Source organism: Actinomadura macra NBRC 14102 (genome assembly GCF_001552215.1).
Classification (GTDB): domain Bacteria; phylum Actinomycetota; class Actinomycetes; order Streptosporangiales; family Streptosporangiaceae; genus Spirillospora; species Spirillospora macra.
This window is the reverse complement of sequence record NZ_BCQT01000020.1, coordinates 1-112,304: the sequence shown is the minus strand read 5'-3', so window position 1 is coordinate 112,304 and position 112,304 is coordinate 1. Positions and strand designations below refer to the sequence as shown.

The 112,304-nt window shown below is 69.3% G+C and carries 112 protein-coding genes, 1 tRNA gene and 4 pseudogenes; 54 read left to right on the top strand and 63 right to left on the bottom strand.

Annotated features, from left to right (window positions below):
• Positions 1–352 precede the first annotated feature (352 nt).
• From AMA02S_RS40830 to AMA02S_RS43065, 5 genes are all read left to right on the top strand, one after another.
• Positions 353–3,397: an AAA domain-containing protein gene (locus AMA02S_RS40830; RefSeq protein WP_157430948.1), complete on the top strand. Its 3,045-nt coding sequence runs from the start codon at positions 353–355 to the stop codon at positions 3,395–3,397.
• Positions 3,398–3,978: 581 nt separating this feature from the next.
• Positions 3,979–4,353 carry a type II toxin-antitoxin system RelE/ParE family toxin gene (locus tag AMA02S_RS32150; RefSeq protein WP_067466005.1) on the top strand — a complete coding sequence of 125 codons (375 nt, stop codon included), beginning with the start codon at positions 3,979–3,981 and terminating at the stop codon, positions 4,351–4,353.
• Entirely contained in the window at positions 4,350–4,679 is a 330-nt protein-coding gene (locus AMA02S_RS32145; RefSeq protein WP_067466002.1) for a helix-turn-helix domain-containing protein, read from the top strand. Before AMA02S_RS32150 ends, AMA02S_RS32145 begins: the two co-directional genes overlap by 4 nt.
• Before the next feature lie 92 nt (positions 4,680–4,771).
• Positions 4,772–4,839 (top strand) — tRNA-Ser (locus tag AMA02S_RS42305).
• 86 nt (positions 4,840–4,925) lie between these two features.
• Positions 4,926–5,096: a hypothetical protein gene (locus tag AMA02S_RS43065; protein ID WP_169806921.1), complete on the top strand. Its 171-nt coding sequence runs from the start codon at positions 4,926–4,928 to the stop codon at positions 5,094–5,096.
• A 55-nt stretch (positions 5,097–5,151) separates the two neighbouring features.
• Here AMA02S_RS43065 and AMA02S_RS45150 read toward each other — a convergent pair.
• The 6 genes and pseudogenes from AMA02S_RS45150 to dnaK all read right to left on the bottom strand — a co-directional run.
• Positions 5,152–5,358 (bottom strand): annotated as a pseudogene (locus AMA02S_RS45150) (NlpC/P60 family protein); the annotation flags it as partial.
• Positions 5,355–7,970 carry an ATP-dependent chaperone ClpB gene (clpB, locus tag AMA02S_RS32140; protein WP_067465999.1) on the bottom strand — a complete coding sequence of 872 codons (2,616 nt, stop codon included), beginning with the start codon at positions 7,968–7,970 and terminating at the stop codon, positions 5,355–5,357. The gene clpB and the pseudogene AMA02S_RS45150, both read right to left, overlap by 4 nt.
• Positions 7,952–8,296, bottom strand: a complete 345-nt coding sequence (locus tag AMA02S_RS32135; protein WP_067465996.1) for a chaperone modulator CbpM — start codon at positions 8,294–8,296, stop codon at positions 7,952–7,954. Before AMA02S_RS32135 ends, clpB begins: the two co-directional genes overlap by 19 nt.
• The gene (locus tag AMA02S_RS32130; protein ID WP_067465994.1) at positions 8,296–9,258 is read right to left on the bottom strand and encodes a DnaJ C-terminal domain-containing protein; all 963 of its coding nucleotides are present in this window, start codon (positions 9,256–9,258) and stop codon (positions 8,296–8,298) included. The genes AMA02S_RS32135 and AMA02S_RS32130 overlap by 1 nt, the downstream gene beginning before the upstream one ends.
• A 3-nt stretch (positions 9,259–9,261) precedes the next feature.
• Positions 9,262–9,849, bottom strand: a complete 588-nt coding sequence (locus AMA02S_RS32125; RefSeq protein ID WP_067465992.1) for a nucleotide exchange factor GrpE — start codon at positions 9,847–9,849, stop codon at positions 9,262–9,264.
• Positions 9,818–11,692: a molecular chaperone DnaK gene (gene dnaK, locus AMA02S_RS32120; RefSeq protein WP_067465989.1), complete on the bottom strand. Its 1,875-nt coding sequence runs from the start codon at positions 11,690–11,692 to the stop codon at positions 9,818–9,820. The genes AMA02S_RS32125 and dnaK overlap by 32 nt, the downstream gene beginning before the upstream one ends.
• A 354-nt stretch (positions 11,693–12,046) precedes the next feature.
• Between dnaK and AMA02S_RS32115 the strand changes: the two genes are divergently transcribed.
• The 6 genes from AMA02S_RS32115 (at position 12,047) to AMA02S_RS32090 (ending at position 19,798) form a co-directional block, all read left to right on the top strand.
• A complete protein-coding gene (locus AMA02S_RS32115) occupies positions 12,047–12,496 on the top strand; it encodes a DUF1931 family protein (protein ID WP_067465986.1) in 450 nt (149 codons plus the stop codon).
• 134 nt (positions 12,497–12,630) lie between these two features.
• Entirely contained in the window at positions 12,631–15,435 is a 2,805-nt protein-coding gene (locus AMA02S_RS32110) for an AAA family ATPase (RefSeq protein ID WP_169806928.1), read from the top strand.
• A gap of 193 nt (positions 15,436–15,628) precedes the next feature.
• Positions 15,629–17,203 (top strand): Na+/H+ antiporter, encoded by a 1,575-nt coding sequence (locus AMA02S_RS32105; RefSeq protein WP_067465981.1) that lies wholly within the window; start codon positions 15,629–15,631, stop codon positions 17,201–17,203.
• 103 nt (positions 17,204–17,306) lie between these two features.
• Positions 17,307–17,756, top strand: coding sequence for an Hsp20/alpha crystallin family protein (locus tag AMA02S_RS32100; protein WP_067465978.1), 450 nt, complete (start codon positions 17,307–17,309; stop codon positions 17,754–17,756).
• Positions 17,757–17,796: 40 nt separating this feature from the next.
• On the top strand, positions 17,797–18,222 hold the full coding sequence (gene trxA / locus AMA02S_RS32095; protein ID WP_067465975.1) for a thioredoxin: 426 nt from the start codon (positions 17,797–17,799) through the stop codon (positions 18,220–18,222).
• Positions 18,206–19,798 carry an FAD-dependent oxidoreductase gene (locus AMA02S_RS32090; RefSeq protein ID WP_067465973.1) on the top strand — a complete coding sequence of 531 codons (1,593 nt, stop codon included), beginning with the start codon at positions 18,206–18,208 and terminating at the stop codon, positions 19,796–19,798. Before trxA ends, AMA02S_RS32090 begins: the two co-directional genes overlap by 17 nt.
• 180 nt (positions 19,799–19,978) lie before the next feature.
• On the opposite strand, the gene AMA02S_RS45145 is transcribed toward AMA02S_RS32090, so the two are convergent.
• Together AMA02S_RS45145 and AMA02S_RS32085 are read right to left on the bottom strand one after the other, a co-directional pair.
• On the bottom strand, positions 19,979–20,179 hold the full coding sequence (locus AMA02S_RS45145) for a helix-turn-helix domain-containing protein (RefSeq protein ID WP_084265822.1): 201 nt from the start codon (positions 20,177–20,179) through the stop codon (positions 19,979–19,981).
• A 415-nt stretch (positions 20,180–20,594) separates the two neighbouring features.
• Positions 20,595–21,143: a MarR family winged helix-turn-helix transcriptional regulator gene (locus AMA02S_RS32085; RefSeq protein WP_084265821.1), complete on the bottom strand. Its 549-nt coding sequence runs from the start codon at positions 21,141–21,143 to the stop codon at positions 20,595–20,597.
• Positions 21,144–21,395: 252 nt separating this feature from the next.
• Between AMA02S_RS32085 and AMA02S_RS32080 the strand changes: the two genes are divergently transcribed.
• Genes AMA02S_RS32080 through AMA02S_RS32065 form a run of 4 tightly spaced genes read left to right on the top strand, consistent with a single transcriptional unit; the run spans position 21,396 to position 24,863 of the window.
• Positions 21,396–22,364 (top strand): ABC transporter substrate-binding protein, encoded by a 969-nt coding sequence (locus AMA02S_RS32080; protein ID WP_067465967.1) that lies wholly within the window; start codon positions 21,396–21,398, stop codon positions 22,362–22,364.
• Positions 22,365–22,367: 3 nt separating this feature from the next.
• Positions 22,368–23,159, top strand: a complete 792-nt coding sequence (locus tag AMA02S_RS32075; protein WP_067465964.1) for an ABC transporter permease — start codon at positions 22,368–22,370, stop codon at positions 23,157–23,159.
• A complete protein-coding gene (locus tag AMA02S_RS32070) occupies positions 23,156–24,070 on the top strand; it encodes an ABC transporter permease (protein ID WP_218005188.1) in 915 nt (304 codons plus the stop codon). Before AMA02S_RS32075 ends, AMA02S_RS32070 begins: the two co-directional genes overlap by 4 nt.
• The gene (locus AMA02S_RS32065) at positions 24,063–24,863 is read left to right on the top strand and encodes an ABC transporter ATP-binding protein (RefSeq protein WP_067465958.1); all 801 of its coding nucleotides are present in this window, start codon (positions 24,063–24,065) and stop codon (positions 24,861–24,863) included. Before AMA02S_RS32070 ends, AMA02S_RS32065 begins: the two co-directional genes overlap by 8 nt.
• 152 nt (positions 24,864–25,015) lie before the next feature.
• Here the strand turns inward: AMA02S_RS32065 and AMA02S_RS43055 are convergent, their stop codons facing one another.
• Positions 25,016–25,162 (bottom strand): hypothetical protein, encoded by a 147-nt coding sequence (locus tag AMA02S_RS43055; protein WP_169806927.1) that lies wholly within the window; start codon positions 25,160–25,162, stop codon positions 25,016–25,018.
• Between the two features lie 125 nt (positions 25,163–25,287).
• Between AMA02S_RS43055 and AMA02S_RS43655 the strand changes: the two genes are divergently transcribed.
• Positions 25,288–25,557, top strand: coding sequence for a hypothetical protein (locus AMA02S_RS43655; RefSeq protein ID WP_067465955.1), 270 nt, complete (start codon positions 25,288–25,290; stop codon positions 25,555–25,557).
• Here AMA02S_RS43655 and AMA02S_RS32055 read toward each other — a convergent pair.
• The 13 genes from AMA02S_RS32055 to AMA02S_RS31995 all read right to left on the bottom strand — a co-directional run bounded on the left by AMA02S_RS32055 (position 25,532) and on the right by AMA02S_RS31995 (position 35,672).
• Positions 25,532–25,933 carry a RidA family protein gene (locus AMA02S_RS32055; protein WP_067465952.1) on the bottom strand — a complete coding sequence of 134 codons (402 nt, stop codon included), beginning with the start codon at positions 25,931–25,933 and terminating at the stop codon, positions 25,532–25,534. The two genes, AMA02S_RS43655 and AMA02S_RS32055, sit on opposite strands and share 26 nt — an antisense overlap.
• Complete coding sequence (locus AMA02S_RS32050; protein WP_067465948.1) at positions 25,930–26,286, bottom strand: hypothetical protein; 357 nt, start codon at positions 26,284–26,286, stop codon at positions 25,930–25,932. Before AMA02S_RS32050 ends, AMA02S_RS32055 begins: the two co-directional genes overlap by 4 nt.
• A 26-nt stretch (positions 26,287–26,312) precedes the next feature.
• Positions 26,313–27,371 carry a Rieske 2Fe-2S domain-containing protein gene (locus AMA02S_RS32045; protein WP_067465945.1) on the bottom strand — a complete coding sequence of 353 codons (1,059 nt, stop codon included), beginning with the start codon at positions 27,369–27,371 and terminating at the stop codon, positions 26,313–26,315.
• A 1-nt stretch (position 27,372) separates the two neighbouring features.
• Positions 27,373–27,609, bottom strand: coding sequence for a recombinase-like helix-turn-helix domain-containing protein (locus AMA02S_RS32040; RefSeq protein ID WP_067465942.1), 237 nt, complete (start codon positions 27,607–27,609; stop codon positions 27,373–27,375).
• The gene (locus AMA02S_RS42295) at positions 27,606–28,199 is read right to left on the bottom strand and encodes an alpha/beta fold hydrolase (protein WP_157430945.1); all 594 of its coding nucleotides are present in this window, start codon (positions 28,197–28,199) and stop codon (positions 27,606–27,608) included. The genes AMA02S_RS32040 and AMA02S_RS42295 overlap by 4 nt, the downstream gene beginning before the upstream one ends.
• A gap of 2 nt (positions 28,200–28,201) precedes the next feature.
• Entirely contained in the window at positions 28,202–29,869 is a 1,668-nt protein-coding gene (locus AMA02S_RS32030) for a thiamine pyrophosphate-binding protein (RefSeq protein WP_067465939.1), read from the bottom strand.
• A gap of 34 nt (positions 29,870–29,903) precedes the next feature.
• Entirely contained in the window at positions 29,904–30,695 is a 792-nt protein-coding gene (locus AMA02S_RS32025; protein WP_067465935.1) for an SDR family oxidoreductase, read from the bottom strand.
• A gap of 46 nt (positions 30,696–30,741) precedes the next feature.
• Positions 30,742–31,482 carry an SDR family oxidoreductase gene (locus AMA02S_RS32020; protein WP_067465932.1) on the bottom strand — a complete coding sequence of 247 codons (741 nt, stop codon included), beginning with the start codon at positions 31,480–31,482 and terminating at the stop codon, positions 30,742–30,744.
• Complete coding sequence (locus AMA02S_RS32015) at positions 31,479–32,312, bottom strand: alpha/beta fold hydrolase (protein WP_067465929.1); 834 nt, start codon at positions 32,310–32,312, stop codon at positions 31,479–31,481. The genes AMA02S_RS32020 and AMA02S_RS32015 overlap by 4 nt, the downstream gene beginning before the upstream one ends.
• Positions 32,309–33,136 carry an aspartate dehydrogenase domain-containing protein gene (locus AMA02S_RS32010; protein WP_067465926.1) on the bottom strand — a complete coding sequence of 276 codons (828 nt, stop codon included), beginning with the start codon at positions 33,134–33,136 and terminating at the stop codon, positions 32,309–32,311. The genes AMA02S_RS32015 and AMA02S_RS32010 overlap by 4 nt, the downstream gene beginning before the upstream one ends.
• Complete coding sequence (locus AMA02S_RS32005; RefSeq protein ID WP_067465924.1) at positions 33,133–34,071, bottom strand: VOC family protein; 939 nt, start codon at positions 34,069–34,071, stop codon at positions 33,133–33,135. Before AMA02S_RS32005 ends, AMA02S_RS32010 begins: the two co-directional genes overlap by 4 nt.
• 85 nt (positions 34,072–34,156) lie before the next feature.
• On the bottom strand, positions 34,157–35,110 hold the full coding sequence (locus AMA02S_RS32000; protein WP_067465921.1) for a PDR/VanB family oxidoreductase: 954 nt from the start codon (positions 35,108–35,110) through the stop codon (positions 34,157–34,159).
• Positions 35,111–35,156: 46 nt separating this feature from the next.
• Positions 35,157–35,672, bottom strand: a complete 516-nt coding sequence (locus AMA02S_RS31995) for a cupin domain-containing protein (RefSeq protein ID WP_067465918.1) — start codon at positions 35,670–35,672, stop codon at positions 35,157–35,159.
• Between the two features lie 200 nt (positions 35,673–35,872).
• Between AMA02S_RS31995 and AMA02S_RS31990 the strand changes: the two genes are divergently transcribed.
• The 4 genes from AMA02S_RS31990 to AMA02S_RS42285 all read left to right on the top strand — a co-directional run bounded on the left by AMA02S_RS31990 (position 35,873) and on the right by AMA02S_RS42285 (position 40,803).
• Positions 35,873–37,360, top strand: coding sequence for an aldehyde dehydrogenase (locus AMA02S_RS31990; RefSeq protein ID WP_067465915.1), 1,488 nt, complete (start codon positions 35,873–35,875; stop codon positions 37,358–37,360).
• Positions 37,361–38,327: 967 nt separating this feature from the next.
• Positions 38,328–39,545, top strand: coding sequence for an alpha/beta hydrolase family protein (locus AMA02S_RS31985; RefSeq protein ID WP_157430944.1), 1,218 nt, complete (start codon positions 38,328–38,330; stop codon positions 39,543–39,545).
• 323 nt (positions 39,546–39,868) lie between these two features.
• On the top strand, positions 39,869–40,126 hold the full coding sequence (locus tag AMA02S_RS45310; RefSeq protein ID WP_157430943.1) for a hypothetical protein: 258 nt from the start codon (positions 39,869–39,871) through the stop codon (positions 40,124–40,126).
• Between the two features lie 224 nt (positions 40,127–40,350).
• Positions 40,351–40,803 carry a hypothetical protein gene (locus AMA02S_RS42285; RefSeq protein ID WP_157430942.1) on the top strand — a complete coding sequence of 151 codons (453 nt, stop codon included), beginning with the start codon at positions 40,351–40,353 and terminating at the stop codon, positions 40,801–40,803.
• A gap of 443 nt (positions 40,804–41,246) precedes the next feature.
• Here AMA02S_RS42285 and AMA02S_RS31980 read toward each other — a convergent pair whose 3' ends face one another.
• The 3 genes and pseudogenes from AMA02S_RS31980 to AMA02S_RS31970 all read right to left on the bottom strand — a co-directional run bounded on the left by AMA02S_RS31980 (position 41,247) and on the right by AMA02S_RS31970 (position 42,929).
• Positions 41,247–41,939, bottom strand: a complete 693-nt coding sequence (locus AMA02S_RS31980; RefSeq protein WP_084265820.1) for an exonuclease domain-containing protein — start codon at positions 41,937–41,939, stop codon at positions 41,247–41,249.
• Between the two features lie 183 nt (positions 41,940–42,122).
• A pseudogene (locus AMA02S_RS44400) lies at positions 42,123–42,538 on the bottom strand (hypothetical protein); the annotation flags it as partial.
• Between the two features lie 7 nt (positions 42,539–42,545).
• Positions 42,546–42,929, bottom strand: a complete 384-nt coding sequence (locus AMA02S_RS31970; protein WP_084265819.1) for a DUF5997 family protein — start codon at positions 42,927–42,929, stop codon at positions 42,546–42,548.
• A 54-nt stretch (positions 42,930–42,983) separates the two neighbouring features.
• Between AMA02S_RS31970 and AMA02S_RS31965 the strand changes: the two genes are divergently transcribed.
• Both AMA02S_RS31965 and AMA02S_RS40810 read left to right on the top strand, forming a co-directional pair.
• Positions 42,984–43,667, top strand: coding sequence for a LysR family substrate-binding domain-containing protein (locus tag AMA02S_RS31965; RefSeq protein WP_067465901.1), 684 nt, complete (start codon positions 42,984–42,986; stop codon positions 43,665–43,667).
• Between the two features lie 432 nt (positions 43,668–44,099).
• Positions 44,100–44,645, top strand: coding sequence for a DUF4360 domain-containing protein (locus AMA02S_RS40810; protein ID WP_169806926.1), 546 nt, complete (start codon positions 44,100–44,102; stop codon positions 44,643–44,645).
• 86 nt (positions 44,646–44,731) lie between these two features.
• On the opposite strand, the gene AMA02S_RS31960 is transcribed toward AMA02S_RS40810, so the two are convergent.
• Positions 44,732–46,717, bottom strand: coding sequence for an NACHT domain-containing protein (locus AMA02S_RS31960; RefSeq protein WP_067465899.1), 1,986 nt, complete (start codon positions 46,715–46,717; stop codon positions 44,732–44,734).
• A 124-nt stretch (positions 46,718–46,841) separates the two neighbouring features.
• Between AMA02S_RS31960 and AMA02S_RS42280 the strand changes: the two are divergent.
• A pseudogene (locus AMA02S_RS42280) lies at positions 46,842–47,111 on the top strand (DDE-type integrase/transposase/recombinase); the annotation flags it as partial.
• 47 nt (positions 47,112–47,158) lie between these two features.
• Here AMA02S_RS42280 and AMA02S_RS31955 read toward each other — a convergent pair.
• Positions 47,159–48,502, bottom strand: a complete 1,344-nt coding sequence (locus AMA02S_RS31955; RefSeq protein ID WP_084265816.1) for an FAD-binding oxidoreductase — start codon at positions 48,500–48,502, stop codon at positions 47,159–47,161.
• Positions 48,503–48,667: 165 nt separating this feature from the next.
• Here AMA02S_RS31955 and AMA02S_RS31950 point away from each other — a divergent pair, with 165 nt between their 5' ends.
• Both AMA02S_RS31950 and AMA02S_RS31945 read left to right on the top strand, forming a co-directional pair.
• Positions 48,668–49,438 (top strand): sensor histidine kinase, encoded by a 771-nt coding sequence (locus AMA02S_RS31950; protein WP_067465896.1) that lies wholly within the window; start codon positions 48,668–48,670, stop codon positions 49,436–49,438.
• Positions 49,435–50,121 carry a response regulator gene (locus tag AMA02S_RS31945; RefSeq protein WP_067465893.1) on the top strand — a complete coding sequence of 229 codons (687 nt, stop codon included), beginning with the start codon at positions 49,435–49,437 and terminating at the stop codon, positions 50,119–50,121. The genes AMA02S_RS31950 and AMA02S_RS31945 overlap by 4 nt, the downstream gene beginning before the upstream one ends.
• 200 nt (positions 50,122–50,321) lie before the next feature.
• On the opposite strand, the gene AMA02S_RS31940 is transcribed toward AMA02S_RS31945, so the two are convergent.
• The 4 genes from AMA02S_RS31940 to AMA02S_RS31930 all read right to left on the bottom strand — a co-directional run bounded on the left by AMA02S_RS31940 (position 50,322) and on the right by AMA02S_RS31930 (position 52,730).
• Positions 50,322–50,915: an ASCH domain-containing protein gene (locus AMA02S_RS31940; protein WP_067466328.1), complete on the bottom strand. Its 594-nt coding sequence runs from the start codon at positions 50,913–50,915 to the stop codon at positions 50,322–50,324.
• 310 nt (positions 50,916–51,225) lie between these two features.
• Positions 51,226–51,663 (bottom strand): hypothetical protein, encoded by a 438-nt coding sequence (locus AMA02S_RS31935; protein WP_157430941.1) that lies wholly within the window; start codon positions 51,661–51,663, stop codon positions 51,226–51,228.
• Between the two features lie 29 nt (positions 51,664–51,692).
• Positions 51,693–51,839, bottom strand: coding sequence for a hypothetical protein (locus AMA02S_RS42275; protein WP_157430940.1), 147 nt, complete (start codon positions 51,837–51,839; stop codon positions 51,693–51,695).
• Positions 51,840–52,076: 237 nt separating this feature from the next.
• Positions 52,077–52,730 carry a TetR/AcrR family transcriptional regulator gene (locus tag AMA02S_RS31930; protein WP_067465887.1) on the bottom strand — a complete coding sequence of 218 codons (654 nt, stop codon included), beginning with the start codon at positions 52,728–52,730 and terminating at the stop codon, positions 52,077–52,079.
• Positions 52,731–52,787: 57 nt separating this feature from the next.
• Between AMA02S_RS31930 and AMA02S_RS31925 the strand changes: the two genes are divergently transcribed.
• The 4 genes from AMA02S_RS31925 (at position 52,788) to fxsT (ending at position 57,749) form a co-directional block, all read left to right on the top strand.
• Positions 52,788–53,081 carry a hypothetical protein gene (locus AMA02S_RS31925; protein ID WP_067465883.1) on the top strand — a complete coding sequence of 98 codons (294 nt, stop codon included), beginning with the start codon at positions 52,788–52,790 and terminating at the stop codon, positions 53,079–53,081.
• A complete protein-coding gene (locus tag AMA02S_RS31920) occupies positions 53,081–53,956 on the top strand; it encodes a class I SAM-dependent methyltransferase (protein ID WP_067465880.1) in 876 nt (291 codons plus the stop codon). The genes AMA02S_RS31925 and AMA02S_RS31920 overlap by 1 nt, the downstream gene beginning before the upstream one ends.
• A 966-nt stretch (positions 53,957–54,922) precedes the next feature.
• Positions 54,923–55,339: a hypothetical protein gene (locus AMA02S_RS31915; RefSeq protein ID WP_067465877.1), complete on the top strand. Its 417-nt coding sequence runs from the start codon at positions 54,923–54,925 to the stop codon at positions 55,337–55,339.
• Positions 55,340–55,349: 10 nt separating this feature from the next.
• Positions 55,350–57,749 (top strand): FxSxx-COOH system tetratricopeptide repeat protein, encoded by a 2,400-nt coding sequence (gene fxsT, locus AMA02S_RS31910; RefSeq protein WP_169806925.1) that lies wholly within the window; start codon positions 55,350–55,352, stop codon positions 57,747–57,749.
• Between the two features lie 353 nt (positions 57,750–58,102).
• On the opposite strand, the pseudogene AMA02S_RS45350 reads toward fxsT, so the two are convergent.
• A pseudogene (locus tag AMA02S_RS45350) lies at positions 58,103–58,680 on the bottom strand (hypothetical protein).
• Positions 58,681–59,062: 382 nt separating this feature from the next.
• On the opposite strand from AMA02S_RS45350, the gene AMA02S_RS31900 reads away from it, so the two are divergent.
• The 6 genes from AMA02S_RS31900 (at position 59,063) to AMA02S_RS31880 (ending at position 63,794) form a co-directional block, all read left to right on the top strand.
• Positions 59,063–59,242 carry a hypothetical protein gene (locus AMA02S_RS31900; RefSeq protein ID WP_157430938.1) on the top strand — a complete coding sequence of 60 codons (180 nt, stop codon included), beginning with the start codon at positions 59,063–59,065 and terminating at the stop codon, positions 59,240–59,242.
• A gap of 274 nt (positions 59,243–59,516) precedes the next feature.
• Complete coding sequence (locus tag AMA02S_RS31895; protein ID WP_067465865.1) at positions 59,517–59,828, top strand: RedY/HapK family protein; 312 nt, start codon at positions 59,517–59,519, stop codon at positions 59,826–59,828.
• A gap of 15 nt (positions 59,829–59,843) precedes the next feature.
• Positions 59,844–60,821: an LLM class flavin-dependent oxidoreductase gene (locus AMA02S_RS31890; protein ID WP_067465862.1), complete on the top strand. Its 978-nt coding sequence runs from the start codon at positions 59,844–59,846 to the stop codon at positions 60,819–60,821.
• 311 nt (positions 60,822–61,132) lie between these two features.
• Entirely contained in the window at positions 61,133–62,167 is a 1,035-nt protein-coding gene (locus tag AMA02S_RS31885; RefSeq protein WP_084265814.1) for an aminotransferase class III-fold pyridoxal phosphate-dependent enzyme, read from the top strand.
• On the top strand, positions 62,167–62,517 hold the full coding sequence (locus AMA02S_RS40800) for a PLP-dependent aminotransferase family protein (RefSeq protein ID WP_169806924.1): 351 nt from the start codon (positions 62,167–62,169) through the stop codon (positions 62,515–62,517). The genes AMA02S_RS31885 and AMA02S_RS40800 overlap by 1 nt, the downstream gene beginning before the upstream one ends.
• A gap of 2 nt (positions 62,518–62,519) precedes the next feature.
• Complete coding sequence (locus AMA02S_RS31880; RefSeq protein WP_067465860.1) at positions 62,520–63,794, top strand: hydroxymethylglutaryl-CoA lyase-like TIM-barrel protein; 1,275 nt, start codon at positions 62,520–62,522, stop codon at positions 63,792–63,794.
• A 154-nt stretch (positions 63,795–63,948) separates the two neighbouring features.
• On the opposite strand, the gene AMA02S_RS31875 is transcribed toward AMA02S_RS31880, so the two are convergent.
• The gene (locus tag AMA02S_RS31875) at positions 63,949–65,127 is read right to left on the bottom strand and encodes an acyl-CoA dehydrogenase family protein (RefSeq protein WP_067466325.1); all 1,179 of its coding nucleotides are present in this window, start codon (positions 65,125–65,127) and stop codon (positions 63,949–63,951) included.
• A 190-nt stretch (positions 65,128–65,317) separates the two neighbouring features.
• Here AMA02S_RS31875 and AMA02S_RS31870 point away from each other — a divergent pair, with 190 nt between their 5' ends.
• Entirely contained in the window at positions 65,318–66,508 is a 1,191-nt protein-coding gene (locus AMA02S_RS31870) for a CaiB/BaiF CoA transferase family protein (RefSeq protein WP_245667923.1), read from the top strand.
• Positions 66,505–67,182, top strand: coding sequence for a GntR family transcriptional regulator (locus AMA02S_RS31865; RefSeq protein ID WP_067465857.1), 678 nt, complete (start codon positions 66,505–66,507; stop codon positions 67,180–67,182). The genes AMA02S_RS31870 and AMA02S_RS31865 overlap by 4 nt, the downstream gene beginning before the upstream one ends.
• Positions 67,183–67,388: 206 nt before the next feature.
• Here AMA02S_RS31865 and AMA02S_RS31860 read toward each other — a convergent pair whose 3' ends face one another.
• A complete protein-coding gene (locus tag AMA02S_RS31860) occupies positions 67,389–68,168 on the bottom strand; it encodes a class I SAM-dependent DNA methyltransferase (RefSeq protein ID WP_067465854.1) in 780 nt (259 codons plus the stop codon).
• Between the two features lie 208 nt (positions 68,169–68,376).
• Complete coding sequence (locus AMA02S_RS42270) at positions 68,377–68,904, bottom strand: hypothetical protein (protein ID WP_157430935.1); 528 nt, start codon at positions 68,902–68,904, stop codon at positions 68,377–68,379.
• A gap of 301 nt (positions 68,905–69,205) precedes the next feature.
• Here AMA02S_RS42270 and AMA02S_RS31855 point away from each other — a divergent pair, with 301 nt between their 5' ends.
• From AMA02S_RS31855 to AMA02S_RS31845, 3 genes are all read left to right on the top strand, one after another.
• Positions 69,206–69,553: a GntR family transcriptional regulator gene (locus AMA02S_RS31855; RefSeq protein WP_084265811.1), complete on the top strand. Its 348-nt coding sequence runs from the start codon at positions 69,206–69,208 to the stop codon at positions 69,551–69,553.
• Complete coding sequence (locus tag AMA02S_RS31850; protein ID WP_067465852.1) at positions 69,550–70,056, top strand: hypothetical protein; 507 nt, start codon at positions 69,550–69,552, stop codon at positions 70,054–70,056. Before AMA02S_RS31855 ends, AMA02S_RS31850 begins: the two co-directional genes overlap by 4 nt.
• Before the next feature lie 188 nt (positions 70,057–70,244).
• On the top strand, positions 70,245–71,648 hold the full coding sequence (locus AMA02S_RS31845; protein ID WP_218005187.1) for a cytochrome P450 family protein: 1,404 nt from the start codon (positions 70,245–70,247) through the stop codon (positions 71,646–71,648).
• A 254-nt stretch (positions 71,649–71,902) separates the two neighbouring features.
• Here AMA02S_RS31845 and AMA02S_RS31840 read toward each other — a convergent pair whose 3' ends face one another.
• The 4 genes from AMA02S_RS31840 to AMA02S_RS31830 form a co-directional block, all read right to left on the bottom strand.
• Complete coding sequence (locus AMA02S_RS31840; RefSeq protein WP_067465849.1) at positions 71,903–72,109, bottom strand: hypothetical protein; 207 nt, start codon at positions 72,107–72,109, stop codon at positions 71,903–71,905.
• A gap of 208 nt (positions 72,110–72,317) precedes the next feature.
• Positions 72,318–72,716, bottom strand: coding sequence for a hypothetical protein (locus AMA02S_RS42265; RefSeq protein ID WP_157430934.1), 399 nt, complete (start codon positions 72,714–72,716; stop codon positions 72,318–72,320).
• Positions 72,713–73,135 (bottom strand): hypothetical protein, encoded by a 423-nt coding sequence (locus AMA02S_RS31835; protein WP_067465846.1) that lies wholly within the window; start codon positions 73,133–73,135, stop codon positions 72,713–72,715. The genes AMA02S_RS42265 and AMA02S_RS31835 overlap by 4 nt, the downstream gene beginning before the upstream one ends.
• Positions 73,132–73,377, bottom strand: coding sequence for a hypothetical protein (locus tag AMA02S_RS31830; protein WP_067465843.1), 246 nt, complete (start codon positions 73,375–73,377; stop codon positions 73,132–73,134). Before AMA02S_RS31830 ends, AMA02S_RS31835 begins: the two co-directional genes overlap by 4 nt.
• A gap of 267 nt (positions 73,378–73,644) precedes the next feature.
• Here AMA02S_RS31830 and AMA02S_RS42260 point away from each other — a divergent pair, with 267 nt between their 5' ends.
• The gene (locus AMA02S_RS42260) at positions 73,645–74,970 is read left to right on the top strand and encodes an NsdA family TPR-like regulatory protein (RefSeq protein ID WP_157430933.1); all 1,326 of its coding nucleotides are present in this window, start codon (positions 73,645–73,647) and stop codon (positions 74,968–74,970) included.
• 556 nt (positions 74,971–75,526) lie between these two features.
• Here AMA02S_RS42260 and AMA02S_RS31815 read toward each other — a convergent pair.
• The 10 genes from AMA02S_RS31815 to AMA02S_RS31770 form a co-directional block, all read right to left on the bottom strand.
• Positions 75,527–76,777, bottom strand: a complete 1,251-nt coding sequence (locus AMA02S_RS31815; protein WP_067465833.1) for a serine hydrolase domain-containing protein — start codon at positions 76,775–76,777, stop codon at positions 75,527–75,529.
• Positions 76,778–76,976: 199 nt separating this feature from the next.
• Positions 76,977–77,936 (bottom strand): electron transfer flavoprotein subunit alpha/FixB family protein, encoded by a 960-nt coding sequence (locus AMA02S_RS31810; protein ID WP_067465830.1) that lies wholly within the window; start codon positions 77,934–77,936, stop codon positions 76,977–76,979.
• A gap of 10 nt (positions 77,937–77,946) precedes the next feature.
• A complete protein-coding gene (locus AMA02S_RS31805) occupies positions 77,947–78,726 on the bottom strand; it encodes an electron transfer flavoprotein subunit beta/FixA family protein (protein ID WP_067465828.1) in 780 nt (259 codons plus the stop codon).
• Positions 78,723–79,556 (bottom strand): alpha/beta fold hydrolase, encoded by an 834-nt coding sequence (locus AMA02S_RS31800; protein WP_084265809.1) that lies wholly within the window; start codon positions 79,554–79,556, stop codon positions 78,723–78,725. The genes AMA02S_RS31805 and AMA02S_RS31800 overlap by 4 nt, the downstream gene beginning before the upstream one ends.
• On the bottom strand, positions 79,553–80,179 hold the full coding sequence (locus AMA02S_RS31795; protein WP_084265808.1) for a carboxymuconolactone decarboxylase family protein: 627 nt from the start codon (positions 80,177–80,179) through the stop codon (positions 79,553–79,555). Before AMA02S_RS31795 ends, AMA02S_RS31800 begins: the two co-directional genes overlap by 4 nt.
• 1 nt (position 80,180) lies before the next feature.
• Positions 80,181–81,041, bottom strand: a complete 861-nt coding sequence (locus AMA02S_RS31790; protein ID WP_067465826.1) for an amidohydrolase family protein — start codon at positions 81,039–81,041, stop codon at positions 80,181–80,183.
• Between the two features lie 59 nt (positions 81,042–81,100).
• Complete coding sequence (locus tag AMA02S_RS31785) at positions 81,101–81,811, bottom strand: ABC transporter ATP-binding protein (RefSeq protein WP_067465823.1); 711 nt, start codon at positions 81,809–81,811, stop codon at positions 81,101–81,103.
• Positions 81,812–81,814: 3 nt separating this feature from the next.
• The gene (locus AMA02S_RS31780; protein WP_067465820.1) at positions 81,815–83,641 is read right to left on the bottom strand and encodes a branched-chain amino acid ABC transporter ATP-binding protein/permease; all 1,827 of its coding nucleotides are present in this window, start codon (positions 83,639–83,641) and stop codon (positions 81,815–81,817) included.
• Positions 83,642–83,733: 92 nt separating this feature from the next.
• Positions 83,734–84,597 carry a branched-chain amino acid ABC transporter permease gene (locus AMA02S_RS31775; RefSeq protein ID WP_067465818.1) on the bottom strand — a complete coding sequence of 288 codons (864 nt, stop codon included), beginning with the start codon at positions 84,595–84,597 and terminating at the stop codon, positions 83,734–83,736.
• A 151-nt stretch (positions 84,598–84,748) separates the two neighbouring features.
• Positions 84,749–85,945, bottom strand: a complete 1,197-nt coding sequence (locus tag AMA02S_RS31770) for an ABC transporter substrate-binding protein (RefSeq protein ID WP_169806923.1) — start codon at positions 85,943–85,945, stop codon at positions 84,749–84,751.
• 289 nt (positions 85,946–86,234) lie between these two features.
• On the opposite strand from AMA02S_RS31770, the gene AMA02S_RS31765 reads away from it, so the two are divergent.
• The 6 genes from AMA02S_RS31765 to AMA02S_RS31740 all read left to right on the top strand — a co-directional run bounded on the left by AMA02S_RS31765 (position 86,235) and on the right by AMA02S_RS31740 (position 92,242).
• Positions 86,235–87,446, top strand: a complete 1,212-nt coding sequence (locus tag AMA02S_RS31765; RefSeq protein ID WP_067465813.1) for a CaiB/BaiF CoA transferase family protein — start codon at positions 86,235–86,237, stop codon at positions 87,444–87,446.
• Between the two features lie 51 nt (positions 87,447–87,497).
• Positions 87,498–88,901 (top strand): amidase, encoded by a 1,404-nt coding sequence (locus AMA02S_RS31760; RefSeq protein WP_169806922.1) that lies wholly within the window; start codon positions 87,498–87,500, stop codon positions 88,899–88,901.
• Between the two features lie 6 nt (positions 88,902–88,907).
• A complete protein-coding gene (locus AMA02S_RS31755) occupies positions 88,908–89,660 on the top strand; it encodes an enoyl-CoA hydratase/isomerase family protein (protein WP_084265804.1) in 753 nt (250 codons plus the stop codon).
• Between the two features lie 68 nt (positions 89,661–89,728).
• Entirely contained in the window at positions 89,729–90,529 is an 801-nt protein-coding gene (locus AMA02S_RS31750) for an SDR family NAD(P)-dependent oxidoreductase (RefSeq protein ID WP_218005186.1), read from the top strand.
• A 20-nt stretch (positions 90,530–90,549) separates the two neighbouring features.
• A complete protein-coding gene (locus AMA02S_RS31745) occupies positions 90,550–91,437 on the top strand; it encodes an alpha/beta fold hydrolase (RefSeq protein ID WP_067465807.1) in 888 nt (295 codons plus the stop codon).
• A gap of 163 nt (positions 91,438–91,600) precedes the next feature.
• Positions 91,601–92,242: a GntR family transcriptional regulator gene (locus AMA02S_RS31740; RefSeq protein ID WP_218005185.1), complete on the top strand. Its 642-nt coding sequence runs from the start codon at positions 91,601–91,603 to the stop codon at positions 92,240–92,242.
• A gap of 5 nt (positions 92,243–92,247) precedes the next feature.
• Here AMA02S_RS31740 and AMA02S_RS31735 read toward each other — a convergent pair whose 3' ends face one another.
• Positions 92,248–93,093, bottom strand: coding sequence for a carboxymuconolactone decarboxylase family protein (locus tag AMA02S_RS31735; RefSeq protein WP_067465804.1), 846 nt, complete (start codon positions 93,091–93,093; stop codon positions 92,248–92,250).
• A 154-nt stretch (positions 93,094–93,247) separates the two neighbouring features.
• Here AMA02S_RS31735 and AMA02S_RS31730 point away from each other — a divergent pair, with 154 nt between their 5' ends.
• The 5 genes from AMA02S_RS31730 to AMA02S_RS31710 are packed head-to-tail and all read left to right on the top strand — an operon-like array spanning position 93,248 to position 98,762.
• A complete protein-coding gene (locus tag AMA02S_RS31730) occupies positions 93,248–95,701 on the top strand; it encodes a xanthine dehydrogenase family protein molybdopterin-binding subunit (RefSeq protein WP_067465801.1) in 2,454 nt (817 codons plus the stop codon).
• 5 nt (positions 95,702–95,706) lie between these two features.
• A complete protein-coding gene (locus AMA02S_RS31725; protein WP_084265803.1) occupies positions 95,707–96,699 on the top strand; it encodes an amidohydrolase family protein in 993 nt (330 codons plus the stop codon).
• Complete coding sequence (locus AMA02S_RS31720) at positions 96,696–97,583, top strand: FAD binding domain-containing protein (protein WP_067465795.1); 888 nt, start codon at positions 96,696–96,698, stop codon at positions 97,581–97,583. The genes AMA02S_RS31725 and AMA02S_RS31720 overlap by 4 nt, the downstream gene beginning before the upstream one ends.
• A complete protein-coding gene (locus AMA02S_RS31715; protein WP_245667922.1) occupies positions 97,580–98,068 on the top strand; it encodes a (2Fe-2S)-binding protein in 489 nt (162 codons plus the stop codon). The genes AMA02S_RS31720 and AMA02S_RS31715 overlap by 4 nt, the downstream gene beginning before the upstream one ends.
• A gap of 22 nt (positions 98,069–98,090) precedes the next feature.
• On the top strand, positions 98,091–98,762 hold the full coding sequence (locus AMA02S_RS31710; RefSeq protein ID WP_067465793.1) for an SRPBCC family protein: 672 nt from the start codon (positions 98,091–98,093) through the stop codon (positions 98,760–98,762).
• A gap of 108 nt (positions 98,763–98,870) precedes the next feature.
• Here the strand turns inward: AMA02S_RS31710 and AMA02S_RS31705 are convergent, their stop codons facing one another.
• The 10 genes from AMA02S_RS31705 to AMA02S_RS44780 form a co-directional block, all read right to left on the bottom strand.
• Positions 98,871–99,566, bottom strand: coding sequence for a 2-oxo acid dehydrogenase subunit E2 (locus AMA02S_RS31705; protein WP_067465790.1), 696 nt, complete (start codon positions 99,564–99,566; stop codon positions 98,871–98,873).
• Entirely contained in the window at positions 99,563–99,808 is a 246-nt protein-coding gene (locus AMA02S_RS31700) for a lipoyl domain-containing protein (protein WP_067465788.1), read from the bottom strand. The genes AMA02S_RS31705 and AMA02S_RS31700 overlap by 4 nt, the downstream gene beginning before the upstream one ends.
• 33 nt (positions 99,809–99,841) lie before the next feature.
• Complete coding sequence (locus tag AMA02S_RS31695; protein ID WP_067465785.1) at positions 99,842–100,822, bottom strand: alpha-ketoacid dehydrogenase subunit beta; 981 nt, start codon at positions 100,820–100,822, stop codon at positions 99,842–99,844.
• Positions 100,823–100,826: 4 nt separating this feature from the next.
• Positions 100,827–101,882 carry a thiamine pyrophosphate-dependent dehydrogenase E1 component subunit alpha gene (locus AMA02S_RS31690; protein WP_067465782.1) on the bottom strand — a complete coding sequence of 352 codons (1,056 nt, stop codon included), beginning with the start codon at positions 101,880–101,882 and terminating at the stop codon, positions 100,827–100,829.
• Positions 101,882–102,262 (bottom strand): FAS1-like dehydratase domain-containing protein, encoded by a 381-nt coding sequence (locus tag AMA02S_RS31685; protein WP_218005184.1) that lies wholly within the window; start codon positions 102,260–102,262, stop codon positions 101,882–101,884. The genes AMA02S_RS31690 and AMA02S_RS31685 overlap by 1 nt, the downstream gene beginning before the upstream one ends.
• An 80-nt stretch (positions 102,263–102,342) precedes the next feature.
• Positions 102,343–102,843 carry an FAS1-like dehydratase domain-containing protein gene (locus AMA02S_RS31680; protein WP_067465777.1) on the bottom strand — a complete coding sequence of 167 codons (501 nt, stop codon included), beginning with the start codon at positions 102,841–102,843 and terminating at the stop codon, positions 102,343–102,345.
• A 2-nt stretch (positions 102,844–102,845) separates the two neighbouring features.
• The gene (locus tag AMA02S_RS31675; protein WP_157430932.1) at positions 102,846–104,432 is read right to left on the bottom strand and encodes an AMP-binding protein; all 1,587 of its coding nucleotides are present in this window, start codon (positions 104,430–104,432) and stop codon (positions 102,846–102,848) included.
• Between the two features lie 27 nt (positions 104,433–104,459).
• Entirely contained in the window at positions 104,460–105,608 is a 1,149-nt protein-coding gene (locus AMA02S_RS31670; protein ID WP_067465774.1) for an acyl-CoA dehydrogenase family protein, read from the bottom strand.
• A 342-nt stretch (positions 105,609–105,950) separates the two neighbouring features.
• Positions 105,951–106,649, bottom strand: coding sequence for a DUF4286 family protein (locus AMA02S_RS31665; RefSeq protein WP_067465772.1), 699 nt, complete (start codon positions 106,647–106,649; stop codon positions 105,951–105,953).
• Positions 106,646–106,774, bottom strand: a complete 129-nt coding sequence (locus AMA02S_RS44780; protein WP_281181940.1) for a hypothetical protein — start codon at positions 106,772–106,774, stop codon at positions 106,646–106,648. Before AMA02S_RS44780 ends, AMA02S_RS31665 begins: the two co-directional genes overlap by 4 nt.
• Positions 106,775–107,102: 328 nt before the next feature.
• On the opposite strand from AMA02S_RS44780, the gene AMA02S_RS31660 reads away from it, so the two are divergent.
• Positions 107,103–107,645, top strand: a complete 543-nt coding sequence (locus AMA02S_RS31660) for a GlcG/HbpS family heme-binding protein (RefSeq protein ID WP_067465769.1) — start codon at positions 107,103–107,105, stop codon at positions 107,643–107,645.
• A gap of 125 nt (positions 107,646–107,770) precedes the next feature.
• Here the strand turns inward: AMA02S_RS31660 and AMA02S_RS31655 are convergent, their stop codons facing one another.
• The 3 genes from AMA02S_RS31655 to AMA02S_RS31645 form a co-directional block, all read right to left on the bottom strand.
• The gene (locus AMA02S_RS31655) at positions 107,771–108,868 is read right to left on the bottom strand and encodes a DUF3466 family protein (RefSeq protein WP_084265801.1); all 1,098 of its coding nucleotides are present in this window, start codon (positions 108,866–108,868) and stop codon (positions 107,771–107,773) included.
• A gap of 293 nt (positions 108,869–109,161) precedes the next feature.
• Positions 109,162–109,773, bottom strand: a complete 612-nt coding sequence (locus AMA02S_RS31650; RefSeq protein WP_067465763.1) for a hypothetical protein — start codon at positions 109,771–109,773, stop codon at positions 109,162–109,164.
• Positions 109,774–109,775: 2 nt separating this feature from the next.
• Positions 109,776–110,348, bottom strand: coding sequence for an RNA polymerase sigma factor (locus AMA02S_RS31645; protein ID WP_067465760.1), 573 nt, complete (start codon positions 110,346–110,348; stop codon positions 109,776–109,778).
• 391 nt (positions 110,349–110,739) lie between these two features.
• Between AMA02S_RS31645 and AMA02S_RS31640 the strand changes: the two genes are divergently transcribed.
• Positions 110,740–112,304: M4 family metallopeptidase (locus AMA02S_RS31640; RefSeq protein WP_218005183.1), on the top strand; the 1,565-nt coding region annotated here is incomplete at its 3' end.

Sequence of the window (112,304 nt, the reverse complement as noted above, 5' to 3'; positions counted from 1 at the left end):
GAGGTTCGTCCGCGGTCATTCGGTGATCGCCCTGTCGGTTTGGAGCGAACGCACGGTCAAGGGGTGTCGGCATGCAGCCCCACTTCTGGCACACTTCAAACCGTTCGACACCGAGCAAAGGCTCATGTACGGCTACAGTTGGCCTCTTTCTCGGATATCGGTCTGACCATTACCGATCGCCCGGAGACGCACATGCGCAAGCACGGCAGCGCTGGCTCGCGCAGGCCGATGACGTTCCGCGGGCCGCGGCGACAGCGGGGCACGGTCGGGCAGGCGGCCCCTCTCCGAGGCCCATAAACGAAGCGCGGTTCGGTCGCGCTCGTCACGTTCTACGGCGTTCGGGAAGGAATCGATGGCGGAGAAGCAAGCCGGGCCGTACCCCATAGCTCATTTGCACCGTGCGGTGCAGTTGGAGATCGCGGCGATCCTGCACGACGACATGACGAATGCCGAAAAGGTGTCGCTGCGTGACGGTCGACTCGTCCAGCAGTCCGGCGCCGAGCGGGAGTACCTGTTCTCCTGCAAGGGGTGGAAGGAAGCCTTCGGCGGCAAGGACCTGCTGATCCGGACGTCTCGGTCCCGTGGCCCGTGGGAACGCGCCGAAGCAGCACGGTCACCGGACGGGAGGATCCGGGTGACCACCGAGGCTGACCTGGGTACCGCGCCGACGAACGCGCAACTGGTCGAGGACGACACCGCGGGCCTCGTGGCGCTGACCGAACGGCTGGAGCAGTTGGGTGCCGGCGCATCGACGATGAATCTCACCGCCTCGGGGTGGCTGGTCGGTCAGGGCAAGCCGAAGATCAGCCGGTGCGCCGACACGGAACGATTCGTCCCGGGGTATCGGAACCGCCAGCTGAACACTCGGCAGCGACGCGCCGTGGAACAGGCGCTCGGCAGCGAGCTGACCTTCGTTTGGGGACCGCCGGGCACCGGGAAGACCGAAGTGGTCGCGAGCATCGTCGAGGGCTGCTACCGGCAGGGCCTGCGCGTGCTCTTTCTGGCGCCCACGCACGTCGCGGTCGACCAGGCGCTGCTGCGGGTGTGCGACCTTCTGGCCCGGGAACCCGAGTTCGACTCGGGATTGGTTCAGCGCGCCGGGGACATCGCCGTAGCGTCGCTCGCCGAGAAGTACGGGGAGCAGATCGACCGGAGCCGCATCGCCGACAGGCTGGCCGCCGAGCTGGACGCCGAGATCACGCGGGTCACGATGGAACTCACCGCGGTACGCGGGGGCATCGCCCGCCACGAGGAGGCGGCGCGCACCACCACCGAGCGCCATGAGCTCGGGCGGCGGCTGGCGGCCACCGGCCAATCCGTCCTCGATGCCGAGGCGGGAGTGAACGCTGCCGCCGGGCAGATCGCGCGGGTCCAGGAGCTGATGGCCCAGATCGGAAGCCCTTCGGGGCTGTTCGCCCAACGCAAGCAGGCGAAGCTGGATGCCCTCGACAACGAGCTGTATCACCATCGCCATACGTGGGAGGCCTGCTCGCAGCGACTCGGAGCCGCTCGGGCGGACCATCAGCGTTGCGAAACCGAACTGGCCGCCATCGACTCGGCCTTGCCCAGCATCCTGGCCCGAGTACAGGGGCTGGCTCCGGTGGAGCGGCTGCGGGAGGACGCCGGCCTGCTTCAGCAGCGACTCGACGACCTGCAAAAGGAACGCCAGAAGATCGCGGACACGGTGCGGAGCCGCTGTCGGGTGCTGGGCACGACGGTGTCCAAGGCAGTTCAGACCCGCCGGCTGCTGGACGAAGTCGATGTCTTGGTTATCGACGAGGCGGGGATGGTGAACCTGCCGTCCGCCTGGTACACGGCAAGCCTCACCCGCAAGCGGGTCGTGCTGGCCGGTGACTTCCGGCAGTTGCCCGCCGTCACACGCGGTTCGAACAACCGCAAGGCACCGGCCCAGGACACCGAGCACTCGCGACTTTGGATGGACCGGGATGCGTTCCACGCCGCCGGGCTCGTCGATCCGCAGGGCGGCGCCCGCGTCGGCGACTCCAGGATGGTCGCGCTCAACGAGCAGTACCGCATGCGCCGGGCGATCTGCACGGTGGTGAACGAAGTCGCCTACCCGGACGCGCCGCTGCTGACCGGCCGGCAGGAGGGGACGCGGCTGCCGCCCTCACCCCTGATCGAGGGCCCGCTGGTGCTCATCGACACCTCCAGCCGGGTCCCTGACCGGGGAAGGAGGAACGCCCACACCACCAACGCCGTCCATGAAGCCGTGATCCACGAGCTGATCCGGGGCTTGCAGTACGACACGGTCCTGTCCGCCCGCAAGCACACCGTGCACGCTGAAGGGGAAGGACCGGCCGACCGGCTCGCCGTCATCTGCCCTTACAAGAACCAGAAGAAGGCGCTGAACACGAGCTTGACCCACCGCTTCGGCGAGACCTACGACGGTGTGGTGGACACCGTCCACCGCTTCCAGGGAAGCCAGCGCCCGCTCGTGGTGATCGATACCGTCGCGGGAGCCGGCGACCGGCTCGGCTACTTCTACGAAGGTGTCGGGCTGTCCTCGGCCACCTGCCGGTTGCTGAACGTCGCGCTGAGCCGCGCACAGGACCATCTCGTCCTGGTCGCCAACACCGAGTTCATGCACCGCAGGCTCAGCCCCGCAAGCGAGGCCGCCCGAATGCTCGGGTACTTCGAGAAGCACGCCCAGCGGCTCCCGGTCGAGGAACTCGTCCCGGTGCGCAACGCAGCCGACCTGAGCGGCCTGGACCCCGAAGAACTGGCGCGGCCCGCGTTCTTCCCCGCTGACGAGGTCTCCCGCGGCGTCGAATGGGACATCGCGCGCGCCCGTCGCAGCATCGACATCTACTGCGCCTTCCTCTCCGCGAACCCGGTGAGGTACTGGCTCCGGCGTCTCGAACCGCGCATCGCCGCCGGCGCGCGTGTGACCGTGCACACGCGGCAGCACGAACCCGGCACGAAGGAGGCCGACCTCGTCGCGACACTGCGATCGGCCGGCTGCCTGATCGAGGCCCGCGAGCGCATGCACGAGAAAGTCCTGATCGTCGACGACACCGTCCTCTGGCACGGCTCCCTGAACCTGCTGGCCCATGGCGGCTCGACCGATCTGATGATGCGGATTACCGACCCGACGTCCTGCGAACGCGTGCGGCGCATCGTCGACCGCGCCCGCATGGACCGGCCCGCCCGCTCCTGGCCCTCGACGCCCCATCAATCCGCGAAGACAGCACCGGCAGATGGGATCTCCCCCGGCGACGTGGTCGACGGCCGCCTCTACCTGCGCGTTCCATACGAGGAGAAAGACGAGGCCAAGCGTCTGGTGCAGGCGAGATGGGACCCCAAGCACCATCTCTGGCACGTCGCTGCGAGCGTACCGAGGACCAGCCTGAGCCGTTGGCTTCCCGAAGGCCCGTGACACGCGCTGGCGAACCCCTTTCAACGAGGCTTGCCGATCGGCCACAGGGCAGTAGCCGGTGCGCCTCCGCCCGAGGGGAGGGGCGTGGGTACAGATCTTCGTTCTGCTTGTGCCTGTCGTGACCGGTTTCATCTCGGAAGCTCCGAACTGGTCAGGTTCGTACCGAGGGGCTGCCCGCTGAAGGGCGATCCTGTGACTGCAGAACCCTCGTCCTCCAAGTTCTCAAGTCACACATGAAGACGTGCCGGCAATCCGCGCGACCGGGGCAGCAAGCCTTCTGCGAGGCTTGACCGCCGTACGCATTGGGTAGCAACCATGTGACGCAGCGCGCTAGCCTGAGGTTGAACACAATCCGCTTATCGACTTCTCGCTCGTGAACGACCTGGGTTTTCGCAGGTCAGTACAGCGCTCAGGCGTTGTGACCTGAAAAGCGGAAGGTCGCGGTTCGACCCCGCCCCTGCCCACCTCTCTCGCCAGCGAAAACGCCCGAAGCCAGCTGGCTCGGGGCGTTGTCTTTGACGGCAACGGACGTCCTTCAGAGGCGGACGGTCGACCATCAATATGAGCTACAGGTTATATTGATGGCGTGCCCTGGGACGTCATCCTCCCCGGTCGAGAGCTGGTTCCTCAAGCTCTGCGAGTCCGATGTGGACACCGCAGCCTTGATCGAACAGGCCATCGACAGGCTGGCCGCCGTAGGGCCAACGCTGGGACGGCCGCTCGTCGACACCCTGGAACACAGCGAGCTGCGCAACCTCAAGGAGTTGCGGCCCGGCAGCAGCGGGAGGTCCGAGATCCGCATGCTGTTCGTCTTCGATCCTGACCGCGCCGCGATCTTCCTTGTGGCCGGAGACAAAGCCGGGCAGTGGTCCCGGTGGTACGACCAGGCCATCCCACTGGCCGAAGCCCGCTACGCCGATTACCGGGCCGCAAAAGACAAGGAGGCCGGACGATGAGCACCGGACGCCGGTGGCAGGACATCAAGGCCGAAGCTCACCGCCGCAACCCCGAACTGGCCGACCCCCAGCGGCAGGCCCAAGCCCGTGCTGAACTGGACGCCTATGTCGCCGGCCACCACCTCAAGGAACTTCGCATGGCCATCGGCAAGACACAAGCCGAGGTCGCCCAGATCCTCGGCGTCTCCCAGTCCCGCGTCTCCCAGATCGAGAACGGCGACCTTGAAGCCATGGAACTGGAGACACTCCGCGCCTACGCCACCGCACTCGGCGGACACGTCGACATCACCGTCAGCGTCGGCCCCCACTCCATCAAGGTCGCCTGACAGCACCGACCGGTGACGGCAACCCTGACGGCAACGTCACCGCACGGCGCCCACCACGGGTACACGCCGGGCACCGTCTGACCTCGGGTGACGGGGTGGGCGCAGGGTGGTTGCTACTTCTGAAAGCGGAAGGTCGGCGGTTCGACCCCGCCCCTGCCCACACAGGTCCTCTGACCAGTGAAAACACCGATAACGGGCTGATCACCACCGGTGTACACCGCTTGAACAGAGGAAAGCTATCTCCCGATGGGTACCGCCCGCACGCGGCGACCGAAGGACCTGCGAGCAGGCACCTTCCAGCCCGCGATCGACTCGTTCACCCTCCACCTCAACGCCGAGGGGAAGTCCCCCAAGACCGTCCGCACCTACGCCGAAGCGGCACAGTGGTTCGCGGCCAAGCCCTCCAATCGGGTCTGAGTGGCGGGGCGGGTGGCGCCGGTGTATTCGCGTCGCGGTTAGGGTTGCCGGTGAACGGGGAGATGCGCACGACGTCGCCGGTTTGGGGAGCGTGGACCATACGGCCTTGGCCAAGGTAGATGCCGACGTGGTGGAAGGTGGCCGGGCGGCTGGGTCCCGACTGCACAGCAAGGAGCTGACAGTACGACAAGACGTGGCGTCCGCATGGACAAGGAACCGCGCGAAGTCCGCCGCGAGTAGGCCAGTGCGCCCGGGCTGTCATTCCGGGTTTTCGTAGCGGACGTTCAGTTCCTCGTGCACGACGGTGATGTGGATGGTCGCGCCGTCCCGGACGTCCCCCGCGATGAGCGCGCGGCCGATGCGGGTCTCAATCTCGCGGGCGATGAAGCGGCGGAGCGGACGGGCGCCGTACACCGGGTCGAAGCCCTGCTCGGCGATCAGGCGCCGGGCGTCTTCGTCGATCATCAGGTGCATCTGCCGGTCGGCGAGCCGGGCGCGGAGGTCGTTGAACATCAGGTCGACGACCTGCTCGATCTGCGGCAGCGTGAGTGGCTTGAACAGGACGATGTCGTCGACCCGGTTGAGGAACTCGGGACGGAAGTGGCGGCGCAACTCGCCCATCACCCGCTCGCGGGCGTCCGGCTCGATGTCGCCCTCCGAGGTGACCCCCTGCAGTAGATGCTCCGATCCGATGTTGGACGTCATGATGATGACGGTGTTGCGGAAGTCGACGGTGCGGCCCTGCGCGTCGGTCAGGCGGCCGTCGTCGAGCACCTGGAGCAGCGTGTTGAAGACGTCGCCGTGCGCCTTCTCGATTTCGTCGAACAGGACGACCGAGTAGGGCTTGCGTCGGACGGTCTCGGTGAGCTGGCCGCCCTCCTCATATCCCACGTAGCCGGGGGGCGCGCCGACCAGCCGGCTGACGGTGTGACGCTCCTGGTATTCGCTCATGTCGATGCGGACCATGTTCTCCTCGGTGTCGAACAGGGCGGCGGCGAGGGTGCGGGCCAGCTCGGTCTTGCCGACGCCGGTGGGGCCGAGAAAGACGAACGAGCCGATGGGGCGGCGCGGGTCCTTGATGCCCGAGCGGGCGCGGATGATGGCATCGGACACCAGCTGGACGGCCTCGTCCTGCCCGACCACGCGCTCGTGCAGAACCTTGTCGAGCCTGAGCAGCTTGTCCCGCTCGCCCTCCTGCAGACGGCTCACCGGGATGCCCGTCCAGCGGGACACGATCGCCGCGATCTCCTCCTCGGTCACGACCTCGCGCAGCAGCCTGCCGCCGTTCTGCTTGTCGGTCAGCCGCTCCTCTTCGGCGCGCAGCCGCCGCTCCAGCTCCGGCAGCCGGCCGTGCCGCAGTTCCGCGGCACGGTTGAGGTCATAATCGCGCTCGGCCCGATCGGCCTCCTGCCCGACCTGTTCGATCTCCTGACGCAGCGCCTGCACCTTGCGAAGCGCCTGGCGCTCGGCCTCCCACTGGGCGCGCATGGAGTCGGCCTCGGCGTGCAGCTCGGCCAGTTCCCCCCGGAGTGTCTCCAGGCGGGCCTTACTCCCCGCATCTTCCTCCTTGGCCAGCGCGGCCTCCTCGATCTCCAGGCGCATGACGCGGCGGGTGAGTTCGTCCAGTGGCGCGGGCAGGGAGTCGATCTCGGTGCGCAGCATGGCGCACGCCTCGTCGACCAGGTCGATGGCCTTGTCCGGCAGGAACCGGTCGGAGATGTAGCGGTGGCTGAGCGTCACGGCGGCGACCAGGGCGGCGTCCTGGATCCTCACGCCGTGGAAGACCTCGAGGCGTTCGCGCAGACCGCGCAGGATGGAGACGGTGTCCTCCACCGTGGGCTCGTTGACCAGGACGGGCTGGAAGCGCCGCTCCAGGGCCGCGTCCTTCTCGACGTGCTTGCGGTACTCCTCCACCGTCGTGGCGCCGATCATGTGAAGTTCGCCGCGGGCGAGCATCGGCTTGAGCATGTTGCCGGCGTCCATGGCCCCTTCGGTGGCGCCCGCGCCGACGACGTTGTGGAGCTCGTCGACGAACAGCAGGATCCGGCCCTCGGCCGCCTTGACCTCGTTGAGCACGGCGGTGAGGCGTTCCTCGAACTCGCCTCGGTACTTGGCGCCCGCGACGAGCGAGCCCATGTCCAGATTGAAGATCGTCTTGTCGCGGAGGCCGTCGGGGACGTCGCCGTTGGTGATGCGCCGGGCGAGCCCTTCCACGATGGCGGTCTTGCCGACGCCGGGGTCGCCGATCAGCACCGGGTTGTTCTTGGACTTGCGGGACAGGATCTGGACGACACGGCGGATCTCGGTGTCCCGGCCGATAACGGGGTCGAGTTTGCCTGCCGCGGCGTCGGCGACCAGGTCCCGGCCGTACTTCTCCAGAGCCTCGTAGGCGACCTCGGGCATGGCGGACGTTACCCGCTGGTGACCGCGGATCCGGGTGAGGGCCTCCAGGAAGGAGTCCCTGGTGATGCCCTGACGGTCCAGCAGCCGACCCGACGCCGTCGCCGAGCCCTCCCCAAGCAGCGCGATGACCAGGTGCTCCACGGAGACATAGTCGTCCTTCAGCCGTTCGGCCTCTTGCTGGGCGGTGTCGAGCAGGCGGGAGAGCCTCTGGGTCACCAGAACCTTGCCTGGCTCGGTGCCCGGACCGCTCACGCTCGGGCGGTGTGCCAGCTCGGCCTCCAGCGCCTCGCGCAACCGTGCCGGATCGGCCTTCGCCTCGGTGAGCAGCCGCGGGACCAGTCCATCGGCCTGGTCGAGCAGGGCGAGCAGGAGGTGTTCGCCGTCCACTTCGACGTGCCCGAAGCGCAGGGCCTTGGTCTGGGCGTCGTGCAGGGCCTCCTGGGATTTCTGGGTCAGGCGGTTGGGATCCACGTTCGGCCTCCGGAGTGGTGTTGGGTGCGCAATTCCCGCTCGAGTTCGGCGATGCGGTCGAGTAGTTCGACCACGAGTGCCAGCGCGGCGTAGTTGAGGCAGAGTCCCGTCCGCAGGCGTTCGAGGCGCGCGTACGCGGCGACTTGCGCGGGCGGGAACCAGAGCCGGCCGGACGGGTCGCGTTCGGGATCGAGCAGGCCGAGACGCACCAGCCGGCGTGCCATCTCGGGATGGATTCCGGCGGCGTCGGCGAAGGTGTCCAGGTCCATCCGCCGGGGACGGGCCGGGATGATGGCGTAGACCGTGCCGGGTAGCAGATGTTCCATCACGATCTCCTCGGATCGAACGACGACGCCGAGGCGAGCTCCTCGAGGAGCCGGCGTTCCGTTTCGGACGGCTCGGAGGGAACCACGATGCGGACCTCGGCGAACAGGTCGCCCGGGGCACCGCGGGGGTTGGGCAGCCCGCGGCCGCGCAGTCGGAGCCGCCGCCCGCTGGACGTGCCGGGAGGCACCTTCACCTTGGCCTCGCCGCCGGGCGTCTGCAGCCCCGCCGTCGTGCCGAGAGCGGCCTCCCACGGAGTGAGTGGGAGGTCGGTGTACACGTCGCGCCCCTCGACGCGGTAGCGGGGATGTGGGGTGAGCCGCACCACCAGGTAGAGGTCTCCGGCGCTGTCGCCGCTCCCGCCCTGCCCGCCCAGCCGGATGCGCTGGCCGTCGGTCACACCGGCGGGCACGGTGACGTCCAGGGTGCGTGGGCCCTCTGGACGCTGGAGGGTGATGGTGCGTCTGGTCCCCTGGTACGCCTCCTCGACACTGACCTCGATCTCGGCCTCCTGGTCGGCGCCGCGCGACGGCGACCAGGCGGACCACTGGCCGCCGCCCCGCCGGCGGCCGCCGAAGATCCCACCGAACAGCTCCTCCAAGTCGATGTCCTCCCCGAACCCACCGGTGTAGACGCCGCCCGTGGTGGCGTAGGGACCGGCGCGGCCCCCGCCAGCGCCAGCGCCAGCGCCCGCACCCGCACGGGAGCGCGCCCACACATCCGGGTCGACGTCCTCCGGGACCCGCCGGAAGTCGGGCCCGAAGGCGTCATAGCGGCGGCGCTGTTCCGGATCGGACAGGATGGCGTAGGCCTCGGAGACGTCCTTGAACCTCTCCTCGGCTTCGGGGTCCTTGTTGATGTCGGGGTGATGGGCACGGGCGAGCTTGCGGTAGGCCCGCTGGATCTCGTCCTGGCCTGCGTCCCGGGAGACTCCGAGCGCCGCGTACGGATCTTGGACGGCCATCGGTCACCCGGCCTTGGCCGATACCGACACCAGCGCCGGACGCAACTGGTTCTCGTCGACGCCGTAACCTGGCTGGTGCACCTCGACCACTGTGCCGGGCGGAACGTCGGGGTCGGCGCGCACAGCGACCGCCTCGTGCCGGGCCGGGTCGAACGGGACCCCCAGGTCATCGCGGCGCGGGTAGCCGAGATCGCGCACAGTCGCCACGGCCCGGTCCCGGACGCTGCGCACGCCCTCGACGACGCTCGCCGGGTCGGACTCGGCGTGCTGGAGGGCGCGTTCGAGGTCGTCGAGAACCGGCAGCCATGCCGCGGTGACCTCGGCCCGCTGGGCACGGTGCTGCGTCTCAAGCTCGCGCGCCATCCGCTTGCGCAGGTTGTCGAGGTCGGCGCTCGCACGCCGCCACAGGTCCTCGAGTTCCTCGACCCGCGCCCTGAGCCGTTCGACCTCGCCGGAATCCTGGCCGGCCGCCTTGGCGGCCTCCTCCTGCTCGGGCCCCTGCGCGGCGCGCTCGGGCTGCTCGAGCGGCCGGTCCTGGTCGGCCGACTCCCAGGGCTGCTCAGTCCGTCGTGAATTCGGCGTCGATGACATCCTCGTCCGAGCCTTCCGTCGTGGCCCCAGCGGGACGCTCGCCCGCGCCCGCTGCGGTGGTTCCCAAGCCGTGCAGAATCTGCTGGAGTTCGGAGGTGAGCGTGCGCAGCCGGTCGAGCGGCGCCTCCTCCTTGATGGCCTGCCGGGCGTCCTCGATCAGCCCCTCGGCCCGCGCCTTCTCATGCACGGGCACCGCGTCACCGAGTTCGCCGAGCCGGTGTTCGACCTGGTAGATGGCCGAGTCCAGCTCGTTGCGCGCGTCGACCTGCGCGCGGAGCCGGGCGTCCTCCTGCCGGTTCTGCTCCGCATCGGCGATCATGCGCTCGACCTCGCTCTCGTCGAGGTTCGAGCTCTGGCTGATCGTGATGCGCTGTTCGGCGCCGGTGTCCTGGTCGCGCGCGGAAACGTTGAGGAGGCCGTTGGCGTCGATGTCGAACGTCACCTCGATCTGCGGTTCCCCGCGCGGCGCGGGGCGGATGTTCTCCAGCCGGAAGCGACCGAGCACCCGGTTGTCGGCGGCCCGTTCCCGTTCACCCTGTAGGACCACGATGTCGACCGCGTTCTGGTCATCCTCGGCGGTGCTGAACGTCTCGGTACGGCGGGCGGGGATGGTCGTGTTGCGCTCGATGATCTTGGTCATCACCCCGCCCATGGTCTCCACACCGAGCGACAGGGGCGTGACGTCGAGCAGCAGGACGTCCTTGACCTCGCCCTTGAGGACGCCCGCCTGGATCGCGGCGCCCAACGCTACGACCTCGTCGGGATTGACCGACATGTTGGGGTCCTTGCCGCCGGTCAGCCTGCGGATGAGGCTCTGCACGGCGGGGATCCGGGTGGACCCGCCGACCATGATGACCTCGTCGATGTCGTCGGCGGCGACCTTGGCATCGCTCATCGCCCGTTCCACCGGGCCGACGCAACGCTCGATCAGGTCTGTGGTGATCTGCTCGAACGTGGAGCGCATCAGCGAGGTGTTGAGGTGTTTGGGACCACTGGCGTCGGCCGTGACGAACGGAAGACTGATCTGTGTCTGCGACACCGTGGACAGTTCGACCTTGGCCTTCTCGGCGGCCTCGAACAGCCGCTGCAGGGCTTGGGGGTCCGTCCGAAGGTCGATCCCGTTCTCCCGCTGGAACTCATCGGCGAGGTGATCGACGATCCGGCGGTCGAAGTCGTCGCCACCGAGATGGCCGTCACCGGAGGTGGCGCGGACCTCCACCACGTCGTCGCCGATGTTCAGCAGGCTGACGTCGAACGTGCCGCCGCCCAGGTCGAACACCAGCACGGTCTCGTTGGCCTTCTTGTCGAGGCCGTAGGCCAGTGCCGCCGCCGTGGGCTCGTTGATGATGCGCAGGACTTCGAGCCCTGCGATCTTCCCTGCGTCGCTCGTGGCGTGCCGCTGGGCCTCATTGAAGTAGGCGGGCACCGTGATGACCGCCTCGGTGACCTTCTCGCCGAGCGATTTTCCGGCATCGTCCGCCAGCTTGCGCAGAACCAGCGCCGAGATCTCCTCCGGCGCGTACTGCTTGCCGCGCACATCGAAGCGGGCAGTCCCGTCAGGCCCTGCGACCACATCGGAGGAGACCGCGTCCTTCTCGGTCTCGATCTCTTCGTAGCGTCGTCCGATGAAGCGCTTCGCCGAACTGACGGTGCCCTTCGGGTTCAGGATCGCCTGCCGCCGGGCCAACTGCCCGACCAGCCTCTCCCCCTGTTCGGTGAAGGCCACCACGGACGGGGTCGTCCGTGATCCCTCCGCATTGGGGATGACCCGGGGCTCGCCGCCCTCGGTCACCGCGATGACCGAATTGGTCGTGCCCAGGTCTATGCCGACTGCTCTGGCCATCAGCTTCCCTCCGATGGTTCTCACGCGCATTCCGGTGAGATGGCGTGCACCGTTGCCGGAGATGGCAACGCCTTCGTGACCGACGCTGCGTCATCAGATGATTGGGCACATCCACCGACCGTGTAGGTCTGTGCGCGCTCCTCCTGGCGCGTCCCTGAACTCGCCGTGAACGGAAGGGCACCCGGGCAGGCGGGCTCACGGGGTCAGGCACCCCGACTGGCCCGAGCGCACGGCCTCGTCGCGCGGACCTGGTCCTACAAGATCTGACGATGTGACGCCCTCTCCGAGCGGGAAGGCTGGACGAACTGGACTTCCTTCCCCTCCTTTCAGGAGACGACAGGCGAGGTAACTGGCATGGCCGTGATAGGAATCAGCAGGTTCGAGCGCTTCTTCAAGGCGGCTGCGGGGCTCGATGTCGATAAGAACGATCTGCGGCGCTACCACGACTTCCTTGACGCAGAGCTGTACGACCTGCTTCTCATCGGACAGGCCAAGGCGAAGGCGAACGGGCGCGACATCATCGAGCCGTCCGACCTGCCGATCACGAAGGGCCTGCAGGAGAGCATCCACCAGTTCCGCCGGCTGGACCAGGAGATCGAGGTCGAACCGATCCTGGAGCTGCTGGCGAGGCGGCCGCCGCTGGATCTCGCGGTCCGCGACGCCACCGACGAGAAGCTCCCCGAGATCGCGGGCGGCCTTTCCTACGCGCTGTCACAAGCCTTCCGGATCATGTTCCCGGACCGGCGCAACCCACAGACCACGCAGTGGGAGCAGGTCCGGCGCATGTTCGACCTGCTGTTGTGACCCGGACTGCCGCTTTAACCGGCGCGCGGCAGACGGTCCGACTTTGTTCAATGTTGACCTGGCCCGCCCAAGAACAGGACAGCGGCGCGTTGACCGTCACGTATCGCCTGCGCGATCCGGGGCACGTTGCCTGTATGGACGGCAGGCCGCCGACACAAGGCACGACCTTCGGTCGCCAACGGGAACGAGCGAGCATCGACGAGTTGCTGACGCGCGTCGATGGTCCGAGGATCATGCTCGTCGAGGGGGAGGCGGGCAGCGGGCGGACCCGCCTGCTTGAGGAGGCCGCACGGAGGGCCGCTGACGAGGGTTTCGCGGTGGTGGTCGCGGACACGGCCCCCGAACTGCGCCGGCCCGCGGTCCTAGAGCGGTTGCTGTCGGTACTCGGCGAGCCCGGCCGGCATGCGCCCCCCACCGACGGACAGGACCGGCTGGCCGAGCGGCTGCGGGCCGCGCTCGAGCGGCGGGCCCGCGCCACCTCGTTGTTGGTCGTCCTGGACGATCTCGAATGGGCCGATCCCGCTACAGTCCTCGCGCTGCGGACGCTGCCGATCCAGCTCGCGTCGTCTCCGGTGTGCTGGATCCTCGCACGCCGCACCAGCTCCGGTGGCACCGACCTCGACCGGCTCTTCCTCCGGTTGCAGACGGGCGGTGCGGTCCTGCTCCAGCTTCGCCCACTGTCGGGTGAGGCCGTCTCCGACCTGGTCACCGCCGCTCTGGGGGCGCGCCCTGACTCCGGCCTGCGCGTGCTCGCGGACCGAGCGGGCGGCAATCCGCTGCTGCTTCTCGAGCTGATGAACGGACTGCTCGACGAGGGCGGGGTGGTGATCTCCCAGGGCTACGCCCGCCTGGTCACCTCCCGGCTGCCGGAGCGGGCCCGTATCGTCATCCAGGGCCGACTGGACGACCTGGATCCGGAGGCCCGGCGGCTTCTCGAGGTCGCGGCGATGCTGGGGCCCACGTTCCACCCCCTGGCAGCCGCCGATCTGCTTGGCATCTCCCCCTCCGGGCTGCTGCCCTCACTGGAGGCGATACTGGCGACCGGGTTGCTGACGGCGCGTGAGGAGGCTCTGGTGTTCCGGCACGACGTAGTGCGCGAATCGGTGATCACGAGTATTCCCGGTCCCGTCCGGCAGGCGCTGCACGTGCAGATCGGCAGGACCCTGCTAGAGCACGGCGGCCGGGTGAATGCCGCGTCGACCCACCTCATGGCCGGGGCGGTCCCAGGCGTCCCGGAGGTCCTTCAGAGCCTGGACGAGGCGAGCGCCGAGATGCTCGACACCTGCCCGGCGGCCGCCGCCGAGCTGACCCGCCGGGCGCTCGACCTCACCGAGCCCACCGACCCGCGGCGGTTCGCGCGCACGATGACGGCGATGCGGGCGCTGGTCGCCGCCGGTAACCTGATGGGAGCCGCAGAGCTCGCGGAGGCCGCGCTCGACCAATGCGCGTCCGGCCCGTCCACCGCCGAACTGCTGACCACGCTGTCCTTCGTCCTGGTGCCGATGGGCCAGGCGGCCAGGGCGTCGGACACGGCCAAGGTCGTGCTGGACATGCCGGATCTGCCGGACGAGGTGCGCGACCGCGCCGAACTCGCTCTCCTGCAGGCCGAGGCCGGACTGCAGGAGAGCGGGAACGTACTGGACCGGGCCAGAGCGATCGTCAAAGCGGGCGACGTGCCCGGCCGTGGTCTGGTGGCCGGGGCGCTCATCGTCCTTGCCTTGAACGGCTGGGACGAGGGCGACCTGATCGGCGCGCTCGAGTTCACGCGGACCGGTGTGCGGCAGGCGTTCGACGACGGCGTGCATGAGTGCCGCCTCCACCCCGGTCTGATCCTGGCCTCTTTCCTGGTGGACGTCAGGCTCATGGACGAGGCACGGCAGGCGATGGTGCTGGGGACCGGCGGGGCCGACGGGATCGGACGGGACGGCTGGGCGGCCGGACCGGCGATCGTGCGATCACGCATCGACCTCGCGGAGGGACGTCCGGAGGAGGCGATCCGCGGGGCGAGGGCGGCGCTGGAGGCGGCCGACGCGGTCGGGGCGCACCTTCTCGGCGCCTGCGCCCGGTCCGCGCTGGCCCTCGCGGCGCTGCGCTCCGGCGATCTCGAGACGGCCACCGAGCACAGCCTCGGCGACGCGGGCGGCTCGGCACCACCGCCCTTCGACCTGACCCGAAGTGAGCTGGTCCGGGCGCAGGTGACCGAGGCGTGCGACGGGCCGCGGGCCGCCCTGCCCGGATTGAGCCGGCTCCTCGACGGCCTGGCGGCGCACAATCGGGCGCTGACCTGCGATCCGACGGCGGCGGCCTGGCTGGTCCGGACGGCGGTCGCGGCGGATGAGACCAGATCGGCCGAGGAGGTCGTCGCGGCGGCCGACCGGCTTGCCGACATGAACCCGGGACTGCCCAGCCTGGCCGCCTCCGCCGAGCACGCCCGCGGGCTGTTGCGTGGCGATCCGGACCTCCTGCGAAACGCGGCCGCCGTGCACGCGGACCACTGGGCGCGCGCCTCCGCCTACGAGGACCTTGGCATCCTGCTGGGCGGGGTGGGCGACGCGCGCGGCCGGACGATCCGGTTTTTCGACGAGGCGCTCTCCAGTTACGCGGCGGCCGGGGCCGAGCGCGACGCCGCCCGGATCCGGGGGCGTCTGCGGCGGATGGGGGAACGCCGGCGGCACTGGAACCACCGCGACCGGCCCGCGACCGGCTGGGACAGCCTCACCGGGACCGAGCAGAGGATTTCCGGGCTCGTCGCCCGGGGACTCACCAACCAGCGTATCGCCGATCAGTTGTCCGTCAGCGTTCACACCGTCGCGTTCCACCTGCGGCAAGTCTTCCGCAAACTCGACATCCGCTCGCGCGTCGAACTGGCGCGGCAGGCCATCGAACAATCCGACGACCCACCAGACGTGCATTCCACGAAGAGCCCCGACGGCGCGTGAGCCAGTCCACGGCACGCTTCTCTCGGCCAGCTCACCGATCGCTTCGGACGCAAGAAGCTTCCTCAGTACGGGTAGCCGCCGCCGCTGAGCACCCTCGAGGTGGCCGGGCGGTGTCGCCGGAGAATGGGTTCCGCTTGTACATTCCCTACCTTCGTCTTCGGCTGGGCAGGCCTCTTCAGGGAAGGCCGCGATCATGGGTCCGGAATCCCTGTTCATCGCTGGCCTAGCCATCACGGCCGTGGTACTGCTCTCCCGGACCCTGGCCGCGCGTATAGGAGTGCCCGACGCCATCCTCCTCGTCGTGCTCGGGGCAGCGGCAGCGTTCCTGCCTGGGATGCCCGAGATCGAGCCGCCACCGGACGTGGTGCTTCTGGGCTTCCTGCCCCCGCTCGTCTACTACGCCGCCTTCTTCAGCGCCCCGCGCGAGGCGAAGGCGGACGCCGTTCCGATCACGGCGCTTGCGATCGGCCTGACGACGGTGACCACCTTCGCCGTTGCCGCGGTCCTGCGTTGGATCCTGCCCGACCTGGGATGGGCGGCGGCCATCGCCCTCGGTGCCGCCGTCGCCCCCACCGACCCCGTGGCCGCGATCTCGATCATGAAGCGGCTGAACGCGCCGGGCCGGATCGTGACCATCGTCGAAGGGGAGAACCTCATCAACGACGCCGTCGCGCTCACCGCCTTCGTGCTGGCCGTCGAGGCGCTGACGGCGCCCTTCAGCATCGGCCACGGCATCGCGCGGCTGGCCGAGGTGACCGCCGGCGGCGTCGCGTACGGCTTGGCGGTGGGTTTCATCGCGTCCCGCCTCCGCCGCCGGATCCGCGATCCCGGCAGCCAGATCGTCGTGTCCCTGCTGACGCCGTACCTCGCGTTCGTTCCGGCCGACGAACTCGGCTTCTCCGGGGTGCTCGCCACCGTCTGCGCGGGCTTCTATCTCGGCACCCGCGGAGAGGGCCTGCTCCAGCCGGCGTCCAGGCTGCCCGGGCAGCTGTTCTGGCAGGTGCTGGTCTTCCTCCTGGAGTCGGCGTTGTTCGTGCTGCTCGGCCTTGCGGCACGCGTCATCGTGCGCGACCTGACCGGCGCGGCATGGTCGTCGGCGATCCTCGGCGCGGCCGCCGTCACGGCCGTCGTCGTGGCCCTGCGGCTGGCCTGGACACAGCTCGTCTTCCCGCTCTCCCGGTACCTGCCCGGCAGGCACATCGCTTTCGACCACCTGCCCTGGCGCCACCGGCTCGTCATCGGCTGGAGCGGCATGCGGGGCGCGATCTCACTGGCGATCGTGCTCTCCCTTCCGGTGTCGGCGCCGGGCCTGCCACCGGAACGACGCGGCGAGCGGCTCTTCGTGATCGGCGCCGTCGTGTTCATCACCCTGATCGGGTGTGCGGCCCCGCTGCCCGGCCTCCTGAGGCGGCTCGGCCTGGCCGAGTCCGACCGTGCCCGGATCGAGTACCAGGAGACGCGGAAGGCCGTGGTGGAAGCCGCACTGGCGCGGCTCGACGAGATCATCGAGAGCGGCGGCGTCGACGATCGCACCGCCAGGACCTTCCGCCAGTTGTACGAGGAGCTCCTCAACCAGATCCGCACCGAATCCGGCGAGGACCTCGACGAGGAGGTCACCGACGTCCTCGGCCTCCGCCGCGAACTGGTGCGAACGCAGCGCGAGAAGCTGCGCCGGCTCTACTCCCAAGGAGAGATCAGTGCCGAGGTCCTGCGAGCCGTGGACCGGTGGCTCGATCTCGAGGACCCCGACATCCGGGAAGTCGGCTGACAGGGAGTCACGCGCGTCCCAGACCTGTCAACTCTGAGGATGTGCCACTCCGGCCGAACGGGCAAAGTCCCATTGAGGGAACGTCCAACGAGAGGATCAGAACATGGCACTGCCCAGCATCCGTCGTCCCGGAGACACGATGCTCACCCAGAGGCCGCGAGCGTTCGACCCCCTCTACGAGCAGATGGAACAGCTGGTCAACGCGGCCTTCGCCGGTACCGCTACGGAGATGCCCTGGGCGCCGGCGGCGGACGTGAGCGAGACCGAAGACGCCTACGTGATCGAGACCGAACTTCCCGGCCTGAAGAAGGACGAGATCGACGTATCGCTGCACGACCGGGAACTGACCATCACAGGGGAGGTCAAGGAAGGGGAGAGTCGTGGGCTGCGGCATCGCAAGCAGCGGCGCACCGGCCGGTTCGAGTACCGCGTGTACCTGCCCGGTGACATCGACGCCGAGCGGGTCGAGGCGAACCTCAGCGACGGCGTGCTCACCGTGACGGTCGCCAAGGCCACGACCGAGAAGGATCGCCACATCGAGGTCAAGGGCTGACCCCACACCGGGCAATCCCCCACACCCCCGGGAGGGGCCGATGATCGTCCGTTGCGAGCACTGCGGCACGAAGAACCGCGTGCCGTCCGCCGCCGACGGCGGTCCCGTCTGCGGCAATTGTCACCGGCCGCTCCCGTGGATCGCGGACGCCGGGGAGGAGGATTTCACCGAGGTCGCCGAACGCTCCTCGGTCCCGGTCATCGTCGATCTGTGGGCGACATGGTGCGCGCCGTGCCGCACGGTCAGCCCGGTACTGGAGCGCATCGCCCACGAGATGGCCGGGCGGCTGAAGGTCGTGAAGATCGACATCGACCGGGCGCCGAAGATCCAGGAGCGCTTCGCCGTGCGTGCCGTTCCCACACTGCTGCTGATGCGTGACGGGAAGCTGATCGACCGGAGAGCGGGCGCCCTACCCCCCGGTCCGCTCCGAACCTGGGTGAGGGAAGCCATTGAAAGAGACACCTGATCTGTACGGCGCCTACCCCCGACTCGACCGGGAGCAGATCGGACTGGTCGCGGCATATGGGGAACGACGTCTGACCCGCGGCGGCGACGTCCTCTTCTCGGACGGGGACCGCGACTACGACTTCTTCCTGCTCGTGGCCGGGACGGTGGCGATGCTCGACAAGGGCGAAGTCATTCGCATGCACGGGTCCGGACGCTTCCTCGGCGAGCTCGGCCTGCTGACCGGTCAGCCCGCGTTCGTCACCGCCCGCGTCGAGGAGCCCGGCGAGGTGATCGCGGTGCCGCCGCGACGGCTGCGCGAGTTGGCCGGCCGGGAACCCTGGTTCGGCGACCTCGTCCTGCGCGCGTTCCTCATCCGCCGCTCCCTGCTCATCGAGCAGGGCGCCGGGCTGCGGATCATCGGCTCGCGGTTCTCTCCCCGCTCCCGGCGACTGCGCGACTTCGCCGTGCGCAACCGGCTGCCGCACCGATGGATCGACGTCGAGGATGACAAGGACGCCGAATCGCTGCTCAGGGAGCTCGGAGTCCCGGTGTCGCAGACACCCGTCGTGATCCTGTCCGGTGAGCGGGTGCTCCGCAATCCGGGAGATGACGAACTCCCCCGGCTGCTCGGGCCGCCGCCACCGGCACCGGCCTCCTCGGCACACGACATGCTCGTCATCGGCGCGGGCCCAGCCGGGCTGGCCGCGGCCGTGTACGGCTCCTCGGAGGGCCTGGACACGATGGTCGTCGATGCCATCGCCACCGGTGGACAGGCCGGCACGTCGTCCAAGATCGAGAACTACCTCGGTTTCCCCACCGGCATCTCGGGCACGGAGCTGGCCGAACGAGCGGTCATCCAGGCCGGGAAATTCGGAGCGAAGCTCCGCGTGCCCGGCGACGCCATGGCGTTGCGGGCGGGCAACGGCCGGTACATCGTCGACCTCGGCGGAGGCGGGCAGCTGTCCGGCCGTACGGTCGTCATCGCGACTGGCGCCCGCTATCGCCGACTGGACGTCCCGCACCTGGACGACTTCGACGGCGCCGGCGTGTACTTCGCGGCGACCCAGGTCGAGGCGCTGCAGTGCCGGCACGTGCCGGTGGCTATCGTCGGGGGCGGCAACTCGGCTGGTCAGGCGGCCGTGTTCCTGGCCCGGTACGCCTCCCGTGTGTTGCTCTTCGTCCGGGGCGCGGAGCTCGGCGAGAACATGTCACGCTACCTCGTCGATCGGATCGAGCATTGCCCCGCAATCGACGTCTTCCTGCGCACCGAGATCCGTGAAGTGCACGGTCACGATCTCTTGGAGGAAGTCGTTACAGAGAACAAGCGGACCGGTGAAATCCGCCGCTTCAAGGTGCGCGCATTGTTCGTCTTCATCGGAGCCGACCCCTGCGTCGCCTGGTTGTCCGGCACGGTCGACCTCGACGACAAGGGATACGTGCGCACCGGCGGCCCGCAGGCCCTGCCGTTGGAGACCAGCCTGCCCGGCGTGCTGGCCGCCGGCGACGTGCGGAGCGGCTCGATCAAGCGGGTCGCCTCGGCAGTGGGAGAGGGCGCGATGGCCGTCCGCCTGGCGTTCGAGCGCCTGAACCGGTGACCGGCCGTCGGGAGTGAGATGAGCGGTGGTCGCGGCACTGCTGTCGAGCCTGGACAGCGCCAGCTAGGCCCTCGGCCTGGCAGCTCTCTCCACGATCAGCGCCCAGACCAAGAGGCTGCGCACTCGCACCGCCCTGCTGGAGGCGGCCGTGGCCCTGTTCGATGTGCTGCCTGACGGCGGCTATGGGCGGGTTTCCGCTCTTGATCGCGCGGCTGCCGCCTCGATCAGCCAGTTCAGGACTGGCGCGTAGGCGGAGCCGATTAGGGAGTGCTTGGTCCTGAAGTGGTTGTAGGCGGTGGCGGCGCTCACGCCGGAGGCCGTGGCGATGTCCTCCACTTTGGCGGCGTGCCAGCCTCGTTCGGCGTCGGCGACCCAGGCGATCGTCCCGGTCTTCTCACGTAGCTCAAAACCATCCGGACCGCGCGTTCACGCAGCTCAGCGGAACACTTCCTTGGGTGCCATAGCCCCTCACCTTCCAGGGATCAGGGCCTGCACCCAACCCGCGGCGCTCCAGAGTCTCCGCAGCGGCAAACCAGGTTGTTATGCCCCTTCCCTACAGACGCGTGACCCCATCAGCGCGGCCGTCAACTCACCCAATCCGCACCCGCCGAACGGTACGTCGTCTGCACGGCTCACGACAGGCCGGCCTCTCCGGCGCCGCCCAGCACTGGACCGGACGTCTCGGCCTTGCCCTCCACCAGAACTCCCACGCATGCGCCGTGGCCGGCACGACCGACAGCCGGTGGCACAGCTTGCCGAGCGTCCGCAACACCGGGGACGGCCGGCAGTAGCCTGGTCAGGCTCCGGAGTGCGCTTCCTCTTCGTCGCGGAGATGTTCGAAGACCTCCAGGGAGACCTCAAGCCTGGCCAGCAGGCGGCCGAGTTGGAGGCGCTCGGGTCGGCTCAGAGCGGAGAGCATCCGCTCCTGGGCGCTGAAGTGGATCTCCACCACCCGGTCGATCAGCTCGTGCCCCTTCTTGGTCAGCTCGATGTAGACGATGCGCCGGTCGTTCTCGTCCTTGGTGCGCCGCACGAGCCCGGCGCTCACCAGCCGATCGATGCGCTGGGTCAGCCCGCCCGTGGTGATCAGCCCGATCTGCGCCAGCTCGCCGGCCGTGCGCCGGTAGGTCGGTCCGCTGCGGCGCAGGGACGCCAGGACGTCGAACGCGGCCGTGGTGAGGTTGTAGCGGCCCAGTACCTCCGACACCAGCGCCTGGTAGCGCAGATCGCAGCGGTGGAGGCGTCCCAGCACCCTGATGCTGCCCGTGTCGAGGTCGGGCCGCTCCCGGCCCCACTGCTCAACGATGAGGTCGACAAGGTCCGCGGACGGGTGCCGAGACGTCACAGAAATCTCCTAAGCGGTGAGGGAACGCGCCGACCGGCAGGGGCCACCGGCGGGCGCCTCCACGCTGCTGGCATCAGGAGTATATGGGGTTTGAGAGGCGTTCTTGGCATCGGTGCCGACGATGACCCGGAGCCGCACGCTCTGCGGAAAATAGTTAGGTCTTGACATCTTAGCGGTAAGGCTGCTTAGACTCTAGCCCTGATCAGAGCCCTGATCAGGCGATATTCCCCTCCGTTCCGGCAGGAGCACTCCATGAGGTTCAAACGTTGGGTTGCTGCGGCGATGGTCGCGACGATGGGCCTGGCGGCTTCGGGCTGCGGCGGCTCGGACGGCGGCTCCAACGGCGGCAGTGGACTCGAGAAGACCGACATCAAGATCGGCGTGCTCCCCCTCGCTGACTACGCGGCCGTCTATTGGGCCGATCAGAAGGGATTCTTCAAGAAAGAGGGGCTGAATGTCACCCTCCAGCCCATCCAGGGCGGCCCGGTGGGCGTCCAGAAAGTCGTCTCGAACGAGCTCGAGGTCAGCTTCTCGAACTCGATCAGCTCCTCCATCGCCAGTGACAAGGGCGCCCCGATCAAGACGATCGCGATCACCTCGAGCCTCGGCCCCGGCACCAACACGATCTTCGTGAAGCCGGATTCACCCATCAAGGACATCAACGGGCTCGACGGAAAGACCATCGGCGTCAACACCGTCAACAACATCGGCGACGTCACATTCAAGAACCTAGCGACCTCCATGGGCCTCAACGTGAAGCCCAAGTGGGTCGAGGTGCCCTTCCCAGAAATGATCAATGGCGTCAAGAGCGGGTCCATCCAGGCGGGATACCTGCCCGAGCCGTTCGCCACCGCGGCGCGGAAGGAGCGCCTGCGGCCGGTCGTCGACCTCACCAACGGCCCGAACCGGGCGCTGCCCGCGGCCACGTTCGTGATCAGCACAATGTTCGCCAAGACCAGTCCCCGGACCACCGAGGCCGTGCAGCGGGCGATCAACGCCGCGTCGAAGGACATGAGCTCCAAGGAGGCCGAGTTCCGCGCGTGGATCCCGTCGGTGTCCAACACCTCGAAGGAGGCGGCCGAGGTGATGAGGCTGCCGATCTTCGAGTCGGAGAACTCGGTGGAGAAGCTGCAGCGGGTCGCCGACACGCTGATCCGGCTCGGGCTCGTCAAGAAGGGGTACCGCGCGTCCGAGTACACCTTTGTCCCTGGCAAGGGCTGAGGGATGCGGCTCATCAGGGAGGACATCGGCGGCAGGGCGCGCGCCGCGCTCGGCGTGGCTGGGGTCGTCGGCGCCGGAGTCCTGGCCGAGGCGCTGGTGCGCGGCGGGGTGATCACCGCCGCGGGCGTCCCGCTGCCCAGCGCCGTGCTGGAGCGGGCGGGCGGTCTGCTGGCCGACGGCGAGTTCCTCGAGCAGGTCTTCTTCACCCTGCGGGAATGGATGCTGGGGGTGGGGATCGCCACCGCCGTCGGCGTCGTGCTGGGCGGGCTCATGGGGGCGATCACCAGGGTGTTCGTCATGTTCGAGCCCACGGTGGAGCTGTTGCGCCCGCTTCCCTCGATCGCGGTGGGGCCGCTGCTGGTGCTGCTGCTGGGCTCGGGCATGCTGCCGCTGTCGCTCACGGTGGCGGTGGCGTGCCTGTGGCCGATTTTGTTCAACACGATCTACGGGGTGCGGGCGGTGGAGGCGGTGGCGGTGCAGACGGCCCGTACCCTGCACATCTCCCCGCTGGGCATCATCGCCAAGATCAGGCTGCCCAGCGCGCTGCCATTCGTCTTCACCGGTGTCAGGGTCGCCGCCTCCATCGGCCTCATCGTCGCGGTGAGCGCGGAGCTGCTGATCGGCAACGGGTCCGGCATCGGCGGCTACATCCTGGTGAAAAGCACCAGCGCCACCAACCTGGACCTGGTGTACGCCGCCACGCTGGTGGCGGGCCTGCTGGGGGTGCTGGTCAGCATGGCGTTCGCGGCGATCGACAAGCTGGCGTTCGGTTGGCGGAAGGGACTGGCCCAGTGAGCGCCGCGCCGCCTCCCGCCGCGTCTCCTTCCGCCGCGACGCGTTCCGCCGAGCCCAGTCCTGCCGCGGCCGATCCCGCAGCGGCCTCCCGGCCCGGAAACGGCTCGCGCACGGCCGGGTTGCTCGGCGGAACGGCCTGGCGGCTGATCGCGCCGGCGGTCCTGCTGCTCCTGTGGTGGCTGTGCTCGCGGCACGAGACCTGGGGGCTTTTCATCGCGCCGCCGCAGGACGTGTTCCCCCGGTTCTTCCAGGACTTCCTGAGCACCCGGCCGTCAAGGCTGTTCCTCGGCGAGGTGGCGTGGGACCACCTGCTCCCCAGCCTGGGCCGCGCCCTGCTGGGCTTCCTCCTCGCCCTGGTGACGGGCGTCGTCATCGGCGTCGCCCTGGGGATCTGGCCGGTGATGGCGGCACTCTGCGAGCCGCTGATCCACCTGGGCCGATCCCTGCCGACCCCGGCGCTGCTGGGGGTGTTCTTCTTCCTGTTCGGCACGGGAGACTGGCCGAAGATCCTGCTCATCGCCTTCGGGGTCGTCTGGCCCATCCTGTTCAACACCATCGACGGCGTGCACTCGATCGGCGCCGTACGGGCCCAGGTGGTGGAGGTGTTCAAGATCCCGGCGCGGCGGGCGCTCGTCCGGGTCGTCCTCGCCGGGGCATCGCCGAAGATCTTCGCGGGGGCCCGGATCGCGCTGTCGCTGTCGCTGATCCTGATGATCATCTCGGAACTACAGAAGTCCAAGAACGGCCTCGGCTACCTGCTCGTCACGACCCAGCGGAACTTCGACTACGTCGCGTTCTGGACGATCCTGGTGACGCTGGCCGTGGTCGGCGTGGTCCTCAACGTCGTCCTCATCCGTATCGAACGCCGGACGCTTGCCTGGCATCGAGGGGAGTCCTCACAGCATGACTGACGTGCGCGTGCCCGCGGAGCTGGAGATCAAGGAGGTCTCCAGGACGTTCGGGACCCACACCGCGATCGCCGACATCACGGCCCGGATCCCGGCGGACAAGGTCACCTGCATCGTCGGCCCCTCCGGGGCGGGCAAGACGACGCTGCTGCGGATCATCAGCGGCCTGGACAAGCCGACCACAGGCGAGGTCGTCTTCGAGGGGTCGCCGGTGGACGGCGTCCCCGACGACCTGGCGATGGTGTTCCAGGACTACTCGCGCTCGCTGTTCCCGTGGATGCGCGTGGGGGCCAACATCGCCTTCCCGCTCGGCCACCTGCCCAAGGGCGAACGGCGCGAGATCGTACGGGAGAGCATCGAGGCTGTCGGCCTGGCCGGCAAGGAGCGCCTCTACCCGTGGCAGATGTCTGGAGGCATGCAGCAGCGCGTGGCCATCGCCCGCGCGCTGGCCTGCCGCCCCCACCTGCTGGTCATGGATGAGCCATACGCGTCGGTGGACGCCCAGACCCGTGCCGGCCTGGAGGACCTCCTGCTGCAGATCCAGGCCCGGCTGAACATCACCGTGCTGGTGGTCACGCACGACATCGACGAGAGCGTCTACCTGGCCGACACCATCATCGTGATGTCCCGTGCGCCCAGCGTCGTCACCGAGGTGATCGACGTCGGGCTGCCCCGGCCGCGTGACCAGATCACCACCAAGCAGGAACCGGAGTTCGTCCGGATCCGGACGCGGGTGCTAGGGCTGCTGCGCGGAGTCGGGCAGCCCGCCGAGGACGATGTCTCCGCCCATGCGTGACCCGAGGTGGGAGGGCGGGAGAGCGCATGCGCAATCCGGTGCTCGGAGCCGGGCTGGTCGTCGGCAGCCAGTGGGCCCTCGCCCCCTTCGAGCTGGTGCTCCCGCTACCGTGGCCTGAGGCCGTCGCCGCGCGAGGCCCGGCCCGGCGGGGTCTACGTGGCGGGCATGACCGACCTGACCGCGCGGTTCAGGGCGGCCCTGCGACCATCGGCGTGCATCGTCCCGTCGCGGGCCTGGCCGAGCTGCGTCGGGTACGCCGGGACGGTGATGGGCTGCGGATCGGGGCCCTGCTGACGCACCCGGTCCGGCCGACCGGGTGCTGCGGTCGAACGGGGCGGCTTCCAGTGGCTGGAGAGGACTGAAGTGACGGCTCAGATCTCGGGGCGGGACGGCACCCGCCGGGACCGGCCAGGCCAAGGTGCCGATGGCCGAGGACATCCCCGTCCGCTTCGCCTCAATCACCCAGGAGCAGGGCCATGGCGCCGGCCCGTTCGGGACCAACGGAATGGGCGAGGGCACCACGCTCCCGGCGGCCCCCGCCATCGCCCAGGCCATCGCCGCCGCCACCGGCGCCCAGCTCACGGCCCTCACCATGTCCCGAACGGGTCCTCACCGTCCTGGACGCCCGCTCCCCTCGCATCCCCCGGTCGTGACCGTCGTGACCGGGATCAGGAGGCGGCGGAGCCGCCGATGACGGCCTCGGCCTCGATCTCGACGGTGAGGCCGGGCTCCACCAGGCGGCTGACCTCGACCAGGGTGGAGCAGGGGAAGTCGCCGGTGAAGAACTCGGCGCGAGCCCGGCCGACCTCGGCCTTCTCACCGATGTCGGTGACGTAGACGCGCAGGGTGACGATGTCGTCCATCCGGCCGCCCGCCGCGGCGAGCAGGTGCCGGATCTTCAGCAGCGTCTGCCGGGTCTGGTCGTAGGTGGAGCCGTCGCCCAGGACTCCCCCGGCGTCGTCCCCGGCGTGCATGCCGGAGGAGTAGAAGTGCCCGCCGACCACCCGGGCGTTACTGAACATCGTCGACCTGGGCGGCTCGGCGACCTGGGGCGAGCGTACGGCGGTCATGCCGGCACCTCCGATGCGTTGTCGTTCGCCGCCGCGCGCTTGCGTTCGGCGAATTCCCGGGTGAGGCGTTCGCGGACCGGGACGAAGTCGTAGGTAGGGTAGAAATCGGTGGAGAACACGCCCCAGGCGCGCCGTTCCAGCTCGACGTTGACCAGGTTGAGCTCGGCGACGGGCAGGCGGAGCGTGACGATCTGGCCGATGCCCATCGCCACCACCCAGGACACGATCTCGCAGCCCTCCGGCGGGAAGCCGGTCCACCAGTCCCGTTCGTCCAGCTTGCCGTGGATCTGGTCGATGTTCTGCGACTGGTCGTGCCGCAGGAACACCGTCAGCATCATCGTGTCGCCCGGCATGAGCGCGCCCTCTCCTGTTCCGCTGATCACTTGGCGTGTTGGAGGATCCGCTCGGCCTGCGCCCTGGCGGCGGTGTCGTACATCCGCCTGATGCGGGCCACGCCGAGGTCGTGCTGGTACATGTGCTCGCCCTGGTCGGCGTCGGGCGCCATCCGTTCGAGCATGTCGCGGTCCTGTTCAAGCACGGCCCAGTGCTTCTGCTCCAGGGCCGCCCGGTAGAGGAACCGCCACACGTCCCGCTCCCAGCCGCCGACCCGCCGGGTGCGCCAGTGGAAGACGGCGGACTCGGCCGAGGTGATGGGGGTGACCATGCCGACGATGCCGAACGGGCCGCCGGGGCCTCCCTCGGGGCCGTACGGGATCTGCAGGTCCACGTAGTGCAGAGCGGCGTGGTCGACGAACTCGACCCAGTCGAAGTTCTTGCCCACCTGGTCGGTCTTCTCGAAGAAGAACCCGCGCTCGGTCTCCCTGATGCGGAACCGCGCGGAGGTGTCGCCGGCGAACATCGAGTGCGACTGCCGGTGCAGGAAGGTCCCGTGCATCGGGTCGAGCACGTTGTCGAGGTAGAACCGCCAGGGCGTCCGCCACTCGGCGTAGTTGGGAAAGTACGCGACCTGCGGATCGGCCAGCCGGTCGGGCAGGACGAACTCGGGCGCCTTGGTCGCGGGGATCGCCGGAAAGAAGGCGAAGATCGTGTCGGCGGCCTCGACGACCTCCAGGCTGATCGCGGCCTGCTTGCCCTCCAGCGCGCAGCCCGGCATGCCCGGCACCTTGCGCACGGTGCCGGTGCCGTCGACCTCGACCCCGTGGTACTGGCACATCACCCGGTCGCCGAGGTGCTGCCCGGCCGACAACGGGGCGTTGCGGTGCGGGCACCGGTCGGCCAGCATGGACAGCGTGCCCCGCGAGGTGCGGAACAACAGCCAGTCCTTGCCGAGCCGGGTCACCTTGCGCATCTCGCCGTCACCGACCATGCGCGACGGCAGCACCGGGTACCAGCGGTCGCGCAGGCCGGTGGCCCGCAGCTCGTCGTAGGTCAGGGGGCCGACGTTGCGGCCCGGCGTGATTCGCTGTGTCGTCGTCATGTCAGGCCCCCAGCCTGGCGATCTCGGTGCGGAACGACTCTTCGGTCCAGGGCTCCCCCGCGGGCGACCGCGAGCCGCGCTCGTTGAGCCCCTGGACGAGCCGGCCCAGCTCGTAGGCTCCGCTCGCGAAGACCTCCTGGAGGAGCCCGGCCAGCTTGTGCTCGTACGGGGACAGCTCGCCCTCACGAGTTTGGTGGGGCTCCAGATATTGGTGGGGTTCCAGATAGGGGTCGCTCATTGTTCCTCTCCATGGGGCGTGGGTACCGATGCGGGGACGACGCGCGGAGCCAGCGCCGCCAGGCCGTTGACAATGGCCACGAAGGAGCCGATCCAGGCGCCGACCGAGAGGGGCCGGGTGGCGTGCGCCGGGGGGTCGGCGTGGTCGATCAGGACGAAGACACCGTTGTCGATCTCTCCCGCGAGCCGCTGCGAGGCCGCGATCCCGGACGTGCCGCCGGGGCCCGTCCCGCCGTCCCGGGCCGCGCACAGCACCAGTGCGGGCACGGCGACGACGGGCAGCTCGGGCGTGACGTCGCCCCAGCGGGTGACCGGATCGCAGTCGGCCAGCAGCAGGCTCGCCACCAGCTCGGGCCGGGTGGTCGCCAGCCGGACGGCGACAGCCCCGTCCTCGCCGGTGGCCAGGACGTGCGCGGGCGTCCCGAGTTCCTCGATCGTGGCCGCGGCCGTCGCGGCCCTCTCGTCAAGGCCGGCGCCCTCCGGAAGCACGACGGTGCGGCTCGGGACCTCGCGTGCCTCGGGTGGCGTCCAGCCCTGTGCGGCGTCGGCGCTGTGCAAGCGGAGCACGATGCCCGTCCTACGGGTCTCCATGATCACTCCGTGGTGTGGGGGACGTGGACGGGAGGGACGAACGGGCGCGGCGCCGGGCTGAGGGCGGTGACGTCGACCTCCAGGACGAAGGGGGCGCGCAGGGCGAGCGCCTTCTCCAGGGCGGCGTCGAACTGCGCCGCGCTAAGTGCCAGCTCGTACGGCAGGCCGACCGAGGCCGCGAGGAGGGCGAAGTCCGGGGTCAGCAGGTCCACGCCCGAGCGCCGGCCGACATGCTCGTCCTGCATGTTGCGCAGAACCCCGTAGCCGCCGTCGTTGAAGACGATCAGTACGCACCACGGGGCGGCTTCTGCGAGCGTGGCCAGCTCGCCCAGGTGCACGGCGAGGCCGCCGTCGCCGGCGAGCACGGCCGTGGGGGCGTCCGGGCGGGCGAGGGCCGCGCCGATCCCCATGGCCAGGCCCTGGCCGATGCCGCCGCCCAGCGGGAAGATGTTGGTGCGCGAATCGTAGATCTCCAGCAGCCGGTTGCCCCACGAGGAGGACGGGATCGTCACGTCCCGGGCAACCACCGACGCGCGCGGCAGCCGGGCCCGCAGGGACGCGCAGACCTCCCGGTAGGCGCCGATCTCCTCGCCCAGCGCCCGCCGCGCTCGCGCGCGCGTGTCGATCACCCGGCGCCGCCAGGCGGGATCGGCGACCGGCGGACCCAGGGCCGCCAGCAGCGCCGGCAGGGCCTCGGCGGCCTCCGCGGCGATGCCCTCGGTGACCGGGTACACCCTGCCGATGGCGGCCGGATCGAGGTCGATCTGCACATGGGTGCGCGGCGGTTCGAGCCCGTAATGCCGGGTCTCGTTGGAGCGGAAGTGCGTGCCGATGCTGAGCAGTAGGTCCGCGTCGGCGATCAATGGAGCGAGCTCGGGACGGGCGGCGAAATTGCCCAGCACCAGCTCGTGGTCCTCGGGCACCGTTCCCCGGCCGGCGTTGCTGGTCAGCAGGCCCGCGCCGAGGCGTTCGGCCAGCTCGCCCAGCGCGGGTCCGGCGGATCGCGCGCCGCCGCCCGCCCAGATCAGCGGGCGCTCGGCCGCCGTCAGCAGCCGGGCCGCCCGGGCCAGTGCGGCGCCGTCCCGTACGGGAGCCGGGCCCGGTGACGCCGAGGGCGGCGCGCCGCCGTCCTGGTCAGCGGGCGAGGCCGCGTACTGAAGGTCGATGGGCCATTCCACACTGGCGGGTGCGTACGGTGCGGTCAGCAGGTCGTCGATGGCCTCGCGCAGGACCCGCCGCGCGTCCCGCGCACGCCGGACGGTGGCGGTGAAGCGGGACACCGCGGCCAGCATCTGCGGCTGCCGGGGGACCTCGTGGATCACCCCCCGTCCCGCCCCCAGGAACTCGCTCTCGATCTGCCCCGTCACGTGCAGCACCCGGCTGCCCGCCGTCAACGCCTCCACCAGCGAACCGGCCGCGTTGCCCGCGCCCGTGCCGGTGCTGGTGATCGCGACGCCGAACGCGCCGCCCGCCCGCGCGTAGCCGTCCGCGGCGTTGACGGCGGCGGCCTCATGCCGGACTGGCACGAAGCGCAACCGGCGTTCGATCGCCTCGACCAGCGGCAGGTTGTGCACGCTGACGACGCCGAACGCGCACTCCACGCCGTGCTCTTCGAGCAGGGCGACGAGGATGTCGCCGCCGCTGGCGCGGCGGGCGGCTGGGGGGGACATGCTTTCCTCCTGAAGGGTCGCGGGCGGTGGACGGTCAGGCGTGCCTGGCGATGCCGCCGCCGATGTCGAGGGTCGCGCCGGTGGTGTAGCCGGACAGCGGGGACAGCAGCGAGACGATGGGAAACGCGACCTCCTCGGGCCGGCCCAGCCGACCGAGCGGGATGCCCCGGTCCGCGGCCAGCTCGCGGGTCCATTCCTTGTAGCCGAGCCCACCGGCCGCGGCCCGGTGGCGGCGCCGCCACTGGCCGGTGTCGATCAGCCCGAGCAGTACCGAGTTGACACGGGTCCCCTGCGGGCCCAGCGTGCCCGCCAGCGTGCGGGTCAGGTTGAGCAGCGCCGCCCGCGCGGACGAGGTGACGGCCAGCCGCGCCTCCGGCTGGCGCGCCAGGATCGCGTTCACGACAACGATCGAGGCGTCCGCGGAGTCCGCCAGATGGGGGCGGGCGGCCCGGACCGCATGCAGCGTGCCGAAGATCTTCAGCTCGAACTCGGCGCGGATCTGGTCGTCGGTCGTCTCGTCCAGCGGCGCCATCAGCGACCGCCCGGCGTTGCACACCAGCCCGTCGATCCTGCCGCCCAGCGCCCCGGCGGACGCCGCGACGAACTCCTCGACCTGCTCGGCGCGGGTCACATCGCAGGAGGCGGCGTGCAGCCTGCCCGGGCCCGCCTCGGCGTACGGAGCGAGCGCGGCGCGCAGCCGATCGCCGTCGCGCGCGCAAGCCGCGACGGCGGCGCCCTCTGCCAGAAGCATCCGGGCCGTGGCCAGCCCGATGCCCGAGCTGGCGCCGGTCACCACGACAGCGCGGCCGTTCAGTCCAAGATCCATCTCATCCTCTCCACCGATGACCTGAGCGCTTTCCCCGAAGCACGCCTCAGTGCATGACGAAGCCGCCGTCCACGACGAGCGTCTGGCCGGTGATGTAGCCCGCGTCGGGTGACAGCAGGAAGGTCACGGCACCGGCGACGTCTCGCGGTTCCTGGTCGCGCGGCAGCACCCGGTTGCGCTCGTAGAGCTCGTACCGCTCTCGCGGGACGGTCTCGGTGGCCTCGCCGCGGACGAGTCCGGGGGCCACGGCGTTCACCCGTACCCCATCAGGCCCGGCATCGCGGGCCATGCTCCTGGTCATCGCCGCAACCGCGCCCTTGGACGCGACGTAGTGGGCCAGCCTGGGCGACCCGTACAGCGCCGCGTCGGACACCATGTTCACGATCGCCCCTCCGCTGCGGGCGAGCTGCGCGTACAGGGCGCGCGACACCAGCCAGAGCCCCCGGACGTTGACGGTCAGGACACGGTCGAAGGACTCCACGTCCAGGGCGTGAAACGGCAGCCCGCCCACCCCGTCGGCCAGCGCGGCGTTGTTGACCAGGCCGGTGGCGCCGCCCAGCGCCTCGACCTCGGCGGCCAGCCGCTCGACGGAGCCGGGGTCGGCCACGTCGGTGTCCACCCGGTGGACGGCGATCCCCCGCCCGGCCAGCGCCGCACAGCCGCGCTCGGCCAGCTCGGGACGCAGTTCCGCGACGACGATCCGGGCTCCCGCCGCGCCCAGGCGTTCGGCGATCGCCAAGCCCAGCCCGCGTCCCGCCCCCGTGACGACCACCAGCGCCTCGCTCATCGAGCCGCCCTCCCCCGCCGGGAACCCGCAGCGGCCATGAAGGCGGCGAGGTGACCGGCGACGAGTTCGGGCCGCTCCTGGGACGCAGCGTGCCCGGCGCGCGGGACGATCTCGAAAGCGGCACCCGGGATGCGCCGGGCCAGCAGCCGCGCCTCGGGCACTCCGGTCACCCGGTCATGCTCGCCGACGAGAACCAACGTGGGGATCTCGATGGCGGCGAGGAGGTCGCCGTGGTCGGTGCCGGCCATCATCTCGGCCGCGCCCCGGTAGCCGGGCAGCCGCACGGTGCCCATGTGCCGCTCGACCTCGGCGAGGACGGTGGGGTCGGCGTCCGGCCGGGTAAGGCGCGGGCTGCGCCGCCGGGCGAACTCGGGCGCGCCGAGCACCTCCAGCTCCGCTGCCCGATCCCGCATGGCCCGTGCCCTGTCAGCGTCCACACCCGAGCCACGGGTGCTGTCGATGAGGGTGAGCGTGCGCAGCGACTCCGGGTTCTCCACCGCGACGCGGGTGGCGATCACACCACCCCAGGACACTCCCGCCAGGTGCGCGGGCGAGGCGTCCAGCGCCGCCAGCAAGTCCACCACGGCGGCCGCGTACCCCTGGACATTCGCCGGGACGGGACCGTCGTCGGACTCGCCGTAGCCTGGCGCGTCCCACGCGATGACGCGGAAACCCGCCGAGACCAGCCGTTGCGCCACCGCGCGGAAGCCGTCAGCGCGGCCTCCGATGCCGTGCAGCAACATGACCGGCGGCCCGTCACCCGCGACCCGGGCGGCGATGCCCCGGTGCCGGACGCCGGCGCCCCAGGCGGCGCCGTCGAACGTGGTCATATCAGCGTCACCGCCCGTCCGGCGATGTCGCGGATCGCCCTCAGCACCGCGTGCGGGACCAGCGCGCTCGTCGCGGGATTGTCCGGGGAGGGCACGTTCCTGATCTGGAACGAGTGCTCGCCCGCGTCGCTGCCGACCTCGATGCGGTGGACGGTGTCGGCGCAGGCGGGATCGGCTCGCACGACGGCCTCCACCAGGTCCCAGTTTCCGGCGGCGCTCGCCACCGAGGCCGCGACGTTGGCCGATCTGGGGAACGCACGGGCGACCGTGGCCGGAGAACCGCGCAGCAGCTCGACGGGGGCTGCCAGGGTGCGCAGCCGCTCCCGTTCCGCCTCGTCCATCCAGGGTTGGACCAGTGTCGTGGCGCGCTTGGTGGTCTCGATCCGCACGCGGCGCAGCGCGCCGGACTCGGCCAGCGCCCGGATCACCTCCAGCCCGCCGATCGCGCCGGTCGACAAGTAGAGCCGGCCGGGCCCCCCGGTCAGCACGGACCTGGCCGCCGGGGCGCACAGCGCGCCGACCGAGACGGCGAGCAGGTCGATGCCGCAGGCCACCACCCGCGCGCCGAGGTCCTCCAGCACCGGGTGCCCCGCCGCCTCCACGACCAGGTCGGCCGTCTCCGGCAGCGACTCCGGCGGCAGCGGCGCGCCGTCGGCCGGAAACGGCGGCACGCCCTGCTCGTACCTGACACCCCCGCGGGAGTCGAACACCCCGGCCAGGCGGGCGCCCTCCACGTGCCCGGCGGCGAGGGCCAGCGCGACCGGCCGCCCGATCGCGCCGCGCCCGAGGACCACGACCCGCAGCGGAACCCGGCCGGGGCTCACCGGTCCCCCGCGCGGCCGAAGTATCCGGGATCGGGGATGCCCGCCATGTGCTCGCGCACCGACGCGGGAGGCGGCCCGGCGGTGCCCCACTGGTCGGACAGCTCGGGGGTGCGCGGCCACACCCGGCACAGCCAGGCGTCCTCGTCGATCTGCGCGACCTCGGAGGTGTACTCGCAGACCAGCCCCGCCGGGTCGGTGAAGTAGGAGAAGGTGTTGTCGCCCGGCCCGTGCCGTCCAGGCCCCCACATCGGGGCGATGCCGGCGCGCTTGAGCTTGCCGATGCCGCGCATGAAGTGATCGATGGACGGCAGCTCGTAGGCCACGTGGTTAAGGGACGTCCACGGCGCCTGGTTGAAGGCGATCACGTGGTGGTCGGAGTTGCAGCGCAGGAACGACATCTGGTGCTCGGACCAGTCCGACACCCGCATGCCGAGGACCCGGGTGTAGAACCCGGTCGTCGCGTCGATGTCCACGGTGTTGAGGACGGCGTGCGCGAGCTTGCGCGGCACGGCCTCCCGGCCGCGGATGTCCCGGTAGGGCACGGCCTCCAGCTCGACCGACAGCTCGACCAGCCGTCCCTCCGGGTCGACGAACCAGAGCCCGTACCCGCCGCCGGCGCCGTCCAGCGGGCCCGGCTCGCGCACGACCGGGACGTCCAGCGCGGCCAGCGCGCGGGCGGCGTCGTCGACCTCCCGGCGGGTGCGCAGTGCGAATGCGATCTTGCCCAGCGCGTTCCGCTCGCCGTGGGCCAGGTGCAGGATGTGGTGCTCGGTGCCGGTGCCGCGCAGCCAGGCGGCGGTGCCGTCGCGCTCGACGGCCGACAGCCCCCATGCCTCGGTGTAGAAGTCGGCGGCCGTTCCGGGATCGGGCATGAGCAGGGTCACCGAGCACAGCGAGTGCGGGAGCGCGACCGGGGGGCCGGGTTCGAAAGTCATCGGGATTCCTTCGTTCGGGGGCGGCCGGTGGGCGAGACGGCCGGGCGGGGCGGGACAGACCGGCCTGGGGGGAAGCGGGCCGACGTCAGACGTCGAGCGTGATCTCCGATCCCGTGGCCCGGGAGACGCAGACGAACATCGTGGCTCCCGCCGCACGCTCGTCCTCCGACAGCAGGAAGTCGCGATGGTCGACCGCTCCGGCCAGGACCTTCATCTCGCAGGTGCCGCAGATGCCCTCGGTACACGAGCTGGGCACGTCGATCCCCGAGGCGGCCAGCGCGGCCAGCGCGCTGGTACTGGCGGGCACGGTGACGCGGACGTCCGACCGGGCGCAGACGATGTCGAACGGCGCGTCGCCGCCCGCGGGAACGCTCGGCTCGGGCGCCCTGAAACGCTCGATGCGCAGGCACCCCCTGCCGCGCAGCGCCTCCTCCGCGGACCGGATCATGGCCTCCGGGCCGCAGCAGTAGACCAGCGTGCCGGGATCGGGATCGGCGAGAAGGTCCGCGAGCGGCGGTGGGCCGCCGGCGACGTCGTCCTCGTGCAGGACGACGCGGTCGGCGCCGAGGGCGAGCAACTCGCCGACGAAGGCCATGCGCGGCCGTGACCGGCCCGCGTACAGCATCCGCCAGTTGGCCCCCCGGGCGTGCAGGTCGCGGGCCATGGCCAGGATCGGGGTGATCCCGATGCCACCGGCCACCAGCAGGTAGCCGCTCGCCGGTTCGAGCGCGAAGGTGTTGCGGGGGCCGGTCACGGTGACGATCTCGCCCACCCGCAGCCGCTCGTGCACGTACGCGCTGCCGCCGCGCGAGGCGGGCTCGCGCAGCACCGCCACCGCCCATCCGGTCCTGTCGTCCGGGCGCGAGCACAGCGAGTACTCCCGCGTGAGCCCGCCGCCCAGCCCGAGGGAGAGGTGGGCACCGGGCTCCCAGGCGGGCAGCGGCCTCCCGGACGGGTCGGCGAGGCGCAGGCTCAAGACGCCCTCCGCCTCCCAGGTCATCTGGGTGACTTGGAGCGACCGCGACTCGTCGTTACTCATGGCTGGGCCTCCCGGACTGTGCTCGCCCATGAACGCATGCGCGCGGTCAGCGCGTGACGCCGTACATCTCGGAGGACTCGGGATAGGTCGGCAGCCGCGGCTTGCGGGAGCCGATGACGACGCAGAACAGCGCGTCCGTCTCGCCCACGTTCCTGAGGCTGCGCGGCACCCCGGCGGGCACCCGGATCAGGTCGCGGTAGCCCAGCACCCGCTTCGCTGTCTTGGTTCCGTCCTCGACGTCGTGCAGCGCGACCTCCAGCGTCCCCTCCAGCACGAAGAAGACCTCCTCGGCGTCGTGGTGGGTGTGCTCGGGGCCGACGGCGCCGGCGGGCAGGCGCATGTTGGAGAAGGTGAAGTGCTCGGCCGGGAGGGTGCGGGCGTCGTCCTCGTGGTTCCCAGTGGCACCCGAGCCGATGTAGCGGATCTGGCCACGCCGGAACCGGTCGCCGCCGGCCGCCGCCTGGAAGCCCAGCGTGTCCCAGTCCTCGTAACGGCTCTCCCGCGAGGCGATGCACGCATCGATCAGCGTCTCGAGGTCGGTGTGCGTCTCCACGGTGCTCATTCGGGCTCCCCTCAGTCATTTTTGCCTCAGTGCTAAGCTACTTCTATCATGGATCGCGCAACCTGAGGGAGTCAACCGGGCACTGAAGCCTCTCCCTTGTACGGAGTTCCTGCTTGAAGTCCCGCCGAGCATGGGTGCGCTGAGCGCACTCAGGTGGTCGAATCTAAGAGGTAAGTATCTTTAATCTAAGGAGACAACAGGTGAGGAAGGTACCACTCGGCGCCGACGAGATCTTCGTCGGCGGGCGCTGGGAGCGCGGCGGCGGCGAACCGATCGAGGCCGTCGACCCCGCCACCGGCCGCGTCTTCCACCGGTTCCACGGCGCCTCGGTGGACGACGTGGAGAACGCGGTGACCCGCGGCCGAGCCGCCGCCGATGACAGCGGCTGGCGGGACGCGCTGCCGCACGAGCGCGCCGCCGTGCTCCGCGCGATCGGTGATGCGATCGCCGCGACCGCGGAGGAGATCTCGGCAGTGCAGACGACGGACACCGGTAAGACGCTGGCCGAGACGCGCGCCCTCGCGCTGAGCGCCGCCGGCACCTTCCGCTTCATGGCCGCCGCGCTGGAGACGATGGAGGAGGCGGTCACCCCCTCCCGGGGCCCCTACCTCACCATGACCGCACACGAACCGTACGGCGTTGTCGGCGCGATCACGCCGTGGAACTCCCCGATCGCCAGCGACGCGCAGAAGGCGGCGCCGGCGCTGGCGGCGGGCAACGCGGTCGTGCTGAAACCCTCGGTCTGGGCGCCATGCGTGTCACTGCTGCTGGCCCGGGTCTGCGAGCGGGCGGGCCTGCCGGCCGGGCTGCTGTCGGTACTCCCCGGCTCCGGCCGGGTCGTCGGGGACGCGATCGTCCGGCACCCGCTGGTCGGCAAGGTCTCCTTCACCGGGGGCACGGCCACCGGACGGGCCATCGGCAGGCTGGCGGCCGACAAGATCATGCCCGTCACCCTGGAACTGGGCGGCAAGTCGCCGACCATCGTTTTCCCCGACGCCGATGTCGAGCGGGCCATCGCCGGGGTGCTGTTCGGCATCTTCTCCTCCACCGGGCAAAGCTGCGTCGCCGGCTCGCGAGTGTTCGTCCACGAGAGCGTCTACCAGGACTTCGTCGGCACACTGGTGTCCCGGACGCGGCGGCTGCGGGTGGGGCCCGGCACCGACCCCTCTACCCAGGTGGCGCCGCTGGTCACCGGCGAGCACCGCGACCGGGTGGCGCGGATGGTGGAGGCCGCAGTGACCGAGGGGGCGCGGGTGCTGTGCGGCGGCTCGATCCCGCTGGGCGGCGTCTACGACGGCGGCGCCTACTACCTGCCGACGGTGCTCGCGGGAGTCTCCAACGACGCGCCGATCTGCCGTGAGGAGATCTTCGGGCCGGTCGCGGTCGTCCTGCCGTTCGCCGACGAGGCGGACCTGGTACGGCAGGCCAACGACAACGACTACGGGCTCGCATGCGGCATCTGGACCCGGGACTACCGCCGCGCCTACCGGATCGCGCGCGCCATCGACGCCGGCACCGTGTGGATCAACACATACAAGCAGTTCAGCATCTCCACCCCGTTCAGCGGCCACAAGGCCAGCGGCCTGGGCACCGAGAAGGGCCGCGAGGGCATCAAGTCGTACATGCGCCAGAAGAGCCTGTACTGGGACCTCGGCGACCATCCCCTCCCCTGGGCCGGCGGCCAGTAAGTGTGGTCACATCTCAACCGATCCCTGGCCACCCTCAGCCGCCAATCGGTAAGCCCTCACAAACGCCAGGCGTTCGGCGGGTGATCGACGATCCGTTGTAGCCCGGCCTCGCATGGTGGCAGCTTCGCCAGGCTCCGGACGGGTGGTCTTGAGTGGAGGCCCTGGGATCGCCCGGCCTCACCCAAGATTCGAGCGGCACAGGCGCGGCCGGCCGCCGCGCAGATGTTCGCGGCCGGGGCCGCCGACGACTGGTCGCCCTGCGGTTCCGGGTGTCGCGGATGTCGGCGGACGGTGGGACCGGGCCGCGCAGGCCAACGTCCGGGTGGTGGCGATGAGGCTGAGGGGACGTGCTCCGGCCGTGCGATGGGCAGGGGCCGCAGGCCCACGACTCTTCTCCTTTCGAGCCAGGGATGAATTAACGCTGAGATGTTTCGATGCCAACGCGGGCACCCCTCAGACCCACCCCTGCGCTTTGTCACCTCCGCACGTACCGGCTGAGCTGGCACTCCTTCCTGCGGGAGATGCCGATCCGACGCCGAACACTCGATTGGGGTTGACAAGTTCTCTCACCTATAAGAGTCTTTGCTCTGAACAAAGTGGCACACGATCGGAGGCCAGGATGTCGCCGTCCATCGCCGCGATCCGCTCGATCCGCTCGGATCCAGCTCGCGACCTCGGCTCTGTCCATGTCCGCGGACATCTCGGTCAAGGTCAGCCGCAGCCTGGTGGCCATGTTGGTCGCCTGTATCCCAGCAATGAGTCGCCGCATTCCTTGGGCGAGTGCTGATCCGCGACCCGGCGTAGACGACGTCTTCCCTCATCGGCTCATTCCGGCAGGGGCCGGATCCCATCTCGGCGACCTTCCGACGTCGTGAACCGAGACTCCAAATCCGCTGGCAGCTCGTGCTGTAACGCGTTTTGGTCCAGTGACCAACAACCCCATCAAGAAACCGATTAGGAGGGTCCGATGCGACTGTTTTCGGCAGTAGCGGCTACGTCGTTCATCACCCTGGCCGGACTATCGATCGTGGCCGCGAGTCACGGGCAGCACCACCTGGTCTCGCGAGTCAACGCCGCCGAACCCCAATACCTCACATCGTCTCGCGGAAATGTGCCCAAAACCGAGGTGAGGCCTGGTCAGCTACTCACCGTACGTGCAGCGAGCGGCAACGGGATGTCGGCAGCAGCCAAGAGCTATTCGTTCTCCTACGTTTCGACCGGGTCATCGGGAGAGAAGACCGTGACCTACGGCCGACTGGACCTGCCGCGCGGCACCGCGCCGCGCCGCGGCTTCCCCGTTCTCGGCTGGGCGCCCGGTACGTCGGGTTTCGCTCCGCAGTGCGCGCCGTCGCTGCTGGGGGGCCGTTCCCTCGACGCCACGCTCAACGAATGGCTGGCACGCGGTTACGCGGTCGTACGCACCGACTACGTCGGTTGGGGGCAGGCGGCGCCGCGGCCTCTCTTGCACGGACGCAGCAACGCGGACGCGGCGATCAACGCCGTGACGGCCGCGCACGACATCAGCCACAAACTCGCTGACGACTGGATCCTGGCCGGTCACAGCGAAGGCGGCGGAACCGCAGTGTGGGCCGCCGGTACCTCGTCGGCCACGAGGGGGCACTTGAGACTGCGCGGCGCGATCGCATATGCCCCCACCGGCCCGGGCGTGGAGAAGTTCTTCCGCGATGTGCTGAACGGCGAACCGGTCGCTCAAGGAGCGCAACCCTACATCTCGGTGACCGCACTCGCAGCGTGGGCCGTCAATCCTGGGATCGACCTGAACAAGCTGGTGGCCGACCCGATGAAGCCGCAGCTGAGCAAGGCTCGTACCGAATGCATCGGTGCACTGTTCGGACTCCCGCAACTCCAGCCGGGTCAGTACCTGACCAAAGGTCCGGACGCCGACAAGCTGATGAGCTACATCAAGGCACAAGATCCGTCCTCGCTGACCATGCGTGTACCGGTCGCCATCTTCCAAGGCGGCAAGGACGAGTCCACTGTCAAGCCACCGACGACCAAGCGGATGATCCGCAATCTGTGCACCCGGGGCGCCGACATCTACTACAAGGAGTTCCCGGACGCCAACCACTCCGGTGTCATCCCCGCGGCGCAGAGCGGTGGCACCCCCTTCGACCTCGCCGCCGACATGCTCAAGGGCGAGGCAATTCCCAACGACTGCAACTAGCCTCCCGCTTTCGCGGGGGCGTGGGTGTCGCCTTGTGGTTGACCTGAGAAAAGTGCTCCTGAACTGGGAGGACAGGGCTTGCTGAAGGTCCTGTCCGTCCGAGTTCGGGAGCACTTTTCACGTGCAGACTAAACGCCGGAACGCCAAGATCGCGGCTTGTCGCGGGCGCTCGCGCGGTGGCGGGCGCCGCGGGCGGTGCACGAACTGGGGAAGATCGTGGCGGATCGTGCGGTCGCGCTGGCGCTGAGCGAGGACTGCCTTGCGACATCGCAGGACTGCGATCTTCGTCGCGGTTGTTCGGGCCGGTGGCGTCCGATCCGACAGTGTCACGGCTGGTCAAAGCGCTTGCCGAGGCCGGACCTCAGGCGTCGCGGGCGATCCGCACGGCGCGGGCGGGGGCACGCCGGCGGGCGTGGGAACTGGCGGGTGAGGACGCTGAGGTAACGCTGATTGAAGTGACCCACATGATGAGTTTGTGTGCAATTCTGCATTGTGATCAATCGATGGTCGGTCGCATCATTCGCTCATGGCACGCTGCCGGGCGAGAACTGATCGCGGGACTCTCTGCAAAAATCCAGTGAAGAAGGCTGGTCAACGATGTCGGCACCACAAGGGGATGCCGGAAGCCGGGCCGAAACCATCTAAAGCGAGAAGTCCGCGTAGGAGAACCTATGCTCCTCAGTCGCCCCGTCGCCAAGCACCGCCAACTCGAAGGCCGAGCAGTGCTATCGGCACTCAGAGTGTCCGTCGGACGCAGGAACAGCGCCTGCGAAGGGTGCGAGAAACCGCCAATTCGTGTAACCAGGTGATCTCTGGTGCATGGCAAGATGCCGTCAACCATCGCGCCAGGCGATACGTCTCTGAAGATACTTGGCTTCAGATAACTTCCCGTCGTCACCACAGGAAGTGCACTCTTTTGGCGGAGATTGCTTCGGCCATTTTGAATGGCAAGGACGCAATTCATGGCTTTGTAGGTTCCGTCGCTGGCGAAGTCGCGTTTCTCTTCGGCGCCGGCAGGGTAGTCAAGACTTTCGCTCAGGAGTTGACCTCAAGACTTCCATTGCCTATGGAAACCGAACTAGTAGCCGTTGCCCGTGCCCTACAAGTAACCGGCGTGTTCTTGTGTTCCTTGAATGGCGATGATCTTACTAGCTGTCAGTGCTTCATCGAGCTGGCTCTTGCGGAGACTAAGGAGACCGTAGGAAACCTGCTGACGGCTGCCATGAATGATTGGGTAAATCTAGGAAGCTATACCTAAGAAGGAACGCCACAAGCGAGCCGCGAGCTCCTGAACAGGTAACACGCCCTGGCTATGATCGGGTCATGTCGGTAGCCGCGATCGTCGGTACGGCTCATGCACCCTGCTGGGTTCGGCGCTGGGTTCACCCTCCTCAATTGGGCGACCAGAACGAGCACAACGCAGTCCCCCAAACTCGGGGGATGAAGGCCGGAGTCTCCTCCGATCCTGGGGCTGCCCAGTATCGGAGGAGACTCCGATACTGGGCAGCCCCAGGATTAAGGGGGCCGACCGCAGCGGGCGGGACCGTACCATCGGGCCGACACGGTTCCCCGGACGGCAATCCTGAGCGCGGCCGACGGTGCGAGCGTGTGTATTGCGGTCTGTGGTGCGCTTAACGGCTCGAGGTGAGAGTGATCAACGCGAGCGATTGGTGTGCTGGTGGTACGAGGTTTCTGTGGTGTTCAAGCTCGGCGGGGTCGGACCGGCCAGGTGCCATCGATGGTCTTGTCTTGGCCCTGCGACTGCCAGTACTGGTTGAGCGAGTCGGCCCACTGTTGGGACCACGCCACCTGTTTGTCGTACAGTTCCGATAATGCCAGCTCACCAACTTGTGACGGATAGCGCCGGGCAAGCCTCCAGGCGAGTCGGGCAGCGGCGAGGGCGTCCTGGGTGGCGTCATGTGCGCTGTCGAGCTTCACTCGGTAGTGACGACAAGTCTCTTCCAGGGTCCGCTTGCCACGACGACGGTCCAGCGCCCGATCAATGATGTGCGGATCCACCACCGGACCGGTGACCGAGACCTCGGTATCCAGATGCCTACCCAGTTCCCGGTCAAGGACGGTGAAGTCATAGGAACCGTTGAATGCCACCACCGGTACATCGCGTTCCCACGTCGTATGCAGGAGCCGCATGATCTCGGCCAACGCGTCGGCGGGTGCACGGCCCTCGGAGCGGACCTGCTCGGTCGTGATTCCGTGCACCGCGGTCGACGCAGCCGGAATGTCGATGCCCGGATCAATCAGCAGGCGGAACGCGTGACGAGGCCGATCGGCGCCGACCAGAACAAGGGCGGCGGCGACGATTCTGGCCTGATCCGGATCCTCACCGGTGGTCTCGACATCGAACCCGCCCATCCGCCCATCCGACCATCCCACAGCGGCCCTCCCAACCCATCCGATTCACCGACAGTGTTCCATCTCGTCCCCCACAGCGGGACAATTCCACCACACCGCCTTCGACCGCCCGGTCTACCGGGCAAAGATCTGTAAGTGGATCAACCACAGACCGCCCACCGCCCGCGAACAACAGCGGCGCGCTCGGCTGAATGGGGTCTGTCCAGTGTTAACGGCTCTGTCCCGTAATCGGTGGTGGAGGCCGGCGTTCAACGCGTCGCGGTCGAGTTCGAGGCCATTGGCGAAGCCGTGCAGGTGGGGCAGGTCAGCGGCTCGGGCGTCGGTGATCCAAGCGGTGAGATTGGCATCGTTGCCCTCGAGCGGGGTGAGGAGTTCGGCGCCGCGGACCAGGCGGGCGAGCTCGGCCAGCTCCGGGCAAGCAGCCGTGAGTTTCCGCAGTAGCCGGGTTTCGGCCTCCGCAGGTCATCGGGGCAGGTGAGTGAAAACCGGGCGAGGCGGCGTGGGGTGATGACGGGCCGGGCGCCCTCGGCCCGGCCCTGGGTGATGTAGCGGTAGAGCAGGTTGAAGCTACCTGGAGAAGCGCCGGATCGGATGTCCTGCCGACCGGCGGCTGAGGGATCGCGTGAGTCAGGCCTTGGCGCGCTGCTGCTTGAGGCGGAGGTTCTCCTTGCGGACTTCGGCCTGGATGGCTTGCTCGCGTTCCAGCCAGTCAGGGTTCTCGGCCTTCAGGTTCTCGATCTCGGTTGTGGTGAGGGGGCCCGTGATGCCGGCGCGGGCTAGACCTGAAGCGGAGACGCGGAGCCTGGCAGCGACGACCTGGCGGGGGTGAGGGCCCTCGCGGCGCAGGTCGGCGAGCCACGAGGGCGGGTCGGCTTGGAGCGCGTTCAATTCGTTTCGAGAGACGGGGCCTTCCTGAAATTCGGCGGGCGCTGCTGAAAGCAGGATTCCCAGCTTCTTGGCCGCGGTCGCGGGTTTCATGGTCTGCGGCGTCTTCGTCCTGGACGTGCTCATGATCCAAGGGTATCCAGCGGGAGGGAGCCACCTGGGCGTGGCTAGGCTGAAGAAGTGACCAATGGTGAATTCCGGCTTGCCTACGTGCCAGGGGTGACGCCCGGGAAGTGGGCTCGGGTGTGGGCCGAGCGGGTGCGGGAGGTGCCACTTCGGCTGGTGCAGATGCCCGCCGCAGAGGTCGTCCCCCTGCTGCGGGACGGTGGTGTGGACGCGGCGTTCGTACGCCTGCCCGTCGACCGTGCGGCCCTTCATGTGATCCCGCTGTACCTGGAGACGACCGTGGTGGTGGTGCCGAAGGATCACGCCGTGGCCGCGGTGGAGGAGGTGGAGCTTGCCGATCTCGTCGACGAGGACGTGTTCGAACCGCTCGACGACGTCTTGGCCTGGGACGACCGCCCCGGGCAGCTCGCCTTCACCCGTCCCGAGAACACCGCTATCGCGATCGAGTTGGTGGCGTCAGGGGCCGGCGTCCTGCTGCTCCCGCAGTCTTTGGCCCGCCTCCACCACCGCAAAGACCTCACCTACCGCACCGTGACCGACGCTCCTCAGTCCCAGATCGGTCTGGCCTGGCTCGAGGCTGTGACGACCGACCTCATGGAGGAACTGATCGGCATCGTCCGCGGCCGCACCCCCAACAGCTCCCGTGGCCGCAAACCGCAACAGCAGCCCACCGGTAAGAAGCCCCCGCCGAAGCGCTCCACCCCCAAGCGTCGCCGCCAACCGCGCCGCCGGACGTGAAGAGGGCCATGCCCGGCGACATACGCGCGAGCACTACATCCGCATTCCGACACGACTGCTGGAATACCGCTTAGCAAGGTGGCCGACGAGGCCAAACCGGATCACCCACCAAACGAAGGCCTGCCCCCCAGTTCGACCCCGGCGGCGTTCAGGCGACCCTGAACGCGATTCCTCAAGTTAAAAGATGAAAGAAACTGAAGGAATTCAACATTGACAAGGTTCATTACCCAGAATTAATATGATCATGGATTCCCGGCGCCAGGGTCACCGCGGCTGTACCGCCCACCGGCACGGCCTTCACACACGCCTGGCCTGGAGTGCTGCCCAATGATGAACACCGAACGCACATTGCTCGTGGCCCTGAGTGCCACTCTCGCCCTGCCCTGCCTGGCCTCCACCGCGGCATCCGCGGACCCCCTCCCGCCGAAGGAGATGACCCTGGAGGTGGTGGGATACGAAGGTACAGGATGCCCACCCGGACCGCCTGAAGAGGTAGAGATCTCTCTTAAGAAGGATTACACCGGATTCACCGTCCGGCTGGGCTCAATGGTCGCCAAGGACGGCGCCGGCTCAGGGTCAAATGATTACCGGAAGCATTGTGACCTATTCCTTAATGCCCATACTCCGTCAAGCCACACCTTTGCCGTCAGGCCGGTGGACTACACCGTTCGGGGACAACTGGGATCCGGTGCCTCAGCTGTTCTGACCTCGCGGATCTTCTTCCCGGGCGATCCGGGTCCGATGACGAGAGTAGAGAGGATCAGCGGCCCGTTCAAGGGGGTCCGGCAACTTCCAGCCCCCGACACCGAACTGAGGTACAAACCTTGCGGTGACGAAAGGCTCATCCGCATCCAGACGGGCCTGCTCGTCGACATCGGCACCTCGGACAAGTCGAAGAAGAATTTTATAGAACTGCCCAACGACGACGTCTACAAATTCGCCTGGAGAGAGTGTCCCGACCCAGCCCGACCCCGGTAAACGGCGGTCCCGGCGCATCCCTGCTTCTATTGGCGCGATGTGTCTACTGTCGTTCATAAGGTCGAGGGACGTCGGTGTCGTGGAAGTCATCGTGGTGGGCGCAGACCCGCCATGGCCGATCCCGGGCCCCGGGGGGCTTGACCGCTGCGAAGGCGTGACGGAGTCCGTGCGGGTGCCTGTCCTGTGGCAGATCGGCAGGTCGTTGGGGCGTAGGGGCCTTGGTCCACGTACGGCCCAATTCTCAGGACGCCTTGGGTGAGTGACTGTCGGGCTGCGGCGGCTCCGCACCTGCGAGGCATGCCCGGCAGCAGCTTGGCCTGACGAGCGCGTACACGCACGCCACCGGGCGCAACCCAGCCATCGCCGTCCCCATGGCGATCCGGTGGCGGCGAAGTGGACCGTGCATCGCTAAGCGACACATCCGCCAGATGCCGCAGGACATCTACGATCACCACCTGGGCGGCCGTTGGCGGGGGTGGCGACGATGGCGGGAATAGCACCAATCCCGTCAGTGCCAGGGCCCCCATCAACACCCACCGGGCCGCCGAGTCGAATCCGGCGGACGTCCCTGGCACGGCAACGACGAACGTGCTCAGGACGAATCCGGCGCCCGCTCCCCCGGCCGTCCACAACACCGCTGGCAGGACGTTGGGGTACCGCGTGTCCAGCTGCCGCAACCCATTTCTCGCCGCGTCCAAGAGCCGCGGTGCGGCATCCCGGGGCCACCGCCACCGGCACATGAACGGCCAAAGGATCCTCGCGGCGATTCCAATCGGCGTCGAGAGCAGGCCCGCTTTGACGCCGTCGGTATCCCAGAGGGCGGCAGCGGCCATCCCACCGACGACGTAGGCCCCCAACGCCCAGAGCAACCATGGCAGCATGCAGGAGACCGCACGGCCGAGCAGGGACGATGTGACCCGGGCGGGCCGCGAGCCGGTCAAGGCCGAGCGGGCCTGTCCCAGGGCGTTCCGGGTGCTGGAGATTGACCACCATTGGAGCAGCACCTCGTAGTCATTGGCCGCCGAGCCGGTGGTGTTGGTCGTCCACGCGGGAGTGGAGCGGATGGGGACACGGCCGTCCGTTGTGAAGTCGTCTTCAGGCCGTCCCGCGAGATACGACCGGAAGCTCGTATGGACGAAGCGGTATCCGCCTGCCTCGCGGAACAGCAGCGCGCGTTCGGCCGCCTGGTCCAGGAATCGGTACAGCGTCCACGGCAGGACGGCCCGGATGGCGAAGCTCCACCGGGTCGACCAGTAGGCAAGCCAGCTCCGGGCGGGTCCTGAACCGGCCAGCAGGGCCAGGCCGACCACCAGAACGGCGGTGGTCTCGGGCACAGGTCCGTCCAAATAGCCGACGGCGCCGAGGGCGAGCGCGGCCAGGGCGATGTACGCGCCGAAGATGACGGCGGCGACACGTGCCGACGTCCGGAGCGCGGCGGCCGGGGTGGCGGGTGCCGCCTCCTCGTCAGGCACCATGCCGTGGCCGAGGGCGAACACCAGGGCCATCACCAGGCCGCCGGGCACCGAGCCGAGCAGCGCGAAGCAGAACCCGAAAGCGACACCGCCGGCCCAGCCGCCGACGGCCGCGCCGAACAGCCCTGCCGCAGCGCCAACGTTCACGCCGCTGAAGAAGCCGTCCGGGAAGTGGGCGAACCAGTAACCGAGTGTCTCCCTGACGCCGGGCCAGCCGTGGACGAGGTTGTGTACGCCCAGCGCGTCCTGCCAGACGCTCTCGATGCCACCGACCGCGACCCCGACCGCCAGCCCGGCGGCGGCACCCAGCACGGCGCCACCGCGTGTCGCGGCCGAGTCCACACGATGCAGCGCCATGTGAAGGGCCCAGAAGGCGAGGACGATGCTCCCCCAGCCGATCCAGACGAAGATCCCGTTCGGGATGGTGGACTGGAGGGTGGTCATCACCACCGCGTTCACCGTCAAGGCGACCGCACCGCCCTTGGCCGCGCCCACGGCGGCCTGCCGCCAGGACCACGTCCAGCTGGCGAACGGCGGTGCCGGGGCGACCTGGAGGCCGCGACCGAGCGCGAATGTCGCGGTGCCCACCGCGGCGAACACCAGGCCGTCCGTGATGCCGAGGGCGAGGACCCCGGCCGTCGCGGCCCGCCGCTGGGGACCGGCCCCGCATCGCCTACCTGCTCGGTGCCTGGCCCCCCTCCACCGTGCATCACGTGCTGACCCGTTCCTGCACAGCGCCGTCGACGACCACTCCCGGTTGGCCTACACCCAGATCCTGCCCGACGAGCCCAAGGAATCCCCACCGCGTTCTGGCACCGGGCGCAGTCTTTCCTCGCCGTCGACATCACCGTGGCCTGCGTCCTGACCGACATTCAACGGCGCTTGCTATCGCTCCCGGCTCTGGCGCGACACGTTGACCGACGCCGGCATCACCCACAGACGCACCCGCCCCTACCGGGCGCAGACCAACGGCAAGGTCGAACGCTTCAACCGGCCTCCCACCGCCAGCCGAGTTCGCAACCTCACGAGACCGAGCAACGACTAGGCAGGGAGGATGTTGTGGGTGCGCCGGAACACGTTGCCGGGGTCGTAGCGGCGTTTGACCGCGGCCAGGCGCCGGTAGGTGTCCGGCGGGTAGGCCGCCGCGACCTCCGAGGGTTCGGCCGAGCCGAGGAATTCGATGTAAGCGCCCGAGCCCAGGGCGCTCACCTGCGACCACCGGCGCAACGCCTGATCCAGGAGCCCGGGCGGCGCGGCGTCCGGGACCAGGAAGGCGGCCGCCGCCATGACTTCGGCGTCTCGGTGGGCGAAGGCGGTCGCGTCCCGGCTGACGCGTGCGGCCGCGCCGCCCATGCTGCGTAGCGAGAGCGCCGCTCCGCCGCCGGTGAACAGTTCGGCGACGGCGGCGACGCGCGCGTCGTCGAGCGTGCTGAAGAAGGTGTTGCGCACCTCCATGCGCAGTCCGGGAGGCAGCGGTCCGGCGTCCTCGAACACTTCGGCGTAGGGCACGGCTCTGATGCCGTCGGAGGTGACCGGGGCGAGTTCCCGGAACGGACGCAGCGCCTGCTCCGCCTCACCGCCGTCCGAACCGGCGTAGCAGCACGTCAGCGTGACGCCCGCCAGATGCCCCGGCATCGCCGGCATGAAGCTGAGCGTCGTGGTCAGCCTCTCGTCGGCGGCCCGCATCAGATCGCGCCAGCCGGCGATGAGTCCCGGCAGGTCGCCGGCCTGGTAGCTGATCGTCCCGAAATGCACGGAAGTGATCGGCTGGGCGATGAAGTCGAAGCCGACCGCGACGCCGAAGTTGCCGCCGCCACCACGCAGCGCCCAGAACAGGTCGGCGTGCTCGACGGCGTCCGCGCCGATCAGCCGGCCGTCCGCGGTGACCAGCCGAACCGCCGCCAGGCTGTCGATGGCCAGCCCGTGCCGGCGTACCATCCAGCCGATGCCGCCTCCCAGCGTCAGCCCGCCCACACCGACCTGCCTGGTGTCTCCCGCGGTCAGCCCCAGCCCGTGCGGGCTCAGCGCCGCGGCCACCGCACCCCAGGTCGCGCCCGCACCGACGCGCACCCGCCCGGAGGCCGGGTCCAGCAGGCGCACACCATCGATCCGCCGCGTGTCGATGATCATTCCATCGGTGTTCGTGCTCAACCCCGCCATGCTGTGTCCGCCCGACCGTACCGTCACGGTCAGCCCGGTCTCGGCCGCGTAGCGCAGCGCCGCCGCTACCCCGGCCGCATCGCGGGGACGGACCACCAGGTCGGGCGTGCCGTCGGCGAACAAGATCGACGCGGACTCGGGATAGCCTTCGTCCCCCGGCCTCAGCACCTCCGCGACCGTGTCCAGCGCTGCTGCGGGACGTTCGCTGCTCGATATCTGTGTCATGGGGACGATGGTGCCGACCCCGCAGGTTTCGGTCGTCGGGTACAGGACGTGTCTTTTTCCTGCTCAGCAGGGAGTCAGCCGTCCGCCCGTGTACTACGGCGGGAGTAGCCGGCAATGGGTCCAGCGGCAGGACGCGTCCGCAGAACCGGCCCGTATCCTCGGAGAATGCGTACCGATCGCGGCTTGCGGAGGCTCTACGGGGCCGGATGGCTCATCTCCGCCGGCGTCATGCTCGTCGCCGCCCGCATGTGGCTGCTTCACCTGCGCGAGGTGGAGCAGCGCGCCGAGGAGGCGGAGCGAACCAAGGACGAGGCCGCCAGGCGCAGAGCCGTAGAGGAGCGGTTGCGCATCGCACGGGAACTGCACGATTCGCTCACGCACAGCATCTCGGTGATCCAGGTGCACGCCGGCGTCGAGGTGCACCTGGCGGGCAAGCGCGGCGAGGAGGTGCCGCCCGCGCTGCTGGCGATCCAAGAGGCCGGCGCGGACGCCGCCAGGGAACTGCGGGCCACACTCAGCGTGCTGCGCACCGACGAGGACGGCGCGAGCAGCGGCCTCGGCCAGCTGGAAAGCCTGGTGGCACGGGCACGCACGGCCGGGTTGCAGGTCACCGTGACGGTGACCGGCGCGCGATGCCGGCTCACGCGCGACGTCGACCAGGCCGCCTACCGCATCGTGCAGGAGGCGCTCACCAACGTCTCGCGGCACGCCGCGGGGGCGAGCGCCACGGTGCAGGTGCGGTACGGGCCGGACGAGCTGATCGTCCAGGTGGACAATGACGGCGCCGCAGCCGGTGTCCCGTCGGCTGGCCAGGGGCTCGGCCTGATCGGCATGCGCGAACGGGTCGCCGCGCTCGGCGGCCGTCTGCACGCCGGGCCGCACGGGGACGGCGGCTTCCGGGTACGCGCCGAACTGCCGATCCGGGCGGCGGCGTGATCCGTGTCCTGCTGGCCGACGACCAGGTGCTGATCCGCAGCGGGATCCGGTCACTGCTCGACTCCGAGGACGACATCGAAGTGGTCGCCGAGGCCGCCGACGGGCAGCAGGCGATCGCTTTGGCCGTGGAGCACCGCCCGGACATCGCGCTGGTCGACATCCAGATGCCGGTGCTCGACGGCATCGAGGCGACCCGGCAGATCGTCGCCGACCCGCGGCTGGCCGGCGTCCGCGTCGTCATCCTCACCAACTACGGGCTGGACGAGTACATCTTCCGCGCACTGCGGGCGGGGGCGAGCGGCTTCCTGCTCAAGGACACCCACCCCGCCGAGTTGCTCCAGGCGCTACGGGTAGCCGAGCGCGGGGAAGCCCTGCTGTCTCCCGCGGTCACCCGCCGGCTGATCAGTGAGTTCGTCGCCCGGCCACCGGACGTGCTGGCCGCGGCTGGAATGGAGTCGCTGACCAACAGGGAACGTGAAGTCGTCGCCTTGGTCGCCCACGGACTGAACAACGACGAAATAGCCGAAACCATGGTGCTCAGCCCCACCACGGCCAAGACCCACGTCAGCAGGGCGATGACCAAGCTCGGCGCGCGCGACCGCGCCCAGCTCGTCGTGTTCGCCTACCAGAGCGGCCTGGTAAGCCCCCGCGATCCAAGCCCACCCACCAGCGGCACACGCTGAACCAACCGACGGCCCCTCGAAAAGCTCTTCTGGTGGGGCCGTCCCTGGCGACCACAGATGGATACAGATCCGCTCACCCCCAACGCCCTCTGCAACCCCGCGCCAAGCACACCGATCTCCCACTCATCGGCAGAAGAGGGCATTCCCGAACGCTCGGTGGCAAGAGACGATGTCAGGGCTGAAGCAGCACCCGGGATAGATCATTCGGCCAAGGACCGTAGGTAGGCCATGACGGTCCTGCCACGGGGTGAGAGGCGGTAACCGGTCTCCAGGCTTTCTGTGAGTCCGAGGGCTTTCAGACGGCGGACGTCGGCTTTGAAAGGGAGTTTGTCGCGGTCCAGGTGTTCGGCCAGGTCCAGGGCGCGCAGACCGGGGTGGTCCTCGATGAGACGGAGGACCTCGCGGGTCCAAGGGGCGCGGCGGCTGCGGGTGTCGATGGCGTCCAAGGCGGCTTTGAGGTCGGCCAATTCCTGGTCGGTCAGGTCGGCGTTGTCGGCCAGTTCCGACCTGGGGTCGGGCCCGCCGAGATGGAGCATGACACGGTGGTAGCCGCCCTCCTTGGTGCTCTTGGAGAGAGCGGTAAGCAGCGCCGCGCGGCCGTTGAAGCCCGAACGCAGGGCGTCCTCTTCTGTGATCTCCTCGGGGGTGACGGCCGTGACCGAGTCGATCACGATGATTCCCGCCCAGGTGCGCTGGGTGCTCCCCGCACGGACCCGCGGTTCGGCCCACACCCGGAACACCCGGTCGATCCGCCCGCCCGCGATCCCCTCAAGGACCTCCCGCCTGAACAGCATCGTTCCCTCCCAGGTGATAGGCCTCGCCTTCTGCAACTTCATACAGGCCACCCAATAGATCATGCTAAGCGGGTTGCAGGAGGCCGCCCGGAGCAGAGGCGGCAACCCGGACGGCTACCTCGACTCGTCATCGACCAGACTCGCCGCCGGACTCCGCGACTGGGCACAGCGCTACGAAGGACTACCGCAGAACGCCGATTGCTCGCCACAGCCGACTGAACAAGGAACCGCTGGTCACCGCTGGCGAACGAGTCCGATTGAGGGTCAAGCCGTCGCTGTCTGCGGCAGAAGAGGATGTGGCCGGGTGTCGTCAGGCTCGCCTTTCCTCTCCACGGGCCTCCCGGTAGGCGGCGGTGAGCAATGCGAGGACGTCCTGGTCGAGTGGGCTCGTGAGGTAGTTGTTCTGCCGAATCTCGCCCGGGAGACGTTGGTCCAGACGGGCTAAGGTTTGCGGTGCCTCGGCCTGGAAGACCGACCGCTGCGGGCTCAGGTAGGCGCCGCGGTCGTTCCAGACGGTGACCAGCCCCCGGCCCTGGCCGGGAAGGCGTGCATTGAGCACCCAGCGTCCCTTTCCGACGGTGGTGTAGAGAGTGGCCAAGCCCTCGGCTTGTAGGTGCTGTGCCCAGTCGAGCAACCGTCTTAGCAATTCCTGGTGCGCGGGATCGGCAAGGTAGGAGGCATAGCCGAGCGTCTGGGTGAAAACCTGCCTGCGGTCGGCGTTGGAGGCGAGTTTCACCTCGATCACCACGGGCCGTCCGGTCTGGGCCTCCACCGCGATCAGATCGGCGTAACCATTGCCAACTGCACTTCCCGCCCCAGTAACACCAAAGTCGGCTGACCGGGGAGTGGAAGCATCGCCGCGCCCCGCTCGATGCTGTCGTGCAGGATCTGCTCCCGCTCGAACGGCTCGGCCTGTAACGCCACCTAGCGGCCGCCTTCGAGCTCGTGCCAGATCCCCGCCATCGGCGCCCTCCCATCTTCGCCGCCACAGTCGGTACACATCAAAGCACCAAGTGGGTATCGCCCGGAGCGCCATTCCAAGCACCGTGAAGACGGCGATGATGGATGGCGCGGTGATCCGTCAGCCGAGCATGCCCGCATCATCCACTGCTACCTGTGACTGGAGCGCCCGGTCGCGGCAGAAAAGTGCGCTGGGGGTCGTCAGACTTCCGGCGGTGGGAGGTCGAGGATCGCCGCGGCCACCGTGTCCACGTACCAACGTTGGAAACGTTCGGGTGACCAGCCGCGTTCGCGTACGAGCCAGTCGTAGTTGGTGACGTCCATGGCGAGGAAAAGGACGTCGGCGGCGCTGTCGACGTCGTGGTCTGGCCGCAGGTGGCCGGTGGCGGCGAGTTCGGTGGCGAACATGGTCATGCCCCGCCGACGTTCCTCGGTGTTCTTACGCCAGATCGAGGCGACGTCGGGGTCGGCGGTGGCGGCGCCGGCGAGCGCGATCATCACCTCGGCCTGGCGGACGTGGGTCTGGTACAGGTGCCGGGCATAGCAGGCGAGCTTGTCACGGGGGTCGGTGAGCCTGCGGATCTCGGCGACGAAGGGCCTGTCGGGCAGCGCGGTCGGCTCGTCGTCACCGGCGATGGTGACGTCGACGAGCTGGGAGAGCAGGTTGCGTTTGCTGCCGAACACCGCGTACACGGTCTGGATCGCGACTCCGGCATCGGCCGCGACCGCGGTCAGCGGGGTGGCGGCGTAACCGGGATCGACGAACAGCCGGCTCGCCGCGTCCAGGATCGCCCGGCGGGTCTGGCTGGCCTGCTGCCGGCGCCGTGCCGATTCATAGCGTCTCTTGACAGCCACGTGAGAAGCGTAGTCTTCTATTGGATAGAGGTTTCATCTAACGAAAGGTCGCCCGGGATGCCGTTCGGAGTGCTGCAGGAGATGCCCGGAGTCACCGAGAGCGAGTACCGGCTGGTGGAGAAGCACCTGGGGCCGGATCGGCCGCCCGGGCTGCTCGCCCACGTGGCCGGTCCCGCCCCCGACGGCTGGAGGATCATGAACGTCTGGGAGAGCGAGGAGGCGTTCCGTCGCTTTCAGTCCGAGCGGCTGATCCGCGCGGCCGGTCTCGCGGCACAGCAGGAGGGGTTCGACCCCGGCAAGGCCGCCGGATTCCGGTCGGTCACCCTCGACGGCACCGAACTGCCGTTCTGATGCCCGACGCCGCGTCCCTGCGGGCACGCAATCTCGCATTCTGGACGCAGACCGCGCCCGGCTGGATCCGGCACGCCGACCGGCACGATCATCTCGGCCGGCCGCTGGGCATGCCGGCGATGGCCTGGTTGCGGCCACGCGCCGGCGAGCGGTTCCTGGACGTCGGCTGCGGTTGCGGGGGCACCACCGCCGCCCTCGCGGCGGCCGTCGCGCCGACCGGCCAGGCGGTCGGCGTGGATCTGGCCGAGTCGATGGTGGCGGCCGCCCGCCGGCGCTTCCCCCCGGACCGGCACCCCGGCCTGCGATTCATCGCCGCTGATATCGAGACGGCCGACGTCGTGCCCGGCGCGCCGTTTGACGCGGTGTTTTCCCGCATGGCGCTGATGCTGCTGGCCGACCCGGTCGCCGGCTGCATCGCCATACGACGGTCGTTGCGCCCGGGTGCCCGGCTGGCCGCGACCGTCTTCCGCGACGGCACGGCCAACCCCTGGCTTGCGATGGCCGTGCTCGGCGCCGCACCCCATCTCGACGCCCTGCCACCGCTGCCGCTGGGCGAGGAACCGGGCCCGTTCGCCTTCGCGCAACCGGCGCGCATCAAGCGCATACTCACCGCAGCCGGCTTCGAAGGCATCACGATCCAGCCACACGATGTCACCCTGCAGGTTACCGACGAACCCGACACGGTGGCCGAATGGCTTATCGAAATGGGCCCCGCGAGCGCGGCGTACCGGGCCGCCTCTCCTGCACGGCAGGCAGCCGCCAGGTCAGCAACCGCCGGCCTCCTCACCCGGTTCGGTGTCCCTGACGGTGACTCCGGTCCCAGCTACCGGCTCCCGGCCGGCTACTGGCTGATCACCGCGACGACCCCCGGGTGATCACACCGTAGATCGTCATCGTCACCTCGATGTCACTGTGCCCGACGATTTTCCGGACGACGTGCGGCGGGACGCCGAACTCCAGCAGCAGCGAGACACGTGTGCCGTCTGTCGTGCAACCGCATCGCGCCCAGGCCGGCCGCCGCCCGAATACGGCCCCAACTGCGCCGAAGGTTGTCGGGCTCCATCGGCGTACCAAGGTGGGAAGGGAAGACGAGCCCGTGATCCTGCCAGCGTGGCCAGGCGTCCGTCCGCTCCCTGTCCTGGTTGACACGGTGCTCGCACAATGCCGTGACACACAGGTCAGGTAGCGGAACCGTCCGCATCGAGTCATCGGTCTTGGGCGGGACGAACCGCAATTCGCCGCCGACCCGCTGGAGCGTCTGAACCACTTCCAGCTTGGCAGCTTCAATGCCCGTCTCGGCGCAGCGCGCACACGGCGCACCATCGAGACCGCCGCCCTCTCCCCCGCACGCGCGGCACAGCGTCAGATTGCCGACCTGTGACGGGCAGGGAGGCTGGTGCGAGTTCGGCAGCGGCCAGTAGACCGAGGCCAAACCCAAAGAGTGGATCAAGTGCCAGGACTGCGGGCGAAAGGGTAGGACGTGACCGCCGCCCCCCAGGACGGCCCCACATGTCCCACGAGGGAAAGGCACGGCACCGGTTGAGAGCGTGCGGGTCTGGGGAAGTCCGTTGTTTTCCAGACCCCTCCTAGGGCTGGGGTCCTCCTTCGCACGAAACGGTCTGTCACGAAATTGTGCACCGTTCGCGCAATTGAGCACCCCGGAGCCTCGTTGAGCAGTGCAGGGTATGGATGGTTGCCGAGCCGGATCGGTGAAGTGGTGGGTGGGCCGGTTTCGGTCGTGGAGAGTGTTTACGTCCCGGACGCAGGGTGGTGCGCCTAGCCTCCCTGGTGACGGTCAGTGGCTTTGCGGTCACTGGTGATCGTTTAGGGAAGGCGCGGGGATGTCTGGGGATCTGGTGCGGTTAGCCGGGGACGTGACGCAGTACGTGACCACGGCGGCGAGCGCCTATCGGGGTGCAATGTTCGCGCGCACGCTGGGACAGGTGGCCGATGCCACGATGGGGTTCGGGCAGCGGCCCGTGCAGAGGATCTTCGGCGTCCACGCAGACGGCGAGGAGGTGCCCGAGCCGCTGGGCGATGTGGTCGACGGTCCCGACGTAGCTGACAACGAGGCCGCGTTGCGTAAGGCCATCCGCACGATCCTGGCCACAGACACCGAGTTGGCCACGCAGGTCCAGCAGTTGGTCCGGCACGCGCACAGAACGGGGGTGCAGGTGATGACGTCCGGGGAGCGGTCCCCGGCAGTGCACACCAACCACGGCATCATCGCGACCGGCGATGGCAACACCTTCCAGTAGCGAGTCGGCCATGACCGACGACGCCACGGGAGCCGAGCAGCGGTTAAGCTCCCCCCCTGCCACCCACCTACAAACTTCAGGGGCCCGATCGCCAGGGGTCGGTGTCAACTTTGGCAACGTCAAGACCGGCGATGAGATCATCCAGGCTGCGGTGTCGCTCCCGGCGCCGGAAACGGTGCGGCCCGCCGCACGAATCGTCGGATTGCCGCGCCCGGCCACGCCTGTGTTCCTCGGACGCCACGACGATTACCGGTGGCTTGAACAGGTGTTGGCCGCCGCAGATAAGACGGTGGTGGTGACGCAGGCCCTGTATGGGATGGGCGGGGTGGGCAAGTCGGAGATGGCGTTGCAGTACGCCCACCGGGCCCGGGAGCGGTATGAGGCGGTGTGGTGGATCACCGCCGAGAGCCCCGAGCAGGTCGAGGCCGGGTTGGCCGCGTTGACCCATCACCTGGTCCAGGATGCCGCGCGGGCGGCGACCACCGAGGATGCCGCCGCGTGGGCGGTCGGCTGGTTGCGGGCCCATCCGGGATGGCTGCTGTTGTTGGACAACGTCACCGACCCAACCCATGTCGCCGCGCTGTTGGGGCGTCTGGAGGGTGGGCATGCGCTGATCACCAGCCGCCGGGACGTGCGCTGGCCCGGCACCACGCGTACCTTGCAGCTCGGGCTGCTCGACCCAGCGCCGGCCGCCGAACTGATCACCACCATCACTGGGCACACCGCCCCAGAAGACCGGCAGACCTCTGCGGAGATCGCCCGGGAACTCGGGTATCTGCCGCTGGCGTTGGACCAGGCCGCCGCCTACATTCGTCAGACCCGCATCAAGTTGGCCCGCTATCTGGGGTTGCTGAAACAGCATCCGGCCCGCTACTACGCCAAGGCCGCCGACGGCGACAAGGCCCAGGCCACCATCGCTCGCCTGTGGGACATCACCCTGGAAACCCTTCAAGAGCAGGCCCCGAAGGCCGCCCAACTTGTTTCGGTACTGGCGCAGTACGCGCCTGCGGACATTCCTCGGCTGATGCTGGGCGGCGGGGACGAGGAGGCCGCCGAGGCCGCAGACGAAGCGTTAGGAGTCCTGGCCTCCCACAGCATGATCGACCTGACCGATGAGGTGGTGGCGATGCACCGCCTCACCCGAGCCGCCGTCCTGTCCCAAGCCCAGGACACCAGCGAAGATGACGGGCACAGTACGGCCCGCGACCTTGCCCTCGACTGGCTCCAGACGACCATGCCCGCCGACCCCGACTCCGCAGTGGCCGGTTGGCCCGTCTGGCGATCTCTTGTCGTCCATGTGGAAGCGATCACCGCCTCTGCCTCATCCCGCCCATCGGAGCAGCTCAGCCAAGTGCTCAACCAGACAGGGTTGTTCCTGATCGCGCAGGGCGAGTATCAACGCGCCAATGACATGCTCACCATCGCAGCCACCATCGCCGAGGCCGCACTGGGCCCTGATCACCCCGACGTCGCCATCCGGCTGAGATACCTGGGCGGCACGCACCGTACACTCGGGCGGGCCGCCGAAGCCCTGCCATTGGAGCAACGGGCGCTGGCCATCGCCGAGGCCGCGCTGGGCCCTGATCACCACGAGGTCGCCATCGGGCTGGGGCACTTGGCCGCCACCCATCGCGCACTGGGACGCGCCGCCGAAGCCCTGCCATTAGAGCAACGGGCGGTTGCTATCGCCGAGGCCGCACTGGGCCCGGACCATCCCAGCGTGGCTCTCGGGCTGGGGAACTTGGCCGTCACGCTCCGCGCACTGGGACGGGTGGCTGAGACACTGCCGTTGGAGCAACGGGCGTTAGCCATCGCCGAGGCAGCGTTGGGCCCAGACCATCCCGACGTCGCCATCGGGATGGGGAACCTAGCCGTCACGCTCCGTGCACTGGGACGGGCCGCCGAAGCCCTGCCATTGGAGCAACGGGCGTCGGCTATCGCCGAGGCCGCGCTGGGCCCGAATCACCCCGACGTCGCCACCCGCCTGGCAAACTTGGCCGCCACATATCACGCACTGGGGCGGGTGGCTGAGGCAATGCCGTTGGAGCAACGGGCGTTTACCATCACCGAGACTGCGCTCGGCACCGATCACCCCGACGTCGCCATTCGCCTGGGGAACCTGGCCGCCACACACCGTGCACTGGGACGGGCCGCCGAAGCCCTGCCATTGGAGCAACGGGCGCTGGCCATCGCCGAGGCCGCGCTGGGCCCGAATCACCCCGACGTCGCCACCCGCCTGGCAAACCTGGCCGCCACGCACCGCGATTTGAGGCAGGCCGCGGAAGCGCTCGCAGCGATCACCAGAGCCGAACGATGCGCATTGGCTGCTCTTGGGACACAACACCCCACAACACGGTCACTGCAGCAGTCCGTCAACCACTTGAAAGATCTGTTCGGAGTTCCGGATTGAACCAGAGCCGTACAGCACACGAATGCGGCAACACAGGCATAGTCGCTTACATGTTCTTCTATCGACCTACGTCACAGGAAAGGAGAGACGCCAAGGATTCATGATCGCCGGGCTCGCATCGGGGCCCCTGCTCGAACCTCGCCAATAACGCCTCCCTCTCCGGCTTCGTGCGCTGCTTCCGGTACCCAGGCCTATTCCACGACGCCAACACGGCAATCCTCTTGTCGATTTCCGCCAGAACGGCCTCCTCACCGACTCAACACACCTCAACCACTCCCCTCGACATCGGGCACCAGGGCGGCCGGGGCGAATGGACGGGGCGAAGGCATTTCCACCGAAACCTTTGGGCACGATCAGGAGTTCAGGTGGAGGCGTGGAAGGAAGCTCCCGGCGCGGTCGGGGAAGGACTGAATGTAGTTTTGCCAGATACTGCGGCATGACTGGCAGAACTCCACCCGGCCGAACGTGCCGATCTCTTCTGCACCGTAAGCGGGACGGCGGCGGCATTGCGGGCATTTGTCACCGTCGGGTCGGGTGAGCATCTCGGCGAGCCCGTCGAACAGCACCCGGTCCCTGTGGGTCATGACGGCCTTGTACCGTTCGATGCCGGTCTTGGCGCTGGTGGCATCGTTGCGGTACCAGAGCTTTCGGTTCTGGCACGTCTCGTCGACGACTTGCGCCGTCTCCGTTTGCCGAGCAGGAGCCCGTCCTCGACGAAACGGTACCTGCGCATCGTCACGTGGATCGGGCCACCGAGCAATCGCGTGAAGTCCACCGCGCAGCGTCTGGCGGTGCTACGGGCCCAGTGCGCGTCCAGCGCCCACAGCACCTCGCGGTAGGCTCCCGGCCGAAGTGCGGGACCGACGTAGGCGTCGGTGTGTTCGTGGGCCCGTTGCTTGCGGGGCCACGCGGCCGCCGTGATCAGAGGCATCGCTCCGGTGGCGCCTCGCGCATGAGCGTCGCGCTGGCCGCTTCGACCGGCAGCATCTGCGTCGCGGGCGACACGAGTACTGACGCCAGGACGACGGCGGGCGCGCCGAGTAGCCGCCGCGGCAGCTGCGGCCGGCGGGCGCTGGAGGAATGATCGCCCAGACTCGATCACCTCGGCGTCCCCGAAAGACCCAGGTCGCCTGTTGTTGATGTCAACACTTGAATTGGCGAAAGTGTCTCACCAGGGAGACAGCGATCGAGTCGGCCCCCGCAGTGGACGCCGAGGATGTGCGACGATCTCACCAAGGCCACTGAGAGGCGTTCGATAGACCGGTGAATCGGGCGGCGGCGCCCTGGAGAGAGCTCACAGCGACATGGAGAACATGCAGTTCAAGATGCTGATTGATGTTCTACGCCGGATGCCCACGCCGGACGTGGCGTGCTTCGTCCGCGCCGGCCCGACTCCCCGGTCTGGCGGGCGGACGACGCGTTCGCGGCTCCTCACAGAGCCGGTGATCGACCTGCGGTACGCCGGTACCCGCCCGGACGCGCAGTTGCCCTAGCCGCGACGGGGAGGGGGTCCACGAGGCCAGCGCCACCCTGCTTTGGCCGGACCGTACCGAACGCGATCAACGTCTCTACCACGGCGAATACGGCCGACGGCTCCGAAAGTCGACTGCGCGGCCCGCGATCGGGGCGGCCCGTGGCGCCGTCCCAGAAGGCTCACTTCTTGACCTGTTGACAATTACAACACAGAATCACATACTCAAACCCGCTCCAAAAGGGCCAATGCGCCCACTACGGGCGGTCCGGCAGCCGAGCGAATGGAGAGCGCGAGTGCAGAAGGTCTACTGCTTGTACAAGCTGAAGCCTGGTGTGACGGCCGATGAGTACATCGAGTGGTCGAAGACCGTCGATCAGGCGATCACCAGTCAGCAGCCCTGCGTGCACCGGTTCCGTGTGCTCCAGCTCGCCGGCTCGCGCGGCGGTGCGTCCCCGTGGGACGTCGTCGAGGACATCGAGGTCGAGTCGTGGGACGCCTGGGAGCAGTGCCTGACCACGCCGGAGATGGCCGAGGTCGTGGCCGGTTTCCGCAAGATGGCCGACCGGGAATCGGCCGTCACCGTGTTCGGCAGCGAGATCGTATAGCGGGGGTGAGGGGACATGGGGATCGTGCCTGACGACGTGGGGCCCGTTGCCGACAGCGCGGTGTCGCGGCTTTCGGTCGGGGCGCCGAGCACCCCGGACCTGCTCGTACCGTTCGCACGGCGCGCGGAGCGTCTCGGGTTCGCCGGGATCTGGACGCAGGACTCGGTGAACAGCGACAACTTCTCGCTCGACGGACTGCACGTGCTGTCGCACCTGGCAGCGGTCACCGAACGGCTGCGATTGGGCATCGGCGTGCTGTACTCCGGACGGCGGAACCCCGCCGTCCAGGCCCGCGAGTTGGCCACCATCGACCAGCTCTCTCGTGGCCGGCTCACCGTCGGGCTCGGCATCGGCCTTGCCTATCACCGGGCGGGCCTCGCCGCGCTGGGTATCCCGACCGACCGGCCGATCCGCCGGCTGGTCGAGGGAATCGATGTGATGCGGGCCTTGTGGGGCCAGACCGAGGCCGGCTACGACGGTGAGCTGTACTCATTCTCCGGCATGCGGGCGCAACCGGAACCGGTCCAGCGGCCCGGCCCGCCCATCTGGATCGGAGCCCGGGCCGAGCCGGCGCTACGGCGTGCCGTCCGGATCGCGGACGGGTGGACCGGCGCCGGGCCCGTCGGGACCGAGGACTTTCTGCGGCAGCTGGCGATCGTGCAGGAAGAGATGGCCGACCAGGGACGCGACCCGGCCAGTTTCACCATTTCCAAGAGCGTCTACATCGCGGTCGAGGACAGCGAGGAGCTCGCGCGGCGGCACCTGATCCCGGCGTTCGAGCAGGCGTTCGGGGGGAATCCGGTCTACGACGCGGCCGGCATGGCCGACCGGGTAGCCGTGTACGGCCCGCCGGATCACTGTGCCCAGCGGTTGGGGGAACTGTTCGATGCGGGGGTGGACGAGCTGATCCTCTATCCGATGTATGACCGGCTGGCCCAGCTTGAGGCGATCGGGGAGTTGGTTCCCGCGCTGGCCGGAGCGGGCCGGTCATAACGGGCGGGACGGCGCGGCCCGGGGCCGAGCCGTCCCTCTCCCGGGCCGGGTCGGCGCTGCTCGGGTGCGTCGACCCGCTCGGCGTCACGGTGGGCGACGAGGTCCGGCCGTTGGTGAGCGCGACCGTCGACGTCGAGCTGGTACGCGTTGCGCACGGCTGATGATGTGCCTGGGCGGCGACGGCTGCTCCTGGGTGCCCGGGAGGTCGCCGCAACAGGGGACGGCTGGGCGCCGACGGTACGCCATCCGGTGGCCCCGACCCGGTGTGCTGGACCACCTACCAGCCACTTGACGATCATCTGGGGAGGGTGATGACGAGCGACCAGCCGAACGCGCTGCCGGCGGGAATCGATCCGGACCGGCTCGCCGCGCTGCTGGACGGGGAACGCGCCAGGTGGATCGAGGCCCGTCCGCGGGCTGTGGCGCTACACGAGCGGGCGCGCCGTTCCCAGGTGCACGGCACCCCCCAGCATTGGATCAGCCAGTTCCCTCCGCCGGTGCCGCTGATGGTGGACCGTGCGGAGGGCACCCGCCTGTACGACATCGACGGGCATGAGTACGCCGACTTCGGGCTGGCCGGCACGGCGGCGCTGTGGGGGCACAACCATCCCGCGGTCGTGGCGGCGGTGCGGGACCAGCTCGTCCGGGGCAGCGTCACCCTTTGGCCGAACGAGGACCACGTGGCGGTGGCCGAGGAACTGCGGCACCGCTTCGGTCTGCCGTTCTGGCAGTTCACCGTGTCGGCGACGGACGCCAACCGGTTCGCCCTGCTGCTGGCCAAGGTGGCGACCGGACGGCAGCGGATCCTGATGTTCAACCGCGCCTACCACGGGTCGCTGGAACAGACGGCCGCCGTGCTGACCGCGGACGGCGTGGTACCGGAGCCCGGCGTCGAGCCCAACGGCGTGGACGTCCGGCAGACGACGAAGGTCGTGGAGTTCAACGACCTCGACGCGCTCGAACGGGCACTCGCCCCGGGCGACGTCGCCGCGGTGCTCGCCGAACCGGTGTTGACCAACGGCGGCGCGGTGATCTGGCCGGAGCCGGGGTTCCACGCCGGCCTGCGCGACCTCACCCGTCGTACCGGCACTCTGTTGATCATCGATGAGACGCAGACGATCCCGGCCGGTCCGGGCGGCTGCGTCCGGGAACTCGGTCTGGACCCCGACCTGATCACCATGGGCAAGTGCATCGCGGGCGGCATCCCGGCCGGGGTGTACGGGATGTCCGACGCGGTGGCCGCCGCTGCGGCGCGCTACACCAGGGACGGGGACGGCGGTCTCGGCAGCACCATGGCGGGCGGGCCGCTGGCGTGCGCGCGATGCGCGCGGTCCTCGGTGAGGTGATGACCGAGGGGACCTACGCCCACATGAACCGCCTGGCCGAACGCTATGCGCGTGATGTCTCGGCGGTCATCGCCCGGCACGACCTGCCGTGGCATGTCGGACGGCTCGGAGGTCGCGTCTCGTACGCCTTCACACCGGTTCCGCCGCGCAACGCCGGGCAGTTGTATCCGCGTGTCGGTTCGTCGGTTCGCGACGCGTTGTGGCTCTACCTGGCCAATCGGGGCATCGTGCTCAACGGGATGAGCGGCGCGGCGCTGATGTCGCCGATGACGGCCGAGTCCGATGTGGCATTGCACGGCACGTTGTTCGCCGAGGTGATCGGGGAGCTCACCGGCCGGGGAGGGCGGTAGCCGTGGACGATCTGACCGAGGCGCAGGTCGAACGGATCCGCGCGGACATCGGCCGGTCGAGGACGGCCGGCGCGTACGCACCCGGCCGGTGGTCGGTGGCTCCGGGAAACCGGGATACGGCGGTGACCGGTGTGCTGCCCGAACGCGTCCGGTTGCGCGACACTTCCATCCGCGCGATCGAGTCGATGCCCGGGGTGGTGGCGACTCGCGAGGCGAAGACCGCGTTCCTGCGGCTGCTGGCCCGCTCGGGCGTGCCGGAGATCGTGACCTCGGGGCCGGGCCGTGACCCCGATGCGCTCCGGGCCGACCTGGCAGTGATCAAACAAGAGCAGCCGGACTGCACGGTGGCCTGCCCGTTCGTGTCCACCATGGACGGCGTCGATCTGGCGCGGGACATCGGATTCGACGCCGTGCAGGTGTCCGTGCCCGGATTCGGCCCAGCGTCCGGAATCTATGACCCACCTGTGCCGGCGTCCCGGGAAGAGGTCGTCGGACGAGCGATCGCGGTGGTGGAGCACGCCCGCGCGCAGCGGCTCCGGGTCACCGCCGCGTTCACGATGGTGTCCTATCTGACGGACGAGATGCTCGCCGAGACGGTGGCGGCCATGGCCGGCGCGGGCGCGGGCGAGATCGCCCTGTTCGACGGTCCGGGCGCGGTCGGGCCGGAGGCGTTCGGACGGCTCGTCCACGCGACCAGGTCGGCCGCGCCGGACCTTGAGGTCGGGGTCCACCCGCACAACACCTTCGGGCTCGGGGTCGCGTGCGCGGTGGCCGCGGCGCGGGCCGGTGCGGCCGTGGTGGAGTCGTCGGTGAACGGGTACTGCGGCGGCCCGGGTAACGCCGATCTCGCCGCGACCGCGGCCGCCTTCGAGGCGCTGTACGGGGTGCGCACGGGCATCCGGCTCAACGCGCTGACCGAGCTGGCCCGAGCGGGCGCCGAGCTGACCGGCCACATGCCGGCGCTGAACCAGCCGATCACCGGCCGGGACGCGTTCTGCTGGGGCGGCGGCGACTGGGTCACCGTGGAGTACGAGGTGGATCCGCTGCTGCACAACTGCGTCGAGCCGGCTTTGGTCGGCAACGAGCGCCGGGTGCCGTTGACCCCGCAGAGCGGGCCGCGGACGACCGCGGCGACCCTGCACGGGCTTGGCATCGACGCGGATCCGGCGCTGGTGCCGGCCATCGTGGAGCGGTGTCGCGCGGAACTCGACGCCCTGGGACGGTTGCTCACCGACGAGGAGATCCGGGCCATCGCACGATCGGTCCTCGCGAACTGACGGCCAAGCACCGGACCGCGAACCCCCAGCACCCACGCCCCGCACCCGGACCTCCGCCGGACCTCGGCCGGCGCGGCGTAAGGCAACCAGGGAGCCTGACGTCAGATTTCGGCTTTCCGGGCAGGCCTTCTCGGCGGCGGGCACCGTCAGGCGTTCACCGGAACGCTTGCAGGCCGGTGAGCGCTCGGCCGACGACGAGAGTGTGGATCTCGGAGGTTCCTTCGTAGGTGAGCACCGATTCGAGGTTCGCCATGTGCCGCATCACGGGGTATTCCAGGGTGATGCCGTTGGCACCGAGGACGGTACGGCAGGTGCGGGCGATGGTGAGGGCCTCGCGGACGTTGTTGAGTTTGCCGGCGCTGACCTGTTCCGGGCTCAGGGCGCCGGACTCCTTGAGACGACCGAGATGGATCGCCAGCAGCAGGCCCTTGCCCAGTTCCAGTGCGGCGTCGGCGAGCTTCTCCTGGGTGAGCTGGAAGGAGGCCAGCCGGCGGCCGAAGATCTCGCGTTCGAGGGCGTAGGCGATGGTCGTTTCCAGACAGTCGAGTGCGGCGCCCAGCGAGCCGAAGATGATCCCGAGGCGTGCCTCGCTCAGGCACTGAAGCGGGCCGGCCAGGCCGAGGGCGTCGGGGAGCGCGGCGTCGGCGGGCAGCCGGACGCCGTCCAGGATCAGTTCGCTGGTCACGCTGGCGCGGAGTGAGAGCTTGCCGCCGACGTCGTGCGCGGTGAAGCCGGGGGTCGTGGCCGGGACGAGGAAGCCGCGGATCCCGTCATCGGTCCGTGCCCACACCACGGCGACGTCGGCGATCGCCCCGTTCGTGATCCACATCTTGGTTCCGTCGAGCACCCAGTCGCCGCCGTCGCGCCTGGCGCGGGTGCGCATCCCGGCGGGGTCGGAGCCGGCGTCGGGTTCGGTGAGACCGAAGCACCCGATGCGCTCCCCGGCCGCCATCGGGGGCAGCCACTCCCGCTTCTGCTCCTCGCTCCCGTACCGCCAGATCGCGTACATCGCGAGCGAGCCCTGCACGGACACGAGGCTGCGCAGGCCGGAGTCGGCCGCCTCCAGTTCGAGGCAGGCCAGGCCGTACGCGACGGCGCCGAGCCCCGCGCAGCCGTGACCTTTGAGGTGCATGCCGAGCAGTCCCATGGATCCGAACCGCCTGGCCAGTTCCCGTGCGGGGAACCGGCCCTTGTCGAACCACCCGGCCAGATGGGGGCGCAGTTCGTCGTCGCACATCCGGCGCACGGTCTGACGGATCTCGCGTTCTTCGTCGGTCAGCAGACCGTCCACGGCGAACAGCGCGGACGGGTGGACCGGTTGTGGTGTGTTCACGGCGCACACTCCATCATGGATTTAATTTTGGATCCAGTATTGATTATCCAAGTTACCTGACCTAGGGTCCCGGCCAACAGGTGGGGAAGATCTCGGTCGGCGGACTGCGGAAGGTCCTCGGCCCGACGCGGCTGGAGCTACACGGATGGAAGTCACCGGCGATGATCGCGCTTGCGGCGGCGCAGGCGATGTGACCGATTCAGGCGGTATCGGCGATTCGAGCGACGCCGGGGCCGGGGCCGGCGCGCTCGCCGGGCTGCTCGTCGCCGACTTCACCCGCGTGCTGGCCGGACCGTACGCGACGATGCTGCTGGCCGACCTCGGCGCGGAGGTCGTCAAGGTCGAGCGCCCCGGGAGGGGCGACGACACGCGTTCGTGGGGGCCACCGTACGCGGACGGCGAGGCGACGTACTTTCTCGGCCTCAACCGCAACAAGCGGTCCATCGCGCTGGACCTGCGGGATCCTGGTGATCTAGAAGTCGCCCGTGCGCTGGTCGCCCGCGCGGACGTGCTCATCGAGAACTTCCGTCCCGGCACGATGGAACGGCTCGGCCTCGGCCATGCGCAGGCGGCGGAGCTCAATCCCGGGCTGGTCTACTGCTCCATCACCGGGTTCGGCACCGGCAAGGGCGCCGACCTGCCCGGCTACGACCTCGTCGTACAGGCGGTCGGCGGCCTGATGAGCGTCACCGGCGAACCGGAGGGTGGCCCGGTCAAGACCGGCGTGGCGCTCGTCGACGTGATCACGGGACTGCATGCGGTGGCGGGTCTGCTGGCCGGGCTGCGGTACCGCGACCGCACCGGCCAGGGGCAGCGGGTCGAGGTCTCGCTGCTGACCTCGCTGCTCTCGGCGCTGACCAGCCAGGCCTCGGCCTACGTCACCAGCGGGGTGGTGCCGCGGGCCCTGGGCAACCGGCACCCGAGCATCGTCCCGTACGAGGTGTTCGAGGCCGCCGATCGTCCGATGGTCATCGCCGCTGGGAACGACCGCCAGTTCCGCGCGCTGTGCGCGGTTCTGGAACGGGACGATCTCGCCCGAGATCCGCGGTTCGCCACCAACTCCGGCCGGGTCGCCGCCCGCGAGCCGCTTGCCGCCGCCCTGTCCCAGACTCTCGCGCGACGTCCGGCCGACTCCTGGTGCGCGGCGCTCACCTCAGCGGGAGTGCCGTGCGGCCCCATCAACGACCTCGCGGCGGCCTGCGACCTCGGCGCGAGCCTCGGGCTGGAGCCGATCGTCCAGTTGGACGATCCCAGACGCGGGGAACGCGTGCCCCAGGTCGCCAACCCGATCCGGCTCGGCGCCACCCCGGCGCGCTACCGGCTGGCGCCACCTGGCCTGGGAGAGCACGGCGTATGGGTCCGTGAGATATTGGGCCGATGAACCCGGCCGAGGGACATCGCAGGCCACCGACGGCACAGGAGTTCGTCCTGACCGAACTCCGGCGCGCCATCACCACCGGCCGGTTCCGTCCCGGCGCGCCGGTCCGGCAGGACGCGATCGCCGAGGAACTCGGCGTCAGCCGCGTCCCGCTACGCGAAGCCCTCAAAACCCTCCAGGGCGAGGGGCTGGTCACCTATCACGCCCACCGCGGCTACTTCGTCGAAGAACTGTCCCTGGACGATCTGCGCGAGGTGTACCGGATACGGGAACTCCTGGAAGGAGAGGCGATCCGCCAGGCCGTCACCCACCTCACACTCGAACAGCTACAAGAACTGGAGCGCGCCCAGGACGAGGTGGAGCGCGCCGCCGCCGACACCGATGTGCTCACCATGGCCGCAGCCAACCGCAACTTCCACATGACGCTGTTCGAGTACGCGGGCATGCCCCGGCTGACCCGTCTGATCGCCACCCTCTGGGACGCCACCGACGCCTACCGCTCCATCTACTACGCCGACGGCGACAACCGGGCACGCGTCATCGCCGAACACCGGGCCACCCTCGACGCCCTCCGCCACCGCGACACGGACGAGGCCCTCCGCATCCTCGACCTCCACCGCGCCCACGCCGTCTCGGCCCTGGAGCACCTGCTGCCCGGCCACCCTGCACCCACCTGACGCGCCGCGCACCACTCAGTAATCGGCCCTACTCTGTCGAGATCCTCGGGACCCCACGAGGCTCGGGGGAACGCACTCAGCCCACAGGCATTTGCGCAGCGCCGACACCGCCGTCCTGGCGACCTACTCAACAAGACAGCCACGCCGCATTCGAGGACTGCCCCCGCGTCGCGCGGGAGCTGGCAGATTTCATCCGCGGCATACCGTCACGTGCTCGGGTCCGTCTCCCAGATCGACACATGTTTGGTGCTCTCGGCCGTGAGCTCCGAGCGGTCCCAACCCGCCCAGCGGTACTTCAGCCTCAATCCGGCGATGCGCGCCATGAGGTCCATCTCGGCCGGCCAGGCATACCGGAAGGGAATGCGGCGGAACTCCCCTGTCCCGTCCCCTGACACAGTGACGTGGTTCGACGTGAACTCCTGCGTGACGACGTCGTACTGGTCGAACCCGACATAGCCGTCGCCGTCGGCGCCGGGTGACACTGCGAACGGGACGGTGTCCTGCCCGGGCGGTAGGCGACGCAGGTCCGGCAGACCCACCTCGACGAGGAACAGCCCGCCCGGCCGCAGGTGCGCGGCCGCGTTGCGGAAGACGTCGACCTGCCCGTCCTGGGTGGTGACGTTGCTGATGGTGTTGAACACCAGATAGACCAGCGAGAACCGACCGGCCACCCGGGCCGTCGTCATATCGCCGATCGTCACGTTGACGGCGTCGCCGCCCGGCTTGCTCGCGATTCGCGCCGCCATCGCCCGGCTCAGTTCGATGCCGCTCACCCGCACGCCGCGAGCGGCCAGCGGCGCCGCGATCCGTCCGGTGCCGACGGCGAACTCGAGGACCGGGCCGTCGGCCAGGTCTTCGAGGACGTCCACCGCGGGCGTCACCACCTCAGGCGCGTTCTCGCCGCCCGGGGCGTCATAGCCCGCGGCCACGCTCTCGGGGAACCAGCCGTCCCCCGGGTCGTCCTCCGCATTCGCCTCACTGATCATGGTCACTGACGCTATGCCCGCGACCGTGCGCTCCTCACCCCATTTTTCGGCGCCCGGTAAGGCCGCGTCACCAGAGCGACATGAGGGCGCTCGTCGCGTTGGCGGCTATCGACTTCACCAGCGGACCGGCACCGCTGACCTCATGAAGGCGGTGGCGGTCCGGAAGATGCTGAACCGTGCCCATGGCCGTGGCCTGCCCGTGCCCGTGTCAGTGGCCGTGCCTATGGCCGTGACCGTGGCCGTGATGTCCGAGACAATGCCAGTAGCCAGCGCCGCAAGCATCGGCGCACGCGTTGAATTCCTTGCTGCCGTACGGGTACTCGCGCTGGCAGTGGCCGAAGCACTCCTGGTAGGCGATATCGCAGTAGATCCCGTCTGCCCGCACTTGCCGGTGCGGACGAGATCCAGGGTGTGGAGCTCTCCAGGGAGCCTCTCGTGGGAACGCTCTGCTCAGTTGCCGGAGCACGTCGTTCAAAATCGGATCGGCGAAGGTGAGCTCCACAACTGAGGACTCCTTGCCGTCGCAGCAGGTAGAGGACTCCTCGGTGCCGGTGACGGACTCAACGGCGTCCTTGGGCACAACAAAGGCGTGGGCACGGAGGGGACCGACGCCGACGACATACGGCGTGATCTTGACATGATCAGGTCGGTCGGCGACGGCTTCGACAATGCTCGACAAGCCTTGCTGCTCTTGCTGTGCAATCAGATCGTCCAATGAGATCGACTCGCCCGCCATCTCGACCTCCGGTCGGCAGGAGACATGCTTTCCAACCTGACCTGCCCGGTGTCGTGGTGGATGCCGCATACGACATGCCGATCCATACGGAAGGCTGAATATCTTTATGCGATTCACCTGACCTGCGGGGCGTGTGCAGCCCCCGTCCATAGCAAACCGTGTGACACCTGATGCGGCCCACGGGCGCGTGGTCCCGCTGGCCATCACTGAGATCGATCTTGGTTGCGCGGGGTCCAACGTCGCGGTCGAGAGCACCGGCCAGCTTGACCTATCGCGGAATAGTGCTAATAATACTAGCACCATGAGATGGACCGTTGATCACTCCTCCCAGGAACCGCTACAGCATCAGATCGCCGGCTGCGTCCGTCACGGGGTGGCATCGGGCGAGCTGGCCACCGGTGAACAGCTTCCTCCGGCCGTCGAGCTGGCGGCGGCCCTGTCGGTCGACCGCAACACCGTGCTCGCCGCCTACCGGCAGCTGAGAGACGAGGGCCTGCTGGAGTTCCGCCGGGGCCGCGGAGCCCGGGTGACCTCGGCAGGTGCACCACTGGCCTCGGTCACCGAGGCGGCCCATGCCTTGATCGCCGTCGCCCGTGCCCAGGGGCTCGGCCGTACCGAACTGATCCGCCTCATCGAGGAGCTGACATGACCGCATCCGGGATCTCCGGCGCCGACCGGAACTCGATCTACACCGGCCGCGTGACCAACTGGCCCCTGGTGACCGTCAGCGCCGTACTGCTGCTGCCGCTCCTGATCATGAGTGGAGGCCCGGACGGGAACTGGTGGGACCTGGCGCCGATACTGTTCTTCGTCGTCGGCGTGGCCCTCTACGCTCTCACCGGATCCAGCGTCAGAATGGCGGCCGGCCCCAACGGAGTCGCCATTCACTTCGGAGCGCTCGGGTGGCCACGCTGCACCTATCAGCTCGACCAGATCCAGCGCGCCGAAGTGATCGACCTCCACCCCGTGTACGTGGCCTTCGGTTTCTGGTGGACCCCACGACGCACCTGCTACACGGTCCGCTCCGGCCCCACCCTGCGGCTGCTGCTGAGCAACGGCCGCACCGTCACCGTTACCACGCCCCACCCCCACACGGCCGCCACCGCCATCAACGACGCGAAAACGCCACCGAGCACACACAGCCACGCATAGCCATCACGCACATTCGGTGGAATAGCGGCGTTGCCGCAACCGCCGGTTACGCGCGGGTCGGCGCCGCCTATCTGTCCGCCGGCTGGGCCGCCGGTCGATCGTTCCGCCGCGCCAGGGGTATCTGGCCATGTCACCGGCACACGTCCACACCGGCGGCTCGTCCGCTCAGCCAACCACCGTGACCAGGTTTGCGCTGGCTGGTCTCTCCGGCGCACCGGCGCCATGATATCCGGCGCCTCAAATTGATGTGGACGGGGAGGGATGTGCCCCGGGAACAGCACCTGCCACTGGAAGCAGATCATGTATTGAGTTTCAATGGATCACATGCCGTTATCCTCGGCACCTCGTGCAACAGCACTGCGCAAGGCGACCGGAGCACTTCGGATCGACGCTGGGGAGATGTGGTGAGGGACCAGAAAAGGGAGCTGCTGGGATCGGGTTTTGACATTGACCCTTATCCAGCCCATCAGCGGCTTCGAGAAGAAGCCCCCGTCCACCGAGTACGTCTCCGCGACGGCTTGTACTGCTGGTGGATCTCGCGCTACGAGGACGCCAGGGTGGCGCTCGCCGATCCCCGACTGAGCCGAGACCCGCGCAACGCGGTGCCCGAATGGCGCGCGGCCGATCGGGGTCGCAGGCTGGAGGACGAGTCGGAGCTGGGCATGCATCTACTCACCCTGGATCCGCCCGACCACACACGGCTGCGCAGACTCATCCACGAGGCGTTCTCCGCACGTGCCGTCGAGGCGATCGAGGACCATGTCCAGACGACCGCCGACGCGCTGGTCGACCGCTTCCAGGACCGTGGCACCGCCGAGATCATCGGCGAGTATGCCTACCCCTTGGCGGCCGCGGTGATCGGCACGATCATGGGCGTTCCCCCGCGCGACCAGCACATCTTCCGGCAATGGACCTCGAACGCCGTGCCTGGCGCGGGACCCGTCGCGTCGCCGGGCGCCTACATCGACGAACTGGTCGCGGACAAGCGCCGCGCCCCGGGCGACGACCTGATCAGCGCGCTCATCGCCGATGGCGGGCTCAGTGTCGTGGAACTCCGTTCAATGATCTTCTTGCTCCTGATCGCCGGGCACGAGGGGAGCGTCGCCATGGTCGGCAACGCGCTGATCGCGCTGCTGCGCCACCCGGACCTGCTGCGGCTGCTGCGGTCCCGCCCTGACCTGCTGGGGCCAGCCGTCGAGGAGGCGCTGCGCTGGGACGGCCCCATGGAACTGGCCGCATGGCGTTTCCCCAAGGAGCCCGTCGTGTACAGCGGGATTCATATTCCGGCAGGCGAACCGGTGGTGATTTCCCTGGCGGCAGCGCATCGCGATCCTGAAGCGTTCCCCGACCCCGACGAGTTCGATATCGGCCGGGCCGACAACCGGCACATGGCGTTCGGCCGCGGCACTCACTACTGCGTGGGCGCGCAGCTGGCCCGCCTCGAAGGACGGATCGCCATCGGCACGCTGATCAACCGCCTCCACGATTTGGCGGTGACAGTTCCCGTGGAGGAGTTGCCCAGGCAGCCGAGTTTCATCGTCCGGGGACTGCACGAGCTTCCGGTCACGTTCTCACCGACCGGGCACCGATAGCGTCCCGGCGCGCCACGCGCCGGACCTCACCGTCGCAGACGAAGCGAGACTGCAATCCTCGTCCACCGGTTATGGCGGGACGCCACGTCGTCGCTGCCGGTGCTGTATGCCTTGCCAGATGGGTTGCGATTCTCGCCCGCCGGTGCAGGCGACCGCCACCCCCGGCTTTGCCGCGACACGTCCGACTCGGATGCGGAGGTCCAGGCCATGACCCCGGGGCGGATGCTCACCCACCCGTCCCGGGGCCACGGGGTCTAGCGCTGGAGCCGCCGGGCGACGTCCAGGTGCGGATCGGGAAGGTGCGCTGGGACGTATAGGCGGCGAACGCGGCCGTGCAGGATCCCGCGCCACCAGTGAGGGTTCTCCTCCTCCGCGTCGGCGGCACTCACCACCTCGCGGGTTGCGGCGTCCACGATGATGATCATCTTGGTGTCGCCGATGACCTCGTACGCCCTAGCCATCGGAGTCGTCCTCCCGGCGCGGGCGGGCGGCGGCGGGAAGGGCGGACTCCCCGCCGCCGCGCTCTGCCGTACGGCTGCCTGCGGTCCGGCTCTGTGGCGCTGGCCGCACGGACGTCGGGTGCAGGTGGCGAGGTCCGCTCAGCAGCCACCACCACGTCCAGGGGCCGTCCCTCGGGTCCTCCCACTGAACCGGTGCGTCAGGCGACATCTATTGCCCCCTGCGATGGGGGTGGTGGTGAGACGAGCCCGCCGCGCCGGTGAGGTCGCGCGGCGCCGCGACCGCGGGAGCCGCCGCGGTGAAACTGCCCTCCCCCGCGCTGGACGGGGACGGCGTGGCTGCTGCGACGCCGCCCCCCGCTCGTGGTGTTCCGCCGTCCAGCCCGGGAGTGCCCTTCATGACCTGGCGGACCTCGTCGGCGAGCGCGTCCTCGGTCACTGCCTCTATCAGCCGGTATCCGTGCTCACTCCAGGGCCAGGGCACAAGCGCCCAATAGTGTCCGGTCCACTGGCCGCGCCAGTGCCGCACTCCTCGCGGGAAGCGCACCGGGACGGGTGCCGCGAGCAGGGGCGCCCGCGGGCCCTGCGGCGGGATCGGCGTGCCTGTCATGGCGGGCACCCCTTGACGGCGTCCACGACGTGCCCCACCGCTGCGTCCAGGTCCGCGATGGGGCCGATGTCCTGGCCCATCGCCCAGCGGAAGGTGCCGCGCTTGCAGGTGATCAGCAGCTCCCGCCCGTCCGGCCGCGGGACGATCAGGTTGGTGACGAAGGTGCGGACGGCGACCCCGCGCTCGCCCAGCCCGGCGGCCAGCGCCTCCAGCGCCAGCCGGTGGTCGCAGTGCTCGACCACCTCCAGCAGCTCCCGCATCACCTCCGGGCCATCCGCGTGCATCCCGACGATCCCGCCACGCCCCGGCGCGAGCGGCCGGCCAGCCTGCCAAACGACGCCGGGTGCATCTCTCACCTCGATCAGCCAGCCGGGGAACCCCTCACGCAGTGCACACAGGGCCGCCTCGTGCCGGCTCATCGTCCGCTCGCCTTGGCGCCCGCGGCCTCCCGCAGCTTGGCGCGCAGTTCCTCGGCGGTGTCGGCGTCGAAGGTGGCGCCCTCGACGCGCGACAGGTCCTCGCTGACGAAGGTGGCCCGCGTCGCCCACCAGCGGCCCGTGTCGGTGGTGTGAATGATGCTCCAGTCGCTGAACTCCTCGGTCAGCGCGGCCTTCTGTGCCGCGTCGGCATCTGCTGGTGGAGGTTGCTGTACCTTGCCCATAGCCGGGACCTCACTTCCGGTTAGGTCCCGGCCGGTGGTCAGATCACCGCGTCCGGGGCCGCCTTGTCTCTGGGCGAGGCCACGCACCGTGGTGTTGCTGGTTACTTCTTACTACGCACAACCACACGGGAACTTCAGTGACCGGTACGTGGCCCCGCTGATGACAGTGAATCCGAGACGGACGCCCCAGGTCAGCGTGATAATCGCGGCAGGAAAGCAGAGGCGAGCCCGCGCTTCTCCCCACATCCCGTCGAGGTGTATCGCAAAATGTCCGCCGAAAACCCCCATATCGGCGCGCGATTGCGCACCGAACGGAAGAAGCGCGGCTTGGTCGTGGCCGATCTCGCCGCACTGTTCCGAGAAGTCGCACCCGACCGCGTCGCCGCCACACTGCCCACACGCAGGAATATAGAGCGGACCATCCGCGGGCATGAGGCAGGCGAGCACGGCGTAGGCCCGCGCTACCGGCTGCTGTACGCCGCCGCGCTGAAGATGACCGAGGAGGAGCTTTTCCCCGTTCCTCCACAAGAGCCGACCGCCGCTCCCAGGGGTACCGTGGCTCTTGGCAGCATTCCCGACCTTTGGGACGACGACGTGAACCGTCGCGAACTCCTCTACGACTCCGGAGCCTGGGCCGCCGGCGCGGCAATTGCACCGATTCTTGCGTCCCTGAACAGGGCATGGCAGGCCAGCCAACGTGCTCTTCCGGGCGCGAGCGTGTCCCGGGAAATGATCGACGACTGGGAGAACGGCTATGACGTCCACGCTGCCAGTTGGCGGCACGATCATCCCTCCACCGTGCTGGCAGCACTCGCAGCGGACTGGAGTGACATCGCGCCCCACCTTCGCCGCACCCAGCCGGACGCCGTTGCCCGCGACCTCGCACACGCCGCCGCCCGACTAGCGTTCTTAATCGCGGGAGGACTCTCCGAGGCCGGGGACCGCCGTCACTCACGACGCTGGTGGGACACCTCCAGGCATCTCGCCGACAAGTCTCAAGATCAAAAACTCGCGTCCCAGTCCCGCAGTTTTGAAGCCACCATGCGGCTTAATGATGAACGTGAAGATCCCGGTGCCCTTATCCTCCTCGCCCAAGAAGCACGACGACTCGCCGGAACCCGCCCCAGCATAGCCCGGATCTACGCGGTAGCCGTTGAAGCGGAGGCGCACGCAGCAGACGGAGACCTAGCATCAGCGATCACTGACGTCCGGGAAGTAGAAGCACTCTTCTCACGGCTCCCGGCATCAGAATCGCCGTGGGGTGAAGATCGTTTGCGTTACATCCAGAGCATGATCTATGCGTGGGCTGGCGATGTGAAGCGAGCTAGCGAGGCCCACAGCGCCGCACAGACCTACTACGGGTCAAGTGATCACCAGGCCGTCCAACTCCATTTGCATGTGCCCCTGGTCCGGGCGCGAACCGAGACGGAATCTGCTCTCACTCAGGCGCTCGAAATCATCGACGCGCTTCCAGCGGAACGGCGCATCGCGCGCGTACGAGGAAATGCACGGCGCATCATCACCGTGATCCCCGAGCAGGCACAAGCGCTTCCGGCCGCACGAGAGCTGCGGGCACTGACTGTTGGAATCTAACTCTGGGCAACCACACCGACGCGAACCCCGCCGAGCCACTCGGCGGAGTTCGCGTACTTTGAGAGCCTTCTCCGGGCCGCCGGGCGGCACTGAGGGCATCTCCGGGCTCACCCCAGCCGGGGCTCCTCTCCGGCTCTCGGACCGTGCGTGACCACCATGACGTGACCCTCAGCAGTTGCGCGGCCTTGCGCAACCCCATTGCCACCAGCACGCGATCCTCGGCTGGAGCGGGGACGCCGCGCTCCTCCGCCGGGCCGGCGCCCGGGTCTCGCCGCTCGCCGCTCGCTGCGGGCTCGCCGGGAACTTCGGCATAAGGAAGGGCCACGAGACGTCCGTCCAGGTCGCCGAAACTGCCCTGCTCCCCGGGCTCAGGCCGGCTCCTCCCTCCGATGTGGTGCTCGCCTCGTGGCCGACCGCCGCGTCCGCCCTCCCCAAGCGAGGACGAGAGCCTGGAAGGGACGTAACGGGATGGGTCGAGCAGCTCGCGCTCGCCGAGTTCGGCCGATCACGGCGCGCAGAGCACTTCTTTTCGTGTCGGCACGGCGGTGACCGCTCGTCAGCCCCGGCCGATGACGGCCTGGATCTCCCGCTCGATAATCTCCTGAAGCGGCGCGCCGTCGCGGTTGGTGAGGATCACGCCGACCCAGTCGGTGTCGGGGTAGATGGTCCAGTTCGCGCCGACACCGGGGTTGGCGCCGGCGCGGCTCCACACCCACTGGCCGTTAACGAGGCTGACCGGCATCTGGTACGCCCCGAACCCCGCGTCGGCGGAGGCCGCCCGGCGGGCCAGGCCGCCTCCCTCGGGAGCGAGGGGGATCTTGGCACCGGTGAAAAGTTCGGCGTAGTGCCGGTCCAGCAGCGTGCCGTCGCCCAGCGCGAGCGCGAACCGGACCAGATCCGGCGCGGTGGCGAAGCCGCCGTCCCCGGGGGCATCGATGAAGGCGCGGCCCGGGTTCTTGCCCAGCACGTACGGGTCCGGGCTGCCCTTGTCCAGATTGCGGACCGCGTCCACCTGACTGCCGTCGGCCAGCGTCATGTACGGGTGCGCGATGTGCTCGTCGGCGAGCCACCGCGGCCTGGTGTAGAACCCCGAACCGGTCATGCCGCAGTGCTTGAAGATGTTCTCCTGGACGTAGTCCCAGTAGGTCTTGCCGGTCACGGCTTCTATGATCTGCGCGGGGATGGCGACCTCGGCGCCGGAGTGGCTGCTGGATGTGCCGGGAGGAGCCTCCGGCGTCGCCTGCCGGGCCCACCGCTCGTAATACTCGTGCACCTCCTTCTGGCTCTGGAAGATCCGCCGCACGTCCTCATCCGGGGTCTTCATCCCGGATGTGCCGGTGAGCATGTGGTGGATGGTCACCTTCTCGGCGATGTCCTTGGCGTAACCCTCGAGGTAGGTGCCCACCGTGTCCCACAGCTTCACCTTGCCCTGCTGCGCCAGTTGCAGGATCGCCACCGCATGGAACGGCTTGCCCGCAGAGCTGAGGCTGAACGCGATGTTCTCCCCGTTGGGGATCCCCTTCTCCCTGTCGGCCATGCCGTAGCTGCGCGACAGCACCGTCCGGCCCCGGTGCGACAGCAGCACCACGCCGGAGAACCTGCCCTCGGCGGCCAGCTTCGCCACGTACCGGTCATAGGCTCCGCCGGGCCGGGTGTCCGGCGGGATCGGGCCGGTTAGAGCGGGGGCGGCGTGGCCGGGCCGGGCGCCCACCAGCGGCGCGCCGGCCGCCACCACGCCGGCGGCCGCCAGCCCACCCCACCCGAGCAGCCGCCGCCGGCCGACACCACCTACGAAATCCGAGCCCATGATCACGGTCCTCCACCGATCGACGAACCGACCACTGATGCACTGTGGTCCGCCTCCACCCAAGACCCAGGACTGTTGCGGCGGCGTATGCGATTCTCGATACGCCCGCGATACATGTTCCATCGGGAGCGGGTCCCGCGGCGGTACCAGGCTCACGACGGCGCCGGCCTCGTCGCCCGGAGCATGATCGGCCCCCGAGCTACTGGCGGCGCCTGCGGACCTCCTCGATGGCCTGCGGGATCACTGTGTGAAGGTCACCGACTATGCCGTAGTCGGTGAGCTCGAAGATGGGTGCCTCGGTGTCCTTGTTGACCGCGACGATGGTCTTGCTGGTCTGCATACCGGCCCGGTGCTGGATCGCTCCGGAGATGCCCAGCGCGATATAGAGCTGGGGCGACACGGTCTTCCCGGTCTGGCCCACCTGGAACTGGTGTGCGTAGAAACCGGAGTCGACCGCGGCGCGGGAGGCGCCGACGGCGGCGTCCATCAGGTCGGCCAGTTCCTCGACCAGGGCGAAGTCGTCGGCGCTGCCGACTCCGCGCCCACCGGACACCACCACCGACGCCTCGGTCAGTTCCGGGCGGGCGCCCTTGGCTTCGGCGACCCGCTGGGTGATCGTGGCCAGCCGGTCCGCGTCGGTGAGCACCACCTCCACCGGCGACAGGTCGGCGCTGGCGGGGGCGGGGACGGGCGTTGTCGAGTTGGGTCGCACGGTGAGCAGGGGCAGCCCCCGGGTGACCCGGGACCGGACGATCGTGGATCCCGCGAACGCCACCTGCTCGGCCGTCCCGTCGGGGTTCACCGACACGACATCGGTGAGCAGGCCGTTGTCCAGCTTGACCGCCAGCCGCGCGGCGATCTCCTTTCCCTCCTGGGTGGACGGCAACAGCACCGCCGCCGGTTCGCGTGCGCGGATCAGCTCAGCCAGCACGGTCGCCTTCGGCGCGACAAGGAAACCGTCCAGGTCGGGGTGCTCGGCGGCGTGGATCTTGTGCGCGCCGTACTCCCCCAGCTTGTCCCGCAGCGGCTCGGCGGCGCCCGGCCCGCCGAGCACCACCGCTGACGGCGTGCCCCACTCGCGGGCCAGCGTCAGCATCTCCAGGCTGACCTTCCGGACCGTCCCACCGGCGTGTTCGACGACAACCAGCACTTCGCCCATGATCACGTCCTCACACGAACTTCTCGGTGGCCAGGAACTCGATCAGCCTGACCCCGCCGTCGCCGTCGTCGGCCACCTTGCTGCCGCCGGTACGCGGGGGACGACGGCTGTGCTCGATCACCGCGCTGGTGGCGCCGGCGAACCCCACCGACCCCGGATCGATCTCCAGATCGGCCAGTGACCACAGCGTGACCGGCTTCTTCTTGGCCGCCATGATCCCCTTGAAGGACGGGTAGCGCGGCTCGTTGATCGTGTCCCACACCGACACCACCGCCGGCATCTCCCCGGACACGACCTCGAACCCGTCCTCGGTCTGGCGCTCGATCGTCAGCGCACGGCCGTCCACGGTGAGCTCGCGGGCTCCGGTCAACGCCGCCGCCCCGAGCCGCTCGGCCACCATGTGCGGCATCACCTGGACCCGGCCGTCCGTCGACTCGGCACCGCACAGCACCAGGTCGGCGCCCAGCGTCCGCACCGCCGCCGCCAGCACCACCGACGTCCCGAGCGCACACGAACCCCGCAATGCGTCATCGCTGACGTGGACCGCTCGGTCCGGCCCCATCGACAGCACCTTGCGCACGGCCTCCCCGGCTCCCGCCGGTCCCATGGTCAGGACGGTCACCTCACCCCCATGGGCCTCCCGGAGCCGCAGCGCCTCCTCGACCGCGTACTCGTCCATCTCGTTGATCACATTGGTGGCCGTCTCGCGGTCGACGGTGCCGTCGGCCGTGCTCAGGCTCCGCTCCCCACCGGAATCGGGAACCTGCTTCACCAGGACCACGATGTTCATGGCCGTCTCCCTTGGTCGTCCTGGACGGCACCGGATGTGCTCCGCGGTACCGCGTCGAGAAAGGTCAACACCGCTTCGGTGAACTCCGCCGGGCGCTCCAGATTGGACAGATGCGCGGCATCGAGCAGGACGAGCCGCGCACGCGGGGCACTGGCGGCGAGGAGTTCGCTCCGCGCGGGCGGTGTGGCGGGATCGCGTAGCCCTCCGATGACGAGCATGGGGACGTCCGCGGTCATGATCCGCTCACGGTTGTCGAGCGTCCCGAGCGCGAGGAGGCAGCCGGAGTAGCCCTCCACGGAGTTCGCGCCGAACGTCCGCTTGAGCTCGTCGACCAGGTGGGGATTGCGGGCGGCAAAGTCATCGGTGAACCACCGGGAGACGATCTGGTCGGCCATGCCAGCGAGCCCGAGCCGCTCGACATCGGCGAGCCGGGCGGCGAGCCGGTCCGGGGCGAGGTGGACGCCAGCGTTCGCGACCACCACCCTGCGCACCCGGTGCGGGTGGTCGATCGCCAGTTGCTGTCCGATCATGCCGCCGATCGACAGGCCGCAGAAGTCGGCCCGCTCGATAGCGAGCGCGTCGAGGACGGCGACCGCGTCCCTGGTGAGCAGGTCGAGATCGTACGGCGCCGACGTCGCCTCCGACAGACCGTGCCCGCGCATGTCGTACCGGATCACCCTGAACACGTCCGCGAAGGCGGCGAGTTGCGGCCGCCACATCGCGACGTCCGTGCCGAGCGAGTTCGACAACAGCAGCGGCGGGCCCGCGGGCTCCCCGTCCTCGCGGACGTACAGCCACGCCCCCTCGGTCGACACGTACCGATCGTTCACGGCTGGTCCGCCTCCTGACAGGGCAGGTCCGGAAGCCTCGCGCCGATCGCCTCGGGAACCGGGGCGTCGTGCGCCACCAGGGTCAGCGACACGTTGGTGTAGTGACCGACCAGCACCGTCAGCTCCACCTGCTGGGCCACGCCGAGCAGGTCGCGGATCAGCTGGTACGTCTCGTCCTGGACGCGGTGGTGCGTCAGCAGCTCGGTGCAGTAGGCGTGCACCGCCTGTTCGTCCGCCGGCGTGGCACCCGGGCTCCGGCCCCACCTAATCTCCTCGATCGTCTCCGGGCCGACTCCGGCGGCGAGGGCCCGCTGTTCATGGACCGCCCACGCGAACGACGCGCCCCAGAAGCGCGCGGTGGTGAGGATCGCCACCTCGCGCAAGCGCGGCGGCAGCGCGCCCGCCGTGAGTGCGCCGCCGAGCGCCGCCCACGGGTCGAACAGGTCGGGGGTGAACAGGAGCGGCAACCGCGGCCCCACCGGCGCCCCGAAGTAGGCCACGAGCCGGTCATAGATCTCCCGCTGCCGCGGTGACAGGTCCGCGTGCTCGGGCATGGGGAGCCTCGGCCAGGTCACGGCGTCGCCGTCCTGGTCACCCGCCGCCATCTCATGGTGCCCCGTCATGTCAGAGCCCCAGCAGCGCGACGGCGTTGTCCTTGAGCACCAGCGGGCGTACGGCGTCCTTGATCGGCAGTTTCTCGAAGTCGGCCAGCCAACGGTCGGGAGTGATGGCGGGGTAGTCCGATCCGAACAGCATCTTGTGTTTGAGCGGGCCGTTGATGTACCGGACGAGGATCTCGGGGAAGTACTTCGGCGACCAGCCCGACAGGTCGATGTACACGTTGGGTTTGTGCGTCGCCACCGAGAGCGCCTCCTCCTGCCACGGGAACGACGGGTGGGCGAGGATGATCTTCAGATCCGGGAAGTCGGCGGCGACATCGTCGATCGCCAGCGGGTTCGCGTACTTCAACCGGATGCCGCCACCGCCCGGCATGCCGGCGCCGATGCCCGTCTGCCCGGAATGGAAGAGCGCCGGCAGGCCCGCCTCGGCGATGACCTCGTACAGGGGGTAGTACTCGTGGTCGTCCGGCCAGAATGCCTGGGTGCTGGGGTGGAACTTGAACCCCCGGACGCCCTGCTCGATGTAACGGCGTGCCTCGCGGACGCCAGCTTTGCCCTTGTGCGGGTCGACCGACGCGAACGGGATCAGCACGTCCGGGTTGGCCCGCGCGGCCTCGATCACCTCGTCCGTCGAGGCGTTCACCGCCCCGGTCCCGGCGCCGGAATCGACGGTGAAGATCACCGCCGCCATCCGGCGCTCGCGGTGGTGGTCGGCGACCTCCTGCGCGGTGGGACGATCACCGGCGCCTCCGAAATAGCGCTGCGCCGCGGCGAAGAACTCATCGGCGACCGCATCGACACCCATCCTGGTGCCGGCATGCGTGTGCATATCGATGGCGATTATCGAATTGATGTCAATCGTCATTGTGTGTTTTCACCTTTCGCTGGGCCAACGGCAGATGCCCCGTAAGCCGCGGACACCGGTCAGGCCAGGCCCAGATACGCGGCGCGCACCTTGTCGTCCCCGGTGAGTTCGGCGGCGGAACCCTCCAGCACGACCCGACCGCCTTCGAGCACGTACGCACGCGCCGCGATGTCCAGCGCGATGTGGGCGTTCTGCTCCACCAGGAGCACCGACAGCCCGTCAGCGTTGATCGACTTGATCTCCCGCGCCACCGTCTCGACCAGGATCGGCGCGAGACCGAGCGACGGTTCGTCCAGCAGCAGCAGCTTCGGCCGGCCCATGAGCGCCCGGGCGATGGTGAGCATCTGCTGCTCCCCGCCGCTCAGCACCCCGGCCGCCAGGCGGCGCTTCTTTCCCAGCACCGGGAACATCTCGGTGAGACGGTCCATGTCCTGCCGGACGCCCGTGCGCTCCGGACGCGAGTAGGCGCCGAGCCGCAGGTTGTCCTGGACCGTCATCGCGGGGAAGAGGTGACGCCGTTCGGGGCACAGGGCGATACCGCGGCGGACGATCTGGCGGGTGCTCAGCCCGGTCAGCGGCTTGCCGCCCAGCCGTACCTCTCCGGAGCCCGGGGAGAGCATGCCCATGATGACCCGCATGAGCGTCGACTTGCCGGCGCCGTTGGGCCCGAGCACCGTGACGATCTCACCATCACCGACCCGGACCGACACATCCGAGATCACATTCGTCTTGGCCTCGTACCCGGCGCTGACCGCCACCACGTCAAGCATGCGTCACCCTCCGAGATACGCGGCGACCACCGCGTCATCGGCGGCCACCTCGTCCGGAGTCCCCTGGGAGATCAGTTCCCCCTGGTCCAGGACGTAACAGCGGTCGCAAAGGGACATGATGACCTTCATCTTGTGCTCCACGAGCAGGATGCTCATGCCGTCGCGGCGCAGATCGACGAGCAATCGCTGGAGGCGCTCGGTCTCGGTCTCCCGGAGCCCGGCGAAGGGCTCATCGAGGATCAGGACTCTCGGTTCGCTGGCGAGTGCCATCGCGATGCCGAGCACTTTCTGCTCCTCGACCGTCAGGGACTCGACCGGCGTGTCCTCCATGCCGGTCAGGCCGAGAACCCCGATGACGTCCCGGAGCCAGCCGATGTGCCGGCGGACCTTGCGGCGCGTGCCGGGCGGCTGCACCAGCGACTCCACCAGGTTGGTCGAGAAGTGGACGTGGCTGGCGATGAGGAGGTTCTCCATCACCGTTCGTCCCGCGAGGATGCGGTTGGTCTGGAAGGTGCGTCCGATGCCCCGGCGGACCCGTTTGTGCGGGGGCTCCTTGGTGATGTCGCGACCTTCGAAGATGATTCTTCCGCCGTTCCTGGCGACCGTTCCGGCGATCAATCCGAAGAGCGTGCTCTTGCCCGCGCCGTTGGGTCCGATCACGCCCACGATCTCGGACGGGTAGGTCACCAGGGAGACACCCGCGACGGCGCGCACGCCCCCGAACCGCTTGCTCGCGTCGATCACCTGTAGCACCGGCGCGGGCTCCGTCCCGGATTCCTCGTCTCGCGAATGGGCGGCGTGGCGGGCCTGGCGCGGTGGCAGGAGCCGCTCGGACCGCGGGATGGTCTCGGCGGCGGGCGGTGGTCCCTGGCTCTGCGGTGTCGGCGGGGCCACGCCGTCCAGGATCTCGTTCTCGGTGCGCAGCCGCTTCCAGTAGACGGCGATGCTGCCCGATATGCCACGCGGGAAGAACAGCAGCACGATGACCAGGACGACCCCGAACACGAGGTTGCTCCACAGATCCGTGAACCGGAGCACCTCGGCGAGGCCGACCACGAGCAGCGGGCCGACGATGGGGCCGGTCAGGGTGGCCGCACCGCCGAGGATGACGTAGATGCAGACGTTGAAGCTCGGCAGAATACCGGCGTCGGCCGGGTTGATGTACGACGCGTAGCTGGCGTACAGGCCACCGGCGGCGCCGGCGATCGCCGAGCTCAGGCAGAACGTCTTGACCTTCTCGGCCGTCACGTTGACGCCCAGCGCGGCGGCGAGCACATCGTCGTCGCGAATGACTTCGAGGCTGCGGCCATAGGCGGACGTGCGTATTCTCGCGATGATGCCGACCACTACCAGCAGCAGGATCAAAGCCAGGTAGTACTTTCCGCCGAGCGTTTCGAAATCGAAGGTGACGCCGAAGAGGCTCAGGTTCGGCGGTGACGGTATGCCGTAGATGCCGAGGTCGCCTTGGGTGACGCTCGTCCACTGTGTGAGGATGACGACCACGGCGCCGCAGAAGCACAGCGAGCTGATCGCGAAGAAGTGCCCGCGGGTGGGCATCGTCACCACGGCCAACGCCAGGCCGACGATGCCGGTGACGATGATCCCGGCCACCCATCCGGCCCAGTAGGGCCACTGGTGGGCGGTGGTCAGGATCGCGAGGGTGTAGGCGCCGGTCATGAACAGGGCGGCGTGGGCGATGGAGGGCAGCCGCAGCCGGCCCAGCACGAGGTCCAGCGATTGCGAGAGCGTCGCGTACAGCAGGATGAGCACGAGCACGCTCATGTGGTAGTCGGAGGTGACGAAGAGCGGAACGAGTGCCGCGGCCACCACGCAGGCCACAATGGCGATAAGGCGAGGTTTCGGAAAACGTCGCTGTCCTGGCCCGGCGAGGCCGGGGCGCACGACATTCTGGAAATGTGTCGTCATCTGGCGGCCAACCTCGGCGCGAAGAGCCCACTGGGCCGGACAATAAGGGCAACCATCAGGAGCACGAAGGCGTAGACGTCGGTGAACCCGGCGGACAGGAAGAGGGAGCCGAAGCTCTCCGCCAGGCCGAGGAGGATGGAGCCGACCATGACCCCGGCACTGCTGCGCATGCCGGCGAGCACCACGACGATGAACGCCTTGATCACGATGGTCGAGCCCATGTGCGGGTAGACCAGGTAGATCGGCCCGAGCAGGCCGCCGGCCGCGCCGGCCATCGCGCTCCCCACGGCCATGGCGAGCAGCGCCATCCTGGTCGGCGAGATGCCGACGACCAGGGCTCCGACCGGGTCCTCGGTGCTCGCCCGCATGGCCCGCCCGCTGTCGGTCAGGCGCAGGTAGGCGTGCATTCCGACGATGAGCGCGAGCGCGATGAAGGCCGCCATCAGCCGCTGCTGGGACACGGCCGCGGAGCCGATGTGAACGATGGTGTTGTCGTACGGGCTGTCGAACTTGCGGTAGTCCGCCCGCCAGAGCACCTGCGCGCCGATCTCCATCGCGGCCAGCAGGGCCAGCGCACCGATGAAGCCGTTGGTCGCGGACCCTCGTCTCAGGTGCCGGTAGACGACGACCTCGCTGAGGAGGCCGAGCACGACGGCGATCGCGATGGACGCCAGCACGCCGACCCAGTAATGCTGGTCGAACCGGGTCACCATGAAGTATCCGCAGTACGCCCCCACCATGAGACGTCCACCGAGCGCGAAATCGGGAATGTCCAGGATCCCGAAGATGAGCAACAGCCCGGACGCGACCAGCGCGTAGAGTGCGCCAAGGGTCAGACCGTTGACGAGCGCCTGCATCATAGGCCGGCCGCCCTTCTTGGTAGCAGAGACTGTCGAGGCGAAACGCTCGTGGGGATCCGGTCGGAAGCGACGGCCCTGATGCGAGGCCCGCGGACCGGGCATTGGCGACTCGGACGCGGTAGGGCCGCCGGGTCTCGTATCTCCATGGGCCCTACTCGGGGAAGGCTTTCAGCTCTCCGGCCGGCGACGTGATCCCGACCTTCATGCTCATCTCGATGTTGCCGGTGGCGGGGTCGTAGGACTTGACGCTGAAGAGGTTGTCGTCGCCGAGTCCGCCGAGCGCGTCGTCGAACGCCCCATGGATCGCCGCCAGATCCTTGGTCGTCCCTGCTTTCTGCACCGCCTGGGAGAACCACTTCACGCCCTGGTGCGACGCGCCCGCCGCGGGCCCGTTCGGCAGGCTGCCGTACTTCGCCTTGAACGCCGTCTCGAACTTCTCGACGCCGGGAGTGGTGCGGAACGCCGACGGCACGGCCTCGCTCAGGAACGTGCCGACCAGTGACCCCGGCACGTTCGCGGTGAGCTGCTTCCCGCCCGAGCAGGACGAGGCGCTTAGGAAGACCCCCTTGAACCCCATCTGCCGTGCCTGCTTGATCGCCAGCGCGGTGGGCTCGCAGGTCGTGGTCAGGACGATCGCGTCCGGCTTGCGTTTGAGCAGGGACACCAGCTGGTTCGTGTAGTCCGTCGCGTTGGTGTCGTAGCCGGCGATTCCGGGGACGGTGCCGCCGTTGCCCTTCCACGCCTTGTCGAAGGCCGTCGTCCAGGAGGCGCCGTACTCGGTGTTCACCTTCAGCACCGCCGCCGACTTCACGGTGAGGTTCTTGGCCTTGAAGTAGTTCTGGAGCTCACCGACCCACCTCGGCACGGTCTGCGACAGATCGTTGATCATGCGGACGACCAGCTTGTTGCCCTGGGCGGTGAACGAGGGCCCGTTGGCGATCGCCATCAGGATGAACTTGGGGCTCTTCTCGTTGAACGCCATCAACGGGAACGCCGTCACCGACGACGCCGAGAAGATCATCGTCGCGCCGTCGCGGCTCGCCAGCCTCCGTCCGCATTGGACGCCCTGGGACGCGGTGAACTCGTCGTCGCAGGACTTGGCGCGAAGCTGGTACTTCTTGCCGGCGACGGTGATCCCCCCGTTGTCGTTTATCTCCTGCACGGCGAGTTGAACGCCCTGCCAGATGCCGATGCCGTAGGCGGCCGCACCACCGGTCAGCGGCGTGATCACGCCGATGGTCACGGTGCCGCCGCCCGAGCCGCCATCCGAGCCGCCGCCACAGCTCGCAGCCGCCATGGCGAGCGCAAGACATGCGGGTGCGGTGAGCCCGAGCCGCCGTCGCCTCATGTGCCCTGCCTCCTGTTCGGGAAATCTCCAGGTCCCGCCTGTTCGGCGGTGCACCGTCAGCGGCGAGCGCTTCGGAAAGGCTTCCCGTCCGACCGATGATGTTTGGTACACGATACTTCGCACTTCGGCCTTGTCAAGGCGTTGGACCAGGCCAGATTTGCTATGAGCAGGGAGATGCGTGCTGCTTTGGACATTTTCGAGTGATGGTATACCATCTTGCATCCGTGACTCGCGGTCGACTTGGACGATCAGCGGGGACGGTGCTGAACGCTCCGATGGAGGCGGTCCGATGACTCTCTCGGTCCTGGACGGGTTTCGCGTGCTCGACCTGACGCAGTACCTGGCCGGCCCTTACGCCACTCTGGTCCTCGCCGAGCTGGGCGCGGACGTCGTGAAGATCGAGAAACCGGACGCCGGTGACGATGCCCGCGCCATGGATCCACAGGTCGGCGGGGCGAGCTACCCGTTCGGCATGCCGAACAGGAGCAAGCGTTCGATCGTCATGGACCTCAAGGCGGACCGGGGACGCGAACTGTTCCTCGGGCTCGCCCGCCAGGCCGACCTGGTCATCGAGAACTTCAGGCCGGGTGTGATGCAGCGGCTGGGGCTCGGCTACGACACGTTGAAGGAGGCCAACGAGGGCCTGCTCTACTGCTCGATCAGCGGGTACGGGCAGAGCGGGCCGTACCGCGGGCGGCCCGCCCTGGACATCATGATCCAGGGCATGACCGGCCTCATGCGGATGACGGGTGAACCGGGCGGCCGGCCGGTCAAGGTGGGGATCGCGGTCAACGACCTGATCGCGGGGGCCACCGCCACCTACTCGATCCTGGCCGCCGAGCTGGCCCGCAGGGTGACCGGGCAGGGCCAGTACATCGACGTGTCGCTGCTGGACAGCGGCCTGGCCTGGATGTTCTGGGAATCAGGCGCCTACTTCGGCAACGGCGAGGTGCCCGTCCCCACGGGGTCACGCCACCGGCGGATCGCTCCGTACCAGGCGTTCCGCACAGCCGATGGATACGTCACCATCGGCGCCGCGAGTGAGCGCCTGTGGCGCAGGCTCGCCGAGAGCGTCCTGCGCCATCCGGAGTGGGTCGCCGACCCGCGGTTCGCGACGAACACGGCGCGCGTCGGCAACGCCGACGTGTTGGCGGCCGAGATCGAGGCCATCACCCGGCGGCGACGCACCGAGGAGTGGCTGGCGGATCTGGACGAGGCCGGCGTGCCCGGCGGCCCGGTGTTCGGGTACGAGGAGGCGCTGCGGAGCCCGCAGGTCGCCGCCCGCGGCCTCATCGCCGAGGTCGAGCACCCGACCGCCGGCACGATGCGCACGATCGGTCCACCCACCAGGTTCTCGGGGATGCGCTTCGCGGTCCGCGGCCCGGCGCCGTTGCTCGGTCAGCACACCCGGGAAGTGCTGCACGAGTACGGCCTCACGACGGCGCAGATCGACGAGTTGCTGGCCACCTCGGTCGTCGTGGAACACCAGAGGCGGCAATGACGCCGATCCGGCCGGACCTGTCGCGGGATGTGCGGGTGGTGGACGCGCCCGGTGGCGGTCTCGGCCATGCGTGACCGGCTCACCCCGCTGGTGCGCGACGATCCCGTGGAGACCGCGGTCCGGCGCACCTACCTGGGCTGGGCCGACCGCGGCTTGCAGGTCGTCGAGGGCCTGGCCCGGCGTACCGGCGCCGCCACCGACTTCGTCCCTCAATCGCGCGAGTCGCGACCGGCGCCCATGCCGACGACCGCCGGGGACGGCGATGAGGATCGCCGGGTCGCGCACGCACGAGCCGCGGGCTGGCTGGTCACCGGGCCGGAGCCCGCCAGGCGGCGCGGTGGGCCGCTGGAGGCGGTCGGTGTCGCGGTCAAGGATGTCATCGACGTCGCCGGGCTGCCCACCGTGAACGGATCTCGCACCGGCCGCGGCCGGATCCCCGACGTCGCCGCGGCCTCCTGGCAACGGCTCGCCGACCGGGGCGCGTGGTGTGTCGGCAAGGCCGCCACCCACGAGTGGGCCTGGGGGGTCACCACGTCCCCTATCGACAACCCGGTCCGGCCGGGTTTCATCACGGGAGGCTCCTCGGGCGGCTCGGCGGCGGCCGTCGCCGCGCGGGCGGCGGTTGCCGGCCTGGCCACCGACACCGGCGGGTCGATCAGGATTCCGGCCGCTCTGTGCGCGGTGGTGGGCCTGCGGCCGACCACCGGTGGTGTTCCCATGCGCGGGGTCACACCGCTGGCGCCCAGCCAGGACGTGGTCGGGCCGATCGCCCTCACTGTGCGCGTGCTGTCAGCGGTTCAGGAGATGTTGGAGGGCCGTCCGGTGGCCCCCGTGCGCGAAGACGTGCGGGACCTGCGGCTCGGCGTCCTGGACCCGCCCGGTCCCTTGACCACGGTCGTCGGGATTCACTACCGGGCCGCGCTAGGCGATCTGCGCCAAGGCGGTGCGGAATGCGTCCCGGTGGACGGTACGGCGTTCCGGGCCGGGGCCGGCGTCTCCCTGCTGACCATGCTGCGGGAAAGCTCCGAGTTGCACGCCGCGCGCGTGCTCGCCGACCCGCTGGACTTCGGGCCCGCGGCGCGGGCACTTCTCGTCCTCGGCCACGGCCTGGTGCACGAGGAGATGCTGGCGCTGGCCCGCCGGCGTCTGCGCTCCGACGTGGCGGTGCTGTTCGCCCGCTCCCGGTTGGACGCACTGGTGACGCCGGGGACGCCCTGCGAGGCCGTACCGCGCGGCACGTGGACCGTGCCGCTGAGGGACCGGCGAGAACACGTGGATGCCGCGCTGACCCGCTACACCGCCCTGGCCAGCGCGGTGGGCCTGCCCGCCCTGGTCGTCCCCGCGGACCGCGGAGGGCTGGGCACCTCGATCCAGATCATCGCGCGCCCCGGCCGGGAGGACGTCTGCCTGCGGGTGGGCCGGTTTCTTGATCAAGTCGTACGCCACGAAGGGTGAGACCACATGTCCGACGAACCGCTGGAATCCGACGATCTGGCCGGGGTGTCCGGGCTGAACGAAGCCTCGACCGAGCTGGTGACACGGGACGGGCGCCACGGCGAGCTGCGTATCGAGCTGCACGGAGCCGAGCGCCGGAACGCGCTCGACGGCGCCGTGGTGGCGGCGTTGACGGCGGCACTGGAACGGGAGCCGGAGCGCATCGCGGCGGTGTGCAGCTCGACCGAGGGTGTGTACTGCGCCGGTGCCGATCTCACCATTCCGGACGCCGAGCGAGCCGCGCTGAGCGATTCGCTCTACCGGCTCTACGCGGTCATCGTGCGGCGCCCCGGGCCCGTGCTCACCCTGGTGGACGGCGCGGCGGTCGGTGGCGGGGCGCAGCTGGCCACGGCGGCCGACATCCGCGTCATCACCGGGCGCGCCCGGTTCCGGTGGGTCGGTCCCGCGCACGGTCTCGCGGTGGGCGCGTGGGCGCTGCCCGCCCTGGTGGGACGGGGGACCGCCCTCGAGCTGACGATGACCTCGCCGTGGATCGAGGCCGAGGAGGCGGTGCGGATCGGCCTGGCGCGGTCGGTCGCGTCCGACGGTGAGCGGCTGCTCAGCGAGCTTATCGGCACCTTGAGCGCCGCGGACCCGAGCGCGCTGGCCAGGATCAAGGCGATCACCCGGCCTGGTCTGCTGGAGTGGCTGTACGACGAGCAGCGGCGCAACGGGGAGTCTTGGCAGGGCCAGGTGGCCTGGGAGGGCCGGGCGCCCTGACCGGGGCGCCCGCTGGTTGACAGAACACCCCCGCCGCGTTTTGATATACCAAATCTTATCGAGGAGGCATGGTGGATCTTTCACTGCGGGGCAGGACGGCCCTGGTCACCGGTGCGAGCAAGGGCATCGGCCGGGCCGTGGCGGAAGCCCTGGCCCACGAGGGTGTGGATGTCGCCATCACCGCGCGGAGCGCGGACCCGCTGGCAAGAGCGGCGGCCGAGATCGAGGCCGCGACCGGGCAGCGGATCCTCCCCCAGGCCGGCGACATGGGCGTGGCAGCGGACGTGGAGCGCTGCGTACGCGACACCCTGGCCCGATTCGGCAAGATCGACATCCTGGTCACCTGCGCCGGCAGCTCCCCCGGCGGGCTCCTTGAGGACCTCACCGAGGACCAGTGGTCGCAGAGCCTGAACCTCAAGTTCCTGGGCTACGTGCGCACGGTGCGCGCGGTCGTCCCGCACATGGTCGGCGCCGGCGGCGGGTCGATCGTCCTAGTGGTCGGCAATGACGGGCTCAAGCCGAGCTTCTGGGAGATGACGGCGGGCGCGGCGAACGCCGCCGACCTCAACTTCGCCTCCTCGATCGCCGACCAGTACGGGCCGAAGGGCATCCGGGTGAACACCGTCAACCCGGGGCCGGTCGACACCGACCGCTGGGACACCCTTGAGAAGGCGTTCGCCCGGGACATGGGCGTCGACCAGTCCGAGGCCCGCCGCCGGACCGAGGCGTCCATACCTTTCGGCCGCATCACCCACCCGAAAGAGGTGGCTGCACTCGTCGCCTTCCTCGCCTCCGATCTGGCGGCCAGTGTCCACGGCGCGCACATTCCCATCGATGGCGCACAGCGCAAGGCCCTGATGGAACGCTGACCGAATCCAGGAGGTGCGCGATGCCCCACGCGGCAACCGATGACGGCCAGTCGCTGTATTTCGAGGAGGCCGGCGCCGCAACCGGCACTGTGATCATCTTCGTGCACGAGTTCGCCGGCGATCATCGGTCCTGGGAACCACAACTCCGGCATTTCGCTCGCTGGTTCCGGTGCGTGACCTTTGCCGCGAGGGGCTACCCGCCCTCCTCCGTCCCGGTCGATCCCACCGCCTACGGGCAACTGCGGGCCGCCGACGACATCGTGGCCGTGCTGGATGCCATCGGCGCCGCGAAGGCGTATGTGGTCGGGAATTCGATGGGCGGATTCGCCGCCCTGCACTGCGCCCTCCGGCATCCCGACAGGGTCATCGGTGCGGTGGTGGCCGGGTGCGGATACGGGGCGCACCCGGTTCAGAATCCGCGTTTCCGGACGGAATCAGAGGTGATCGCACGCGCGTTCGACGAGGACGGACCCGAAGGGGTGGCGGAATGGTACGGAGTGGGGCCCGCGCGGGTCCAGTTCCAGAACAAGGACCCGAGGGGCCATTCCGAGCACGTCCAGATCCTGCGTGAACACGATCCCACCGGGGCCGCCCTGACCATGCGCAATGTGCAGATCACCCGGCCCTTGCTCTTCGCCATGTCGGACGAGCTCAAGGAATGCGCGAGACCGGTACTCGTGATCGCCGGCGACGAGGACGACGGCGTCCTCGACGCGGCGCTGATGCTGAAACGGACCATGCCCCGGACGGGAATCGCCATCCTTCCCCGGACCGGCCACGTCTCCAACCTTGAGGAACCGGCGGCCTTCAACCACCTGGTCGAGCGGTTCGTCCTCGGCGTCGGTTCCGGCGGCTGGGGCCGCCGGGATCCGCGCTCGCAGACGTCATCGCTCACCGGCGCTCCGTGATCAGAGAGCCGCCCGCCCGCCTCGCCGGCGCTCCCCGCGCGGACCTCGGTTCACGGCGTCACCGGCATCCTTCTCCCAGGCCAGGACGTGCGTGTGCCGCACAGCGCAACATGATATACAATGCGTCCTGTGGGTTGAAGCCTGTCATGAGAGGGGTGCGTGGATGAAGAGCGGGCTCGATGGTATCGCTCAAATGCAGTACTCATCGAAAAGCGACATTGTCTGCGCGGTTCTCCGCGAGCTCATCATCAGTGGCGAATTCAAGGCGGATGAGCCGCTCCGGCAACGCGACCTGGCGCAGCGATTCGGTTTCAGCCAGACGCCCGTGCGGGAGGCACTCCGCCGGTTGGAATCAGAGGGACTGGTCAACAACGACCCCCATCGGGGCGCCACCGTGGCGGGCTCGCGGGGAAGCCCGCTTGAGGACAACTTCCAGATAAGGGCGGCCCTGGAACCGCTCGGGGCGAAGCTCGCCGCCACGGCCATCTCGGATGACACCATTGCCCAGCTACGCCGGATCAACGAGGAGATCCGGCGCCTCGCTGAGGACGATCCCGCGTACGCCGCCCTCAACCGGGAGTTCCACTTCACCATCTATGAGGCGGCCCAATCGCCCGTGCTCATGTCCATGATGGGGCTGCTGTGGCAGGCGATGCCGAACGGGCCGAGGGTGAAGCGGTCCAGGCGGGAGTCGGTCGAACAGCACGACAGGCTCATCGACGCGCTGGCGAAGCATGACAAGCAACTCGCCAGTGACCTGACCTATGAACACATCATGGGCAGCGCTCCCGTCGAGAATGGCTGAAGGCCTCAACCGGGCTCCGAAGGATCAGCCGAGTCCGACCGGGCCCGCGGCCGGTCGGACTCGTTGACGGCGCGGGCCGGCTCGCCGCCGGGCCCGTCCGCACCGACCTCCGCCAGCAGCATCGGCATCGCCATCGTCGCGGTATGGATGCCGAGGACGGACGCTATTTCGAGCACCTCGGCGACCTCCCCCGCGGTGGCGCCCGCGGCGAGCGCCGCGCGGAGGTGCCGGGCCGTCGCGGCCGCGTTCAGGTGAGTCGTCGAGGCGTTCACCGCCACCCCCACCAGCTCGATGACCTTGGGCGCGAGCGGGCTCCGGGCACGAACCGAATCCCGCCATCGCCTGGCGGCCTCGCCACCCGCCGGGTCAAGCGAGGCGAGCCCGTCAAGCCAGGCGTCTTCGCCGGCCGAACCGGTCGCCGGGGACGACGACGGGCACCGGGACGGGGACGGGCACCGGGGCGGGGACTCCCCGCAGGCGGCGAGTAGCGCCGGGATGCCGACCTCCAGACTCTGTAGGCCCAGCAGACTGACCAGCTCCAGGACGGAGACGATCTCGTTGGGCGTCGCTCCGCGCCGCAGCGCGTGCCGGATGTGCGCCGCCGTCCCGCCCCCGTGCAGATGGGTCACGGCGGCGTCCACCGCGATGTACATGAGCTCCTTGACGTGCGGTTCGAGCGAGCCGCGCCGCCAGGCCCCCGAGGAGAACTCGACGTACGCCGCGAGGTAGTCGGGGTCCACCCGCAGGATCGGCTCGAACGCCGGCGCCCAGAATCCCCGCTCCCGGACGAAGGCCGCCCGGACCTCGTCGCGCCGGGCGGCGGAAGCGCGCTCCGTCGTGGCATCGCCCATGATCGGCGGCCTCCCTCGCTGCCCGGTGATCGCCCACCGGCAAGACGCTGTCCCGGTCGTACGTGACGTAATGATATAAGGTATACCTTCCAATAGACTTGGTATAGCATCAAGCGACCGTTTCTCCACCGATGAGGAAGGAGGGCATTCCGGCGTGATCGTGCCTTCGCCTTCGGTCGACTCCACCTCCCGAACCGCGCCGCCCTCCGACGCCGGCCTCCCCGGCCCGGCCGGCGGATGGGCGCGGCGCGAGGACGTCAGGCTCACGACCGGCACCGGCACCTTCGTCGGCGACGTCGTGCGGGAGAACCAGGTGTGGCTGCGGGTGGTCCGCAGCGCGCTCGCGCACGCAACGATCACCAGCGTGCGCACCGAGGCGGCACGCCGGTCGGCGGGCGTCATCCAGGTGCTGACGGCGGCGGACCTTCCGCGTCCACACCGGATCCCGCTGCGGATCATGAGCCGCCCCGACCTGGATCGGTACCTGCAACCGGTACTGGCCGCGGAGCGGGTGCGCTATGTCGGCGAGCCGGTGGCGGTCGTCGTGGCGACGACACAGCGCGCCGCGGAGGACGCCGCGGAACTCGTCGATGTGGACCTCGTCCCTCTCCCGGTGTGGACCGATCTGGACGCCGACCGGCAAGGCCCGATCTGGCCGCAGGCGGGCGACCGGATGTGCACCTTCCACGCGGCGACCGGGGACACCGCCCGGGCGTTCGACGCCGCCGCACACGTCGTCACCGCGACGTTCGAGACCGGGCGGGACACCGGCCTCCCGCTGGAGACGCGGGGGCTGGTCGCCGAGTGGGCGGACGACGGCCGGACGCTGCATCTCTGGGGGCCGACCAAGTTCCTGCGCTTCACCCGTCGCACGGTCGCCGACTGGTTCCAGCTCGCACCGGGCGACGTGGTGTGCCATCACGTCGATGTCGGAGGCATGTTCGGCAGCCGCGGTGAGGTGTATCCGGAGGACTTCCTGGTGCCCTGGGCGGCATCGGTCTGCCGGCGCCCGGTGAAGTGGATCGAGGATCGCAACGAGCACCTGGTGGCGATCAATCACTCCCGCGGGCAGACTCACCAGATCACCATCGCGGCCGACGCGGAGGGCCGCTTCCTCGGCATGAAAGCCCTGGCGAGGCTCGACATGGGCGGCTACGCGCGCCCGATCGGCGGCCGGGTGGTCGAGATCGCCGCGGAATCGCTGCCCGGCCCGTACCGCTGGCCGGCGCTGCACATCACAAGCCATGGCGTGGCGACCAACAAGACGCCGGTGGGCACGATGCGGGGGCCGTCCACGTTCGACACCACGTTCGCCCGCGAGCGCCTCATCGACCTGCTCGCCGCGAAGATGGGGATCGACCCCGTGGAGCTGCGGCTGCGCAACCTCATCCGCGCCGACGAACTCCCCTACGCGCAGGACTTCGGCCCGGCCATGCACCCCACCGTGTACGACAGCGGCGACTACCACCGTGTCGTGGCGGCACTGCTGGAGCGGATGGGGTACGACCGCCTCCGGACGGACGTGGAACGGAGACGCGCAGGCGGGGAGGCCGTGGGCCTCGGGGTCGCCTTCTTCCTCGACCATTCTGGGCTGGGTCGCGAAGAGACAGTGCGGATGGACCACGACGGGGCCGGACGCTTCACCGTCCACACGACATCGTCGGAGATCGGCCAAGGGCTCGCGTCGATGATGGCGCGCGTCGCGGCCTCGGTGCTCCAGGTCCCCGAAAGCCGGATCGAGACGCGGACCAATCAGACCGTGGACTTCGACGGCGGCAACGGCACGTTCGCCTCCCGAGGCGCGATCTTCGTGGGCAGCGCCGTCCATGACGCGGCGAGCGCGCTCCTGGCCGAGGCGCGGCGCGCGAGCCCCGGCGTCCACCCGGATGACCCGCCGGACTGGCACGCCCTTGGCCGGCGCACCGTGGTCGGCAGGCACGCCGGCGACAGCCCGACGTACGGGTTCGGTGCCCACCTGGCCGTCGTGCGGGTCGACCCGCGGACGTTGGGAGTGATCGTCGAACGCCTCGGCGTGGCCTACGACTGCGGCCGGGTCCTGCACCCCGAGTCGGCCCGAGGCCAGCTGGTCGGGGCCGCGGTGCACGGGCTGGGCGGCGCCCTGCTCCAGGAGCTCACCTATGACGCGCAGGGCCAGCCGCAGAGCACGACGTTCATGGACTTCCTGCCGCCGACGGCGTGGGAGGCACCCCGGGTCGACGTGGTCCTCCTGGAACTGCCCGGCACCGTCGGAAACCCGCTCGGCGTCAAGGGGGTGGGGGAGGCCGGGATCATGGGCGTCGGCGGGAGCGTCGCGAACGCCGTCTCCGCCGCGCTCGGCGAGCCGGCCGCGGTGACCCGCCTGCCGGTGCGCCCGGACGACCTGATGCCGCATGCGCCCGCGCTCCCGGCTCCGCCGCCCCGGGAAGGCCGTCCCGCTGATGTACCCGCCGGCCAGGCGACGGCCGTGAACCGGGCAACGGCCGAGGGACGGGCGGCACGCCGTGCACGCCGTGCACGCCGGGTCACGGTCGCGCTCGCAGCCATGGTCGCGCTCGGAGCCGCGACAGCTATCACGGTCACCGTTCTGGTTCGTGGCAGGAAGAAGTGAAGCCCATGGGCCCGTCGCTAATCGATGTGCACGCGCACCACTACCCGGACGCGTACCTGGCCGCGTGCCAACGGCCGGACAGCGGGTTGTCCACCTATCTCCGCGACGACGCGCGGCTGGTCGTCCGCCAGGACGGCGCGGTGGCGCTGGCCGCGCCGCAACCCATGCCCACGGTGGCCGAGCGGCTGCGCGCGATGGACGACGCGGGAATCCGCACGCAGCTCGTCTCGATCTCCGCGCCCAACGTCTACCGGTTCCCGCTCGGCTGGCGCGCCGCGCTGACCCGCGATCTCAACGACGAACTGCTGGACATGTCGGCCGTGTCGGACGGGCGGCTGCGTTGCCTGCTCAGCCTGCCACTGCCCGACCTGGACCAGGCCGCCCGCGAGCTCGCCCGGGGGCTGTCCCACCCGGCCGCCGCCGGCGTGATGCTGACCACCACCATCGCCGGCCGGCCCCTCGACGACCCGTCCCTGCGGCCGATCCTGGCGGACCTCGACGCGAGCCGGTGCGTGGTCCTGGTGCACCCGACCACCGCCTGCGCCACCGAGGGAACCCGGGAGTACGCCCTGTCGCTGGCGCTCGACTTCCTGGCCGAGACGACCAACTGCATCGCCCGGCTGGTCTACTCGGGCACGTTCGGCCGGTTCCCGAACATCCGCTGGGTCTTCTCCCACCTGGGCGGGACGACCCCCTTCCTCATCCACCGCTTCGACAACTACTTCCACCAGTTCCCGGAATGCCGGGAGCACATCACCAGCCCGCCGAGCGAGATCCTGCGCGGGGTCTGGTTCGACACGGTGAGCACCCACCCGCCCGCGTGGCGCTGCGCGCTCGACACGTTCGCGAGCGGACAGTTCGTCTTCGGCACCGACTATCCGCATGTACCCGGCGGTCTGTCCCGCTTCGTGGACACCTTCGCCGCGGTGGACCTCGACCCCGCCACCCGCGCGGACATCGGCCACGGCAACGCGGCGAAGCTCCTGGACCTGCCGTGAAGGCCGCGCCGTTCGCCTACCTTCGGCCCGGTTCGCTGGACGAGGCCGTGGAGCTGGTCGCCGAGGTGGGCGACGACGACGGGAAGATACTCGCCGGGGGCCAGAGCCTGCTGCCCGTCCTCAACCTGAGGCTGGCGCATCCCGCCGTCCTGATCGACATCGCCGGGCTCGGCGAGCTGAGGGCGATCGAGCCGCACGGCACCGGCGGCGGGCTCACGGTCGGGGCCATGGCCACCCACCGGGTACTGGAGCGGGGTTCGTCGCCGGCGCTGGCCGGCTTCGCACCCCTGAGCAGGGTCGCCGAGCTGATCGGGCACCTGCCGATCCGCACCAGGGGAACCATCGGCGGCAGCCTTGCCCACGCGGACAGCGCGGCGGAGTGGCCGCTGGTCGCGCTCGTCCTGGACTGCACGATCCACGCGCTGAGCCGGCGCGGGGTTCGCGGCATCGACGCGAACGACTTCTTCGAAGGACCTTTCAGCACGGCGCTGGAACCCGACGAGATCCTGACCGGAATCCACTTCCCGCGCCCGCCGCACACCCTCAACGTCGTCGAGTTCGCCCGCCGCAAGGGCGACTTCGCCATCGTCGCCGCCGCCACCGTTCTGGGGCGCCGCGCGGACCGGTGCGAGCACGCCCGGATCGCGGTCGGCGGCGTGGCGTCCACACCGGTCCGCATCCCCGAAGCCGAGAAGGTCTTGGAGGGCTGCCCGCTCTCGGACGTGCATCCGGCGGTACTTGAGGCGGCCTACGTGTGCGGTGAGACGGTTGACCCGCCAAGCGATGTGCACGCCTCCTCGGCCTACCGCAAGCGGCTGGTCAGGGTGCTCGTGGAGAGGGCTCTTCTCCGCAGCCACCACGATCTGGAAGGGACACCGTCGTGACCGTCCCCGTGAACCCGCCACACGACACCACGGTCGGCTTCGAATTGAACGGCTCGCCGTTGCGGCGGACCGTCCTCGCCGCGACAAGCCTCATGGACCTCCTCCGGGACGAGGGCTGCACCAGCGTCCACAGCGGATGCGAGCACGGCGTGTGCGGGGCCTGCACCGTCCTGGTGGACGGCGAACCTGCGCGTTCCTGCATCCTGCTCGCCGTCCAGGCCGACGGCTGTGTGGTGGAGACCGTCGAGGGTCTCGGCACACCCGAGGCGCCCAGCTCGCTCCAGCTCGCGTTCTCCCGGCACGGTGGGCTCCAGTGCGGCTTCTGTACGCCCGCGTTCATCATGCTCGGCACCGGTCTGTTGCGGAGCAACGCGGACCCCGCCGACGAGGAGATCCTGGACGTGGTGTCGTCCAACCTCTGCCGCTGCACCGGCTACACGTCCATCTGTGAGGCGATCCGCGACGCGGCGGGGCGCACGGGCTGACACCGTGAAGGGATACACCTAGATGGAGCTGCATCACACGTTCGTCATCCCGGCGGACCAGGAGATCACCTGGGCGACGCTGCTGGACGTCCCCGGCCTCGCGGAGTGCTTTCCCGGTGCCGAACTGGAATTGACCGACGGCGACACGTTCCACGGCAGGGTGCGCGTCAAGCTCGGCCCGATGTCGCTGACCTACCGGGGAGTGGCGACCATCGAGGACAAGGACACCGAGCGCAAGCGGCTACGGGTCAGCGCGTCCGGGCGGGAGGCACGGGGAGGCGGGACCGCCGCGGCCACGATCCGGGCCGAACTCACCCCCGACGGAGGCGGTACCCGGGTGGACGTGCACACCGACCTGAACATCACCGGAAGACCGGCCCAGTTCGGTCGAGGAGTGGTCTCCGAAGTGACCAGCACGATCCTCGGTACGTTCGTGAGCAACCTGCGAGCGCGCCTCGCTGGTGACGCGGATGCCTCCTGGACCGACGCGGTCGCCGAATCGGCGCGCCCGGCCAGGCCCGCCGCGGACCGGCCCGCGCCGACCAGGCCCGCCGCGGAAGACAGCCTGGACGCGTGGCGCACGGTCGCGATACCCGTGCTGAAGCGGGCGGCACCGTTGCTCAGCGCGATTCTCGGCGCGGCGGTCATCGGCTGTCTTCTCCTGCGCCGACGGCGCGGGAACGTGCGCGGCTGACCCGTCCGCGGCTGGCGTGGGTTCGGGCGTCCCCCACAGGGGTGCGGCCCTAGCTAGGACGGCCTGCCGCAACGTGCCTCAGCCGTGGCGCGAGCACGCTACCTGGGTTCAGAGGTCAGGGGACTCGATGCGCCGTGCCACGGCGTCGAGGAACCGGGCGGCCGGCGCCCCGTCGTTCACCGCGTGGTCGAAGCTGAGGCTCAGCCCGAGCATGGCGACATCACACGGCTGCCCGTCCACCAGCCGGACCGTCGGCACGATGGCCCCGATGCCGAGAATGCCCAGCTGAGGCGGGTTGATGATGGGCGTGAAGTGTTCGACCCCGTACGTGCCGAGGTTCGTGATGGTGAACGTCGCGTCGGCCAGGTCCGCCGGGCTCAGCCGGCCGGCCCGGGCGCGGCCCGTCAGCCGGGCCAGTTCCACGGCCAGCTCGGCGAGGGGGAGCCGGTCGGCGTCGCGGATGACCGGCGCGACGAGACCGTCCTCCAAGGCCACCGCGACCGCCACATTGACCTGCCGGTACAGGCGGTGCTCACCGTCCTCGGTGCGCCCGTTCATCCGGGGGACGTCGCGCAGCGAGGCGGCGACGATGGCGACGAGGAGCACGGTGAGGGTCACCCGCGCGGCGGCGGGATCTCCCCGCGCCGCGCGGATACGCGCCTGCTCGTCCCGCAGCGCCTCGACGCTGACCGAGCGGTGCAGTGTCACGTGCGGCATCTCGGTGACCGCGGCTCGCATCCGGCGCCCGATCGCGCGCCTCAGCCGGGTGACGTCGAGGACCTCGTAGTCCGCGCTGCCGGTCATCCCGCTGCGTCCGTTTCGAGGCGGCCGACCACTTGTCCGGGCTTCACCTCCTCATCGGGCTGGACCAGGATCTCCGCCAGGGTTCCGGTCTCCGGGCTGACGATCTCACCGCTGGCCTTGTCCGTCTCGATCTCGGCGACGGGCTCGTCCTGCTCCACCCGGTCCCCCACGTTCTTGAGCCACGCGATCAGGACCGCGTCCTCCATCGTCATCCCCCACATGGGGACGGTGATGTCCGTCACCAGTTCCTCCCAAGCGCTTCACAGCCGGCAACGCTAGGCATTGCACAGCTTCAAGACTGAATCCGAGATGTCGGCGGACTGCGGGTAATAGAGCTCCTCCAGATGGCGCGCGGAGGGTACCGGCGCGAAGGGTGGGGTGAGCCGGAGCACCGGCGCCCTCAGGTCACCGAAGATGTGCTCCGCGGCCAGGGCGGCCACCTCGGAGCCGACGCCGCAGGGCGCGGTGGCGTCCTGCACGACGACCAGGCGGCCGGTGCGGGACGCCGACTCCAGCACGGTGGCGGCGTCCAGTGGCAGCAGCGACCTGAGGTCGATCACCTCGGGGCTGACACCCGCGGCCTCCAGCGCGTCCGCCGCCGCGAGCGCCCGGGGCATGGCGGCTCCCCACGACACCAGAGTCACGTCGGCGCCGGTACGGCGGATGGCCGCGCTGCCGATCGGCACCACGTCATCCGGGTCCTCGGACACCTCGCCGCGGGTGGCCCACAGCGCGGTGCTCTCGATCACCACCACCGGGTCGTCGTCGCGGACCGCCGACTTCAACAGTCCCCGGGCGTCCGCCGGGGTGGAGCCCCACACCACCTTCAGGCCGGGCACCGCGGCGATCCACGCCTCCAGGTTCTGCGAATGCTGCGGGCCGGAGCCACGATGGGCGCCGCACAGCGTCCGGACGACCAGCGGCAGGTGGTACTCGCCGTTGGACATATAGGTCATCTTCGCGGCCTGGTTGACGAGCTGGTCCATGGCGAGCGTGAGGAAGTCGAAGAACATGATCTCTCCGATCGGGCGCATACCGGCCATCGCGGCGCCCACCGCCGTGCCCATGATGACCGCCTCGCTGATCGGCGTGTCCCGCACCCGCCATTCGCCGAACCGCTCCTGGAGGCGCATCGTCGCGCCGAACGGACCGCCCGCCTCGCCGACGTCCTCGCCGAAGACGCACACCCGTTCGTCGCGTTCGAGTTCCTCCGCCAGCGCGGTGTTGATCGCCTGCCAGTACTTGAGGCTTCGCATCGGATCACCTGGCCGGATCGTGAGGGGCGACGGCGTCGTGTCGAACCATGCCGTCCTGGAGGGGTACGGCAGGGGCCGTTCGGAAGGGCCCGTCGTCGTGGTAAACGTGGGCGGCCACTGCCTCGGGACCCGCCGGCTCGGCTGCCTCCGCCCACTCCACGGCGCGGGCGACCTCGTCCCGGACGGCGGCGTCGATCTCCGCGAGGTCATCGCCCAACCCGGACGCGGCGACGTAGCTCTGGCGCAGCCGCTCCAGCGGGTCGTTCTGTCGCCACCGCTCGACCTCCGCCTTGTCGCGGTAGCGCTGCTGGTCGCCCTCGAAGTGGCCCATCCACCGATAGGTCTTGCACTCCAGCAGGGTCGGGCCGTCGCCCGCGCGGGCCCGGGCGACGGCCTCGGCGGCCTTCTCGCGCACGGCGACGGCGTCGTTCCCGTCCACGATGACGCCGGGCATCCCGTAGGGGGCGGCGAAGTCGGCGACGTCCCGGGTGGGCAGGTGCACCGAGATGTGGCTCAGCTCCGCGTACTCGTTGTTCTCGCAGACGAAGATCACCGGCAGCCGCCACAGCGCCGCGAGGTTCAGGGATTCGTGGAACGCCCCCTCGGCCACCGCGCCCTCGCCGAAGAACGCCACCGCGACATGGTCGTCCCCGCGCGCCTTTCCGGCGAACCCGCTCCCCACCGCGATCGGGATGCCGCCTCCGACGATCGCGTTCGCACCGAGGATCCCCGACCGCGGGTCGGCGATGTGCATCGAGCCCGACCGGCCGCCGCAGTACCCCGCCGAGCGGGCGAACAGCTCGGCCATCATGCGCCCGGGCTCCCCGCCTTTGGCCAGGCAGTGGCCGTGGCCGCGATGGGTACTGGTGATGTGGTCGGCACGGCGCAGCACGTCGCAGACCCCGGCGGCCACCGCCTCCTGTCCCACCGACAGGTGCAGACCGCCCTTGATCCGGTTCTGCGCCAGCAGCCGTTGTGCCGTGATCTCGAACTCCCGGATCACCCTCATCGTCCGGTACAGCCGGACAGGCACGGAATCCGACATCAGTGCCGTCGACATCAGTGCCCCCTTTCCCGCTTGTCGGTCGCCCGCAGCGGCAGTGCGACAGTTGCCCAGCCCGGCGCGCACAGGAGGCCGTCCTGGTTGCGTTCCTCCATTTCGATGTCCACCAGACCCCACCCGTCCTTCTGGTATGTGTCCTTGACGATCCCGGTACAGGTGAGCGTGTCCCCCGCTACCGCGAAGTGCCGGTTCTCCCAGCGGAACCGTCGCAGAACTCCGCTGCCGCTCGTCCAGGCCAGCGCAGCCTGGGCGAGGAAGCATCCGTGCAGATGCGACTGGACCAAGATGTTCTGGTATCCCTCAGCGGCCGCGTAATCCCGGTCGTAATGGATCCGGTGAGCGTTCCAGGTGACCGCGCTGAACCGGAACAGCTGCACGTTGCTCGGCGCCTTCCGCAGCGGTGACAATTCGCACCCGGCGTCAACGTCCTCGAAATACACGTCCTGGGTCCCCTCTCCTAGCGGCCGATGTAGCGTTCGCGGCAGCGCACGAGCTCGTGGCCATGCTCATCCAGGAAACGCCGGAGGAAAGTGCAAACAATGAACCGTCCGGAGCGGCCGTTTTTGAGATCGACGGCTTCGACCACCACTTCCTGGGTCACCTCGCACCCATCGACCACGGGCTTCAGGAACTCCAGTTCCTGACCGCCGCCCACGAGGCGCAGTCCGTCGGCCAGGAAGGCGACCAGGCCATCCCGACCGGTACCGTCCGGACGCAGGTCGGCCTCGTCCGGGCCCGCTCCCCAGTTCGACGTCGCGGAGAGGAAGAGCGGCGGCGCGACCGCGCCGGGAAACCCCTCGGCCCGCGCCTGCTCGTCACTGAAGTAGCGGGCGCCGGAGTCGCCGGCCGCCACCGCGAACCGCTGGAACTGCGTGGCGCTCACGCGTCCGAGCCGGCGGCGCGTGACCTCGCCGACATGCCCGCGGGCGGATTCATAGACCGCGTCCCAATCCACCATGCTCACTCCTCGGTCGTCTCGCTCTGGGCCTCGGCCCGCAGCGCCGCCTTATGGACCTTGCCGACGGAGGTCTTGGGCAACTGCGCGCGGATGTCGACGACGGTCGGCACCTTGAACCCGGCGAGCCGTTCGGCGCAGTGCGCGACGACGTCCTCGGCCGCCAGCTCGGCACCTGGCTTGGGCACCACGTACGCCTTCACGGCCTCGTCGCGCACCTGGTCCGGAATGCCGATGACCGCCGCCTCGGCCACCAGCGGATGATCGCCGATGATGATCTCGATCTCGCTCGCCGAGATGTTCTCGCCGGCGCGCTTGATGACGTCCCTGCGGCGATCCACGAAGTAGAGGTAGCCCTGCTCGTCGAGATAGCCGAAGTCGCCGGTGTGCAGCCAGCCGTCGCGCAGCGCCTCGGCGGTGGCCGCCGGGTCCTTGAAGTAGCCCTTCATCAACGTCCGCCCGGGGACGCCGGAGACCGTGATCTCCCCGACCTGGTGAGGCGGCAGCTCGTCGCCGTCCTTGCCGACGATGCGCACCTGCCGGTCGAAGGCGGGAAGACCCACCGACGGCCAGCGGCGGTCGCCGTGGACCGGGGCGTGGGTCACCCCGGTCATCGCCTCGGACAGCCCGTATCCGTTCATCAGCTCGATGCCGAAGCGCCGCTCGAACTCGTCCTTCTCGCGATCGGCGACATTGATCGCGTAGAAGTTCCGTCTGATGCCGTGGTCCCGGTCGGCGGACGAGGGTGGCTGCGCGAGCAGCGTGCGCACCTGCATCGCCACCAGGCTCGTGGTCGTCGCGCCGTGCGCCTTCCACTGCTCGCGGAACTTCGAGGCGCTGTACTGCTCAAGCAGGATGCACGTCGCGCCCACCGTCAGGGAGGCGAGGATCGCGCCCTGCGCGTTGACGTGGAACGCCGGCAGCGCGGTCAGGAACCGGTCGCTCTGGTCGAGGCCGACGGTGCGTGCCGAGCGCTCGCCGGCTCGCAACTGGTTGGCATGCGTGAGCAGCACGGCTTTCGGGAGCGACGTCGTTCCGGACGTAAAGATCATCTCGGCGATGTCCTCGGACCGCACCGCCGGCGACGGCGTCTCCCCCGCAGCGGCACCGGCACCGGCACCGGCCAGCAGGTCCCCGAACGGGACGGTGCCCGCATGGGGCTCCGCGGTCCGGGCGAGTACCAGGAACTTGATCGATGGAGCGTCCGGCCGTAGCGACCGGAGCAGTGCCAGGTGCTCCGGGGAAGTGATCGCGCCCACCGCCTCGGAGTGGTTGAGCACGTACCCCAGCTCCGCGGAACGGTGCGCCGTGTTCGAGGGGACCAGGACGGCGCCGATCGAGGCCAGACCGAACCAGGAGATGACGAACTCGGGGCAGTTGGCGAGATGCACCACCACCGCGTCGCCCTTGCCGACCCCGAGCGCCGCGAAGCCGCGCGCCGCCGCGCGCACCGCGTCCGCGAAACCCCGGAACGTGTACTCCGTGCGGTCGCCGTGCCGGTCCTCACAGACCAGGAACTGCTTGTCCATGTACCGCGCGACGCGCTCCTCAAGCAGGTCGCGCAGGCTACGCTCACCGACCAGGTCTATCAATGGTCCCTCCTTTCGGGCCCCCACCCGTCACGCGTCGCGGGACGACAGCCCGAGCATGTTGCGGGCGATCATCCACCGGTGGATCTCGCTCGTCCCGTGGCCGATGCGCCACACCCGCACCTGGCGGTAGAAGCTCTGGATCGGCACCTCACGGCTGTATCCGAGCCCACCGAAGATCTGGAGGCAGCGGTCGGTGACCCGCTGCGCCATCTCCGAGGCGTAGAGCTTGGCCGCGAACGCCTCGTTGCGGATCGGCAGCCCTTCGTCCGCCATCCACGCGGCGCGGTAGACGAGCATCCTGGCCGCCTCCAGCTCGACCTCGGAGTCGGCGAGCATCCACTGCACCGCCTGCCGGGTGGCGATCGGCTTGCCCCAGGTGACCCGCTGCTTCGCCCACTCCACGGCCAGGTCGATACACCGCTGGGCGACGCCGAGCTGGCAGGCGGCGATCTTCGCACGGCCCCGGGTGAGCTGGAAGTTGGCGATCTCCCAGCCCTGGCCCAGCTCGCCGAGCCGGTTGGCGTCCGGAACCACACAGTCGTTGAAGGTCAGCTCGTAGGGCTCCCAGTCATCGCCCATGGTGGGGATGGGCCGGGACAGCTCGAACCCGGGCGTCCCCTTGTCGACCAGGAAGCAGGTCACGCCACGGCTGCCCGCCTCCGGGTCGGTGGTGGCGTAGAGAATGACGAAGTCGGCCCGGTCGACATGGGAGATGAAGGTCTTCCGGCCATTGATGACCCAGTTGTCCCCGTCACGGCGGGCGACCGTACGGATGCGAGCGAAGTCGGAACCAGTGTCTGGCTCGGTGAAGGCGTAACAGCTCTTTCTCTTGCCCTCGATGATGGGGAAGAAGTACCGCTGCTTCTGCTCCTCGTTGGTGTAATACATCGAGGACTCCGGGCTCCCGCCGAACTCGAACATGGCGGGATGCTTGTACAGCTCCTCGGTGACCAGGCACTTGCCGAGGAACCCCAGGCCCTGGCCGCCGAACTCCTCCGGCACGTCCAGCGCCCAGAAGCCCTGCTCGCGAGCCTTGTTCTCCAGCGACTTGCGCACGTCGAGATCCAGCTTGCCGTTGATGAGGAAGTCGTGCTCGACGGGCATCAACGCTTTTTCTCGGAATTGGCGAACGGACTCCACCAGGTCCTTCAGCTCGCTGGGAATCGTGAAGTCCACGGCGTCTCCTAGGTCTCGGTGTGGCGAAGCGGTGCGAAACAGACTCCCGGCCGGCCTGGGCCGGGGATCGAGCCGCGGCCTACCTGGTGGAGTCACGGGCCACCGCAGGCGGCAGCCCACGGAACCATGCGGATGATGTTTGGTACACCATACCTGGTACAGCTTTCCGGTTTCAATGTGCAGCAGGTCACCACCTCGGCCGCTCAGCACCTGGTCGCCGCGGTACCGCCACCACGCGACCATCGCCCCGCCGCCACGCACAGGCCGCCCTTGGCCCAGCGCGAGACTTGTGCGGCCCCACACATCACCGGTGGGGAGAACTACCGGCCGTCCAGGAGCCCGTCATGCGATCCGCCGGTACTTCAGCCGCCACCGGACGTCCCTGTCCCGCCAGGCACGCGGCCCCTCCGACAGCGGCGACGCTCCGGCGGGCGGATGGTTCTCACCAGCCGATCCGTAAACGGCGCAGTACCGGGGGCATCCGGGCACGGGGTGGCGGAACTCCCGCCACAAAGCCAGCCGGATACCCCGGTCGTAGCCGAATCCTGCTACCAGCTCGGGCAGATGAATGCGCGTGTAGAAGTCGTCGAACTCCGCCGTCTCGGGCTCATCGGCATCCGGCGCCGGGTTCATCCCGACCAGGAGGATCCGGCTGGGGCTTACATCGGCGTCACCGGTCATCGCCATCCGGCGCCAGATCAGCCGCCACTCCAGGGCGGCCCGCTGCCAGGCGGCCGGCCCCGTCGAGTACCGAAGCCGGGCCTCGACCGGACCGGCGGTCCGAGCTGCGAACCGCATCGCGGCGTCCACGCTCTGCACTCCATACACGGCCAGGAAACGCGGCGCCGGAACACCGCGGGCGTCGGGCTGGCTGAGTTCATAGCGGGCGGCGCTGACGAATCCGGGGTTGCCCGCCATCACCTCGGCCAAGTGGGTACGGCTATAGAAATCGTTGAACTCGGCGAGGTGACCTGGGGGCTCGTCCGGCTGCGTGGTCATTCCGACCATGTACACGTAGGGAGAGTCGAGCGGTTCCGTCATGCCGCCAGCACCAAGCCACCCGCGACCCCGACCTCGTCTGCGGCGTTCGCCAGCGGGTCCGCACTCCGCCTGGTGATGGCGACATCCACACCCTCGTCGGCCAGGGGCGCCCTACGCTTCGGCAACGGATACATGATACCTCCTCGATAAGATTTGGTATATCAAATCCAGGCCGTGGTGGTCCGTCAACATCGGCTCGACCCGTGGCAGGCCCACGTAGGCCGGGGAACCGACCGGCCCCGCTACAGCGATGGTCGCGGCCGAGCGCAGCCATCCGGACGTCGTGACGAGCGGTTCGCCAACGGCATCGCCTTAGGGAACCCGTGGTGATTCGTTTTCCGAGAGTTGCTCAGCACTCTGCGCACGGCAGGTTGTCCCCCGACCTCGCTTCCATTACCGTCCAAACCTGAATGATTACTCTATGTAATCACATGTTGAGAACCGGGGAGAGCCATGTCGATCAGGCATTTCATTGGCGGCGCCATTGCGCTGGGCGCCGTCGCGGCCGGCACCTTCGGCGCCGCGGGGACGGCGTCCGCCGCAACGCCGTCCGCCGCCATCACCGTCCACGGTGGGGACGGCAAGGGGCACGATGAGGCCACGGCACCGGAACGGGTCCTGACCAACAGCGCACTCGTCCGGGCGTCCAAGGCCCTGGTGGACTCGGCCCGGCGGCACGGGAACCAGCACGTGACGATGGTCATCATGGAACGATCCGGCACCATCCGGCTCGTGGTCCGCACTCGCAAGGCAGGGCCGCAGACCTACGAGTCCGCCAAACGCAAGGCATACACCGCCGTGGCCTTCGGCCAGCCCACGAGCGCCCTGGCCGGAAACGAAACAATCAAGCAGATCCCCGGCACCCTGGTCCTGCCCGGCGGCGTCCCCGTCAAGTACAAGGGCTTCCCCATCGCCGGCATCGGAGTGGGTGGCGCACCCGACGGCAGGATCGACGAAGCCATCGCCAACGACGTCCTCGCAGCCATCGGCCACTGACCAAGAGACTCCTCAAGCCGTCTCGTTAGTCAGCCTCATCGATGCCACCATTCCCGGGCGAGCAGTTCGGCCGTCGCCTCGTCCCGGCCGAAGAGCCACTCCGCGTCCTCGACTCTGAAAAGCGGTCACTTCTCCCAGCGGACGGCGACGTTCTGACCGGACTCCGTGGACGCTTCGCCGACCACCTCGCCGCTATTGCTGATCGCCGTCGCCTCACTGTACTTACCACCCGGCAGTTGCGGCAGCGGCACAATGCGCCAACCATTCTCCTTTTGCCGCCAGAGGACCGCGCTGCGGTCGCCGGGAGTGCTCGTCGCCGAGGCGCCGACGATGACACCTGCGGCGTTGACATCGTTCGCCATGCTGTTGTCGCTGCCGCCGGGCAGCGTACCGAGGTCGGTGGGCGCAGAATTGCCAGGACCCCACAGAGCCGCGTGGATGGGGTAGTTGGTGGGAGAACCGGGGCCGGACTGCGAATAGCCGACGATCATCCCCTGCTCGTTGATGCCCCGAGCGCTGCTGCGCGGGCCGCCGCCGGCCAGCGGCGGCAGTACCATCGCCGTGGTGCCTGCCGCGGTCCAGGTGACGGCCTCATGGTAATGGGCCGGCGACACCGCGTAGGTGACACCGACCACCACGCCGTGGTCGTTGATCGCGGCGGCGGAGGTCGACCCCAGCGGGGAGTTCGCTCCGATGTCGGAAACGGTTCCGTCCGGCTGCCATTTCACCGCATGGTAAGTCCTGGACCGGATCGGCGCGTAGCCGACCACGCGCCCCTCGTCGTTGATCCCGTAGGCGTAGCCACCGGTGTGGCCGGGAAGGCTACCGAGATCGGTGATGCTCCCGTCCGGAGCCCAGCGCACGGCCCGGTCGTCACCGCTGGCCGTGTTCGCGTAACCGACGATGTCGCCACGGTTATTGATGCTGTAGGCGTAGCTGTAGGTGCCACCGGGAAGGGTTCCGAGGTCGGTGATACGCCCGCCGGGGTTCCAGCGGATGGCGTGGTTTTCACCGTTGGTCGTATCGCCGTGACCGACAATGACGCCCCGGTCGTTGATGGCGGTCGCTCGGCTGGTCGTGCCACCCGGCAACAGGCCGAGCCTTACGATGGCCGGCTCAGCCGGGGGCGCCGCTCTCGCGCTTTCCGATGGTTCGATCATTGTTAACGCGATAGCGGTCAGTCCGGCCAGGAACACGCTTTTCGATCTCCAGAGGTCGCCCATGCGGCCATTACACCGCCGACTGAGGCGGTCCACAACCAGGTGATCTCAGAGCGGCACCCAACGGGCCTTTCTCGGCTCCCAGGTCACTGCGTCGTCGCGACCCGCGGCAGGTGCGGCGGTTCAGCAGGTACAACCGATGAGGATGGAACGATGCCCGGCCGGCATTCTCTTGCTTGACCCGTAGCGAATGCTTTCCCAGCCCTGGGTCAACAATGGCCTGCGAAGGGGCTGCTCTCGGCGCGGCCGCCGACGATGCCGGGGCGGGCGTCGGCCTTGGAGGTCAACGCCTGCGATCAGCCGCCCACGCTACCGTCGGGCAGCTGGGTGACCTTGGGCGGTGCCGGGACCAGGACGCAGGGCGCGACGGGGCCGGTGGCGGAGCCGACGAACATCGAGGCGGCGGAGGCCCCCCGGCCGAAGCTGGTGAAACTGACCTCCAGCACCAGGGTCCGCCCGGGCTTGAGCCGGTCGGGGTGCAGGCGGCTGAAGTCGCCCTCGCTGTCGTCGTCCTCCGGCCGCATGATCGTGACCAGGGTGCCGTCGTCGGGGGCGATGGTCCCGCGCGGAGGGCGGCAGGCCTTGCCGTTGGGGACGAAGTCGACGGCGGCCGGTACTCCCAGCGCGCGCAGCCGCGAGGCGATGATCTCCGGGTGCCGGTAGTCGCGGATGTAGAGCCGGATCGAGCCGTCGGGATCCCGGACGACCGCGTTGGCCTTGGGCGCCCGGTCCCCGGACATCACCGGGATACCGATCGCCATCGCCGCGGCGGCCCCGGCGGCGGCGGTCACCAGTCCCGCCCGCCGCCACTTGACGGCCGGGGTGCGCGACTGCGCCGGAGCCGATGCGGTGCGCGTGGCGACGACGTCCTTGAGTTCGGCGAGGAGACGGTCTTCGAAGGTCTGCACGTTCACTCCTTGGAGTAGGCCGGGGCGGCGGGAAGCGTGGGCAGTGCGGCGCGCACCGCGGTACGGGCCCGATGGAGCCGGACGCGGGCGGTGACGGGCCGGATCCCCAGGGCGGCGGCTGCCTCGGTGATCGTGAGGCCGTCCACCATGATCAGTTCGAGTACGGCCCGGACGCCCTCGGGAAGCTCGGCGAGCGCCTCGTAGGTGCGGCGTCCGGCACTTTCGGCGTCGATCCGCTCCTCCAGTCGGGCGAGGTCGCCGGCATCCAGCAGCCGCCGGCCGGCGATCCGCCGCACGGCCTTGGCCTCGCGTGCCGCCCTGCGATGCTCGGCGGCCACGACGTTGCGCGCCACCCCGTACAGCCAGCCCAGCTCGCTGCCCCTGGCCGGCCGGTAGGTGTGCGCCGAGTCGATGACGGCCAGGAACACCTCCGCGGTCAGATCGGCCGCGGTGTGCGGGTCACGGACCCGGCGGGCGACGAAGCGGCTGACCTCCTCGATGTGCCGCCGGTAGAACTCCTCGAAGGCGGCGGGATCCCCGCCGACACCGGCAAGGCCGTTCACGGGTTCGACCATGCTCTCTCCCCTCTCGATCACACCCCTACTTGGCGCGGGCCCGCCAGGGCGTTACCGGACTGCGTGGGCCGGGCGAGATCCGATCGGCGACGCCGCGGGCGATGCTGCCCGCTTTGGCAATTCGGCAGAGGACAAGTGAATGGCGCAGTTCAGACCGCATAGCCGCGAAGCTATGCGCAAGTGCGAGGGTCCGAAAATGGTCATCAGATGTCAATCTCATCTTCGCAGGCCGCGACGGCCGTCCACTCGCGCCGCACAGCTCCCCAGTCCGTGTGCGCGCTGCCCCTTTCGGTTTCCGCCGTCGCGCCGGCCGCCGCCCCGACCCCGCGGGGCGGCCTCACCCCCGCCCTGTTGGAGGCATGCGGCTGTGAAACGCAAAAATCATCTCCTGGTGACCACTGTGGTCACCTCGCTCGCGGTCACGGGCATGGCGGCTCCCGCCATGACGTCCACCCAGAGCAATCGAGCACCCAGCGCGGACCCGAAGGCTGCCGCGATGGCGTCCGCGGACCGGCTGATCGCCGAGAACGCCGCCGAACTGCACACCGGAAAGGATGAGAACTACATCCGGACCCAGGTGGTCGGCACACCGTGGGACCAGTACTACGTCGCCTACGAGCGCACCTACCACGGGCTCCCCGTGGTCGGCGGCGACTTCGTGGTGGCCACCGACGGGAAGGGCCGTGTACGCACCCTCTCGGTGGCGCAGAAGCAGCAGATCAAGATCGGCGTCACGCCGAAGGTCACCGAGGCCGCGGCCGCGGGAAGCTCCCGCAGCGCGCTGACCACGCCGGACAAGGCCGAGCTCAAGCCGCGCCTGGTCGTGTACGCGATGGCCAAGCCGAGGCTGGCGTGGGAGACGGTCGTCTCCGGCCGCGACGGCAAGGAGCAGAGCCGTAAGAAGGTCTACGTCGACGCCCAGACCGGCAAGCGGTTCGCCTCGCAGGAGACCATCCTCGCGGGTACGGGCACCGGCATCTGGGAGGGCTCGAACCTGACCATCGGAACGACCCAGTCCGGCAGCACCTACACGATGCGGGACCCGAACCGGGCCGGCATGACGTGCGCCGACCACAGCGGCAACCGGATCTTCAGCGGCCCGGACGACACCTGGGGCAGCTCGTCCAAGACCGACAAGGAAGCCGGCTGCGTGGACGTCATGTACGCCGCCGCCGGGTTCTGGGACCTGCTGAAGGGCTTCGGGCGTACCGGCCTGCGGAACAACCAGTGGTCCCCGGCGAAGGTCGGCCTCAACGAGGTCAACGCCTACTGGAACGGCAGTGACGCCAGCTTCGGCCACAACCAGTCCAACCAGTGGATCACCTCGACCGACGTGGTGAACCACGAGTTCGGACACGGGCTCGACAACTTCACCCCGGGCGGCATGTCCGGCGGCGGCACCCAGGAGTTCGTCGGAGACGTGTGGGGCGCTGTCACCGAGCACGTCCTCAACAACCCGGCCGACCCGCCGGACTACACCGTGGGTGAGCAGGTCAACCTGGTCGGGAAGGGCCCGATCCGCAACATGTACGACCCGTCGAAGGTCAACAACGACCCGAACTGCTACTCCGCCTCCGTGCCCCGGATGGAAGTGCACAAGGCGGCCGGACCGGGCAACCACTGGTTCTACCTCCTCGCCGAGGGCTCCAGCCCTGGCGGCGGCAAGCCGAACAGCCCCGTCTGTGCGGGCGGTCAGGTCACCGGGATCGGCGTCATGAACGCCGCGAAGATCTTCTACAACGCGATGATGCTCAAGACGTCCGGCACCAGCTACGCCCGGTACCGGACCCTGACGCTGACCGCGGCGAAGAACCTTGACAAGACCTGCGAGCAGTTCAACAAGGTCAAGGGCGCCTGGGACGCCGTCCAGCTCGGCGCGCAGTCTGGCGACCCGACCTGTACGCCGGGTGTGAACAGCTCCTCCTACACGGTTGTCGGTGGTTCCCCAAAAGTAAT

Coding starts and splice junctions, on each gene's coding strand:
- AMA02S_RS31950 (WP_067465896.1), top strand. CDS start 48,668: ATGCGTACCGATCGCGGCTTGCGGAGGCTCTACGGGGCCGGATGGCTC.
- AMA02S_RS32015 (WP_067465929.1), bottom strand. CDS start 32,312: ATGACCACGTTCGACGGCGCCGCCTGGGGCGCCGGCGTCCGGCACCGG.
- AMA02S_RS31775 (WP_067465818.1), bottom strand. CDS start 84,597: ATGATGCAGGCGCTCGTCAACGGTCTGACCCTTGGCGCACTCTACGCG.
- AMA02S_RS31785 (WP_067465823.1), bottom strand. CDS start 81,811: ATGCTTGACGTGGTGGCGGTCAGCGCCGGGTACGAGGCCAAGACGAAT.
- AMA02S_RS43065 (WP_169806921.1), top strand. CDS start 4,926: ATGGGTACCGCCCGCACGCGGCGACCGAAGGACCTGCGAGCAGGCACC.
- AMA02S_RS32125 (WP_067465992.1), bottom strand. CDS start 9,849: ATGTCATCGACGCCGAATTCACGACGGACTGAGCAGCCCTGGGAGTCG.
- AMA02S_RS32020 (WP_067465932.1), bottom strand. CDS start 31,482: ATGAGCGAGGCGCTGGTGGTCGTCACGGGGGCGGGACGCGGGCTGGGC.
- AMA02S_RS42295 (WP_157430945.1), bottom strand. CDS start 28,199: ATGGAGACCCGTAGGACGGGCATCGTGCTCCGCTTGCACAGCGCCGAC.
- AMA02S_RS31830 (WP_067465843.1), bottom strand. CDS start 73,377: ATGGGCAAGGTACAGCAACCTCCACCAGCAGATGCCGACGCGGCACAG.
- AMA02S_RS31695 (WP_067465785.1), bottom strand. CDS start 100,822: ATGCGAAGCCTCAAGTACTGGCAGGCGATCAACACCGCGCTGGCGGAG.
- AMA02S_RS31855 (WP_084265811.1), top strand. CDS start 69,206: ATGAGATGGACCGTTGATCACTCCTCCCAGGAACCGCTACAGCATCAG.
- AMA02S_RS31840 (WP_067465849.1), bottom strand. CDS start 72,109: ATGGCTAGGGCGTACGAGGTCATCGGCGACACCAAGATGATCATCATC.
- AMA02S_RS31805 (WP_067465828.1), bottom strand. CDS start 78,726: ATGAACATCGTGGTCCTGGTGAAGCAGGTTCCCGATTCCGGTGGGGAG.
- AMA02S_RS31740 (WP_218005185.1), top strand. CDS start 91,601: ATGAAGAGCGGGCTCGATGGTATCGCTCAAATGCAGTACTCATCGAAA.
- AMA02S_RS32150 (WP_067466005.1), top strand. CDS start 3,979: ATGGCGTGCCCTGGGACGTCATCCTCCCCGGTCGAGAGCTGGTTCCTC.
- AMA02S_RS32075 (WP_067465964.1), top strand. CDS start 22,368: ATGCGGCTCATCAGGGAGGACATCGGCGGCAGGGCGCGCGCCGCGCTC.
- AMA02S_RS31690 (WP_067465782.1), bottom strand. CDS start 101,882: ATGTCGACGGCACTGATGTCGGATTCCGTGCCTGTCCGGCTGTACCGG.
- AMA02S_RS40830 (WP_157430948.1), top strand. CDS start 353: ATGGCGGAGAAGCAAGCCGGGCCGTACCCCATAGCTCATTTGCACCGT.
- AMA02S_RS32025 (WP_067465935.1), bottom strand. CDS start 30,695: ATGGATCTTGGACTGAACGGCCGCGCTGTCGTGGTGACCGGCGCCAGC.
- AMA02S_RS32080 (WP_067465967.1), top strand. CDS start 21,396: ATGAGGTTCAAACGTTGGGTTGCTGCGGCGATGGTCGCGACGATGGGC.
- AMA02S_RS31925 (WP_067465883.1), top strand. CDS start 52,788: ATGCCGTTCGGAGTGCTGCAGGAGATGCCCGGAGTCACCGAGAGCGAG.
- AMA02S_RS31705 (WP_067465790.1), bottom strand. CDS start 99,566: ATGACCGGCAGCGCGGACTACGAGGTCCTCGACGTCACCCGGCTGAGG.
- AMA02S_RS31665 (WP_067465772.1), bottom strand. CDS start 106,649: ATGACGGAACCGCTCGACTCTCCCTACGTGTACATGGTCGGAATGACC.
- trxA (WP_067465975.1), top strand. CDS start 17,797: ATGATCGTCCGTTGCGAGCACTGCGGCACGAAGAACCGCGTGCCGTCC.
- AMA02S_RS32110 (WP_169806928.1), top strand. CDS start 12,631: ATGGACGGCAGGCCGCCGACACAAGGCACGACCTTCGGTCGCCAACGG.
- AMA02S_RS32005 (WP_067465924.1), bottom strand. CDS start 34,071: ATGACTTTCGAACCCGGCCCCCCGGTCGCGCTCCCGCACTCGCTGTGC.
- AMA02S_RS31860 (WP_067465854.1), bottom strand. CDS start 68,168: ATGATCAGTGAGGCGAATGCGGAGGACGACCCGGGGGACGGCTGGTTC.
- AMA02S_RS42270 (WP_157430935.1), bottom strand. CDS start 68,904: ATGGCGGGCGAGTCGATCTCATTGGACGATCTGATTGCACAGCAAGAG.
- AMA02S_RS31735 (WP_067465804.1), bottom strand. CDS start 93,093: ATGGGCGATGCCACGACGGAGCGCGCTTCCGCCGCCCGGCGCGACGAG.
- AMA02S_RS31680 (WP_067465777.1), bottom strand. CDS start 102,843: ATGGTGGATTGGGACGCGGTCTATGAATCCGCCCGCGGGCATGTCGGC.
- AMA02S_RS31890 (WP_067465862.1), top strand. CDS start 59,844: ATGGGGATCGTGCCTGACGACGTGGGGCCCGTTGCCGACAGCGCGGTG.
- AMA02S_RS32030 (WP_067465939.1), bottom strand. CDS start 29,869: ATGTCCCCCCCAGCCGCCCGCCGCGCCAGCGGCGGCGACATCCTCGTC.
- dnaK (WP_067465989.1), bottom strand. CDS start 11,692: ATGGCCAGAGCAGTCGGCATAGACCTGGGCACGACCAATTCGGTCATC.
- AMA02S_RS31940 (WP_067466328.1), bottom strand. CDS start 50,915: ATGCTGTTCAGGCGGGAGGTCCTTGAGGGGATCGCGGGCGGGCGGATC.
- fxsT (WP_169806925.1), top strand. CDS start 55,350: ATGACCGACGACGCCACGGGAGCCGAGCAGCGGTTAAGCTCCCCCCCT.
- AMA02S_RS31655 (WP_084265801.1), bottom strand. CDS start 108,868: ATGGGCGACCTCTGGAGATCGAAAAGCGTGTTCCTGGCCGGACTGACC.
- AMA02S_RS31850 (WP_067465852.1), top strand. CDS start 69,550: ATGACCGCATCCGGGATCTCCGGCGCCGACCGGAACTCGATCTACACC.
- AMA02S_RS31765 (WP_067465813.1), top strand. CDS start 86,235: ATGACTCTCTCGGTCCTGGACGGGTTTCGCGTGCTCGACCTGACGCAG.
- AMA02S_RS31815 (WP_067465833.1), bottom strand. CDS start 76,777: ATGGGCTCGGATTTCGTAGGTGGTGTCGGCCGGCGGCGGCTGCTCGGG.
- AMA02S_RS31865 (WP_067465857.1), top strand. CDS start 66,505: ATGAACCCGGCCGAGGGACATCGCAGGCCACCGACGGCACAGGAGTTC.
- AMA02S_RS31750 (WP_218005186.1), top strand. CDS start 89,729: ATGGTGGATCTTTCACTGCGGGGCAGGACGGCCCTGGTCACCGGTGCG.
- AMA02S_RS42265 (WP_157430934.1), bottom strand. CDS start 72,716: ATGACAGGCACGCCGATCCCGCCGCAGGGCCCGCGGGCGCCCCTGCTC.
- AMA02S_RS31900 (WP_157430938.1), top strand. CDS start 59,063: ATGCAGTTCAAGATGCTGATTGATGTTCTACGCCGGATGCCCACGCCG.
- AMA02S_RS31745 (WP_067465807.1), top strand. CDS start 90,550: ATGCCCCACGCGGCAACCGATGACGGCCAGTCGCTGTATTTCGAGGAG.
- AMA02S_RS31810 (WP_067465830.1), bottom strand. CDS start 77,936: ATGGGCGAAGTGCTGGTTGTCGTCGAACACGCCGGTGGGACGGTCCGG.
- AMA02S_RS32065 (WP_067465958.1), top strand. CDS start 24,063: ATGACTGACGTGCGCGTGCCCGCGGAGCTGGAGATCAAGGAGGTCTCC.
- AMA02S_RS32100 (WP_067465978.1), top strand. CDS start 17,307: ATGGCACTGCCCAGCATCCGTCGTCCCGGAGACACGATGCTCACCCAG.
- AMA02S_RS31660 (WP_067465769.1), top strand. CDS start 107,103: ATGTCGATCAGGCATTTCATTGGCGGCGCCATTGCGCTGGGCGCCGTC.
- AMA02S_RS40810 (WP_169806926.1), top strand. CDS start 44,100: ATGACCCTGGAGGTGGTGGGATACGAAGGTACAGGATGCCCACCCGGA.
- AMA02S_RS32050 (WP_067465948.1), bottom strand. CDS start 26,286: ATGCCGGGCGACACGATGATGCTGACGGTGTTCCTGCGGCACGACCAG.
- AMA02S_RS32105 (WP_067465981.1), top strand. CDS start 15,629: ATGGGTCCGGAATCCCTGTTCATCGCTGGCCTAGCCATCACGGCCGTG.
- AMA02S_RS31885 (WP_084265814.1), top strand. CDS start 61,133: ATGACGAGCGACCAGCCGAACGCGCTGCCGGCGGGAATCGATCCGGAC.
- AMA02S_RS31770 (WP_169806923.1), bottom strand. CDS start 85,945: ATGAGGCGACGGCGGCTCGGGCTCACCGCACCCGCATGTCTTGCGCTC.
- AMA02S_RS31970 (WP_084265819.1), bottom strand. CDS start 42,929: ATGAGCACGTCCAGGACGAAGACGCCGCAGACCATGAAACCCGCGACC.
- AMA02S_RS31985 (WP_157430944.1), top strand. CDS start 38,328: ATGCGACTGTTTTCGGCAGTAGCGGCTACGTCGTTCATCACCCTGGCC.
- AMA02S_RS32045 (WP_067465945.1), bottom strand. CDS start 27,371: ATGACGACGACACAGCGAATCACGCCGGGCCGCAACGTCGGCCCCCTG.
- AMA02S_RS31710 (WP_067465793.1), top strand. CDS start 98,091: ATGGAGCTGCATCACACGTTCGTCATCCCGGCGGACCAGGAGATCACC.
- AMA02S_RS31725 (WP_084265803.1), top strand. CDS start 95,707: ATGGGCCCGTCGCTAATCGATGTGCACGCGCACCACTACCCGGACGCG.
- AMA02S_RS32135 (WP_067465996.1), bottom strand. CDS start 8,296: ATGGAACATCTGCTACCCGGCACGGTCTACGCCATCATCCCGGCCCGT.
- AMA02S_RS32040 (WP_067465942.1), bottom strand. CDS start 27,609: ATGAGCGACCCCTATCTGGAACCCCACCAATATCTGGAGCCCCACCAA.
- AMA02S_RS32055 (WP_067465952.1), bottom strand. CDS start 25,933: ATGACCGCCGTACGCTCGCCCCAGGTCGCCGAGCCGCCCAGGTCGACG.
- AMA02S_RS42260 (WP_157430933.1), top strand. CDS start 73,645: ATGTCCGCCGAAAACCCCCATATCGGCGCGCGATTGCGCACCGAACGG.
- AMA02S_RS31920 (WP_067465880.1), top strand. CDS start 53,081: ATGCCCGACGCCGCGTCCCTGCGGGCACGCAATCTCGCATTCTGGACG.
- AMA02S_RS31755 (WP_084265804.1), top strand. CDS start 88,908: ATGTCCGACGAACCGCTGGAATCCGACGATCTGGCCGGGGTGTCCGGG.
- AMA02S_RS40800 (WP_169806924.1), top strand. CDS start 62,167: ATGACCGAGGGGACCTACGCCCACATGAACCGCCTGGCCGAACGCTAT.
- AMA02S_RS32000 (WP_067465921.1), bottom strand. CDS start 35,110: ATGAGTAACGACGAGTCGCGGTCGCTCCAAGTCACCCAGATGACCTGG.
- AMA02S_RS32145 (WP_067466002.1), top strand. CDS start 4,350: ATGAGCACCGGACGCCGGTGGCAGGACATCAAGGCCGAAGCTCACCGC.
- AMA02S_RS32130 (WP_067465994.1), bottom strand. CDS start 9,258: ATGGCCGTCCAAGATCCGTACGCGGCGCTCGGAGTCTCCCGGGACGCA.
- AMA02S_RS32115 (WP_067465986.1), top strand. CDS start 12,047: ATGGCCGTGATAGGAATCAGCAGGTTCGAGCGCTTCTTCAAGGCGGCT.
- AMA02S_RS43655 (WP_067465955.1), top strand. CDS start 25,288: ATGGCCGAGGACATCCCCGTCCGCTTCGCCTCAATCACCCAGGAGCAG.
- AMA02S_RS31915 (WP_067465877.1), top strand. CDS start 54,923: ATGTCTGGGGATCTGGTGCGGTTAGCCGGGGACGTGACGCAGTACGTG.
- AMA02S_RS31835 (WP_067465846.1), bottom strand. CDS start 73,135: ATGAGCCGGCACGAGGCGGCCCTGTGTGCACTGCGTGAGGGGTTCCCC.
- AMA02S_RS31645 (WP_067465760.1), bottom strand. CDS start 110,348: ATGGTCGAACCCGTGAACGGCCTTGCCGGTGTCGGCGGGGATCCCGCC.
- AMA02S_RS31795 (WP_084265808.1), bottom strand. CDS start 80,179: ATGACGGGGCACCATGAGATGGCGGCGGGTGACCAGGACGGCGACGCC.
- AMA02S_RS31790 (WP_067465826.1), bottom strand. CDS start 81,041: ATGACGATTGACATCAATTCGATAATCGCCATCGATATGCACACGCAT.
- AMA02S_RS31955 (WP_084265816.1), bottom strand. CDS start 48,502: ATGACACAGATATCGAGCAGCGAACGTCCCGCAGCAGCGCTGGACACG.
- AMA02S_RS31995 (WP_067465918.1), bottom strand. CDS start 35,672: ATGAGCACCGTGGAGACGCACACCGACCTCGAGACGCTGATCGATGCG.